The sequence below is a fragment of the Enterobacter sp. 3U4 genome (assembly GCF_057224565.1).
In genome coordinates this window covers 980,216-1,094,019 of the sequence record NZ_CP136665.1, presented here as the reverse complement: position 1 = coordinate 1,094,019, position 113,804 = coordinate 980,216, and the positions used below count along the sequence as shown (strand labels likewise).

Here is a 113,804-nt window from a genome sequence, read left to right as displayed (position 1 = left end):
GAACACTTTCCACAGTTCCACCAGCGGCAGGTATTCACCGCGCACTTCAAGCACGCGCTCGCCGCCCGCCAGCGGATGCAGATCTTCTTCACGCGGCTGCAGGGATTCCATCACGGCGTTCAGCGGCAGGATAAAGACTTCGTCCGCCACTTTGACCGACATGCCGTCGAGGATCGCCAGCGTCAGCGGCAGCAGGATGCGAATGGTGGTGCCGGAACCCTGTTTAGACTGGATCTCAACGTGGCCGCCCATCTCCTGGATGTTACGTTTCACCACGTCCATGCCTACGCCGCGCCCGGACACGTCGGTCACCTGCTCTGCGGTAGAGAAGCCCGGCGCGAAGATGAGCATGCCCACTTCTTCGTCGGTCATGTTTTCATTGACCGCCATCCCCTGCGAAATCGCTTTTGCCAGGATGCGCTCGCGGTTAAGACCCGCGCCGTCATCGGTCACTTCGATGCAGATGTTCCCGCCCTGGTGTTCCGCAGAGAGGATCAGGTTGCCGACCGGGGATTTTCCGGCGGCAATGCGGTTTTCCGGCAGTTCGATACCGTGGTCGAGGCTGTTACGCACCAGGTGCGTTAACGGGTCAATAATGCGCTCGATCAGGCTCTTATCCAGTTCGGTTGAGCTGCCCATCAGGGTCAGTTCAATCTGTTTATTCAGCTTGCTGGCAAGGTCGCGGACCAGGCGCGGGAAGCGGCTGAAGACGTATTCCATCGGCATCATACGGATGGACATGACCGATTCCTGCAGGTCGCGGGCGTTACGCTGCAGCTGGCCCATGCTGGTAATCAGATCGCCGTGGGTGACCGGGTCCAGCTCGTTAGAACGCTGTGCCAGCATCGACTGGGTGATCACCAGCTCGCCAACCAGGTTAATAAGCTGGTCAACCTTCTCAACGGCAACGCGGATACTGGTTGACTCGCTGGAGCGCGCGGCAGGTTTCTCACCACGGCCAGGCGCAGCGGCCTCTTTTGGCACTGCCTTCAGCGCCGGGGCCGCTGGGGCCACAGCCGGTGCTGCGGCCTGAGCGACAACGGCCACCTCTTCCGCAGCGGCAGGGACGTCAACCGCAGCCGTTTCGGTTTCGAAGGCGATCTGGTCAGCTTCAATCACAAAGCACAGAACCGCCACGATATCGTCCTGGCCAATACCGTCATCAAGCGTCGCGGCCAGGCTGTCTTTGCCTTTTACCACGTTGCTTAATTTCGCCAGGTTACCCAGCTCTTCTTCCAGCAAGTTAACTTCATTCTCTTTCAGGCGTGACAGCACAACGCGCAGTTTGCCCGCTTGTGCAGCTGCTGGCGCGGCCTCGTCGGCAGCAACCGCATCGACAACGCTCAGTTTCGCCGCAGGGACAACGGCTGCAGCGACCTCACCTTTTGCTTCCAGGGCGAGCTGGCGCAGCGCATTGCAGATGTATTCAAAGCTGGCGGCATCAGGCTCTGCCGAACTTTTATAGGCGTCGAGCTGTTCCTGCATAATATCTTTGGTTTCCAAAAACAGGTTGATAATGTCGGTATTGAGCTGCATCTCACCGCGTCGTGCGTCATCAAGCAGGTTTTCCATTAAATGGGTCGTTTCCTGCAGGATGGTAAATCCAAACGTTCCGGCTCCGCCTTTAATAGAATGCGCCGCACGGAAGATGGCATTGAGCTGCTCGGAATCCGGTGCTTCGGGCACCAGATCGAGCAAGTGTTGCTCCATATCGGCCAACAATTCGTCGGCTTCATCAAAGAATGTCTGGTAAAAATCGCTAATATCCATGCTCACGCTATCACCTCGGATTGGCTGGTGGCGATGTTGGAACGGCAGCCGAAGGAACGGCCCCAGGCTGTTTTAAATCGTCCAGTGACTCATTCTGACTTTCGGCGTTTTCATGCAGGATGGCCTGCTCCGCCTGCTGGTTCAGCACTAAAAGACTGATACGACGGTTGATGGCATCATCCGGCCCGCGGTCGGAAACGCGCATGGTTGCGGCCATGCCGACTACGCGCAGTACCTTGCCATCATCAAGCCCACCTACCACCAGCTCGCGACGCGAGGCGTTGGCACGATCGGCAGAAAGTTCCCAGTTGCTGTATCCCTTCTCCCCACTGGCGTACGGGAAATCGTCCGTGTGTCCTGACAGGCTGATTCGGTTAGGAATGCCGTTCAGCACAGGTGCAATAGCACGCAGAATATCGCGCATGTACGGTTCAACTTCCGCACTCCCGGTTTTAAACATCGGGCGGTTCTGGCTGTCGATAATCTGAATACGCAGGCCTTCCTGCACCAGGTCGATCTTCAGATGTGGTCGCAGCGCGCGCAGCTTCGGATCCGCTTCAATCAGCTGGTCGAGATCGCCACGCAGTTTCTTCAGGCGAGCCTGTTCCATCTTTCTCTTCAGCTCGTCGATGTTCGGCTCTTTTTTCACCTCACCCTTCTGCTGGGTGTAATCATCGCCGCCGCCCGGAATCGGGCTTTCGCTGTTAGAGATACGCGGCCCGCCGGCCACCGCCGTTGCCAGCGGCGTGCGGAAATACTCGGCAATCTGGATCAGTTCTTTTGGGCTGGAGATGGAGATCAGCCACATCACCAGAAAGAACGCCATCATTGCGGTCATAAAATCGGCGTACGCGATTTTCCACGAGCCGTGCGCGCCATGCCCACCGCCCTTGTGCTTGCGTTTTTTTACGATGACGATCGGATGGGACTGGTTTTTCATGCGTCCTCAGTTGTCGTCTGTTGGTTTGGGTTTTTCACCGCACGCACGTGTTCTTCAAGCTCGATAAACGACGGACGCTCGCTGGAGTAAAGCGTTTTACGGCCAAACTCAACCGCGATCGGTGGCGCATAACCGTTGAGGTTAGAGAGCAGCGTGATCTTCACGCACTGCATCATTTTGGTGGTTTCCGCGCTCTTCTGGCGCAGTACGCTTGCCAGCGGAGAGATGAAGCCATACGCCAGCAAGATACCGAGGAAAGTCCCCACCATCGCATGGGCAATCAGCGCGCCGAGCTCGGCTGCCGGACGGTCTGCCGAGGCCAGGGCGTGAACCACCCCCATTACCGCAGCAACGATACCGAATGCCGGAAGCGAGTCGCCGACCAGCGCCAGGCTGTTGGCCGGCACTTCAGATTCGCTTTCATGGGTTTCGATCTCTTCGTCCATCAGCGCTTCGATTTCGAAGGTGTTCATGTTGCCGCTGATGATCAGTCGCAGATAATCGACGATGAAGTCCAGCATCATGGCATCGGCAAGAATGCGCGGATAACTGGCAAAAATTTCGCTCTCTTTCGGGTTTTCAATATCCCGTTCAAGCGAGAACATCCCCTGCTGACGCGACTTCGCCATCAGGCGATAGAGCAGTGCCAGCAGATCCATATACATGCTTTTGGTGTATTTCGAGCGACGGAACAGCAACGGAATCGCTTTCAGCGTGCCCTTGATCGATTTACCGTTGTTGCCAACGATAAAAGCCCCTACCCCTGCGCCGCCGATGATAATAAGTTCAGCCGGTTGATAGAGTGCTCCAAGGTGCCCGCCGGTCATCATGTAACCGCCGAAAACTGTACCGAGAACTACCAGGTAACCTAATAAGATAAGCACGACATCATCCTTCCGCTAGTGACTATGGCAAGGACGTCCAGCTCGCAGCGTTTACCGTTTGCGGGGTAAAAAAAAGCAGCGGTAATTGCTTACCGCTGCTGGAATCTTTCCCACACGTTCGGGTTAAACAGCTTGTTCGATCTGTTCATCCAGCAGTTGTGGAATAATATCGGCAGCATCCCGGGAAAGTTTACGTCTTTTTACTGCTCGGGATGGAGGCTGACATAAACTACAGGCGAAGCTGCCTGCAGGCTGATGAGCATGGGTAATAAAATTGCCGTCGCAGCAGTTGCAGCGCGACAGTTCAAGCATTCCGCTCTCAACAAAACGCACCAGCGTCCATGCGCGGGTCAGCGCCAGCAGAGGGCCTTCTTCCTGCTGTGGGCATTGTTCAAGGTAAAGTTTGTACGCTTTGATCACGGCGTCAACGCCGCTACACAAACCGGTTTTGAGAAGATACTGCCAGGCATTACAGAACATGGAAGCGTGAATATTCTGCTCCCACGTCATAAACCAGTCGGTAGAAAACGGCAGCATGCCTTTCGGCGGGGGACTACCACGTAACTCTTTGTACAGTTTGATGAGACGACCACGGCTCAACTGAGTCTCGCTTTCCAGCATTTGTAAACGAGCACCCAGTGTTATCAGCTCCATGGCTAACTGTATGTCACGCGCTTCCTGAACAATGCTTTTCTCGCTCATTGCTAGGCCCTTTTCTTGCGGGCTACGTCATCAGGCTGGCTGATTTCGTTAAGCAAGCGAGTGGAAAGAAGAATACCGGTATGGATCTGTTGAAGATCGTCTACACGGGACTCCTGCGTCAGACGCGTTATTGTCTGCGAATCATCGAAACGGAACTGGCAAACCAGTTGATTCGTTTCAGCCAGTTTAACCATCTGCGGGAGGGTTAAACCGCCCAACATGGTTGCCATCTCTTCGTTAATACCCAGACGAAACATCGCGGACGCCTTGTCCTGACTAATCAAACGCTGCGCGAGCAGTAAATACGACAAATTGATGTCATAGATATGTTTTAGCAACTCGGATGTATGCATTGTTCCCATCCCGAATAACCAACTATTATTTTTATGCGGAAAGACCGCACCCCGTGATGTCGCCGGGAAATCACCCGGTATAAAAAAGAAAAGGCTAAATGCATAGTTGAATTTAGGTTTGTATTCATTGAAACCCGTAAGAGAGAAACCGCGAATGTGTCTCTTACATGTTTTATCATTTCTTACAAATAACTAAGATTTTTCCTAATTCGACGCAAACTCTACTCGTCAGTTTTGCCACATACAATCCAGCCACCCTCAAATTTAAAAAAAATGTGATCCACGTCACACAATTTAAGTGAATATGACCCATAAATCCATCAGTATGACTTGTAATTTGTTCAATTTTTAACCAATCAGTACTGTTTTGTATTCTTAATTGACGAATACTCATGCAGACGGGCGATCCGAACTGGCATGCAACGTGCTTTGACCGCCGTAAGCGCCGCGCGGAAACATTTACAACAACCCCCTCTCCTGGAAACATTTTTCTTACCGTGAAAAAACATATAGTTATGCAGGTAGCACAAAAAATATGTTTCATAACGTGATCATTCGAAATGATTTTGTAACGTGACAAAACGATTTAACAGTGAAAGCGTGAATTTGTGTGATTTACGTTAAGTTGTTAATTTTTTTCATTTAGGGGCATTTTTCAGTTATTCTTCTTATAAGAATAATTAATGAATAATTATGATAAGCTTCACACTAATGTCGTAATCAGCTCTTGCAGAACCCGGGAATTCGCGGTAAAGGTGATCAAACGCTGTCTTTCAGACACCCAAGGAGTGCGCCATGAGTTACTCCCATCTACTTGTTTCTGTTGCTGTTTCTCCAGAAAGCCATCAGCTCGTCACCCGGGCGGTTTCCATTGCCAGACCCCACAATGCCCGCATCAGCCTCATTACGCTTGCGGCTGAACCGGAGATGTATAATCAGCTGGCCGCCCCTATGCTGGAGGATATTCGTGAGGTACTTCAGGAGGAAACGCAGCAGTTTCTGCGCGAGCTGGTAGAAAAGGCACACTATCCTGTCTTTGAGACCGTTATAGCGACAGGAGAACTTAATGCCCATATTCTCGATATGTGTCGTAAACAGAATATTGATTTAGTGATATGCGGGAATCATAACCACAGCTTTTTATCGCGCGCGGCCTGCGCGGCGAAATCTATTGTCGCGTCAAGCCAGGTTGATGTTCTGTTAGTGCCGCTTGGGGGGCGTTAACCCCCCAGGGAAATATCAGGCAAGTTTAGGGAATGTTGCGATCTTTTTTTGTAAATCGCCTTCATGGCTTTGTGGGGCGATATCGCGGAGATCCTGAATAAAACGCGCCTGCCAGTGGTTAATATCGTTTTTACGGATCGTCTCCATCATTTCAGCATGGCGGGAAATACGCTCCGTGAGCGGCATGGTCAGCGCGCGGTTCAGCGCGTTAGCCACGTCATCGCGATCGTAAGGGTTTACAATAAGCGCCGACGTGAGCTCATTTGCAGCTCCGGCAAACTGGGAAAGCACCAGAACACCCGGGTCGGCAGGATCCTGGGCCGCCACATACTCTTTCGCCACCAGATTCATCCCGTCGCGCAGCGGCGTGACCAGCCCAACGTCCGCATAGCGGAAGACCTTCATCAGGATCTTACGGTCAAAATGCTGATTCAGGTAAAACAGCGGCGTCCAGCCCAGCTGGCCGTAGCGGCCATTAATGCGCCCTGCTTCTGTCTCCAGCTGGTGGCGAATGTCCTGATAGGCCTGAACTTCACCGCGCGACGTCGGCGCGATCTGGGTATAACGAATTTTCCCGTGATGCTGCGGGTATTTATCCAGCAGCGTTTCATATGCCAGGAAGCGCTCCGGCAGCCCTTTGGAATAATCAAGACGCTCAACCGAGAAGATATTTTTCACGTGCTTGAGTTCATTCTTAAGCTGAGCCAGCTTCGGCGGCAGCGGGCCAGAGGCCTGCTCCGCGATTTCGTCAGGTTCAATCCCTATTGGATACACTTCGGTGTGGAACGTTTTTCCCCACGCCGTATGGGTTTTCCCGCCTTTGGTCACCAGACGCGCCTTCCCTGACACGGAGTCAAGGAATGCCAGTCGGTCATTTTCCGTCTGGAAGCCCAGCAAATCGTAGTCACACAGCGCCTCCAGCAGCTCTTCATGCGGCGGCAGCGCGGTAAAAATTTCCGGGGTCGGGAACGGGATGTGCAGGAAGAAGCCAATCCGGTTATTCACCCCTCTTTTTCGCAGCTCGCGCGCGAAGGGCAGCAGGTGATAATCGTGGATCCATAAAATATCGTCTTCTTCTATTAATGGCAGCAGTTTATCCGCCAGCAATGCATTCACGCGCGAGTAGCCTTCGAAGGATTCACGCTGAAATTTAACCAGGTCAAGACGATAGTGAAACGCAGGCCACAGGACGGCATTCGAGAACTGCGAGTAATACTCGTCGTAGTCTTTCTCTTTCAATGCAAATGAAGCCCACGTAATGTTTCCGCGCGTCACCTTTTTGAGCGGCTTCTCCTCTTCACTGATTTCCCCACTCCAGCCAAACCACAGCCCGCCAGCGGCTTTTAAGGCACCTAACACCCCCACCGCCAGGCCACCTGCACTGGCTTTTTTATCATCAGGCGGTGCGATTCGGTTAGAGACGACGACTAAGCGACCCATAATGGTTTCCCCCTTTGTTTTGCGCTATTTGTTGTTGTTGCTGGTTAGCGATATCAGATACCCACTGCCAGACGCTGGCGACATCCGCCAGCCGCCATTCGGCGACAGTGTCACCAGGCCCTACCTTAACGGCGATCCCTCCGGCCTGATTAACCACACGGAACCCGGCCTCGTCGGTCAGGTCATCCCCAAAGAAAACAGGCGTCCGGCCCTTGAAAGGTGCCTCCGCCATAAATGCGGCGATGGCTGCGCCTTTATTAATCCCCTTAGGCTTTAACTCCACCACGCATTTGCCCGGCTGCAGCGCCAGCTGTGGATGCGCTTGCGCAACCTTCTGCGCAAGCGCAAGCACGGCGGCTTCATGCTGCGGTGCCTGGCGATAATGCAGGGCAAAGGCCATCCCTTTGGCTTCCAGCTCGGTGCCAGGCAAGCCTGCCAGCGCAGCAGAGAGCTGCTTCTGGAGCGTTTGCGTGAGTGCGTCGGGGAGTGAAACGATATGCGTTTGATCATGGATGTCGCGGCGCTCCGCTCCGTGTACACCGGCCAGCGGAAAGTGGTAAGGACTGGCGAGCAGATCGAGCTCGGCCATTGAGCGCCCTGATATCAATGCCAGTGCTCCCTCGTTCATGAGCGAGAGCTGATGCAAATCCTGTAACACCGCCTCCGGAATAGACACCTGATCGGGGTGCGGTTTTATCCCGGCGAGCGTGCCGTCGAGATCAAAAAAGAAAGCATAGTGTCCGGGCAGTACAGGCGGTGCGGTTAACATGTCAGCCACCCTTTTCCTCCTTACGGTTGACGAGAGGTAAACGCCTTTACCTCTTTCATAGCCATGTAAGTATAGACAGTGTGACGTGGCTCGCCATTTGACAACCGCCCCGCCAGCAAAACTGGCGAGGCGGTTCAGGGGTCAACTAAGGTTATAAGTTGAGCAATAAAATACGGGAGAAAGGGTTACACGGTACGCTTCGCTTTTTGCTTGTAACGGTCGAAAATCACGGCTGCGAGCAGGATCAGACCACGAACCACGTACTGAGAGAACGGCGAAATATTCAGCAGGTTCATGGCGTTCTCCACCGTCCCTAAAATCAGGATACCGGCCACCACATATGAGATTTTTCCGATGCCGCCCTTTAGGGAAACGCCCCCTAACACGCAGGCTGAAATGACGATCAGCTCATAACCGATAGAGGTCATTGGCTGGCCGCTGGTCATACGCGACGCCAGAATAATCCCCGCGGCGGCGGAAACCAGCCCTGAGAGCACAAAGATAATAATCTTGGTGCGTACGACCGGCACCCCTGCCAGACGGGCGGCCTCTTCGTTACCGCCAATCGCCAGCGTATTACGGCCAAAGGTGGTCCGGTTGAGCAGGAAGCCGAACAGGATCAGGCAAGCCACGGTCAGCCAGATTGGCGCAGGCAGCCCAAGCCAGTTGGCGTAACCCAGCGTAAAGAAGCGCTCGTCTTCAATCCCCACCGCTTTACCGTCGGAGATAATATAGGCCAGCCCGCGGACAATTTGCATCGTCGCAAGCGTGGTGATCAGGGCGTTAATCTTCAGACGGGCGATAACAAAACCGTTCACCAGACCGCTGATGACGCCAAGAAGCAGACCGGCAAAAACGCCAATCCACAGGCTCTCCGTCATGTTGATCACCACGGCCGTCGTGACGCCTGCGCAGGCAATCACCGACGCCACCGACAGGTCAAAATCGCCGGAGGCCAGGCAGAACAGCATCCCGCAGGCCACCATCCCGGACATAGAAATGGCCAGCCCCAGCCCCTTCATATTAATGAAGGTGGCAAAATTAGGGACAAAGATCGCGCAGGCGAGAAACAGCGCGGCAAACACCACCAGCATGCCGTACTGATCCCAGATACGCCCAACGCTCAACGCCGACTTCGACTTCGGCACTCCGGATGTAGTAACAGAGGACATCATTAACTCCTTACTCAGGCGACAGCCTGGCTGACTTTAGGCATGGCGAGGTTCAACGCCTGTTGTTCATTCGCCTGTTCATGAAGTAATTCACCGGCAATTTCGCCTTCACGCATCACCACAATGCGGTCGGCCACGCCCAGCACCTCCGGCAGATCGCTGGAAGCGAAAAGCACCGCCACGCCGCGTTTTGCCAGCTCATAGATCACGTTATAAATCTCGTGTTTTGCCCCCACGTCGATACCGCGCGTCGGCTCGTCCAGCAAAATGACCTTCATATCCTCCGACAGCCAGCGGCCCAGAATGGCCTTCTGCTGGTTTCCGCCGGAAAGATTCATGATCAGCTGTTCCGGCCCCGGCGTTTTGATATTCAGCGAGCGAATATGGTGGTCGGCGTTGCTCGACTCCCAGCTATCGTTTATCAGGCAGCCTGCGCGAATAAACTTGCGGCGGGCGGAAATATTGATGTTGTCACGCACCGAGTGCACCGGAATAATGCCCTCGGCTTTACGGTCTTCCGGGCAGAGCATCATCCCCGCCCTGATTGCGTGGGCCGGTTTCTGGATATCTACCCGTTCGCCGTCAATGGAGACCTGCCCATCGGTAATACGGGTACCGCCGAACAGACCTTTCATCAACTCGCTACGCCCCGCTCCCACAAGACCAAACAGGCCGACGATTTCACCGCTGCGTACGGATAACGAAATCGGCGTTCTGACGCCTGGCGCTTTTACGCTATCCAGGCGCAGGCGTTCCGGTCCGTACTGGCGCGGCTGCCAGTGATAGATATCACCCAGATCGCGTCCGACCATCGCCTGGACCAGCTGGTCATGGTTCACCTGCGCCATGTCGGTAAAGGTGCGCACATAGCGTCCATCTTTAAATACGGTGATGGCATCGCTCAGGGCAAATATCTCTTCCATGCGGTGCGAAACGTACAGAATCGTACGGCCTTCCTGACGCAATTCGCGGATCACGCGGAACAGATTTTCGATTTCACGCTTCGAGAGCGAACTGGTGGGTTCATCGAAGGCAATAATTCTGGCGTTACGCGCCAGCGCCTTGGCAATTTCGACCATCTGCCACTGGCCGATGGAGAGATATTTCAGCGGCGTCTGGGGATCGACGTCCAGACCCAGGTGTTTAAGCTGCAGCCCCGCTTCATAATTAAGTAGCGAACGATTCACCACGCCGCCTTTGTGCGGGAGCTGTCCTAAATAGATATTTTCCGCCACGGTCATCTCAGGGATGAGGTGCAGCTCCTGATAGATAATGGCTACCCCGGCATTGAGCGCCGCCGTGGTATCGGCAAAAGCGACCTCTTCGCCGCGGATCGCCAGCGCACCGGTCGTGGGCGAGTAGTTGCCGCTGAGGATTTTCAGCAGCGTGGATTTTCCCGCACCGTTTTCCCCCATCAGGGCATGGACCTGGCCGGCATAGCAGTCGAAGCTGATATCGGTCAGCGCGTTAACACCGGGGAAGGTTTTCCCGATGCCGCGAAAAGAGAGATACGGATCAGACTGTTGCATAACGTCTCCGTGATTCCTGTAATGTGTACGTCAGGCCCCTCACGAAGGATGAGGGGCACAATCACCGCGTCTTACTTCCCGCCCAGTCCTTTTTTCGCCAGCTCCTCTTTGAAGTTGTCGCGGGTGATCAGCACCACGTCGGTCACTTCGGTAAATTTCGGCGGTTCAGCCCCTTTGGTGACCCAGTTGTAGAGCATCTCGCTGGATTTGTACCCGTGAACGTCCGGGCTTGGCAGCAGTGAGCCGTAGAAGCCGGTTGCCTGCGCTTTGGACAGCTCGCTGACGGCGTCAACGCCGTTGATGCCAATCCCGATCACGTCAGGCGCTTTGAAGCCCTGACCTTCCGTCGCCCGCACCCCGCCCAGCACGGTGTTGTCGTTCATGCCGACCACCAGCCAGTGTTTGACTTCTGGATGCTGCACCAGCATTGAGTTCGCGGCGTCGAAAGCGCCCGGGATATCGTTGGATTTGGTTGGGACCTTGTAGATCTGTTTTTCCGGGAAGCCGGCTGCTTTCAGCGCGTCCATTGACCCGGTCGTACGACGACGAGCGGTGTCCAGCTCATCCGCGGTAATGGCCATCACCGCGGTCTCTTTGACATCCCAGCCGCGCTTTTGCATCTCTTTATAGAGTTCCTGGCCCTGACGTTCGCCGATTTTGGTCGCCGCCATCATCACCAGCGGGACGCTGTCCATCGGCTTGCCTTTGGCGTTAACGAACTGGTCGTCAACGGCGATGACCTTCATGTCATAGCCCCGGGCCTTGGCCGCGATGGCCGAGCCCAGCTTTGGATCCGGCGTGCAGATCACAAAACCTTTCGCGCCGCTGGCCGCCAGGCTGTCGATGGCGTTCAGGGTTTTCTCACCGTCAGGCACGGCGATTTTAATCACTTCAAAACCTAAATCTTTCCCGGCTTTATCGGCGAATTTCCACTCCGTCTGGAACCAGGGCTCTTCGGGCTGTTTTACCAAAAAACCGAGTTTTAAATTCTCAGCGATAGCGGATTGTGACATAACGGCAGCCAGACCGATGGCCGCCAGCGCTTTAGTAAATTTGTGCATGGTAAACTCCAGCTTTAGCATTCTTTTCTGTAGGGAATATATGCGTGCTTCTTATTTAATCGGACTTAAAACAAGGCATTAGCGCTTACCTCGTCATAAGCGTTATTGCTGGTGATAGTTTTAGCGGGAAATTAATCATCCATAAGAGAGCCCCATCACACCGCAGAATTACAGTAATTGCGTACATAAATTCAGCGAAAAATGACATAAAAAAGGCAGGATATGTCAGACAAATGAAACAAGGGTAAGCAGGATTATCCATAAGATTAGCTAAGATATCCCTGATGGCCTGTAACAGGCGTGAGGACGCCAGACGTCAGAAAGCTGCAGCATGTTTTTTATCAAAAACGCAGCACGTCCGGAGCATTATTTATTTTGTAGAATTTGATTTAGCGCAATTTTATTAATGCATCATATATTTGAAATAATCAATCCGTAATTCATTATTTTACGGAGGATTATTCCAGCTTAATATTCCCAAAAGAGTAACAGTATACCCATTCAACAAAAACCTTTAATTATCAGTAAATTAATGAATAAGCAATCGATGGGAAGCTAATTGTATTTATGTACTATATTAAAGTTTGTAATGTATGGTAAACACAGCCTATTTAAGAGTTTTCTTAGACCACAGACAAGGGTATGCTTATTTATATCGAACACAGGAAGTGAATTTCGGTCGACTTCGTTTACTGCAGAAAGCGTATTTCTGCTTTTCTTCGTATTTGCCTGGCGCTCAGGTTAAGCAACGGACATCACGTCCCACAGTCAATAAGGATATGAGTATGGCTACCCAAACGATGATGCAAAAACTTAACGCGCAGATGAACCTTGAGTTCTACGCCTCGAACCTGCACCTTCATTTAAGTGCGTGGTGTGCCGAGAATAGTCTCACGGGGTCTGCCACATTCTTTCGCTCTCAGGCGCAAAGTAACGTCACCCATATGATGCGTGTCTTTAACTTCCTGAAAGCCGCAGGGGCAAATCCTGTCGTTAAAGCCCTTGATGGGATCAATGAAAATTACTCTTGCCTGGAAGAACTGTTTCAGAAAACGCTTGAAGAGTACGAGCAACGCTGCAGCACGCTCAGCAAACTGGCCGATGAAGCCAAAGCGCAGCAGGATATTACGACGCTCAGATTCTTACGCGATATGGACAAAGAACAGCAGCAGGATGGCATGCTGCTGAAGACGCTGGCGGAGGAGATCCATAATGCACAGCAGGCGGGTTTATGTCCCGAGCAGACCGACCGTCACCTGCTCGACATTGTGGCGGTGCAGCACCACTGAGTTTTTGGCCTGCTCCCATCCGGGGAAGCAGGCTCTCTCCCCATCTCCAACCTTCTGCTTTTGCTGAAATTTAACAAATCAGATCTGGCTCCCAATGATTAACCACACAACGTGTGATGATTTATTTAGTTACATAATCATTGACGAGGGAGCATCATGATCACCATTGAGTTTGTTGTCATTCTCCTCTGCCTGCTGACGGGTACGCGTTTCGGCGGTATGGGGCTTGGGTTAATTAGCGGTATTGGCCTTTTTATTTTATGTTTTGTCTTTGGTCTGCAACCGGGTAAGCCGCCGGTAGACGTTATGCTGACCATCCTCGCGGTGATTGGCTGTGCCGCTACGCTGCAAACTGCGGGCGGCCTCAACGTCATGATGCAGTTTGCTGAACGTTTGCTGCGCAAGCACCCGCAGCACATCACCCTGCTCGCCCCTTTCACCACCTGGATGCTGACCTTTCTGTGCGGCACCGGGCATGTGGTCTACACCATGTTCCCCATCATTGCGGATATCGCCCTGAAAAAAGGGATCCGCCCCGAGCGCCCCATGGCCGTGGCATCGGTCGCGTCGCAGATGGCCATTACGGCATCCCCCGTTTCCGTTGCCGTGGTGTCGCTGGTGTCCATCCGGGCGGCACAGCATGGTATCGGTCACGCGTGGGGGATCCTGGAAATTCTCGCCGTGTCGGTTCCCGCTTCGCTTTTTGGCGTGGCCATTGCGGCCCTGTGGAGCTTACGCCGTGGGAAAGATTTGGCTGACGACGTGGAGTTTCAGGAAAAGCTGAAAGACCCTAAGCAGCACGAATTTATCTATGGCGGTACGGAGACGTTAATGAATCAGCGTTTCCCAAAGCAGGCCTACTGGTCCACGTGGATTTTCTTTGCGGGAATTGCCGTGGTCGTTCTGCTGGGCGCCTTCCCTGAACTGCGCCCCGCCTTTGAGCTGAAAGGCAAAATGACGGCGCTGTCGATGAACCTTGTCATTCAGATGATGATGTTAATTGCGGGCGCCGTGATGCTGATGGCCTGTAAGGTCAATGCGTCCGCGATTTCCAACGGCGCGGTGTTCAAAGCCGGTATGGTAGCGATCTTCTCGGTATTTGGCGTGGCGTGGATGAGCGATACCTTTTTCCAGGCACATCTCGACGAGTTAAAGCTGGCGCTGGAAGGCGTTGTGAAAAGCCACCCGTGGACGTATGCCATTGTGCTGTTTCTGGTGTCAAAACTGGTGAACAGCCAGGCGGCGGCGCTGACGGCCGTTGCGCCTATGGGCCTCATGCTAGGCATCGATCCGAAAATGCTGATCGCCTTTTTCCCGGCGTCATACGGCTATTTTGTTCTGCCGACCTACCCCAGCGATTTGGCCTGCATCGGCTTTGACCGTTCAGGCACCACCCGCATCGGCAAATTTATCATCAACCACAGCTTCATTCTGCCAGGGCTGATTGGGGTAAGCTGCGCGTGCGCGGCGAGCTACCTGCTGGTCCAGACGTTCTTCTGATAGCATCAAAGGGCGACTCATGCCGTCGCCCATTTCCCTGCTTCAGTGGGACTCACCCTGCGGCGTGAATCGCAGTTCAATCAGCGCGATGGCTTTCTGGATTGCACGAAGCGTAACCGGGTCAGCGGCAGCGGGGTGGCTGGCGAAATCGATGTTTTTCAGCTGCATAGACATCTTCTCGCGCACTTCAACCGGCGCAATTACGTCAAGAACATCAAGGATTTGTTTGATAACCAGCTGACAGGCAACAACGTCAGAGACCAGTTCCTGATCGGCGCTCAGGTTTTGTGACATGGGGTTTCTCCTTATTTAAAGGCCGCCATAGTAGCAAAACACGCCCCCTGACATCTTCCCTTCATCGCCTGCAGGTACAAAAAAACCCGCCGAAGCAGGTTTCTTTTATCAGAACATGGCGCCCGGCGGCACGTCTTTGAAGGTGCGGCAGTAATTGGCCCACATGCTTTTCAGGATTTTGCGCAGTTTCACGATGATGCTCCATTAACTTGTTATACAACTTTATCGTCAACGTGCTTATAATATGACCACCATCACAAAAATCAATACTTTTGTGACAAACATCACAATTTGCCGCCTGTCGCCTGAAAGCGCTCACCGCGGACCCGTTGCGAAGAGTGAGGGCAGATTGTCCGGCTATTCCAGCCATTGCAGCGGGCATCTGCGGGTACGATAACGTATTTCCATCCACTCAGAGCGAACCATGAAAAGAGTCATTGTAGCCGGCACGCTCCTGCTGCTCGCGGGATGTACTATTAACCGCCAGGCTGAAGTCAGCAGCCTCGACGCGCCGAACGGCATCGTCCGCCTCGACTACGGCCAGGCTGCGCTGCAAAATGCGTATTCCGATGAGTATGTGAATAACGGCACGGCGGCAAAAGCGTGTCAGAGCATGGGGTATGCCACCGCCTCAGCCTATGGTCAGCCCATTAAAACCTGCACCCTGACGAGCGGTTCTTTGTGTCTGAACGAGAGCGTGACAATCCAGTACAAATGTATGGGTTACGCCGTTAACCCTAAGTCAACTAATCCCTGGTATTAATCGAAGCTGCCAGCGTGTGCTGGCAGTTTATTTCATCAAGAACAAAAATAATTCTCATTAATAAATTATAAAAATTGCCAATGCGTTTTATTCCCATTCGTATTTTAAATAAATAAAATAAAAATTTACGTTTTGCATATAATTAAATAACAAATTATAGTGTCGCCCATCGTGAACCAGAAATAATAACCCGGAGCGTCACCATGCTGAAAACTGAAATGACCGACAAGCTCAACGCGCAAATGAACCTCGAGCTTTTTTCATCCCTCCTCTACCAGCAGATGAGCGCCTGGTGCAGCTACCACAGTTTCGAAGGCGCTGCCGCGTTTCTGCGTCGTCACGCTCAGGAAGAGATGACCCACATGCAGCGTCTGTTTGATTATCTGACGGATACGGGCAGCCTGCCGCGCATTGAAACCGTGGCATCACCGTTTGCTGAGTATAATTCTCTCGATGAACTGTTCCGCGCCACTTACGAGCACGAGCAGCTGATCACGCAGAAAATTAACGAACTGGTTCATGCGGCGATGACCAGCCAGGATTATCCAACCTTTAATTTCCTGCAGTGGTACGTCGCTGAACAACACGAAGAAGAGAAGCTGTTTAAATCCGTGCTGGATAAATTATCTCTGGTGGGTAAATCCGGCGAAGGTCTTTACTTTATTGATAAAGAACTCTCCACTCTCGATACGCAGAATTAATTTCAGCGCGGTGCCGGTTTCCGGCACCGCGTTAATTTACATACAGCCCGCACAGCTGGTGCAACGCCAGTCATGGGGATTCACGGCCTGGTAAAAATAGCGGTAGCTGGACGTCTCCAGTGGAATACCCACCTCAAAGAACATATCCGTTAACCAGTCGACATTCTCGATAATCCACTCATCCTCCTGTAAGCCTTGCGCAAAGGTTTCATCTTCAGGATCAATAACCGAATAGATCCCCCTGGTGCCCATATCCTTTTCGCGGCGGGACTCGGGAAGGTTAAGGGGTTGGTTCTCCCAGCTGATTATCCAGTGACCATGGCACAACAGGTTACCTCCCCGGCTCCATGCCGCGGTAAAGGGATTCTCCCCTGCCATAAACCCTCACTTAATTTGATAATTTATATTTATTGTTTACGTTACGCCGGAATGTCGTACAGCAACATTGCCCTTATGAGGTAGACATAAGCTTAAAAAGGATCGCAGGGATATTAATCTGTAAACCATTCATTACACCACTTGTAACGGTGATTTGACGAGTTGCGGCTTTTCCCTTACTCTGCGCCGCAGATTTTGTCGCGGTTAAGCATCGTTGTAGAGGAAAGCGTGAAAAACAGAACCCTGGGAAGTATTTTTATCGTCGCCGGAACGACAATTGGCGCAGGAATGCTGGCAATGCCCCTGGCAGCCGCGGGCGTGGGATTCGGCATGACCCTTCTGCTGCTGGGTACGCTCTGGGCGCTGATGTGCTACACCGCGCTGTTGCTGCTTGAGGTTTACCAGCACGTGCCTGCCGACACCGGTCTGGGTTCGCTTGCGGCGCGCTATCTTGGACGCTACGGCCAGTGGATAACCGGCTTTAGCATGATGTTCCTGATGTACGCCCTGACCGCCGCCTATATCAGCGGCGCCGGGGAGCTCATCGCCTCAAGCGTCAACGACTGGTTTGGCTCTGACATTACCCCAGCGACGGGGGCTATCTTCTTTGCGCTCATCGGCGGCGGCGTGGTCTGCGTGGGCACATCGCTGGTCGATCTGTTTAACCGTTTTCTGTTCAGCGCCAAAATTCTCTTCCTGATCGTCATGCTGGTGCTGCTGGCGCCGCACGTGCACAAGGTTAACCTGCTGACGCTGCCGCTGGAAAAAGGGCTGGCGCTCTCCGCGATCCCGGTCATTTTCACCTCGTTTGGCTTCCACGGCAGCGTGCCGAGCATCGTCAGCTATATGAACGGCGATATCCGAAAACTGCGCCGCGTCTTTGTGATCGGCAGCGCGATCCCGCTGATCGCCTATATTTTCTGGCAGCTGGTGACGCTGGGCAGCATTGACTCTTCAACCTTTATTGGGCTGATGGCGCAACACGCTGGTCTGAACGGTTTTCTGCTGGCACTGCGCGAGGTTGTCACCTCCCCGCACGTAGAGCTGGCGGTGCACCTGTTTGCCGACCTGGCGCTGGCAACCTCGTTCCTGGGCGTGGCGCTCGGCCTGTTTGATTATCTGGCCGACCTGTTCCAGCGCCGCAATACCGCGGCCGGACGGTTACAGACGGGCGCAATCACCTTCCTGCCGCCGCTGGCGTTCGCGCTGTTTTATCCACGCGGGTTTGTGATGGCGCTGGGCTATGCGGGGGTGGCGCTCTCGATCCTTGCTCTCCTCCTCCCTTCCCTGCTGGCGTGGAAAAGCCGCCAGCAGCATCCGCAGCAGGGTTACCGCGTGGCGGGAGGAAAACCGCTGCTGTGCGTTGTGTTTGGCTGCGGGGTGGTGATTATTCTGGTGCAGGTGTTGATTGCAGCCGGGATGCTGCCGGAAGTGGGTTAAATAAAAAAGGGGCTGTCATCAGCCCCTTTTTTATCAGTGCAAACAGCAGCTCTTAAACTTCTTCCCGCTGCCGCAAGGACACGGATCGTTACGCCCGACCTTCGTGCCGTTCACAATAGGCTTCTTCGCTTCCGGCTGCTGCGGGTTGTTCACCCAGTAGTTATACAGGCGCAGCGCCGCAGGCTGGATGCTCTCGATGCTGGCGATATACTCCTCTTCGGACAGTTCATCCAGCTTGTCGCTGTTCTCTTCTGTACCGTGCAGCGCAATCGTATCAAGATCGGCCTTCAGTGCTTCCGGCAAGGCTGACCAGTCCGTCAGCGCCACGCCGCGCATATAGCCGTAGCACCACTCTTCCACCACGGTATAGCTCTCGCCGTCCACGTCGTTATAGCCAAACATCGGTTCGAATTGATCCGGGTATTCGCTCAGGCGCTCGGCAATATCGTTCATGTGCTTAAAGCAGAGATCGATAAAACGGTTCATCTCACGATCGTTTTTCCAGCGCGGAATATACTTCTCGCCACCCCAAACCGCCACCAGCCAGGCATCTGGCTCAACGACAACAGGACCGGAAAGCACTGCGGTAAGCATGCCGTCCAGTTCGGACACGTCAATCACGGACGCGTCATCATGACCGTAAGACATTAACGTCTCTTCAAGCCACGCCATTTCGCTTTCATTCAATGGGCCTTCAGTCATCGCTGATACTCCTGCAAAAAAGGAAACGATCCTAACACATATCTCACGCCTCTCCGGGCTGAAGTTTAGGTCTTTATTGCTGCAAAAACGTGCAAACCGTGACCTTTGCACAACTTATGGGCTTTATTGTTAACGATATGTGATCTCCGCTGTAATTTCTTCTCCTCCCGCAAGGCGGCATAACGCGGCGCTCTATACTCAAACATGTCGCATGCCCGTCAATGGGTTAACCATTCTGGCAACGTTTTTGCTTAACGTTCTTTGTGCGCCCCCGCGCAGGGAAATCTCGCCGTATATGCAGGATGCCGTCTGTATCTTGTTCGTTTAGTGCATTTTGTTCTTGCTCGTGTTTCGGATTGGCTGCGCCGTCGGGCGTTCGGGTTTACGCCGTGGTGCAAAAACCTCTTTGCTAAGGAACATAATAATGTCGCTGAAATTTATCAGAACTCCTCTTTCTCTTGTGCTGGCCGGTTGCCTGGTGACGGCGTTTTCCGCCCGGGCAGATATTGTGATTGGCGTGGCCGGGCCGTTCACGGGTCCCAATGCGACCTATGGCGATCAGTACTGGCACGGCGCAACGCAGGCCGCCGAAGACATTAATGCCGCCGGCGGCATTAACGGTGAGAAGATCAAACTGGTTCAGGGGGATGACGCCTGCGAGCCCAAGCAGGCCGTCGCCGTCGCCAACCGATTAGTTGACCAGGATAAAGTCAACGCCGTGGTCGGCCATTTCTGCTCCTCTTCAACAATGCCCGCCTCCGAGGTGTATAGCGACGCAGGCATTATTGCGATTACGCCCGGCTCAACTAACCCGCTGATCACCGAACGCGGCATGAGCGATATGTTCCGCATGTGTGGCCGCGACGACCAGCAGGGTCAGGTTGCCAGCGACTTCATCATCGACAAGCTGAAAGCCAAACGCGTGGTGATTATTCACGACAAAGACACCTATGGTCAGGGTCTGGCTGACGCCACCAAAGCGGCGCTGGCGAAACGCGGGGTTCAGGATGTGATGTACGAGGGGTTATCCCGCGGTGAAAAAGACTTTAACGCGCTGGTCACCAAGATCGGCGCGCAAAAACCGGACGTCGTGTTCTTCGGTGGCTGTCACCCGGAAGCCGGACCGCTGGTTCGCCAGATGCGTGAGCAGGGCGTGCAGGCGAAATTCTTCTCCGGGGACTGCATCGTCAACGAGGAGATGGTGACCGCGGCGGGCGGCCCGCAATACACCAACGGCATTTACATGACCTTCGGTAAAGACCCGCGCCTGATCCCGGACGGCAAAGCGGTTATCGAGAAATTCCGCGCCGGTAAATTCGAGCCGGAAGGTTACACGCTTTACTCCTATGCCTCCGTACAGGCCATTGCCGCGGCCTTCAAGGCCACCGGCGGCAAGGATTCTGCCAAAGCCAGCGAGTGGCTGAAGGCCAATTCCGTCGACACGGTGATGGGCAAAAAAGCCTGGGACAGCAAAGGCGATCTGAAGGTCTCTGACTACGTGGTTTACCAGTGGGACGACAAAGGAAAATATGAGGAAGTACAGTAACGGGACGGAGTCACGCTCAACGTCGGCGGGCCTGCCCGCCGGCGCGTAATAAACATCAGGCTGCGCGTATCGCGCAGCCTATAAAACGAGCGCGCTAAGATGAGTACATTCTTCCTGCAACAGTTAATTAATGGCTTAACGCTGGGTTCCGTCTACGGCCTGATCGCCATCGGCTACACCATGGTGTACGGCATTATCGGGATGATCAATTTCGCCCACGGCGAAGTGTATATGATTTCCGCCTATCTCTGCGCCATTGGCCTGGCGCTGCTCTCGTTCTTCGGCCTGCAGTCGTTCCCGCTGCTGATCCTCGGCACGCTGGTGTTCACCATTGTGGTTACCGGGGTGTACGGCTGGACTATCGAGCGTATCGCCTACAAGCCGCTGCGCAACTCCACGCGCCTGGCGCCGCTGATCTCCGCCATCGGGATGTCGCTTATCCTCCAGAACTACGCGCAGCTGAGCCAGGGCCCGCGCCAGCAAGGGGTGCCGACCATGCTGGACGGCGTTATTCGCCTGCATCTGAGCGACGGGTTCGTGCAGATTACCTACACCAAAGTGTTTATTCTGGTTGCCTCGTTTGCCGGCATGCTGGTGCTCACCTGGATAATCAACCGTACACGCCTGGGGCGGATGTGCCGCGCGGTCCAGCAGGATCGTAAGATGGCCTCCATTCTGGGCATTAACACCGACCGGATTATTTCGCTGGTCTTTGTCATCGGCGCGGCGATGGCGGGCCTGGCGGGTGTGCTGATCACCATGAACTACGGCACCTTTGATTTCTACGTCGGGTTCGTGATCGGTATTAAAGCCTTTACTGCAGCGGTACTCGGCGGCATCGGCTCCCTCCCGGGCGCCATGCTCGGTGGCCTCATTCTCGGCGTGGCGGAAGCGCAGTTCTCAGGCATGGTGAACTCGGACTATAAAGACGTCTTCTCGTTCGGCCTGCTGGTCATGATCCTTATTTTCCGTCCCCAGGGCCTGCTTGGGCGCCCGATTGTGGCCAAAGTGTGAGGAAGAGAATGATGACATCACACGGTTTTTCACTAAAACGCTGCATTCTGGACGCGGTTTTTTCCGGGCTGATTGCGCTGATAATCTTCGGCCCCATCGCGGGGGTGGTGCTGGACGGGTACAGCTTTAACTTCGCCGGACAGCGACTGGCCTGGATGGTTGGCATCGTTATGCTCGGGCGTTTTCTGTTGAGCGCTTTTTTAGGTACCGCTGCCGGGGCCCGTTTCCTGGCGCGCTTCGAGGCCGATAGCGCGGGCGTATATGTCCGGCCAGCGGATTACAAAAGCCGCATGCGCTGGATTATTCCTCTGGTGATTGCTCTTGCGATTTGCTTCCCGTTTGTCGCCACCAAGTATGTGCTGACCGTCGCCATCCTCGGGCTGATCTACGTGCTTCTCGGTCTGGGGCTGAACATCGTCGTGGGTCTGGCCGGTCTGCTGGATCTGGGATATGTCGCGTTCTACGCGATTGGCGCATATGGGCTGGCGCTGGGATACCAGTATCTCGGCTTAGGTTTCTGGAGCATGCTGCCGCTGGCGGCAATCATGGCCGCCGCCGCAGGCGCCCTGCTCGGCTTCCCGGTACTGCGCATGCACGGTGACTATCTCGCCATCGTCACCCTCGGATTCGGGGAGATCATTCGTCTGATACTGAACAACTGGCTGACCTTCACCGGCGGACCCAACGGCGTCTCAGCCCCTCCCCCCACCTTTTTCGGCCTGGAATTTGGACGACGCGCGAAAGAAGGCGGCGTGCCCTTCCACGAGTTTTTCCACCTGACCTACAACCCGAACATGAAGTTTATTTTTATCTACGCGGTGCTGTTCCTGGTGGTGATGCTGGTGCTCTACATCAAGCACCGCCTGACGCGAATGCCGATTGGACGGGCGTGGGAAGCGCTGCGTGAAGACGAAATTGCCTGCCGCTCAATGGGCTTAAATCATGTTCTGGTGAAGCTTTCCGCCTTTACGCTGGGCGCGTCGACCGCGGGCATTGCCGGGGTGTTCTTCGCCACCTATCAGGGGTTCGTGAATCCAACCTCTTTTACCTTCTTTGAATCGGCACTGATCCTCGCCATTGTCGTACTGGGCGGTATGGGCTCTACGCTCGGCGTGGTGCTGGCAGCCTTTGTGCTCACGGTCACGCCGGAGCTACTGCGCAGTTTTGCCGAGTACCGCGTCCTGCTGTTTGGCATGCTGATGGTGGTAATGATGATCTGGCGTCCACGCGGTTTGATCCGCATTAACCGCAGCGGGTTTGCCGTGCGTAAGGGCGTCGCGCCATGAACGAAACGATATTACGCGTTGAGCATCTGATGATGCATTTTGGCGGGATTAAGGCCCTGAATGACGTCAACCTGGACGTGCAGCGCGGCTCCATTACCGCCCTGATTGGGCCAAACGGGGCAGGAAAAACAACCGTGTTTAACTGCCTGACGGGATTCTACAGGGCCTCCGGCGGCAACATTTTATTTAATACCCGCCATAAAACGACCAACGTTATTCAGATCCTTGGACAAAAATTCCAGCCCGGCGACTGGATTAACCCCGCGCGGTTCGGGCAACGTCTTTTCTACAAAATGTTTGGCGGAACCCATCTTGTCAATCGCGCAGGGCTGGCGCGCACGTTTCAAAATATCCGTCTTTTTCGCGAGATGTCGGTCGTGGAAAACCTGCTGGTCGCGCAGCATATGCGGGTGAACCGCAATCTGCTCGCCGGGATCCTGAATACGCCGTCCTACCGGAGGGCGGAAAGCGACGCCCTAGACAGAGCCTTCTACTGGCTGGAAGTGGTGGATCTGGTGGAGTGCGCCAATCGCCTGGCGGGAGAGATGTCGTACGGCCAGCAGCGGCGTCTGGAAATTGCGCGGGCAATGTGCACCGGGCCAGAAATGATCTGTCTGGATGAACCCGCCGCAGGGCTGAACCCGGTTGAAACGCACAAGCTGAGCGGCATTATTCGCTTTTTGCGGGATCACCACGACATCACGGTATTACTGATTGAGCATGATATGGGGATGGTGATGGAAATTTCGGACGACATTATCGTGCTCGACCACGGCGATGTCATCGCCAGGGGGAAACCCGAGCAGATCCAGCATGACGAAAAGGTCATTGCCGCCTATCTGGGCACGGACGAAAGCGAGGTCACCCTATGAGCGAACCGCTGCTGGCATTTCGCGAGGTGGATGTGTTTTACGGCGTGATTCAGGCGCTGAAGCAGGTCTCCCTCGAGGTGAATAAGGGGGAAACCGTGGCGCTGATTGGCGCAAACGGCGCGGGCAAATCGACATTGCTGATGTCCATCTTCGGCCAGCCCCGTATCCGCAGCGGACAGATCCTGTTTAGTGGTGAAGATATCAGCCATAAATCCACCCACTACGTCGCGTCCGGCGGCATTGCGCAGGCGCCTGAAGGCAGACGAATTTTCCCGGATATGACCGTTGAAGAGAACCTGCTGATGGGGACCATCCCCATCGGCAGCCAGTTTGCGGCTGAAGATATGCAAACCATGTTTGACCTCTTCCCTCGCCTTAAAGAGCGGCGCAAGCAGCGCGCGATGACCATGTCCGGCGGGGAGCAGCAGATGCTGGCGATCGCCCGGGCGCTGATGAGCCGTCCGAAGCTGCTGCTGCTGGATGAACCGAGCCTGGGCTTGGCCCCGATTGTGGTGAAGCAGATCTTCCAGACGCTGCGCGAGCTGGCCCGAAGCGGCATGACCATTTTTCTGGTGGAGCAGAATGCGCATCACGCGCTGAAGCTCTCGGACCGCGGATATGTGATGGTTAACGGACAGATCCGGCTGAGCGGTAGCGGCGAGGAGCTGCTGGGGAATCAGGAGGTGAGGAAGGCTTATTTAGGCGGGGTGTGATGTGATATCTGCCGAATGGGCCTATGCCGTGATGGATCATTTCGGCACATACGGGATAGAAGAACTGGAGGATACGTTAGTCGATATCGTCTTTTTGTTTGGATTGCTTCCGGCAATTCTGACAGGTTTGTTAGTAAGGAAAGTAGTAAAACGAATGTGATTTATGAGCCTTCATGCGTCGCCTCGAAGGCTTTTTTGACTCGGAAAGGCAAAACCCCTAATCGCTGGATGTCCAACTTTCGGGGTTCACTTCATTTCGGTAGTTTCAAGATAACGTCGTTAAATAAAACTATCGTCGTCATTGCTGTAGTCGTCATCAACATCGTCGTTCAGCCAGGCGTCGTTATTACTGCCGAACGGATCGTTCTGGTTGAGGAAACGGGTGTCAGAGACGTTATTAACATCGCCGTATTGATTACCGACAAACGGTTCCCCACCGACGGGCATTGTCGGTTCTTCGATGATGTTCACGATCTCTTCCGGCCGCGACTGATGGAACATGCTGGTAAGCATCTCGGCAAGCGCGATGCCACCGGCCACGCCAGCTGCTGTCTGGAGCGCGCCAGCCATAAAACCGCCTCCGCGAGTAGCCGGCGCTGGCGCCCGAGAGTAATCCTGCGCCGGCGGCTGTTGCGGCTGGGTATTCCAGCTGTTGTCAGGCTGCGGGTTACTTTTCCCGCCACCAAACAGGCCGCCGAGGAAACTGCCGCCCGTCGAGGGTTTGCTTTTTTGCGCGGCTAATTCGCCTTCAAGCTCCTGAACCCGGGCCTGAAGGCGTTTCAGCGCCGCTTCCTGAACCAAAATCGACTGAGCCATATAGTAAGGGGCCGCCGGCTGCTGTCTGACGAATTCAGCGATCTGACGCTCTGCATCTGCATCCCGTTGGCTGTTTTGTTGTCCGGCCTGTTTCAGACGCTCGAAAAGGCCGTTGATAAGCTGCTGTTCTTCATATTGCATGACAATAACCTTCCGCTCTCCAGGGTGGATACCAGCCAGTTTATCAGCGGCGGCAACCTGTGTCTGGCGAGTGAAATGTTTGTTTAAGATTGGTTGCAGGTTAGCTGAAAATCGCCCTGCGTTCTGGGCTTGCTATTAGAGATGTAGCGACCAGGCCGCGCAGCGTTCTGCGATGCCAGCCGTGCGCCAGGCTGCTGCGGTTTCTTCGCAGCTATAAAAGAATCCTGCGGCCTCGTCAATGTTCAGGAAATTGCGCTGCCTGCCGTGGCCGGTTTCAGTTTGCTGCCAGTGGACTGTATAACCCTTGCGGCCTTCAGCGGTTGTGGTCTCCTGAATGAATGCCATACCAATTCCTCGGAAAAAAATGATTACAGCCAGGGGAAAACAGAAACAATTACGAATAGTCCGATAATGGACAAAAGATACATTGTGAACAGTAACTTAGAGGCGTATTCAGAATTTGTCACACGTTGTGACGGATCTAACCAAGGAAAATCAATGAGCAAGAAACCAGGTGATAACACCGGAAAGGACGGCGGCATCTTTCAGGAAACTGGCCCACGCGGCGGTAAGAAAGATAATTTTGCGGCTATTCCGGATAACAAAACCGTTCCGCCAACATCAAAGCCGGGTAATACCTGGACACAGGTAGTAAGAACACCTGACAGCACTAAAAAGTAATACTGTCTTGCAGTATGCATAATTCAACCGGCTATCACCCAGCCGGTTTTTTTATCTGCGGCAGAAAATAGGCCATCAGCGAGCCCAGCAGATAACAGAACGTCTCGTTACCCTCACCTTCCCTACACGGCACACCAACCAGACTGCGTATCTCGAAGCAAATGTGCGCCAGTTCGTGCGCAAGCGTCGATGCCTTCCCACTATTCACGCAAACGACAAAGAAGCGCTTGTTTCGGTATCAGGTTGGTTTATTGTTTGATTTGTTTCCATAAATCATATGGATAGTGGTTAATCACATGTCACCTTTCATTACAAAAATGCGTAACTTATCGGCGTAATGTTATTTCTTGTTACTCATCCAAATAACAGGGAGAAAACTTATGTGGAATGCAAATAGCGCCGTTTCGTATGCTCGCCAGCATGCCGGGGCTCATAGTCAAAAAAGGTGTGCCGAATTTGTCTCAAAGGCCATTCGCGCAGGCGGTGCGAATATTCGCAACACGCATTACGCCAAGGATATGAAAAACAATTTAAAAAGCTGCCGGTTTCCATCTCGTTTACGGGACACCGGTTAAAGGTGACGTAGCAGTTATTCAGCCTATTCCGGGGCATCCCTTCGGCCATGCGTGCATCTATAGCGGAAGCGGTGTCTGGTATTCTGATTTTGTTCAGTCGACGATGTACCCTGGAAAGGGTTACAGAGAAATACAACCCGCATACGAAATCTACAGGCACAATTGATATGAGAAAAATTATACTTACAGCACTGTTACTTCCGTTGATTGCGTCAGGTGCGGGGAAGTTGCCACCTGAAGCGGAAGCAGCGCTGCAGTTTAATAAATGGTACATATCGCAGATTATGAGCGACAAGCACCCAGAGGCCGATTACGCTGCGCTGGGTAAGTACGTAACACGCGACACCATACGCCAACTCAAAGCCATGGACAGGCGTGATCCGAATGAATACGACGTGCCGGATGTCGATATGTTCATAAAAGCCCAGGGCTATGAAGATGACTGGGGAACGGTTACTGCCCGGGCGCTTGATTACGATGCAGTGTGCATGCATGTGTATATTTCGTTTGGCAAGAAAAGGGATCACACTGTTATTGACTGCATGGTAAAGGAAGATGGAACCTGGAAAATCCAGTCAGTTGCCGGTATGGATATTTCAGACAATCTGCCGCCTGAGTAAAAACGACGATATGACAGGGGCACTGTGGACCGCGTATGAAGCGCTGATAAATGACAGGAAAGAAGATAACACGCTGGCCGGGCTGGTTGAGGCGTTTTTCGGTTCTGCAGATTTTCGCGCCCTGGCGAAAGATACGCAGAGTGACTATCGAAAATACTCGCTCAAGGTTCTGGGTGTTTTCGGGAAGATGTTACCTGATGCACTCAGGCCAGAGCACGTCCGCAAATATATGGATAAACGCGGGCCACGCAGGCGAACCGCGAAAAGGCTTTTTTGTCCAGGGTGTACCGGTGGGCATATGAGCGGGAAATGGTGAAGGGAAACCCTACCAAGGGCGTGCGGCAGTTCAAAGAAGTGGCGCGCGATCGTTATATCACCGATGAAGAATACGCAGCTGTATACAGCGTTTCGCCGCCGGTTGTGCAGGTCGCAATGGAGCTGGCTTATCTTTGCTGCGCCAGGCAGAAAGACGTTCTTGAAATGACAAAATCTCAGTTTGTCGCAGACGGAATAATGATTAAGCAGAGCAAGACCAAAGTTAAGCAGATCAAGGGATGGTCCGATCGCCTGGAGGCTGCCGTAAAACTTGCAGATACCCTGCCCCTTAAATCTGGCATGAGTTCCATCTTTGTGCTGCATCAGACGAACGGAAGCAAATACACGCGGGATGGTTTCAACTCCCGCTGGAGAGAGGCAAAAGCCACCGCAAAAGCGACTTATCCAGGTATGGACCTGAACTTTACTTTTCACGATCTGAAGGCAAAAGGGATATCCGATCTGGAAGGGAACGCATACGAGAAGCAGGCGATCGCCGGTCATAAAAACGTTGAGCAGACGATCAACTATGACCGAAAAATTAAAGTGGTCCCGGTAGTTGGCGCACAAAAAACAGCTAAATAATATTATGAAGGTATATTCTGAAGTTAAGAAAATGCCATAAAAAAACCGCCTTTCAAGGCGGTTACACGACACTGCTTATCATTGATTTTATTCTACTTTTCCCATGGTAGCCGGAGTGGGACTTGAACCCACACAGCGCGAACGCCGAGGGATTTTAAATCCCTTGTGTCTACCGATTCCACCATCCGGCCAGGGAAGAAAGTGGAGGCGCGTTCCGGAGTCGAACCGGACTAGACGGATTTGCAATCCGCTACATAACCGCTTTGCTAACGCGCCGTAAAACTTTTCAAAATGACACCCGCTACTGCGCATGTCTTTAATCTGGAGCGGGAAACGAGACTCGAACTCGCGACCCCGACCTTGGCAAGGTCGTGCTCTACCAACTGAGCTATTCCCGCATGTCATCAAGTAAACATCTAACCACTTGATTTCATTATCGTCCGGCTGACTGTGCCGCCGTTCGATGCGTTGCATTCTACTGATATGACGTTATGAGTCAACGTTATTTTTTGCATCCCCGGATCGTTTGCTGAAATTTACGTCGAAACGATCACTGATCAAGCAAATCCCCGCGCGCGGCGTTCAAATATTGCAGCATGGACCACAGCGTCAGTACTGCCGCTACCCACAGCAGACCAATTCCCGCCCATTCAACCCAGGCGTTCGGACGCCAGAGCATCCAGACCAGCGCCGCCATCTGAGCCGTCGTTTTCACTTTACCGATCCAGGAAACCGCCACGCTGCTGCGTTTCCCCAGCTCCGCCATCCACTCGCGCAGCGCAGAGATAATGATCTCGCGACCGATCATGGTTGCCGCAGGCAGCGTCACCCACCAGGTGTGATAGTGCTCGGCCACCAGCACCATGGCGATAGCAACCATCACCTTATCCGCCACCGGATCGAGGAAGGCGCCAAAACGGGTGCTTTGATTCCAGCGGCGCGCCAGATAGCCATCAAACCAGTCTGTGACCGCCGCGATCAGAAAAAGCAATGCACAGGCAAAAGGTGCCCAGACAACCGGCAGATAAAACGCCAGCACAAAGAACGGGATGAGTACAACACGAAAAAGAGTGAGCAACGTAGGGATATTATATTGCATAGTGACGGTAACTATTTGTTGTCAGTAAAATTTAGCTCTATGTTGCTACAGAGCCCTCAATGTTTCAACGAGTAGTAGATCTTTTCTGCCAGGCCTTGCGAAATACCCGGCACTTTTGCAATTTCCTCCATGCTGGCGTTGAGTAATCCTTGCAATCCGCCCATATATTTCAGCAGCATCTGGCGACGTTTTGGCCCCACGCCTTCGATCGTTTCCAGGCTACTGGTATTTTTCACCTTCGCCCGTTTTTTACGGTGACCGCTGATGGCGTGATCGTGCGATTCATCGCGAATATGCTGGATGACGTGCAGCGCCGGGGAGTCCGGCGGCAGGCTGAAGCCCTCACCTTCCGGCTCGAAGAACAATGTCTCCAGACCGGCCTTACGATCGGCCCCTTTTGCGACGCCCAGCAGCAGTGGATGGTTTTTATCCCAGCTGACATCAAGCGATTCAAATACCGCTTTCGCCTGGCCGAGCTGCCCTTTCCCGCCGTCAATCAGGATCACATCAGGGATTTTGCTCTCTTCTATAGCTTTACCATAGCGACGACGCAGCACCTGATTCATGGCCGCATAGTCGTCACCCGGCGTGATCCCGGTGATGTTATAGCGGCGATACTCGGCGCGCAGTGGGCCATTTGCATCAAACACCACGCAGGACGCTACCGTCTGCTCCCCCATCGTATGGCTGATGTCGAAACACTCCATCCGTTTCACTTCCGGCAGCTTCAGCAGCGTTGCCAGGGCCGTTAAACGCTGGTTTACCGTCGACTGCTGCGACAGCTTAGTGGTGAGTGCCGTTGCCGCGTTGGTTCGTGCCAGCTTCAAATAACGCGCACGATCGCCGCGCGGTTTGGTTTGTACATTGACCCTACGGCCCGCCAGTTCAGAGAGCGAATCGGCCAGCAGGGTTTTATCGTCAAGATTAAAATCGAGCAGGATCTCAGAAGGCAGCGTGCGCATCTGGCTCCCCTGCAGATAGAACTGGCCGACAAAGGTTTCCACCACTTCGCCCAGCTCGGTACCGCCGGGCACTTTCGGGAAATAGCTGCGGCTGCCGAGCACTTTGCCCTGTCGAATGAAAAGAACGTGCACGCAGGCCATCCCGGCGTCAAAGGCCACGCCGATCACATCGAGATCGTCACCGGTATTTGAGACAAACTGTTTCTCCGTGACTCTGCGCACCGCCTGGATTTGGTCACGGATACGCGCGGCCTCTTCGAACTCGAGCGCGGCGCTGGCTTTTTCCATCCGCGCGATCAGCTGCGTTAACACCTGATCGTCTTTACCGGCCAGGAACAGGCGCACGTACTCCACCTGCTGGGCATACTCTTCTTCACTCACCAGCCCGGCCACGCACGGCCCCAGGCAGCGCCCAATCTGGTACTGCAGGCACGGGCGCGAGCGGTTACGGTAAACGCTGTTTTCACACTGGCGGATCGGGAAGATTTTTTGCAGCAGCGCCAGCGTTTCACGCACGGCATAGCCGTTGGGGAACGGCCCGAAATATTCACCCTTCGCATGTTTTGCACCGCGGTGCATGGCGAGGCGCGGATGGGTGTCGCCGCTCAGAAAGATAAACGGATAGGATTTATCATCGCGCAACAGGACGTTATAGCGCGGCTGGTAGAGCTTTATATAGTTGTGCTCAAGCAGAAGCGCTTCTGTCTCTGTATGCGTGACGGTGACATCAATATTCTGAATGAGTGAGACCAGCGCTTCGGTCTTACGGGAGGCCAGGTTGCTGCGAAAATAGCTGGAGAGACGTTTTTTAAGATCTTTTGCCTTCCCCACGTAGATAACCGTACCGCCAGCGTCATACATGCGATAGACGCCAGGCTGGCTGGTTACGGTTTTCAGAAATGCTTTTGAATCGAACACATCACTCACTGACTTAACAACGTCTCCGCATTACACAAACCATGTCGGATGGCCAGATGCGTCAGTTCGACGTCACCATGAATGTTCAATTTACTGAACATCCGGTAACGATAGCTGTTCACCGTTTTCGGGCTGAGATTCAGCTGTTCCGAGATCTCATTCACCTTCTGACCTTTGGTGATCATCAGCATAATCTGCAATTCACGCTCAGACAAACTGGCAAACGGTGATTCGGTTTTCTCGGGCTCGATCTGACTCAGCGCCATCTGCTGAGCGATGTCGGATGCAATGTAACGCTGTCCGGCAAACACGGAACGGATAGCATTGACGACTTCCTGCGGTGCAGCACCTTTACTCAGGTAACCCGCTGCCCCCGCTTGCATCACTTTCGCGGGCAGTGGATTTTCGGTATGCACGGTCAGCATGATTACTTTTGTATCAACAAAGGTACGCGCGATTTTGCGTGTTGCCTCAAGACCGCCGATACCGGGCATGTTCATATCCATCAGTACCACATCAGCGGAGTTGGTACGGCACCATTTTACCGCATCTTCGCCACAGCACGCCTCACCGGCAACTTTAATACCTTTAATATCTTCAAGAATGCGTCGTATCCCTGCGCGCACCAGTTCGTGGTCATCAACAAGAAGGACGTTGATCAAAGGAAATGTCTCCAGAATAGGGATAACGCTACTGAGTGATAATTTGGTTTATATTAACGGTTTTCCTCACAAGATTAAAACGTTAAAAATCCGGCTATTCGATTTTGCTCTCGTTTTTGGAAATTAGGCTGTACAGTCCGTGGAAAGAGAGACCATGCATTCAGGGCTTTTGCAGCTTTTTTTAAGCATCTGTATTCAAAAAGTTACAAAAAACTTGCAGGGTTTCCCTGCAAAAAAACAGCTCTCAAATTTTTGTAACAATAATTAACGACAAGCGAACCGGGCATCAGCAATTAATAGCCTTTAACGGCAGTTAAGTTTACCGGTACGTTCTGTTTACGCAATTAAACATCCGCGTAAAAGTACAAAAAACAACCGCTGCATTTTTTGCTTCAGCTTGTGGTATACTCCGCCGCCTTGACTTTCGTCGTCGCGCTTTAGCGCCGTTTAATAATGAGGAAAATAAATGAGCACACCTGAATTTGCCACTGCGGAGAATAACCAGGAACTGGCACAGGAAGTAAACTGCCTGAAAGCATTGCTAACGCTGATGCTGCAGGCGATGGGCCAGGCGGACGCCGGTCGTGTGATCATTAAAATGGAAAAACAAATCGCGGAGATGGAAGACCAGGCTGAATCTGCGGTATTTGCGAACACCGTTAAGCAAATCAAACAAGCCTACCGCCAGTAACAAAAAAACGGCTGGATGCAGTGCATTCAGCCGTTTGCTCGTCTGTCACGCAGAACGTATTATCCTGTCAGATCAGCCCCGTTGCCGCCGCGTAGCACGCAATCTGGGTTTTGTTGGGCGCGTTGAATTTCTTCTGCATATTTTTTTGATGGAAGTTAACGGTATTCTCAGAGATAGAGAGAATGATCGCTATTTCCGCTGACGTCTTCCCTTCCGCAGTCCATTTCAGAATTTCGCGCTCGCGCTTGCTGAATTTCATTTCGGGCGGCATGACCATTTCATGGTCAAAACGCATCAGAGAGGTTAAGGCCATTTGCACCAGCATTTGCAACCGCAGTTCTATTTCCTCATGAGCTAACGGCCCTTCCTGCACTCGCGTACGAGAAACTGACAGGAAGCCGAGCGCATGATTCGGCAGCATCAGGCACTGCGTTATTCCCGCGCGTAAACCGTGGTCCTGGGCGCTATGCCATAATTCCTGCGCCTCAGCGAATAATGCGTCTGTCCAGGGGAGATGCCCCTGAATGAAATTCTCCGGTTTTAAAACCGGATCGATCGCGAAATAGTTCGCGGATTGATATTGCGCCATCCACAGCTTGGGGTAAGTGGTTTGCAGGGAGATCTTGGGGCGGGTAAATGGCACGGGATGGCGCACGCAGAGCGCGTAATAATCGAATTCCAGCGCCTGAGTTTGTCGCTCCAGCTCCTCATATACCTCGGCGGCACAGGTCAATTCCTGAAACCGGAGGGAGCAATCCCGTCGCCAGGTGAAAAAGTCTAAATCCTTCATACTTACTAAATGAAGCCTCTGAACAGATAATCATTATTATGGTGAATATAACCTAACACATAAAACTTTTTTCTAACTACAAAATATCGGCATTAGCACAATTAACTTTACTATCGATAAGGCTTATCCAAGCCGGATGGAATAAAAAAACAAACCACTGCCCCCGAGGGGAGAATAATTTGCTCCAGCCTAAATTTCTGGAGCAAATTAGTGCAAAAATGCTACTGCATAAGGAATTTTTCAAGGAACTGACGGGTTCGCGGCTGTTGAGGGTTGGCGAACAGGCTTTTCGCCGGCCCCTGCTCCACAATCCGCCCCTGATCCATAAAGATGGCTCTGTCAGCAACATCGCGCGCAAAGCTCATTTCATGGGTCACGATCACCATCGTCCGCTTTTCCTGCGCCAGCTGGCGAATGGTGTTTAGCACTTCACCCACCAGTTCCGGATCGAGAGCAGAGGTCGGTTCATCAAAAAGGATAACGTCCGGGCGCATAGCCAGCGCGCGCGCTATCGCCACGCGCTGCTGTTGCCCACCCGACAGACGGCGCGGATAGCTGGTCTCTTTCCCCGCTAGCCCGACTTTAGCGAGCAGTTCGCGCGCGCGCGCCGTCGCGTCCTCTTTCGATTCACCTTTTACAATGACCGGCCCTTCAATAATGTTCTCCAGCACCGTACGGTGCGGGAAGAGATTAAAGTTCTGGAAAACGAAGCCGACATGCTGGCGCAGGCGGCGAATCAAACCTTTCTGCTGGCTGATAGATTTCCCGGTATCAATCGTTATCTCCCCGACACGGATGGTGCCGCCTTCCGGCTGTTCAAGCAGATTAATGCTGCGCAGAAGCGTCGTCTTTCCCGAACCGCTCGGACCGATAATCGCCACCACTTCACCCTGCTCTACTTCAAGATCGATCCCGTGGAGCACCGTTTGACCGTGGAATTTTTTCACCAGGTTTTTGACGTCGATAGCACTCATTTTGGATCACGCTCCTGGCGGTTAAGCTGGTTTTCGAAGTAGTTTTGCAGAGCAGACAGCACCGTCGCCATCACCCAGTAAATCAGCGAGGCGGCCAGATACATGGTAAAGACTTCAAGCGTGCGCGAAGTAATGAGCTGTGCCTGACGGAACAGTTCCGGCACCTGAATCGTTGCCGCCAGGGAGGTATCTTTCACCAGGCTAATAAAGCTGTTGCTCAACGGTGGAAGCGCCACGCGCGCCGCCTGCGGCAGAATGGCGCGACGCAGCGTCTGCCATGGCGTCATCCCGATACTGGCCGCCGCTTCCCACTGCCCTTTGTCAATGGAGGAGATGGCCGCACGCAGGGTTTCCGACGTGTACGCCGCGGTATTAAGCGACAGACCAATCATCGCTGCGGGGATCGGATCCAGCTCGATACCAAACTGCGGCAAGCCGTAGTAGATCATAAAGAGCTGGGCGATGAGCGGCGTACCGCGAAACACGGAAATATAAAAGCGCGCCAGCCAACGTACCGGCAGGATGGGTGACATGCGCATTAAGGCCAGCACAAATCCCAGCACCAGCCCGAAGAACATCCCGCCGATACTGAGCTGTAACGTAAATACCGCGCCTTTAAGCAGATACGGCAGAGAATCAATAACCAGTTGAATACTTTCTTGCATTATTATTTTTCGACCTGATTTTTAGACATGAGGATGGTAGGCAAACAGCGCAGGCGCTCCGCCGGTATGGACAAATAAAATCGGCCCTTCATCCTTAAAGCGTTTCTGCGCAATGCCGTCGATCAGTCCGGCCATCGCTTTGCCGGTATACACCGGATCGAGCAGGATCCCCTCGAGGCGCGCCAGCAGCTTCACCGCCTCCATGCCCTCTTCGTTTGGCGTGCCGTAACCCGGCGCAAAATAGTCGTCCCAGAGCAGAATATCGGCCTTTGCCTTCAGCTCCAGCTGCGCGGCTACCGCCTGCTGTAAAGTGACCACTTTCGGCTTCTGATCCGCGACGCTGCGGGACACCGTCACGCCAATCAGCTCGACGTCCGGCAGCAGTTGTTCCAGCCCTACCGCCAGCCCGGCATGCGTACCCGCACTGCCGGACGCGACAACCACGGAGGAGAGGCTCACCGCGCCCTCGCACTGCTGGGCGATTTCCAGCGCGCTTTCCACATATCCCAGCGCGCCCAGCGCGTTCGAACCGCCGACGGGAATAACGTAGGGGCGGAAGCCCTGCGCTTCCAGGCGCGTAGCCAGCTCGTCGAGCTGGGCGGTCGGGTCGGTTAATGCATCCACCATTTCGACCTGCACGTTAAACAGGTCCAGCAGCAGGCGGTTGCCGTTGGTCAGATAGTTTTCTGCCCGCGTGCCAATCGGGTTTTCCAGCAACGCCACGCAGTGGAGCCCGAGTTTCGCCGCCACGGCCGCCGTCTGACGAACGTGGTTAGACTGGATAGCCCCGGCAGTGATGAGCGTATCCGCGCCTTCGCGCAGGGCATCCGCCGCCAGAAACTCCAGCTTGCGCAGCTTGTTGCCCCCCATCGCCATCGGCGTCACGTCATCACGCTTAATAAAAATATCGCGCCCTAAATAATCGGAAAATCGCGGCAGGTACTCCAGCGGCGTCGGCGCGCCGATAAACTCCAGGCGGGGAAAGCGCGTTAAATTCTGTAGTGGCATGGATGCTCCGGTAACTCTGACAAAATGTGATATTTTTCATTATGCACGCAGACGCGTAAGAAATAAAAAAGGCGCTTTTAAAAGCGCCTTTTTTTTACGGCAGAAACTTATTTCGTAACGTCTGCACCGAACCACTTCTCAGAGAGAGCTTTCAGGCTGCCGTCTTTTTGCATGTCAGCAATCGCGGAATCAATCGCTTTGACCAGGTCTTCGTTACCTTTACGAACGGCCACGCCTGATTCCTGACGAGAGAACGCATCACCCGCTACGGCCAGGGTATTGTTGGTTTTCTTCACCAGATCCAGCGCTGCCAGGCGGTCAACCAGAATGGCGTCGATACGGCCTACGCGCAGATCCTGGTATTTCGTCGGGTCATCGTCATAGGTGCGGATATCAACGCCCTGCACGTTCTGGCGCAGCCACTCTTCGTAGTTGGTTCCCAGACCGACACCGACTTTCTTCCCTTTCAGGTCTGCGGCAGTTTTAATCCCGCCTTCGTTACCTTTCTTCACCAGCGCCTGAATACCGGACACGGTGTACGGCGTAGAGAAGTCATACTTCTTCTTACGCTCGTCAGAAATGGTCACCTGGTTAATCACCACATCAATACGTTTGGAATCCAGCGACGCCAGCATACCGTCCCATTTGGTCGGTTTCAGTGACGCTTTAACGCCGAGGTGCTTAGCCAGCTCTTCAGCAAACTCCACTTCAAAACCGGTCAGCTTACCGTCATCGCCCTGGAAGCTGAACGGAGGATAGGTTCCTTCCAGCCCGACCAGCAGCGTACCGCGCTCTTTTACTTTATTCAGCAGGTTTTCTGCGGCGAACGTTTTCACGCTCATGCCCGCAACCAGCGCAACGGCCATAACACCCATCAGCGCCTGACGACCCAGAAGTGCAAATTTCATAAATACCCCGATATAGTGGAATTTTTACGTAGTGTAGAGAAATCGCCTGCAACGTCAAAGGCGACTGCGCTACATCTTATTCTTTTTTAATATATATCAGAAGTTGTTCCGGCGTGGGCTTTCTGCTTTATGGCACCCGGCATTTGTACCTTGTATTGCGCATACTTGCGCAGCGCAATTCGGTAGTTGTTAGTGCTGGTCGCAGGCAGCCACGGCTCCAGATTTTCATCCAGATAACCGGTTTTCAGCAGATCGCGAGAAATATTGTTTACGGTCAGATGTTGCCCAAGGCGACGCAGGCGAACGACATATTCGCGAACGGTGCCGTGGCTCATCTCCGTTTGTTCAAACAGGAACTGCTTGAAGCCGATAATATCGAAGAAGTCGCTTTGCTCTTTGCAGTGGAGATCGCCACAGAAACGGCAAAGCGCCACCCACTCTTTTTGCTCTTCGAGCCATGCTGCTTCGTCCATCAACGTGTCGAGGCGCGAAATCGCGATCTTATTGACGATTTCGCCGCGGCGAACCAGCGTGATACGATCGAGTAACTTGTTACAGTGGGCGCAATGCGTCTGGCTGTGTTTAAAGTCTTTCAGGTAGCGGCTTAAAGGCCGTCTTTTAGATTGCTGCACCGTCATGATAACTCCTGGCTGTCAATACGTTGTGCGGCATTTTTAAGGTGAATCAATCACCTATAACTTACCCAGCTTGGTTCGTAAGCGTTTAATGGCCTGGCTGTGCAGCTGGCTCACCCGCGACTCTCCCACCTCCAGAACAGCGCCAATCTCTTTGAGGTTAAGCTCTTCCTGGTAATAAAGGGTCAATACCAGCTGTTCGCGTTCAGGCAGAGCTTCAATAGCTTCCATGACGCGCTGGCGTAAATTCCCTTCCATTAAATGGTGTAACGGGTTTTCTTGCTGGTGCTCATCCGTCACCAGCTCGATGCTATCGCCATGCTCTTCTCGCCACTCGTCATAAGAGAAGAGTTGGCTATTATTGGTATCGAGCAACATCTGACGATACTCTTCAACAGCAATGCCAAGACGATCCGCCACTTCGGTTTCCGTTGCGTTGCGTCCCAGTTCCTGTTCCAGCTGCCCCATCGCATGCGCCACTTCGCGCGCGTTGCGGCGAACACTGCGCGGCACCCAGTCGCGGCTGCGCAGCTCGTCCAGCATCGCACCACGAATACGCTGAACTGCGTAAGTCGTAAATGCCGTTCCTTGCAGAGCGTCGTATCGGTCAACTGCATTCAATAACCCGATACCGCCCGCCTGTAGCAGATCGTCGAGTTCCACGCTCGCCGGCAAGCGCACCTGGAGGCGCAATGCTTCGTGACGCACCAGCGGGACATAACGCTGCCACAGCGAGTGTTTATCCATTACACCTTCAGCGGTATAGAGTGAATTCACGATAAACAGCCCTGCGTTAGTTGAGTTATCGGCATGATTATCCGATTCTGCAGGGCGTTCAATTGGATGAAAAAGGGGGATAAAGTGAGGTTATTCTGAGGTTGCCCCCAACAGGGGCAACTTTTCAGCCTAAATTAACAGTTGTAACAATGAAAGATCGTCGCCGAGTTTGACGCTATCTATATGTTGATGAAAGAGCTTTCCCGCTTCCTGATTATGCTGGCTAAGGGAGTGGAAGCTGTAAATAACATCAATGATATTATCTTGTTCAATTTTTCCCGCCACGAGCGCCTGACCGGCAAGTAACGTTTTAAGGAAATAGAACTCCGCAACGATTAAATAAAGGTTATTCAACATGCTGCGACCGTTGTTCTGCGGGAAGCCCTGCTCCCACAGCTTGTATTTAAAAAAGTTCTTAAATAAATGGTCATTGGTCGCCAGGTAACTGCCCGCCACATCGCGCCAGACGGACTCGATGTTCTCCATGACCTTTTCTGCCGGCACGGTGTCACCCGCAGACTCAAATTGTTGATAAAGCTGAGCAAAATAACGGTTTAATACCGCACCGCCGCGGGCTGTCGCTTTCTTCGTAAAGTAGCTCTGAATGAGCGAAATTAACGCGAATTTCAGGCTGTAGTTCTGATTAAATCCGTCTAATTCCGTTTTGATTTTACCGCTCACGAGTTCGTTAACCAGCGAGAAATAGACCGTTTCGAGCGTGCCGATATTTTCTTCCAGGTTCTCGAGTTTTTCAGCCACCATGAGGAATTTCACCACGGCGTAAACCTGTTCTTCAACGCTGACCGACTCAACGCTGAATATATTCTGGCAGAAGAGATTGATGACCTTTGCCTTCAAATCAATCATCGGCGCAGTATTGACGTCCTGCTGGACAATGACCGATTCCATCATCGACATAGACTCCCTATCGTTCAACAGAAGTCGGGTGACTTCCGGACACGAGAGGTTCAGCGATTTTTCGATTTCATTTTTATAGACCCGGTTTGTCCGCGGAAACGACGAACAGGTTGGGCTTAACGCCTGCGCGCCCATGGCGCTGTGAATAGAGCAGAGTTTTTCCGTATCCATAAACGGGCAGTTTTTACTTTCCGTATGGAAAATCACTTCGCCCCAGTTGCCATACTGTTTTTTGGTGACTTTTATCGCCGTTTTCGCCGTGTGACGAATGGCGGCATTTTTGCTGTTCAGGTAACGGTTAACGGAGGATTTATCAAACGCAATGGTCCAGCCCTGACAACAATGTTCACGGCATTCCCCACCGACACATGAAAAATCTGCGACCAGCTTTGGTTGAGTGACACTGATTTGTTTCACAGGCGGATTCTCAAATAGCAGAGATAAAAAAACCCCGCCGAAGCGGGGTTTCGTGCGTAAAATTAACGCAGCAGAGACAGAACGGTCTGTGGAACCTGGTTTGCCTGAGACAGAACAGAAGTACCAGCCTGCTGCAGGATCTGCGCGCGGGACATGTTGGAAACTTCAGTTGCGTAGTCAGCGTCCTGGATACGGGACTGAGCAGCAGACAGGTTGTTAGAGGTGTTGTTCAGGTTGTTGATTGCAGAAGTGAAGCGGTTCTGCACAGCACCCAGACCAGAACGTGCTTTATCAACGGTAGCGATAGCTTTGTCGATGGTGTTCAGGTCGGTAGCGGTCATTGCTTTCAGGTCGATAGCGTTCACGCCCAGAGTAGTAGAGTCAGCTTTCGCGCCGCTCAGATCCAGGTTGATGGTGTCGCCGTCGTTAACGCCAACCTGAATTTTAACCACACCAGCAGTACCTGCAGTGCCGTCCAGCAGTTTGATGCCGTTGAAGTCAGTTTTGCCCGCAACGCGGTCGATTTCAGCCAGACGAGCGGTAACTTCATCCTGCAGAGAAGCCAGGTCAGATGCGCTGTTGGTGCCGTTGCTTGCCTGAACAGCCAGTTCACGAACGCGCTGCAGGTTGTTGTTGATTTCGTTCAGAGAACCTTCAGCAGTCTGCGCCATGGAGATACCGTCGTTGGCGTTACGTGCTGCCTGAGTCATCCCTTTGATCTGAGCGGTCATGCGGTTAGCAATCGCCTGGCCAGCAGCATCGTCTTTCGCGCTGTTAATACGCAGACCGGAAGACAGACGCTCGATAGCAGTGCCCAGAGAAGACTGAGATTTGTTCAGGTTGTTCTGAGTGGTCAGGGACAACAGGTTAGTATTGATAACTGCCATAATTTTGTTTCCTTCAAAAATTGGGTTTTAGGTCCGGTGCCTAACACTCACAGCGTCTCTCACCGTCAACAAGGTTATCGACGGGTCCCCAAAAGACTTTAGAATCAATTTTGAAAAAATTACAACCAACTGATTATTAATGATTTTATTTTTAAAAAAACAATTAAGGTCCGCCAGAGACTTATTATTTACGCTTTTTTAACGCGCAAAGAGATGTCATAAAAGGCACACACTTATCCGTGTTTTTAATGCACTGATAATGACACTAAAGTGCAATCCATTCATTTACCCCGCCAGGACGCGTCTATTCTTCGGATTATTTTTTTCTCACCATCGTAAACTTTTACGCTGAGAGGCCGATAAGAGTCCTGAACTACTTTCGTATTTTAAGGAAAATATGCATGGCTACTATCAGTAACCTCGGGATAGGTTCTGCAGGACTCGGGGATTTATATAATCAGTTGGAAGCGGCAGAAAAAACCAAGCTGACGACGATTACTTCCCAGCAATCAACGTATAACGCACAGTTAAGCGCTTACGGCAAGCTGCAGAGCGCCATGACATCGCTGCAGACTGCGACCGCTGCACTGGGTAAAGCAACCACCTGGAACTCAACGTCCGTTAGCAGCACTAATACGGCCTTTACCGCCACGACGACGGCTGATGCGTCCGTGGGTTCCTTTGTTGTCAACGTCAACCAGGTTGCAAAAGCACAGGCGCTCACTACCGGCTCCTATGCTAACAATACCGACCTGCTGGGCGATACGACAGGCACAACGCGTAAAATCACCATCACCCAGCCGGGCACGAAAACGCCTTTAGAGGTAACCCTGGCAGATGGCGATACGTCGCTAGCCGGGATTGCGAGCGCCATTAACAAAGCGAACGGCAACGTCACCGCCAGCGTCATTAAAGCGAAAGACGGTGATTACCGCCTGATGCTGTCATCAAAAACCACCGGGACGGATGGTGCGATGACGGTCAGCGTTACCGGCGACGCCAAGCTGCAAAGCGCCATTGGCTACGACTCAACCACCAAAGCGGGTGCGCTGACGGTGAACACCGACGCGCAGAACGCGATTGTGGTGGTGAACAACATCTCCATCGAGCGCCAGTCGAATACCATTACCGATGCGCTGCCTGGGGTGACCTTCTCGGTGAAGGCCGAGAGCAAAGCTGATGAAACCCTTGAGGTTTCACGCGCAACGGATGCGAACCAGAAGGCAATCACGGACTGGGTCACGGCGTACAACTCGCTGCAGTCCACCATTAACAGCCTGACGAAGTATGTTCCGGTTGATGCAGGCTCCGGCAGCCAGTCTACCAGCAACGGCGCGCTGGTCGGTGATGCGAACGTGCGTGGGGTTCAGTCCCAGCTGCGCGGCCTGCTGACCGAAGTGCAGACCGGCTCCATTCAGATTATGGCCCAGCTGGGGATTACCCAGGACCCGGTGAAAGGTTCTGACGGTACCGTCGGTAACCTGAAAGTCGACACCGATAAGCTGAAAAAAGCGCTGACCGATAACCCGAACGCCGTACAGCAGTATTTTGTCGGTGACGGAAAGAAAACCGGTATGGCGACCCAGATGAACAACACGCTGACCACCATGCTCAGCACCAGTACCGGCAGCGCCGGGGTGATCCAGAACGCAAAAGACGGGATCAACAAAACGCTGAAAACGCTGGGCGAACGTTACGATGCCATGGATGCCCAAATTGAAGCCACCATGGCACGTTACAAAACCCAGTTCACCAGTCTGGACGTATTAGTCACCAAAATGACCAGTACAGCCAACTACCTGACCCAACAGTTCTCACAAAAATAGTCGTAGCCTTCAGGAGTGGATATGTATAAGACCTCTGGTGTTCAATCCTATCAGCAGATAGGAGTAGAAAGCGCAGTCATGAATGCCAGTCCACACCAGCTGATTGTCATGTTGTTCGACGGGGCGCATAGCGCCCTGGTTCGCGCGCGTTTGTTCATGGAAGCCGGACAAATTCGTGAGAAAGGCGAAGCCTTATCCAAAGCCATCAACATCATCGACAACGGTTTAAAAGCAGGACTGAACATGGAGGTCGAGAGCGAATTGTCCGGTAATCTTGCCTCCTTGTACGAATATATGGTTCGACGTTTGTTGCTGGCGAATGTCAGTAACGACGTAGACGCAATTGTTGAAGTCGAGGGTTTATTAAACAACATTGCGGATGCGTGGAAGCAAATCGGCCCCAATGCGTCCTCTATTTCAGGATAATTTTTGATGAATAATCCCAGCGCAGCGCTTAGCCACTGGCAGGCGTTACATGCTCAGAGCATTGCTATGCTAAATCTCGCACATTCTGGTCAATGGGATGCGCTTATCGAGCAGGAAATGCATTACGTACAACTGGTGGAAAGGATTTCTCAAACGCCCATCATGTCATGCCCTCCGGCTCAGGTTGAGCAAGCGCGTGCGCTGCTGGAAATGATCCTTGAAAATGAGAATGCGCTAAAGGCGCTGCTGAAAGTCCGCATGGACGAACTGCGCAGTCTGATTGATCAAACCGGTAAACAGCAATCCATCACGTCTACCTATGGAAAGCTGTCAGGGAATATTCTTTATCCAGAAAGTTTTACCCGCGACACACAACTATGATTTCTTCATCCATACTCCAGAAGTCTGCCAATGGCTTCTGGAGCAAGGATGATGAAAAACCCCACCCTGTTACAATGTTTTCACTGGTACTACCCTGCTGGCGGTGAATTGTGGCGAGAGGTCACGGCGTTAGCTCCCAATCTTAACGAAATCGGCATCAACATGATCTGGCTGCCGCCTGCCTCTAAAGGGGCATCCGGCGGGTATTCTGTCGGCTATGACACCTATGACCTGTTCGATCTGGGCGAGTTTGACCAGAAGGGCAGTATCGCCACGAAATACGGCGACAAGGCGCAGCTGCTGGAGGCCATCGACGCCCTCAAGAGCAACGACATTGCCGTGCTGCTGGACGTGGTGGTCAACCATAAAATGGGCGCCGATGAAAAAGAGCCTGTGCGCGTTCAGCGCGTGAACGAACAGGATCGCACGCAAATCGATGACGAGGTCATTGAGTGCGAAGCCTGGACCCGCTATACCTTCCCTGCCCGCGCCGGGCAATATTCCCAGTTCATCTGGGATTACAAATGCTTCAGCGGCGTCGACCATATAGAAAATCCAGATGAAGACGGCATCTTTAAAATCGTCAACGACTACACCGGCGAAGGCTGGAACGATCAGGTTGATGATGAGATGGGTAACTTCGATTATCTGATGGGCGAAAATATCGACTTTCGCAATCACGCCGTGACCGAGGAGATCAAATACTGGGCCCGCTGGGTCATGGAACAGACGCGCTGCGACGGTTTTCGTCTGGACGCCGTCAAGCATATTCCCGCCTGGTTTTACAAAGAGTGGATTGAGCACGTCCAGGAAGTCGCCGACCAGCCGCTGTTTATCGTGGCGGAATACTGGTCCCACGAGGTGGATAAGCTTCAGGCCTATATCGACCAGGTCGAAGGCAAAACCATGCTGTTTGATGCCCCCCTGCAGATGAAATTCCACGAGGCGTCACGTCAGGGTCGGGATTACGACATGAGCCAAATCTTTACCGGCACGCTGGTGGAAGCCGATCCGTTTCATGCGGTCACCCTCGTCGCGAACCATGACACTCAGCCTTTGCAAGCGCTGGAAGCCCCGGTCGAAGCCTGGTTTAAACCGCTCGCTTACGCGCTGATCCTGCTGCGGGAAAATGGCGTGCCGAGCGTCTTTTATCCGGATCTCTTTGGCGCCAGCTATGATGATACAGGGGGAGACGGAGAAACGTACCATATTGACATGCCGGTCATTGAGCAGCTTCACGAGCTGATCCTCGCGCGCCAGCGTTTTGCCCACGGCGTACAAACGCTATTTTTTGACCATCCTAACTGCATTGCCTTCAGCCGCAGCGGCACCGATGACGATCCCGGCTGCGTGGTGGTGATGTCAAACGGGGACGACGGTGAAAAAGTGATTTGCCTGGGTGAAAACTACGGCAACAAAACGTGGCGAGATTTTCTCGGCAATCGCGAAGAAACCATCACTACGGCGGCGGATGGCGAAGGGACGTTTACCTGCAAAGGCGGAAGCGTGAGCGTGTGGGTAATAGAGGATGCGTTGTAGAACGGGAAACGTGCAGCCTGATGCCCTCACCCCGTCCCTCTCCCACAGGGAGAGGGCGCAAACACCAAAAACGGCAACGAGGTTGCCGTTTTGCGTTTACCCTTAGGGCAGCTTACTCTCCAGCGGATTCTTGCTCAGGTAATCGGCACACTCAACCGTTGGGCGATCGACCTTCTGCAGCTCCAGCCCGTCGTACTCAAGCGTCGAGCCATCGCGCTCCAGCGGATAGATATCCAGCTTGCGCGTCACGTTGTAATAGCTGTCTGAACGCAGCATGATTTTACCCGGCACGGCAATCACGCGCTGCCACTGACGGCAGTCCAGCGTATCACCCTCTTCCGTCACCACCAGCGTGGCAATCGCATTCGGGCTGACCATGTTGCTCTGCGGCCCTTTCGACTGCCAGTATCCCGCCAGATGGGCCGGGACAGGATGCTTGATCACGTCGTTATAATTATCGACCTGAACGCACCCGGTCAGTGCCAGCAGCGCGCCAGCAATTGCTATTTTTTTCATCATCTTTCCTGCATTCGAAGAAAAAAATATTGTGGCATTAAAGCGCTGCGGCTGCCAGCGAAGATCGACAGGTCTTAGACCTGCATCCCCATGACTTCCTGATACGCCGACACCAGCTTGTTACGCACCTGGATCCCCATCTGCAGGGAAACCGAGGCTTTTTGCAAATCGGTCATCACATCATTCAGCGCTACGCCGGGCTCACCGAGGGTAAACTTTTCGGCCTGAGTGCGTGCTGCAGTCTGGGTATCACTGATACGGTCAAGAGCGGCATGCAGTTGCCCTGCGAAGCTGATGCTCGGCTGCTGATCTGCCACATTCTGGTTACGGGCCGTCATCGCCGTTGCCTGCAACTGACTGATTACCCCTTCAATGCCCTGTATAGCCATGACTTTCCCCTGGATGGTTTTTTACGCGGTCAAGACTAACAGCTTGTCAATAAGATAATGGCGGTAAATAGCATGAAAAAACCAGGTTATTTGACCCATAGAAAATCACGAATCATCAAATAATGGCAGGGCCATCAATATGGAACTTTTGTCGTGTTTGCCGACCCGGGAGTCAGTTTTGTTTCTCTACACGAATAACGTAAACCACCAGGATTTAAGAGGTGCGCAATGAGTGCAACAGCATCGACAGCGCCGCAGAATAAATCACTCGAGTGGATGAACCGCCTTCGCGCGAATCCTAAAATCCCGTTGATCGTGGCAGGCGCTGCCGCAATTGCGATCCTTGTAGCGATGGTCCTGTGGGCGAAAAGCCCTGATTACCGGACGCTCTACAGTAACCTTTCCGATCAGGATGGCGGCGCCATCGTCACCCAGCTTACCCAGATGAACATCCCTTATCGCTTTGCCGATAATGGCGGTGCGCTTGAGGTACCGGCAGATAAGGTGCACGAACTGCGTCTGCGTCTGGCCCAGCAGGGGCTGCCGAAGGGCGGCGCGGTGGGCTTTGAGCTGCTGGATCAGGAAAAATTCGGTATCAGCCAGTTCAGCGAGCAGGTGAACTACCAGCGTGCGCTGGAAGGTGAACTGGCCCGCACCATTGAAACATTAGGCCCGGTGAAGAGTGCCCGCGTGCACCTGGCGATGCCTAAACCTTCCTTATTTGTCCGCGAACAGAAATCACCTTCGGCTTCCGTGACCGTAAACCTTGAGCCTGGCCGCGCGCTGGACGAAGGGCAAATCAGCGCGGTGACGCATCTCGTCTCCAGCGCCGTCGCCGGTCTGCCGCCGGGTAACGTGACGCTGGTTGACCAGAGCGGTCACCTGCTGACGCAATCTAATACCGCCGGTCGCGATCTGAATGACGCGCAGCTGAAATATGCCGCCGATGTCGAAAGCCGTCTCCAGCGCCGTATCGAAGCCATCCTTGGCCCGGTCGTGGGTAACAGCAACGTGCACGCGCAGGTTACCGCGCAGATCGACTTCGCAAATAAAGAACAAACTGAAGAGCAGTACAGCCCGAACGGCGATGCGGCTCAGGCGGTGATGCGTTCACGCCAGATCAATTCGAACGAACAGGTCGGCGGTGCATACCCGGGCGGCGTGCCGGGCGCGCTCTCTAACCAGCCTGCCCCGGCTAACGCGGCGCCGATTTCTACGCCTCCGGCCAATCAGCAGAACGGTCAGCAAAATAATCAGCAGACCACCTCAACAGCCAGTAACGCCGGTCCGCGTACCAGCAGCCGTAACGAAACCACGAACTACGAAGTGGATAGAACGATTCGCCACACTAAACTGAACGTGGGCGATATTCAGCGTCTTTCCGTTGCGGTGGTGGTGAACTACAAAACGCTGGCGGATGGCAAACCGTTGCCGCTGACCGCCGAGCAGATGAAGCAGATTGAAAACCTGACCCGCGAAGCGATGGGTTACTCCGAGAAGCGCGGCGATACCCTCAACGTGGTGAACTCACCGTTCAACTCGGTTGAAGAGACCGGCGGTGAACTTCCGTTCTGGCAACAGCAGGCGTTTATCGACCAGCTGATGTCCGCAGGACGCTGGCTGCTGGTGCTGATTGTCGCTTGGCTGCTGTGGCGTAAGGGCGTTCGTCCGCAGCTCCAGCGCCGTGCTGAAGCCGAAAAAGCGGCTCGCGAACAGATGTCTACGCGTCAGGAAACGGAAGAAGCGGTTGAAGTTCGCCTCAGTAAAGATGAACAGATGCAGCAGCGTCGTGCTAACCAGCGCATGGGCGCTGAGGTCATGAGCCAGCGCATTCGCGAAATGTCAGATAACGATCCGCGCGTCGTGGCGCTGGTCATCCGCCAGTGGATGGGTAACGAACATGAGTAATACGCTTACGGGCACCGATAAAAGCGTCATCCTGCTGATGACCATTGGCGAAGATCGCGCGGCAGAGGTGTTTAAACACCTCTCCCAGCGCGAAGTGCAAATTCTCAGTGCGGCCATGGCCAACGTGCGCCAAATCTCCAACAAACAGCTGACCGAAGTGCTGTCAGAGTTTGAACAGGAAGCCGAACAGTTTGCCGCGCTGAACGTCAACGCCAACGACTACCTGCGCTCCGTGCTGGTCAAGGCGCTGGGCGAAGAGCGTGCCGCCAGCCTGCTGGAAGATATTCTGGAAACGCGCGATACCGCCAGCGGTATCGAAACGCTCAACTTTATGGAACCGCAGAGTGCCGCCGACCTTATTCGCGACGAGCACCCGCAGATTATCGCCACCATCCTTGTCCACCTCAAACGTGGTCAGGCGGCCGATATTCTGGCCCTGTTCGAAGAGCGCCTGCGTCACGATGTGATGCTGCGTATCGCCACCTTCGGCGGCGTCCAGCCGGCCGCGCTGGCGGAGCTGACCGAAGTGCTGAACAACCTGCTCGACGGCCAGAACCTCAAGCGCAGCAAAATGGGCGGCGTGAGAACGGCGGCGGAAATCATCAACCTGATGAAAACGCAGCAGGAAGAGGCCGTCATTACGGCGGTTCGCGAATTCGACGGCGAGCTGGCACAGAAAATCATCGACGAGATGTTCCTGTTCGAAAACCTCGTCGAAGTGGACGACCGCAGCATCCAGCGCCTGCTCCAGGAAGTGGATTCCGAGTCGCTGCTTATCGCCCTCAAAGGCGCCGAGCAGCCGCTGCGCGAGAAGTTCCTGCGCAACATGTCTCAGCGTGCGGCCGATATCCTGCGCGACGACCTTGCCAACCGCGGCCCGGTTCGTCTGTCTCAGGTGGAAAACGAACAGAAAGCCATTCTGCTTATTGTTCGTCGTCTGGCGGAAACCGGCGAGATGGTGATTGGCAGCGGAGACGACACCTATGTCTAATGAGCTGCCGTGGAAGCGCTGGACGCCGGACGATCTGGCGCCTCCCCTCTCCGAGTTCACGCCAGCCGTGATCCCGACCGAGGAGCTTGACCCGGACGTCGAACAGCCTGAGCTGAGCGAAGAGGAGCAGCAGGCGCAAATGCTGGCTCAGCTGCAAATGCAGGCGCACGAGCAGGGCTACAATGCCGGTCTGAACGAAGGCCGGCAGAAAGGCCACGAGCTGGGGTATCAGGAAGGCCTGTCGAAAGGGTTAGAGCACGGTATCGATCAGGCGCGCCAGCAGCAGGCGCCGATCCATGCCCGCATGCAGCAGCTGGTCAGCGAGTTCCAGCACACGCTGGACGCGCTGGACAGCGTGATTGCCTCGCGTCTGATGCAGATGGCGCTGGAAGCCGCGCGTCAGGTGATCGGTCAGACGCCCGTGGTGGATAACACTGCGCTTATCAAACAAATTCAGGGCTTGCTGCAGCAGGAGCCGCTGTTCAGCGGGAAGCCGCAGCTGCGCGTTCATCCGGACGACCTGCAGCGGGTGGAAGAGAGCCTGGGCGCAACGCTAAATCTGCACGGCTGGCGTCTGCGGGGCGACCCGTCGTTGCATCACGGCGGCTGCAAAGTCTCTGCCGATGAAGGCGATCTGGATGCCAGCGTCGCCACCCGCTGGCAGGAACTGTGCCGCCTGGCGGCACCGGGAGTCGTCTGATGACCGCGCGCCTCACCCGCTGGCTCACCACGCTCGACAACTTTGAGACGAAGATGGCGCAACTGCCGTCCGTTCGTCGTTATGGCCGACTGACGCGCGCCACCGGTCTGGTTCTCGAAGCCACCGGCCTGCAGCTTCCGCTGGGCGCGACCTGCGTCATTGAGCGCCAGGACGGTCTGGAAACGCGTGAAGTGGAAAGCGAAGTGGTCGGGTTTAACGGCCAGCGCCTGTTCCTGATGCCGCTTGAAGAGGTGGAAGGCATTCTGCCCGGCGCGCGCGTGTATGCCAAAAACATTTCTGGCGATGGGCTGCAAAGCGGGAAACAGCTGCCGCTTGGCCCTGCACTGCTGGGCCGCGTGCTGGACGGCAGCGGGAAACCGCTCGACGGGCTGCCATCCCCGGACACCACCGAAACCGGCGCGCTGATCACCCAACCGTTCAACCCCCTGCAGCGCACCCCTATCGAGCATGTGCTGGACACCGGCGTGCGCCCGATTAACGCCCTGCTGACCGTGGGACGTGGACAACGTATGGGCCTGTTCGCTGGCTCAGGCGTAGGTAAATCCGTCCTGCTCGGCATGATGGCGCGCTATACCCAGGCCGATGTGATCGTCGTGGGGCTGATTGGCGAACGTGGTCGTGAAGTAAAAGACTTTATTGAAAACATTCTGGGTGCGGAAGGCCGCGCCCGTTCGGTGGTTATCGCCGCGCCGGCGGACGTGTCGCCGCTGCTGCGTATGCAGGGTGCAGCGTATGCCACCCGTATCGCCGAAGATTTCCGCGACCGCGGCAAGCACGTGCTGCTGATCATGGATTCCCTGACCCGTTACGCGATGGCGCAGCGCGAAATCGCGCTGGCCATCGGCGAGCCACCGGCGACCAAAGGCTACCCGCCTTCGGTCTTCGCCAAGCTCCCTGCCCTCGTTGAGCGCGCGGGGAACGGCATCAGCGGCGGCGGCTCCATCACAGCTTTCTATACGGTACTGACGGAAGGCGATGACCAGCAGGATCCGATTGCCGACTCCGCGCGCGCGATCCTTGACGGCCATATTGTACTGTCGCGTCGTCTCGCCGAAGCCGGACACTATCCGGCCATTGATATTGAAGCCTCTATCAGCCGCGCAATGACGGCGCTGATAACCGAGAAGCACTACGCCCGCGTGCGTAACTTTAAACAACTGCTCTCCAGCTTCCAGCGCAACCGCGATCTGGTCAGCGTGGGGGCGTATGCCAAAGGCAGCGACCCGATGCTCGACAAAGCGATTACCCTGTGGCCGCAGCTGGAGGCATTTTTGCAACAAGGCATTTTTGAACGCGCCGACTGGGAAGATTCAATTCAGGCACTGGAGCTGATTTTCCCGCAGGTGTAACACAGGTGGAGGGCGAAGGTCATGGCGCAAAACAGCGCGTTATCAACGCTGAAAGATCTGGCTGAAAAAGAAGTTGATGATGCCGCATTGCAGCTTGGCGCAATGCGACGCGGGTGCCAGCAGGCTGAAGAACAGTTGAAGATGTTGATCGACTATCAGCATGAATATCGCACCAACCTCAATACCGATATGACACAGGGCATTGGAAGCCAGCGCTGGATTAACTATCAGCAGTTTATCCAGACGCTGGAGAAGGCGATAGATCAGCATCGCCAGCAGCTTCACCAGTGGACCCAGAAAGTCGATACCGCGCTGAATTTCTGGCGCGAGAAGAAGCAGCGTCTGCAGGCCTGGCAGACTTTACAGGACCGCCAGATCGCGGCAACGACCCTGGCGGAAAACCGTCTGGATCAGAAGAAAATGGATGAGTTTGCCCAGCGCGCATCAATGAGGAAACCGGAATGATCACACTGCAACAACTGCTGATGAGCGACAGCGACCTGTCAGGCGGTACGCAGACGGGGAAAGGCACCGACGGTGCACAGGACTTTCTCGCACTGCTCGCGGGCGCCCTGTCGGACGCAACGGGCAAGGGCAAAGATGCGCCGCTGACCCTGGCTGACCTGAAGGCTGCCGGCAGTAAACTGTCAAAAGTGGCTCAGGACGCCAAAGGGGATACCACCCTGCAGGCCAAAATTGCCGACCTGCTCTCGCGCCAGACCGCGCTGAATGGCGATGAAACGTCGCCCGTCGCGCCGCTTGATACGCTGGTTTCCGGGCTGGTGCCGCTGTCTAAGGGCGATGCGCTGAAGACGCTCAATGTGGCGACCAGCAAGGATGACGGTAAGAGCGAGCTGAGCGAGGAAGAACTGGCCGGATTAAGCGCGCTGATGGCGATGCTGCCGCACCAGCAGACCAGCACTTCACGCGCGGCAGGCAGTGACGGCGTTTCCGCCACCGCAACGCTGAATTCAACGGCGCTTACGCAAAACGGCGCAGGCCAACCTTCCCTGAACGCGGCTCCAGGAAGCCATGATAAAGCGCTGAGCTCTGCGCCTTATCAGAGTCAGGCGAAAAACAGCGACCCGGCCCTGTCGGGCAACGCGCCGGCCACGCCGGTCGTGGCCGCAACCGCAGAGAAGCAGGAGCTCGCCAGCGCCTCCTCTTCATCATCGCCGACGGCTACCCTGGCACCGATTATGTCCAGCCATGCAACCAGTCAGACGGCCGCCACCGTCGCCACCGCCCCGGTGTTAAGCCAGCCTCTGGGAACCCACGAATGGCAGCAATCCCTGAGCCAGCACATCACCCTGTTCACTAAGCAGGGCCAGCAGACAGCCGAGCTGCGTCTGCACCCGGAAGATCTGGGTCAGGTGCAAATTTCGCTTAAGCTGGATGATAACCAGGCCCAGCTGCAGATGGTCTCTGCGCACAGCCATGTTCGTGCGGCGCTGGAAGCCGCGCTGCCGGTACTGCGGACCTCACTGGCGGAGAACGGCATTCAGCTTTCGCAGAGCAGCGTCAGCAGCGAGAGCTTTGCCGGGCAGCAGCAGTCCTCATCCCAGCAGCAGCACCAGTCTTCGCGTTCCGGCAACACCGGCGGTTTTAATGAAGAGAGCGATGAGCTACTGGCTGTTCCTGCCGCCCTGCAATCCGCCGCGCGCGGTAACAGTGCCGTAGACATCTTCGCCTAAACGCCCGAGGTAGCGTGATTATCCCCGTCTTTTCCACGCTTTGACGACAGCAGGACACGGGATAATCACCTTATTAAGCTGTACCGAAACAGGAAGCTCGTATCAGATGACTGACTCCGCTATCACCAAAAAAAGTAAGCGTTCCATCTGGATCCCGCTGCTGGTGTTGATCACGCTCGCCGCCTGCGCCACCGCGGGCTATAGTTACTGGCGTATGCAGCAGGAACCTACCACCGCTGCAGCCAAAGCTGAAGCGCCACCTCCGCCGGCTCCAGTGTTTTTCCCGCTGGATACCTTCACCGTCAATCTGGGTGATGCGGATCGCGTGCTTTATGTTGGCATTACGCTGCGCCTGAAAGATGAAGCCACCCGTTCACGTCTGAACGATTACCTTCCAGAAGTGCGCAGCCGCCTTCTGCTGCTGTTCTCTCGTCAGGACGCTTCGGCGCTGGCTACCGATGTGGGTAAGCAAAAGCTGGTCGACGCCATTAAACAAACGCTGGCGACCCCGCTGGTAAACGGCCAACCTAAGCAGGAAGTCACTGACGTTCTGTATACAGCATTCATTCTGCGGTAACGACATGGGCGACAGTATTCTTTCTCAGGCAGAAATCGATGCGCTGCTCAACGGCGACAGCGATAAAAATGATGATCCGCAACCGGGTATTGGCGGCGATAGCGATATTCGTCCCTATGACCCGAATACCCAGCGTCGCGTAGTACGTGAACGTCTGCAGGCGCTGGAGATCATTAACGAACGTTTTGCACGTCAGTTCCGTATGGGGCTGTTTAACCTGCTGCGTCGTAGCCCGGATATCACGGTCGGTGCGATCCGCATTCAGCCGTATCATGAGTTTGCCCGCAACCTGCCGGTGCCAACCAACCTTAACCTGATTCATCTGAAGCCGCTGCGCGGCACCGGTCTGGTGGTGTTTTCCCCAAGCCTGGTGTTCATTGCGGTGGATAACCTGTTCGGCGGCGACGGGCGTTTCCCGACCAAAGTAGAAGGTCGTGAATTCACCCACACCGAACAGCGCGTCATTAACCGCATGCTGAAGCTGGCGCTGGAGTCCTACAGCGACGCGTGGAAAGCGATTAACCCGCTGGAAGTGGAGTACGTCCGTTCTGAGATGCAGGTGAAATTTACCAATATCACCACCTCCCCGAACGATATCGTCGTTAACACCCCGTTCCACGTGGAGATCGGTAACCTGACCGGTGAGTTCAACATCTGCCTGCCGTTCAGCATGATCGAACCGCTGCGCGAGCTGCTGGTTAACCCGCCGCTGGAGAACTCCCGCAACGAAGACCAGAACTGGCGTGAAAACCTGGTCCGCCAGGTCCAGCATTCACAGCTTGAGCTGGTGGCGAGCTTCGCCGATATCCCGCTGCGGTTATCACAGATTCTGAAATTACAACCCGGCGATGTTTTGCCGATAGAAAAACCCGACCGCATTATTGCCCATGTGGATGGTGTCCCCGTGCTGACAAGCCAGTACGGCACGATTAACGGTCAGTATGCGTTACGCGTTGAGCACTTGATCAACCCGATTTTGAATTCGCTGAATGAGGAACAGCCCAAATGAGTGACATGAACAATCCGTCCGATGAAAACAGCGGAGCACTGGACGATCTGTGGGCTGACGCGTTAAACGAGCAAAAAGCACCCCCGGCCAAAAGCGCAGCGGATGCCGTATTCCAGCAGCTCGGCGGCGGCGACGTCAGCGGCACGCTGCAGGACATCGACCTGATTATGGATATCCCGGTTAAGCTGACCGTTGAGCTGGGACGCACCCGTATGACCATTAAAGAGCTGCTGCGCCTGACGCAGGGTTCCGTGGTGGCACTTGACGGTCTGGCCGGCGAGCCGCTGGATATCCTGATCAACGGCTATCTGATTGCCCAGGGTGAAGTGGTGGTGGTTGCCGATAAATACGGCGTACGTATCACCGACATCATTACCCCGTCTGAACGTATGCGTCGTCTGAGCCGTTAAGCATGAAAACCCAGGCAACAATATCACAACCGTCTGCCGTTCCCGGCTCGCCTCTGCTCCAGGTGAGCGGGGCGTTGTTCGGTATTATTGCCTTTATTCTTATCGCCGCCTGGCTGGCAAAACGCTTTGGCCTGGCGGGTAAAACCGCCGGAGCCCGCGGCCTGAAGGTCAGCGCAAGCACCACGCTGGGGCCACGTGAACGCGTGGTCATCGTCGAGGTGGAGGACGTGCGTCTGGTCCTGGGCGTAACGGCCTCAAACATCAGCGTATTACACAAGCTGCCGCCCGCCCCTGTTGTGGTGGACGAGCGCGCAGAGGCCCCTGCGGATTTTCAGTCCGTCATGAAGAGTTTGCTTAAGCGTTCCGGGAGATCCTGATGCGCCGTTTGTTATCCCTGACGCTCGCGGGCGTTGGCCTGTTTGCTCCCGCGGTCTATGCACAGCTGCCCGGTCTGGTTTCAACCCCTCTCGCGGGCGGCGGTCAAAGCTGGTCGCTTCCGGTTCAGACGCTGGTGTTCATCACCTCGCTGACGTTTATTCCGGCCATCCTGCTGATGATGACCAGCTTCACCCGCATCATCATCGTTTTTGGTCTGCTACGAAACGCGCTGGGAACTCCTTCCGCTCCGCCAAACCAGGTTCTGCTTGGCCTGGCTCTGTTTTTGACCTTTTTCATTATGTCGCCGGTGATCGATAAGATTTACACCGACGCCTACCAGCCGTTTAGCGAAGATAAAATCTCTATGCAGGAGGCGCTGGATAAAGGCGCGCAGCCGCTGCGGGAATTTATGCTGCGCCAGACGCGCGAAGCCGACCTGGCACTCTTCGCCCGCCTGTCCAACACCGGCGAGATGCAGGGACCGGAAGCGGTGCCAATGCGTATTCTTCTGCCTGCGTATGTCACCAGCGAGCTGAAAACCGCGTTCCAGATTGGCTTTACCATCTTTATTCCGTTCCTGATTATCGACCTGGTGATCGCCAGCGTTCTGATGGCGCTCGGGATGATGATGGTGCCGCCTGCGACCATTGCCCTGCCCTTTAAGATCATGCTCTTTGTTCTGGTCGACGGCTGGCAGCTGCTGGTCAGTTCTTTGGCGCAGAGTTTCTACAGTTAAGGAACGGCAATGACACCCGAATCGGTCATGATGATGGGCACGGAAGCGATGAAAATCGCGATTGCCGTCGCCGCTCCGCTGCTGCTTGTCGCGCTGGTTACCGGTCTGATTATCAGTATTCTGCAGGCCGCCACGCAGATTAACGAAATGACGCTGTCATTTATTCCGAAAATTATCGCCGTGTTCGTGGCGATTATCGTGGCCGGACCGTGGATGCTGAACCTGTTGCTGGACTATATGCGCAACCTGTTTACCAACCTGCCGTACATCATCGGCTGATCTGACGATGCTGCACTTCACCAGCGACCAGTGGGTTCAGTGGCTCGGCGTCTACTTCTGGCCGATGCTGCGCATCATGGCGCTGATCTCCACCGCCCCCATTCTCAGCGAGAAATCGATACCCAAACGCGTCAAGGTGGGGCTGGGGATTATCATCTCCATTATCGTCGCGCCCTCTCTTCCCCCCGTGGATATTCCGATCTTCTCGGCGAACGCGGTGTGGGTGGCCCTGCAGCAGGTGATGATTGGCGTCGCCGTCGGCTTTACCATGCAGCTGGCTTTTGCCGCGGTGCGAACCGCGGGGGAACTGATTGGCCTGCAGATGGGGCTATCGTTCGCCACGTTTGTTGATCCCGGCAGTCATCTCAACATGCCCGTGCTGGCACGCATTATCGATCTGCTCGCCATGCTGCTGTTCCTGTCGTTCAACGGTCATCTGTGGCTTATCTCCATGCTGGTGGATACGTTCCATACGCTGCCGATTGGCGAAAATCCGGTGAACAGCAACGCTTTCCTGGCGCTCACCCGCGCGGCGGGGCTGATTTTCCTCAACGGGCTGATGCTGGCGCTGCCGATCATCACCCTGCTGCTGACCGTCAACCTGGCATTAGGTTTACTCAACCGAATGGCGCCGCAGCTTTCGGTGTTTGTCATTGGTTTTCCGCTGACGCTGACGGTGGGAATTTTATTAATGTCATTACTGATGCCACTGATCGCTCCTTTCTGTGAACATTTATTCGGCGAGATATTCAACCTGTTAGCGGATATTGTCAGCGAACTGCCTCGTAAATAATAGCCCGCACTGTTGCTACTGTCTTTCTGAGGATATTCCTAAAATAAAACGCGAAAAACATCTTCCAGGATATATCTGACGCGGTTTAATTGTTTCTAACCACCTCACAATACTTAATATTTACTTTACTTTAAGAAGATTCCTGGCAAATTATACGTAACTTTACGGGATAGTGAGTCCGCCTGAAAGTCTTTGTCATGCTCACAGGTTTATTATTTTTTTCCATCCCGTATGGCTGTTTTGAGCTCTCAGGCAGATGGTGAATTATCGTTACGCATTGAGTGAGGGTATGCCATGTCAACGATCATTATGGATTTATGCAGCTACACCCGGCTAGGGTTAACCGGGTACCTGGCAAGCAGAGGGGTAAGAAAGAGAGACATCAACGATGCACACACCGTTGACGAACTCGCAGCCGCTTGTGACGAACTAAAACCAGGCGTGGTGTTTATTAATGAGGACTGTTTCATTCACGATCCAGCCAACAGTCAGCACATTAAGCAAATCATTAATCAGCATCCAAAAACCCTGTTTATTGTTTTTATGGCGATCGCGAATATCCATTTCGATGAGTATTTGTTGGTCCGTAAAAATTTATTGATCAGTTCTAAATCGATTAAACCCGAGTCGCTGGATGACATTCTGGGTGATTATTTGAATAAAGAAGTTAAAAATGTAGGAGCGGTTAACTTACCCACCCTATCATTAAGCAGGACTGAATCAAGTATGCTGCGAATGTGGATGGCGGGACAAGGAACTATTCAGATCTCCGACCAGATGAATATTAAAGCGAAAACCGTTTCGTCACACAAAGGAAATATTAAACGGAAAATTAAAACGCATAATAAGCAAGTGATCTACCATGTGGTACGCCTGACCGATAATGTGACGAACGGGATTTTCGTCAACATGCGTTAGTCGTTTAAGACCCTGTGCACCCTACCTTTGATCTCTGGCCTGGCCAGAGATTTTTGCTTTTATGAGGTTGTCGGGCACGCGATGCGCTACCCGACGCCGTGCTACTCTGCCTTCTCGACAAAAATGCCGTCCGGATGCCCCAGTTCGTTAAAAAACCAGATGCCGAGCGGGTAGTCTTCCAGTGATACCAGGTACATTGTGCCTTCGCTAAACTCTTCAATTGCCAGCACCACACCCGGGCGGCGCGGCCCACCGTCCGTTTTAACGGTTACCCGATCGTTGACCTTCATACATTCCTCCTCTGGTTTTGAGCCAGTGTAGAACAAAACGCAAAAACACACATCGCCGCCCGGCGTGAATGGCGTTTTTATGCACAGTCTATACTTACCGTTGGACACGGTTGAATGAGGAACCCCGTAATGAAGACCGATAAAGAGTACAGCGACACCATCAAGCGCGAAGTCGAGGTGGATGTCGATGCCCTGCTGGCCGCCATCAATGAGATCAGTGAGTCAGAAGTCCGCCGCTCGGACGATAATTCGGACCGCGTCATTGTTAACGGAAGGGATTATCACACCTATCGCGAGCTGGCGGAGGCCTTCGAGCTCGATATTCACGACTTTAGCGTGTCTGAAGCCAATAGGTAGGGCGAAAAAAATCCCGGTCATGGGGATGACCGGGATCAAAACTTGCTTATGCAAGAAGCACTTGAAAATTCGTTACACCAGGAAATCTGATGTACATGCCACACTATCCCCAACGAATTTGGCTGACAAGCATATATTCTTACGATGAATATAATATTTTTAACATTATGCTTTTCGTTATGAGCAATAACATACGCCGAATGCGGGTTTGCCAGGGGCTGTTCCCATTTCTCCTGTTAACAATTCGGCTATTTTTTAGGAATTTTCTTAGAGCGAAACGCAGCCATTATCGGGAGTCACTATGCCTTCACTGCGGGATACCTTGCTGATTTTTTCTGATCTGGATGGCTCGTTGCTGGATATTCATACCTACGACTGGCAACCCGCAATGCCCTGGCTGGACAGGCTGCAGGATAATCAGGTTCCGGTCATTCTCTGCAGCAGCAAGACTGCGGCAGAAATGCTGGATATCCAGCAGGATCTGGGGCTGGAAGGTTTGCCTTTTATTGCCGAGAACGGCGCGGTGATTCAGCCAGACGTGCGCTGGGACAAGGTTCAACGCCAGATAAGAGGGATGACGCACCGGGATATTCGCCCGCGAATCGAGCAAATTCGCCTGCAGACAGGCTATAAATTTACCACCTTTGACGACGTGGATGAGCACGTTATCAGCGAGTGGACCGGACTGACGCGCTACCGTTCGACCCTTGCCCGCAAGCATGAAGCCTCCGTCACGCTCATCTGGCGCGATACCGACGAGAAATTGGTCGAGTTTGAAGAGCAACTGGCGCACAGCGGCCTGAAGTGCCTGCAGGGGGCTCGCTTCTGGCATATTCTGGACGCCCGCTGCGGTAAAGACGTGGCGGTTAACTGGCTGATTGAACAGTATCGCCAGCAGGACGAGATCGCGCCCACCACGCTGGGGCTCGGCGATGGCCCTAACGATGCGCCGCTGCTCGACAGCATGGACTTCGCGGTGGTCATCAAGGGGATTAACCGCCAGGGCATCACGCTACGGGACGATAACCCCGAGCGGGTCTATTACACCCGACAGCCCGGCCCGGCGGGCTGGCAGGAGGGGCTGGATCACTTCCTGTCCTGATCCCGCCACACGACGCGGTTACGCCCGTTCTGCTTGGCCTGATAGAGCCGGGCGTCCGCCACGGACTGCAGCTGTTCAAAATCGTAGTTGCCCGTTTCATCCGCGCTGCTGACGCCCAGCGAAGCGCTGATGCGCAGGGTTGTGCTCTTCTTCACCAGGATCTCCTTACTGGTGATTCGGCAACGAATGCGGTCCGCGACGCCTCTCGCCTCCTCCAGACCGATCCCCGGCAAGACCACACAAAACTCTTCTCCGCCGACGCGCCCGGCCACATCATTCTTGCGTAACGCGCTGGCAATCACGCCTGCCGTATGGGAAAGCACCTTATCACCGGCCTGATGGCCGAAACGGTCATTAATGTTTTTAAAATGGTCGAGATCGATTTGAATCACCGAGAACGGCAGCGCCTGCTGCCGACAGGTTTCCGCCAGCAATTTTGCGCGGTCGAACAGCGCGCCGCGATTATTCAATCGGGTCAACGGATCGTGCCAGGCCTGCCACTGGAGGGAGTGCTGAAGCGTATACATGTTACTCACCATCCGACGGATCACCAGCCACGAAATCAACAGCATGGCGGTAAAGAGCGCCCACAGCAGCGCCAGTACGATACTGATACTGCCGAAATCGTCCTGCACCCCTTCATGCAGGGTGTGGATCCGCAGGACGACGCCATCGAAGTGATCGAGCCGCTCCCAGCTAATAAACCGGCTCCCGAGTCGGATCCCGCCGCCGGTATCATGCTCAATCGCCTGGGCAATCTGCGCCGTTTCGCGTTCGTCAAAATGGTTAACCAGGTTTCCCGCGTTGGCAGAGGTGGCAATCATATTGAGCCGGGTATCGTACAGCTGATACTCCCCTTCCGTTCGGTCTTCCGTCGCGTCGGTCAGCAGACGCTGCATCGTGCTCAAGGTAAAGTCCATCGCCACGACGCCGTACCAGTAGCGATCGAAATAGATGGGGACGCTGGCGGTAATCGTTCGTTCATCCCCGGTCCAGGATGAAGGGGTAGAGATAAACCAGCGCACGGCACGCGCGCGATTGTTACGCTCTGACTGCTGGGTAAACCAGGACTGCGTGACCAGATGGTAATAGCGGGCGGTAATATTCCCCGCCTGGTCCGGCGTATCCGTGGAAAGGAAAAAACCGGCGCGAGAGACGTAGATCACCCGCGCTTCCGTCTGTGCTCTTGATGACGCCAGCCTGAGCAGATACCCCACTTCGAGCGCGGCAGAAATTTCATGACTGATGCGCTCGGCGTCCCGATTCAGAAGCGTGGTTTTATCCACGAACGCATCCGATACGCCGTTAATGGGAAGCGTGCGCTTTTTATCAACGGCAAGCTGCCAGGTAGGGAGCATGCGGACGGTATTAAAGCGTGATACCGCATCCTGTAAGACATCGAAGGCCAGCGGCGTCTCGATCGCATCATGCATGCCCTGACGGAACAACAGCATCCTGTCCACGCTGTTCTGTAACTGCCTATCCAGCGAACTGGCCACCGTATCCAGATGGTTGCGCTGGCTGGAGATGTACGCCTCTTCCAGTACCACCACTTCACGCCAGGTCAATAGAGTAGAAAATACCAGAACGACCAAAAAACAGAGATTAACAATCAGCCCCGGATTGCTACGCTTATGCAGCCATTGCAAAAAAGATTGTCTTACAACAAAGGTATCGCGCTGCACACACACTCCCTGATCGCTGCCTTACACCCGGTACTTGAGATAAAAACGCCCGGCAAAGCCGGGCGTTATGTGATTAAGCCTTGTCCCGCTGGTGCTGCCCGTCCCCCGGCTGAAGCTCATCTTCACGGAATGCTTCCCGCTTGATGCTATAGCCATCGTGCCACCGACATTCCACCATTCCGCTGGAATACCCGGTGACAATCATACGTGGGCCGCCCTTCTTAGGCTTAACTTCATCACTGACCAAAAAGACCATACCTGCCTCCTGTATCAGGGTGAAACTGTTTCAATTTAGACGAGGAATGGTCTTTTTGCATCCTGCCGCGGGTAACAATTAGTGCGACGTGCCGCGAATTTTCTCAACCAGCTTCACCGCCGCGACGACGATAGCGCCAATGATAAAGCCCAGCACAAGATTCAGCAGCGTGGGCAGAATCGCCGCGATAACGGTCCCCTGCGTGGAGGAGAAATGTTCGATGGCATGGTGCAGCGGCGCAATGCCGTGAACCACAATTCCGCCGCCCACGAGGAACATCGCCAGCGTGCCTACCACCGACAAACTCTTCATCAGCCACGGGGCCAGTACCAGCAGGCTTTTGCCTATGCCTCTTGCCACCGCGCTCGACTTCTCTTCCAGCCAGTAGCCAATATCGTCCAGCTTGACGATCAGCCCCACCAGACCGTACACGCCCACGGTGACCAGAATCGCGATGCCGGAGAGGATCAGAACCTGATTCAGGAGCGGCGCGTCAGAGACAATGCCCAGCGTAATGGCGACAATCTCGGCGGACAGGATAAAGTCGGTACGAATGGCGCCTTTGACCTTGTCGCGCTCGAAGGTTTTCGGATCCTGCGCGGCCAGCGCTTCAAGACGCTGCTGGCGCACCTCCGGCGTATCGCTCTGCTTGCGCGCGCTAAAGGAGTGCAGCACCTTCTCCACGCCCTCGAAGCAGAGAAATGCCCCGCCAATCATCAGTAACGGCGTGATGGCCCAGGGAATAAACGCGCTGATCAGCAGCGCCAGCGGCACCAGAATCACCTTGTTCAGGAAGGAGCCTTTCGCCACGCCCCACACCACCGGCAGTTCACGGTTTGCCCTCACCCCACTCACCTGCTGGGCGTTAAGCGATAAATCATCTCCCAGCACGCCCGCGGTTTTTTTCGCCGCCAGTTTCCCCATCACTGAAATGTCGTCCAGTAAGGTGGCAATATCATCCAGCAATGTTAATAAGCTACTTCCTGCCAAAATCTTAATCCTTCATTTTTTGGTAATTAAGTGAATAGTATGGAGCAAAAGCGCAAACCCGGAAACAGGCACCTTACGTCAACAAAAAATTCACATACGCTACACCATTAAAGGGCTCGCCAGCGCGATAGTTTTCGCGTTTACTATCAGCGAACTTTTTATTTCGTCGTGAGGGATTATGCGTTTCCGGCAATTGCTACCGCTCATCGGGGCACTCTTTTCGCTGTACATCATCTGGGGTTCAACCTACTTTGTTATTCGCATCGGCGTGGAGAGCTGGCCGCCGCTGATGATGGCGGGCATTCGCTTCCTCTCGGCGGGCATCCTGCTGCTGGCTTTCCTGCTCCTGCGCGGGCATAAGCTTCCCCCGCTGCGCCCGATGCTGAATGCCGCCCTAATCGGCCTGCTGCTGCTGGCGGTGGGTAACGGGTTTGTGACGATTGCCGAGCACCAGAACGTCCCGTCCGGGATCGCCGCCGTGGTCGTTGCCACCGTACCGCTGTTTACCCTCTGCTTTAGCCGCCTTTTCGGCATCCGCACCCGCAAGCTGGAATGGCTGGGGATTGGCATTGGCCTGGCCGGCATCATTCTGCTGAATAGCGGCGGTAACCTGAGCGGGAATCCGTGGGGTGCGGTGATTATCCTGATTGGCTCGATGAGCTGGGCGTTTGGTTCCGTCTACGGGTCGCGTATCGAACTGCCGACCGGCATGATGGCCGGTGCGATTGAGATGCTTGCCGCGGGGATTGTCCTGCTGCTGGCCTCCGCGCTAACGGGAGAAACGCTGACGACCCTGCCGCCGCTGTCGGGCTTTCTGGCGGTTGGCTACCTGGCGCTGTTTGGCTCCATCATCGCTATTAACGCCTATATGTTCCTGATCCGCAACGTCTCTCCGGCTGTCGCCACCAGCTACGCCTACGTCAACCCGGTCGTGGCCGTACTGCTCGGAACAGGACTGGGGGGAGAAACGCTCTCACCTGTGGAATGGATTGCGCTTGGGATCATCGTGTTTGCCGTCGTGCTGGTCACGCTGGGCAAATATCTGCTGCCGGCAAAACCGGTGGTCACGCCTTGCGAGGTGGAGAAACCGTAAGCAGGTGAATGCCCTGCGTGTCGATCTGCGCGGTCTGGCCGCCGCCGCAGATCCACTCTTCCAGCCGTTCGCTCAGATCGGCATCGTTCAGCTTTAATCTGCCTCTCAGCGCACATTCCCAGACGATCAGCACCCGCCAGCCCTGCGCAATCAGCGCGCTAAGGTCCCGGCGGTCGCGCTCGACGTTCTTGCCAATTTTATCCAGCCATAAATCGGTGCGCGTCGCCGGGACTTTAAACAGGTAGCAGTCGTGATGGTGCCAGAAACAGCCGTGGGTAAAGATGATGCACTGCCAGGCGTCGATGACGAAATCCGGGCGCCCCGCCAGGGCGGGATCCTGTACGCGGAAATCAAAGCCCGCCTGCGTCAGCAGTCCGGCCAGGCGCTTTTCAATGGCGGTGTCACGCGTGCCGATGGCACGCATGTTTTTACTGCGCGTCGCCTTATCGTGAACATCCGTCATTGACGGCCTCACCCTGACGAAGTGCCACCGCCTGTCGGATGCGCGAGGCCAGCAGTTTGGCCACCGCCGCAAACGCGGGAACCACCACCGAATTACCAAACTGGCGGTACGCCTGGGTGTCCGAAACCGGGATGCGGAAGCGGTAACCCTGCGGGGACTCAAAGCCCATCAGCCGGGCGCATTCTCGCGGCGTTAAGCGCCGCGGACGGTGACGCTGGTTGTGCGGATCGTCGAAATCCTTTTCACCCAGCGCCTTGTCCCAGCCTCTGTCGATCAGGATTTCCGCACCGTCTTTATAGTAGCGAGCAGACAGCGTGCGGGTGACGCTGTGCGGATCGTTCGGGTTTACCATCCCAAAACCGAAGCCGTTGCCTTTCGCCTGGTGCTTCTTGGCATAGCGGTAAAGGTATTTCCACAGCACCGGGGTCAGGATAAATTTCGCGTCGACGACCGGTTCAAGCAGATCGGCCACGGTGGGACGGCGCTCGGGATACAGAGAAGGAATATCCCGAAGGGTGAAATCCCCTTTCAGATTGAGATCGCGGCGGAAGCCCACCAGCACGATACGTTCGCGATGCTGGGGCAGGAAATGTTTCCCATCAATGATTTTAGGATCGTCCGCGCCCATATCCTCTGAATCGGCCACGTCATAACCCAGCTCATCCAGCGTTTGCATAATAATGCGGAAGGTTTTTCCGCCGTCGTGGCTTTTTAAGTTTTTGACGTTTTCCAGCACAAAGATGGCCGGGCGGCAGGCGTCGATAATGCGCGCCACGTCAAAAAACAGCGTTCCCTGCGTATCGCAGGCGAAACCGTGGGCGCGTCCAAGAGCATTCTTTTTGGAGACGCCGGCCAGCGAGAAAGGCTGACACGGGAAGCCCGCCAGCAGCACGTCATGCGCCGGGATCGTCTGGCGAATGTGCTCGGCGGCGTGTTCATCGCTCACGCCGCTTTTATGGCTCAGGGTGACATCGCGGATATCCGCGTTGAAATGGTGCTCGTTCGGATCGCAGTACCAGTTGGCCCTGTAGGTCCGGACGGCATGTTTGTTCCACTCGCTGGTAAACACGCACTGCCCGCCGATAGCTTCAAAGCCGTGCCGAATGCCGCCGATACCGGCAAACAGATCGATAAACCGGAAGGCATAGTTCGGGTGCGCGGCTGAAGGACGCGGAAGCAGGTTTTGCAGATAACGAAACTCGCCTTCGCTCAGGCGACGCCCAGCGCGTTCGCTGGTCAGCAGACGTTTAAGGATCGCCGGGCTCCAGTGGCTCTCGCCGTGCGCCACCAGCAGACCGGCCAGCGTTTTAGCATCATAGATATCCAACAGCTGGCGCAGTAAGGCCTGCACCGTTGCCGTTGATTTCTCAGCCTGCGCGGGCGCGGGCTCTGTCACTGATCGATTTTCCTGCATTCTTTTAACCGGAGAATAAAGACTGGGAACAGATTACCACAGTTCAGTTGCGCAAACTGCGACGGAAGCGGCTCAGCACCTGGCTATCCAGCCCGAGGCAGTCGCCGTGTAATTCGGCGCTAAGTTTCGCCATAAACTGGATCAGGAAATCGGCATTGTGACGTGCCAGTTCGCGGCCCATTTCCGTTTGCATTGTATCAGGCAAACGCAGCAGCTTGGTCTGAAAATGGTCGAGGGCAAACGCACGGTCGTCGAGGGGACGTTCATCGGCAAAGGGATCGTCTGCATCGAATAGCGGCACGCCCAGTGCGCCCGAGACGGCAAAGACGCGCGCCAGACCGATAGCCCCTAACGCTTCCAGCCGGTCTGCGTCCTGCACAATTTTGGCTTCCATGCTCTGCGGCGTAATCCCGGCGCTAAAGCTGTGCGCCTCAATCGCGTGCGCGACGGCGGCAGCGTGCTCTGGCGGAAAGTCAGGAAAGTCGCGGCGCAGAATCTCGCACGCTCTGCGCGCTGCCATCTGCGATGACCGACCGCGTTCGGGATGGTTTTTCGGCAGGCTGACAATATCATGGAAATAGCATGCGGTCAGGATCACCAGCGGTTCCACCATCTGGCGATCCATGATTTTTTGCGCCGTCATCCAGACCCGACGAAAATGCGAAATATCATGTGCGGTATCGTCGGTGCTGTGGTTTTCCTCGAGCCAGCGCTCAAATCTGTGCTGCCAGCGGGCAAGTTCCATCGTCATGTCCTGTTGATTAAAAGAGAGTGAATTATAACACAGACAAATTAAACCAATTTAAAAATAGAATTACGAAATACTTAATAATAATTACACCATATAAATTCAACCAATTAATTCATCAGAAAAATAAAGAGATTAATAGAAATATTTAGCAATATTTAACAGCATTTAATTACATTTATTTTTGAAACTAAATAACACCTCCTGGAATAGTATCATGCCTGTAATTACGGAGGGTGATTACATATATTCATATAAATTATGTTTAAATTATTCATATAAATTATTTCTAAAGGGAATATATAATGAAAAGAAAAGTTCTGGCAATTGTGGTACCCGCTTTATTAATGGCTGGCGCTGCCAATGCGGCTGAAATGTACAACAAAAACGGCAACAAAGTTGACCTGTACGGCAAAGTCGATGCGCGTCACACCTTCTCTGACAACGCTGGCGATGACGGCGACGAAACCTATGTACAGATTGGTTTCAAAGGCGAAACCCAGATCGCTAACAACCTGATCGGTTACGGTCAATGGGAATACAAAACCTTCGCTAACGATACCGAAGGCGCGGGTGACAGATCGTTTAACCGTCTGGCATATGCTGGCCTGAAATATGGCGAATACGGTTCATTTGATTATGGCCGTAATTACGGTGTCGTGTACGACGTAGAGGCCTGGACCGATATGCTGCCGGTATTTGGCGGTGACTCTTACACCTGGACCGATAACTTTATGAACGGTCGTGCTAACGGTCTGGCAACCTATCGTAACCAGGATTTCTTCGGTCTGGTTGAGGGTCTGAATTTCGCGCTGCAGTATCAGGGGGCGAACGAAAACCAGGATGCAACAGAAGATCAGGAAGGTACTAAAAACGGTCATGATAATGTTCGTTTCCAGAATGGCGACGGCTTCGGTATCTCTACCAGCTATGACTTCTCTGGCGATCTTACCGGCCTGAGCCTGGGTGCAGCGTACTCGTCTTCCGATCGTACCAACAGGCAGGTTGGATACGGCAAAAGCTATGAAAGCATTGGCTATGCGGGTGGCGAAAAAGCTGAAGCCTGGACCGTGGGCGCGAAATACGATGCTAACAGCGTCTACATGGCAATAATGTATGCTGAAACCAGTAACATGACGCCAATCGGCAACTTTGGTATCGCCAACCAGACTCAGAACTTTGAAGCGGTTGCTCAGTACCTGTTCGACTTCGGTCTGCGCCCTTCCCTGGCATGGGTCTACTCAAAAGGTAAAGACCTGGACGGTAAAGGATTCGATCAGGATCTGGTTAACTACATCGACCTGGGCATGACCTACAGCTTCAACAAAAACTTCTCTACCTATGTTGATTACAAAATCAACATGCTGGATCAGGACGAAGCGCTGTATGACACATACGGTATTTCCACCGATGACATCGTTGGCGTAGGCATGACCTACCAGTTCTAATCTCCAAAAATATCAAAGGCCGCAACTGCGGCCTTTTTTATATCTTCACTTTATATTACGGGGCTTCCTGCAGCGCTACGCGGATAAACCCGTTATTCTGCGCCAGCAGCTCATGGGCTTTCCATGCATCCAGCCCTGTCAGCACCATTAATACCGCCGTTTTGCAGTTATGGTTACAGCTCTCCAGCGCGGCTTTTGCCTCCGTCCGGCTGCATCTTCCCGCTTCCATCACAATGGCGATTTGCCGTTCAGCCCATTTGGTTGTGCCTGCCTCAAGATCCACGCGCAGATTGCTGTAAACCCGTCCGGTTCGGACGGCCAGCCCGGTGGCGATCATCGAGAGGATCATTTTTTGCGCAATCCCCGCTTTGGTGTTGATGTAGCCTGCGACGACATCGGCCCCCAGCTCCGGAGCGATAACCATGCTCGCCAGCTGTGCGGCTTCACTTTGCGCATCACCGGTAATAATGGCGACCGGTGAACCCAGCGACCACGCATGCCGCATTGCTCCCCAGACCCACGGCGTTTTTCCGCTGACGCTTACTGCCAGCATCATATCGTGTTCACCAAACTTGATGGCCTGAAGATCGGCAACGCCGCGCTCGTAGCTTCCTTCCCCTTCTTGTGCCGAAACGGCCATCACAGGGGTTTTGCCCGGCGCATATTCATCGGCAACCTGTTGCGCAATGCACCCCGACGGGCCCGCGCCAACGATGACCAGGCGACCGCCGTGGCTGAGCGTCGCGGCGGCGTTGTCCACCACGCGGGCGAGGGTATGTAAACAGGGGGCGATCGCAGCAGAAATGAGTGCATCATCCTGGTGAATGACTTTCAGCATGTCCAGCGTGGACAATCTATCAATATTCATCGTGCTGGCGTGCCGTCTTTCCTTGACCGAACCGGTAAGCATAATGCTCATAAACAGCCTCCTTATTATGAGTACCCACACACTATAGAGTGTTTTATATAGATGACCTGCGAGGAGGGTCACGAAAAGAGGACCAAATCCACGCCTTTACATGGCTTTAAGAAAAGCGCGTCATCGGCGATAATTACCCTTTCTTAATCATCGCGGAGTGTTGATGAGCGATTTGCAGCCTTTCCTTCCGACGCGCAAGCGCCCCATGAAGCTGAATACCCTGGTCACGTTGATGGTGTGCGCGATTATTGCCTCTGTGCTGCTGGTGGTCTTTGCGCTCTACTCCGTACAAATCACCCGGGCGACCCGCGATGATGTTAAAGACACCGCGCTCGGTATTGCCCGCACCCTCGCCGACAGCCCCGAGATACAGCGCGGCCTGATGCAGGCACCGCAGGAGAATATTATTCAGCCCATCGCCCAGGCGGTAACGAAGCGAAACGATCTGCTGTTCACCGTGGTCACCGATATGCGCGGGATCCGCTATTCACACCCGAACGAAGCGCTGCTTGGGCTGCATTTTATCGGCGACGATTTAACCCCCGCGCTGGAAGGCAAAGAGAACGTATCGGTTAACCGGGGGGCACTCGCCGAAGCGCTGCGCGTGTTTACGCCCGTCTACGACGGCCAGCACGAGCAGATCGGCGTGGTGGTGGTCGGTATCTCCCTGAATAAGGTTGAAGAGCAAATTGCCCGCGGGCGGCTAAACGCCGTCTGGACCATTTTATTCAGTATTTTTATGAGCTCGATGGCGATTTGGGGCCTGGTGCGGGTCCTGAAACGCATCCTGTTCGGGCTCGAACCTTACGAAATTTCCGCCCTGTTCGAACAGCGTCAGGCGATGCTGCAGTCGCTTCGCGAGGGGGTGCTGGCCGTCGATATTCACGGGCGCGTGACGATGATCAACCAGACCGCCAGAGAAATATTGCTTCTTCCCTCCGGCAAGCAGACCGAAAACGCCAGCGCGCCCCTGCTGGCCAGCCTGCGTGAAGTCTCAAAGACGGGCGTCGCGCGTCAGGATCAGGAGATCAGCTGTAACGGGCGTCTGTTGCTGTGCAATATGGTGCCCGTTAAAAGTCAGGATCGGGTGATCGGCGCCATCACCACCTTCCGTGATAAAACGGAAATCAGCCAGCTAATGCAGCGTATTGATGGCATGGTCAACTACGTCGACGCCCTGCGCAGCCATACGCACGAGTTTATGAATAAGCTGCATGTGATCCTGGGCCTGCTGCACATGAAGCGCTACGACAAGCTGGAAGAGTACATCATTCAGACGGCACAAAATTACCAGACGGATATCGGTACGATACAGAGCAAGGTAAAATCCCCGGTTATCGCTGGGTTCTTGCTGGGTAAAATCAACCGGGCGAAAGAAGCGGGCGTCACCCTGACGCTGGCGGATGAATGCCAGATACCGGATACCGCGAGTGAAGAGCAGGTCGCGGTGCTGATCACCGCGCTGGGTAACCTCATTGAAAACGCGCTCGACGCGATGGAAGGACAGCAGGAAGGTGAGATCGGCCTGCTGCTGCATTATCAGAATGGCTGGCTCAGCTGCGAAGTCAGCGACGATGGCCCCGGCATTGATCCCACTCAGCTGGAGGCTATTTTTACAAAGGGCTTCTCGACAAAAGGTGAAAACCGTGGCGTTGGGCTGTTCCTTGCTCGCCAGCAAATCCAGAACCTCGGCGGCGATATCACCGTCGAGTCTGAGCCGGGCGTATTTACCCAATTTTTTGTTCACATCCCCTGGAATAGCGAGAGGAATATCGCGTGATAAATGTATTAATTGTCGATGATGACGCCATGGTAGCCGACCTCAACCGTCTGTATGTCAACCGTGTTGAAGGTTTTAGCTGCTGCGGCGTCGCCTCCACGCTAAACCAGGCCGAGGCCATCATTAATAACCCCGGGCAGCCGGTCGATCTGGTGCTGCTGGATGTCTATATGCAGCAGGATAACGGGCTGGATCTGCTGCCCGTTATTCGCGCATCCGGCCGCCCAATTGATGTAATTATGATCTCGTCGGCTGCCGACGCAGCCACGATCCAGACCTCCATTCACTACGGCGTGGTGGATTATCTGATCAAGCCGTTCCAGTTCCCGCGCTTTGAAGAGGCGCTGAACGGCTGGAAGGCAAAGCACAACCTGATGGGTTCGCACCAGTACTATGAGCAGGCCGACGTCGACCGGCTGATCCACGGCGGGGCGCCGGAACTGGCGGACAGTAAAAAGCTGCCGAAGGGGTTAACGCCGCAAACGCTGCGCACGATTTGCCAGTGGATTGACGCTCACCCGGAAACGGAGTTTTCTACCGATGACCTGGCAAACGCCGTCAACATCTCCCGCGTGTCCTGCCGTAAATACCTGATTTGGCTCGCGCAAATCAACATTTTGTTCACCAGCATTCACTACGGCGCAACCGGTCGTCCGGTGTATCGCTACCGTCTTCAGCCGGAGCAGACCGGCTTGCTCAAGCAATACTGCCAGTAACGCGGTAGTCGTTATCCAGCAGGGTAAAGCGGAAGTGGTGTGCTGAAGAGAACACCACTTCTTTTGTTTTGGTCACAAAGATTGCTTCAATATCGGGGCGCGCGCGCAGGGCGGCACAGCCCTTCTCTACCCCCATGCCGTACATCAGCGTCGTCCAGATATCGCCGTCGATGGAGTCTTTCGAAACAATCGTCACGCTGTCCAGCTCGTTGTCCAGCGGATATCCGGTGCGCGGATCGAGAATATGGTGATAGCGCTTGCCGTTTTGCTCAAAGTAGCGCTCGTACGTTCCCGACGTCACGACGGACAGGTTCTCTACGGTCATCGTGCCGATCAGCGCGTCACCGGCGAACGGTTTTTTCAGCCCGACGCTCCAGCCCCCTTCCGGCGAGCCTAACGTCTGAATGTTTCCGCCGAGATTGATAAGCCCCAGCTCAGCGCCCTCTTTACGAAGGTAATCACGCACCCTGTCGGCGATATAGCCTTTGGCGATGGCCCCAAGATCGATCTCCATCCCCGCTCTGGTCAGAAACACGCTGCTGCTGGCCTCATCAAGGAGGACATCTTCTGGACGGGTTATCGCCAGCAGCGACGCGATTTCATCGGCAGGCGGAACGCTATCCCCCTGAAAACCAATCTTCCAGCGCTTAACCAGCGGACCTATAGCCAGGTTAAAAGCGCTGTCCTTGAACAGGCTTGCCGCTTTTGCGCAGCGGATCAGATCAAACACTGGCCGACTGACGGTGACCGGATGTTGGCCAGCCGCATGGTTGATGTCCATCACCTGCGAGTGCGCGCGGTTAACGGTGAGCAGGTCTTCATACTGTTTGATCAGGCGAAACACGCGTGACGCGAGGGCTTCATCGTGGGAAAAGAGTTTCAGGAGAATGGGTGAGCCCATCAGGACGGCGGAGTAGCTGTAAACGCGATGGTTATCAGGCATGGCAGGAGTCCTCAGATGTAGCCCCGGCTAGCACCGCGCCGCCGGGGAAAATGCCGGATAGCGCTGCGCGTATCCGGCCTGGGAAACAGGTGCCTTACCTCTTTTTCGAACGCAGAGCCGCCTGATGTCCTGCAAGGGTACCAAAAATAATGATATCTGCCACCGCGTTACCGCCGATACGGTTACCGCCGTGGATCCCGCCGACCACCTCACCGGCCGCAAACGCGCCTGGCAGCACGTTGTGGCTGCTGTCCAGCACGCAGGTTTCGGTGTTGATGGTCACGCCGCCCATGGTGTGGTGCACGCCCGGCGCAATCTGAATGGCGTAGAATGGCCCTTCATTGATTGGCGCACGCAGCGCGGTGGTACGACCAAAGTCGTCATCGTGCTGTTTTTCAACGAAACCGTTGTAACGTTCCAGGGTCGCCAGGAAAGCGTGATGATCCATACCGAGCGCTTCCGCCAGAGCTTTCGGCGAGCTGGCGCTGGTCACGAAGCCTTTGGCAATGTACTCATCAGCGGCTTTGTTTTTGGCGCGTACGTGCTCGTCAAAGACGATGTAAGCGTATTTCTCCGGCAGGTCGATGATAGACGCCGAGACTTTGTCGCGGGTCGACATCTCGTTAAAGAAGCGGTTCCCCTGCTGGTTCACCAGAATCGCCCCGCCGCCGCGGATGGATTCGGAAATCAGATACGAGGTTTTCTGCTCCACGGTTGGGTGAATTTGAATTTCGCCCATATCGACAGTGCCTGCCCCGATGCGCTCCAGCAGCGCGATACCGCCACCGGTCGCCCCTTTGTGGTTGGTGGTGACGAAACCTTCCAGATCCGGACGGTATTTCACTACCATCTGGCTGTTGGCGCTGAAACCGCCCGTTGCCACAATCACGCTTTTTGCTGCCACGGTGACGGTTTCATTCTCTTCGGTGGTCAGGCGCACGCCGGTGACTTCGCCGTTTTCGAAGATAATGTCGCTGACGGAGGTATCCAGCATTACCTCGATGTTGCGTTTGTTGACGTTACGCACCAGGCCGCTAATCAGGTAACCGCCCACCGCAGAACCGTCTTTTGGACGGTGAGTACGGTCGATGCTCATCCCGCCGGTGGTGGTGATGTCGTTCAGCATGACGCCGCGCGTTGCCAGCCACTCAATCGCCTGCGGCGCGTTCTCGACGAAGCGACGCAGCAGTTCCGGGTTATTCTTGTTGCCGCCGCCTTTCAGGCTTTCCTGGTAGAACAGCTCTTTACTGTCCTGAATGCCCTTCACGCGCTGGAAGCGGGTTTCGGCGGCGTTCATACCGGCAGAGGCTTTAATGGTGTTCCCGCCGATGGTTGGCATTTTCTCAACAATCAGCACGCTCGCGCCTTCGTCGTGAGCCTGAATCGCCGCCGCCAGACCGGCGCCGCCGCTGCCGACAACCACCACGTCCACGCTGCGGGTTTCGTTCGGGTCAACGCCCTCTTCCGCTGCCAGCGCTTTGCTGGATTTCAGCATTGCTTTAGAGACCGCTTTCTTCACCGCTTCACTCTGGCTGGTTGCGCCGGTGATGGCATCCACGTGCGGGGTATTGGCGTCCAGAATGCGGGTACGGATCTCTTCAAAGCTGGTGACGAACTCAACGTCTTCGCTCGGACCAGAGGCCAGCTCGATGTCCGCAATACGGTCGGTTTCCAGGCTGACGTTAATTACCAGCTCGTTCGCGTCGTCCTGCACCTTCTCGGTGAACATGCCCGGTTTGAATTTGGATTCGCCCATGCTCATGTCGCGGATCATCGCTTCTACCAGCGAGAAGCGCCACAGCGGTTCAGGAATATTCAGCGCCTCGCGCTGGGTGCTGTCCATAAACAGCTCCAGCGTTTCCCCGGCCGCGATGCGGTCGGTCCAGTCCGGATAGGCGATGGTGGCACGGCCCACGGCAATCAGGTCGTAACCGTGTTCAAGCGCTTCATTGGCATCGGCGGCATTCACCACGCCACCCACGCCCATGACCGGAACCTGCGCCAGCGTTTCAGAACGCATCGCGCAGTATTTTTCGATAAGCGGCGTCGGGTCCTGGGTGTCGACAATGGAAGGACGCAGGGTCGCGCCGACGGAGAAGTGCAGGTAATCCACACCGCGTGCCGCCAGTTTTTCCAGCAGGTACATGGTGTCTTCAAAGCGGATGCCCGGCACTTCCAGCTCTTCAGGGGAGAAGCGGTAGCCAATAATAAACGCGTCGTCCGCGTACTGGCGCACCATTTTGTGGGTGATATCCAGAACCGCCAGCGGGAACTTCGCGCGGTTATCGCGGCTGCCGCCCCACTCGTCGTCACGCTGGTTTGAATTCGGTGAGTAGAACTGCTGAATCAGATAGGTGTTTGCCCCGTGGATTTCCACGCCGTCGAAGCCGGCCTGGATGGCGCGGCGCACCGCTTCACCAAACTTGCCGATCATGCCTTCGACTTCTTCGCCAGTCAGCGCCACTGGGGTTGCTGCACCCTCACGCGGCGCGGCAACGGCGCTTGGGCCAACCGGCGTACGGCCACCGATCAGTTTCGGGTCAACCATGCGGCCGCCGTGGTAGATCTGCAGCAGGGCCTTAGAGCCTTTAGATTTAATCGCCTCCGCGATTTTCGCCAGACCGGCAATTTTCTCGTCATTATCAATACCGATCGCGCCCGGGAAGGCGAGGCCGAGATCGTCGACGAAGCAGCACTCCACAATGATGGTGCCGATACTGCCGGAGCGGGCACGATAGTACTCCACCAGTTCGCTGGTAACGGTGCCGTCGTAATAGCCGGTGCAGGTGGTCATAGGGGCCATTAACAAACGGTTTTTCAGTTCAGTGCCATTCGGTAATGTGAAGGGGCTAAGAATGCGTTCGTTAGTGCTCATAATAGAAACTCCAAACTTTTAAAAAATTAAGAATTCGTTATCGGATTGGTTTTTTAGTTCGTCGTTATTTGCCGATGTCATGATATTAATATAATGATTTTTTTAGTTTCTAAAGTTATTACGTTAGTTAAAAAACTATTTAATCCCTGCAATAACACAAATAACACATTGGTGTTAGCGAATGTAATTCAGCCATTCACAATAATTTAAAGTTCGTTAAATAAAAATTGGTAAAACCAATTCACAGACAAAACAAAAAATCACAAAAAACAACAACATAAAAAACACAGAAAACATAAATGTTACAAAAATGATAAAACAAACCAATAAAACAGGTAATACCCACATACGCCTGAGTGGTTATTAATAAAAGCATAAAAACAACGCTGCAATTCTGTTTTTTTGATCGCGATCAATAGTTATGGCATCCAAAAGCGCAATATAAAAACATCATCATTTTTTAATTTAGCGCCACCGTAAAAGCGTTAAATTGCTATTACTGAAAATACAAAACCGCACCTTTAATAACTAAAAAAAGCAAAGAAACTTAAGAAAGTGATTTTGTTTTTTCAGTACGACCGAATCTTTGACAACTTAAGACGTGAAACTATGAATACAAAAACTGCTGTAACGCCCCCTGTGGCGAACCAGGCATCAAATGGAAACGCAAAACGTCTGCTGATGATGGCTCTGCCCGTCATCGTCGCCGTACTGCTGCTGTTTGTTCCGGTACCGGAAGGACTGCCTCCTTACGCATGGCACTACTTCGCCATCTTCGTCGGCGTGATCGTTGGTCTGATCTTCGAACCGCTGCCGGGCGCGGTGATCGGTCTGACCGGCGTGGTCGCCATTGCCCTGTGCAGCCAGTGGGTACTGTTCAGCCCTGAGCAGCTGGCTGACCCGAAATTCAAGCTGGCAGGCGCCTCCTTTAAGTGGGCGGTGAGCGGGTTTGGTAACTCTACCGTCTGGCTGATTTTCGGTGCCTTTATGTTCGCCGCAGGCTATGACAAAACCCGCTTCGGCCGCCGTCTGGCGCTGATTCTGGTGAAGTACCTTGGCCGTCGCAGCCTGACGCTCGGTTACGCGATTACGTTTGCTGACCTTCTGCTGGCACCGTTCACCCCGTCCAACACCGCGCGCAGCGGCGGGACCATCTACCCGATTATCGCTAACCTGCCGCCGCTGTACGGTTCAAAACCGAACGACCCAAGCGCGCGTAAGATTGGTTCGTACCTGATGTGGGTGGCGATCACCGCGGCCTGTATCACCAGTTCAATGTTCCTTTCCGCCCTCGCGCCAAACCTGCTGGCCCTGGCGCTGGTGAAAAGTACGGTTGGGATTGATATCTCCTGGGGCACCTGGTTCCTCGCCTTCCTGCCGCTGGGCATCCTGCTGATTCTGACCATGCCGCTGCTGGCCTACTGGTTCTACCCGCCAGAAGTGAAGGTGAACAACGAAGTGCCGCTGTGGGCGACCCGTGAGCTGGAAAAACTCGGCAAACTGTCCCGCAACGAAATCCTGCTGCTGGTATTCGTGTGCTGCGCGCTGCTGATGTGGATCTTCGCTGCCGCGTGGATTGAGCCCGCTATGGCTGCCCTGCTCATCGTCGGCCTGATGCTGTGGACCGGCGTGCTGGAGTGGAACGATATCACCGGTAACAAAGCGGCGTGGAACACCTTCGTCTGGTTCGCCACCCTGGTTGCGCTGGCGGACGGCCTCTCCTCTACCGGCTTTATCAGCTGGCTGGGTAAAGAAGGCGGTCTGTTAATGAGCGGTATCTCTCCGGGCGTGGCGACCATCGTCCTGCTGCTGGCGTTCTACCTGCTGCACTACCTGTTTGCCAGCACCACCGCGCACACCACGGCGCTGCTGCCAGCGATGCTGACCATCGCCTCCACCATTCCGGGCATGAATATGGAAGTGTTTGTTCTGCTGATGGTGACCTCGCTGGGCGTGATGGGGATCATCACCCCGTACGGTACTGGTCCAAGCCCGATCTACTACGGTAGCGGCTACCTGCCAACCAAAGACTACTGGCGCCTCGGCACCATCTTCGGTGCCATCTTCCTGGCGGCCCTGCTGCTGATTGGCTATCCGTGGATGTCCATGATGTTCTGATTCCTGACCGCCGGACTTATCCTCCGGCGGTTTAATTTTTGTGGAGCAATACGCTATGTCAAACAAACCGTTTATCTACCAGAACCCCTTCCCTCTTGCGCATGACGACACCGAATACTATCTGCTGACCAAAGAGCACGTCTCCGTTGCCGAGTTCGAAGGCCAGGAAATCCTGAAGGTGGAGCCGGAAGCGCTGACCCTGCTGGCGCAGCAGGCCTTCCACGATGCCGCATTTATGCTGCGTCCTTCCCACCAGAAGCAGGTTGCCGCCATCCTCAACGACCCGGAAGCCAGCCAGAACGATAAGTACGTTGCCCTGCAGTTTCTGCGCAACTCCGAAATCGCGGCCAAGGGCGTGCTGCCGACCTGCCAGGATACCGGCACCGCGATCGTCATGGGTAAAAAAGGCCAGCGCGTCTGGACCGGCGGCGGTGATGAAGCGGCCCTGAGCCAGGGCGTGTATAACACCTACATTGAAGACAACCTGCGCTACTCCCAGAATGCGGCGCTGGATATGTATAAAGAGGTGAATACCGGTACCAACCTGCCGGCGCAGATCGATCTCTACAGCGTTGACGGCGATGAGTATAAATTCCTGTGCATGGCTAAAGGCGGCGGCTCTGCCAACAAAACCTATCTGTATCAGGAAACCAAAGCGCTGATCACCCCGGCTAAGCTGAAAAACTATCTGGTTGAGAAGATGCGTACCCTGGGGACCGCTGCCTGCCCGCCTTACCATATCGCGTTCGTGATTGGCGGCACCTCGGCGGAAAGCACGCTGAAAACCGTGAAGCTGGCCTCCACGCGCTACTACGACGCGCTGCCGACGGAAGGCAACGAACACGGCCAGGCGTTCCGCGATGTTCAGCTGGAACAGGAGCTGCTTCAGGAAGCACAGAACCTCGGCCTCGGCGCGCAGTTTGGCGGTAAATACTTCGCCCACGACATCCGCGTGATCCGCCTGCCGCGCCACGGCGCCTCCTGCCCTATCGGCATGGGGGTTTCCTGCTCCGCGGACCGCAACATCAAAGCGAAAATCAACCGCGACGGGATCTGGATCGAGAAGCTGGAGCACAACCCGGGTCAGTATATTCCTGAATCACTGCGCCAGCAGGGCGAAGGCGACGTGGTCAGCATCAACCTGAACAAGCCGATGAATGAGATCCTGGCGCAGCTTTCCGCGCACCCGGTCTCTACCCGCCTGTCGCTGAACGGGACCATCATCGTGGCGCGCGACATCGCCCACGCGAAGCTGAAAGAGCTGCTCGACAACGGCGAAGAACTCCCGCAGTACGTCAAAGATCATCCGATTTACTACGCGGGCCCGGCCAAAACGCCGGAAGGCTACGCGTCTGGCTCACTTGGCCCAACCACCGCAGGGCGCATGGATTCGTATGTGGACTTACTGCAGTCCCACGGCGCGAGCATGATCATGCTGGCAAAAGGCAACCGCAGCCAGCAGGTAACCGACGCCTGCCATAAGCACGGCGGCTTCTACCTGGGCAGCATTGGCGGCCCGGCGGCGGTGCTGGCGCAAAACAGCATTAAGAGCCTGGAGTGCGTCGCGTATCCTGAGCTGGGAATGGAAGCCATCTGGAAAATTGAAGTCGAGAACTTCCCGGCGTTTATCCTGGTGGATGACAAAGGCAACGATTTCTTCCAGCAGATCCAGAACCAGCAGTGTAAAGGCTGTTCACAGCGCTGAGTGCTTCCATACGTCCGGCAAGAGCGACAGCGTTTCAGCGATCGTGCTGCGCTTGTCGCTCCCCGGCTTCCAGATGGTGACCATCGTCTGACCAATCCCCTGGCTGCCCACTTCGGTGTGCAGCCTTTTTACGTTTTGCCACTGCCCGGCGTGAAAATGCGTCGGTAAGAATCCCCAGCCGCAGCCGCGCTCCAGCAAACCGCGCAGCATCTCCGGTTCATTGGTAAAGAGGGTATGCCCGGAAATCTGCAAGCGGCGCGCCACCGGCTCGTCCGAGGCGGGGTGCATGACGACCTGGGGCACCAGGGAGAGATCGAGCAGCGACAGAGGCGAAGAACGGTCAGCAAACAGCCCGCTGGCGGCATAAAAATCCATATCGATGGCACCCAGGGCACGCCAATCCATATCATTGCCCACGCTGCGGTTGCGTGCCTGGCAGATGGCGAGATCCGCCTCGTTGTTCGCAAGCAGCCGTTCCGATTCATCCCGCGAGGCGCAAATAAGGCTCAGGCGGATTTTTCGCACCGCCATTTCAGCAATTACCCCGTGCAGAAAGGCTCTGGGCGTAAAAGGATCGTAGACCAGCGTCAGGTCCTGCCTGGCACCGTGCGGCACCTCTCTGGCAAACGCCTCAAAGGCTTTTACCTGCCGCATCAGCAGGTGCGCCTGGCGCTGAAGCTGTTCCCCTTCGGGCGTGAGCCGCAGGGTGCGACCGTCGCGAATAAACAGCGCGTAGCCTAACCCATCCTCAAGAAAATCAACCAGATCGCGAAGCGTCGTTCGGTCCTTCTTCAGCGCCACCGCGGCTTTACTCAGGCTTCCGTTCTCGGCCACGGCGGTAAATGCCTCGAGCTGTGCAAAAGAGTAAATCAGTCCCGCCACGCTACGCTCCTTCTGTTTTTTGGGGGATTTTCCCCCGCTACGCGTTTTTTATTATAGCCCCGGGATTTTTAAACTGAAGCCGTTCCTAACCTGTAAGAGACGGATATGAAAAACAGAAAAGTAAACCATGCCCTGCTGGCGGGCCTTGTCTTCAGCACCCTGATCTCCCCTGCGGCAGTGGCGGCCTGTAGAGGCACCGACCTCAGCGCCTGCCCAGCCCCCTTCGACACCACGCTGCCTGACCCCCATAAGATGCTCACCTGGAGCCAGGCCGATCGCGTGGTGGGCTTTCGCAATGACTACCGCAACTACGCCGGGGATCGTTTCCGCCACGGTAACGCCGTGCCGCTGCAAATGTCTGACAAGCCGCTCACGGACGCACACTATCAGGTCAACGGCAGGCGCTACGGCCTTCAGGAGTACCTCAAGCGCCAGAACGTCAGCGGCATGCTGGTGCTGAAGGACGGCAAAATCGCCTGGAAGTACCTTGGAGAGGGCAACACCGACTCCACGCTCTGGACCTCTCGCTCGGTTGGGAAATCGGTGGTATCGGCGCTGGCAGGCGTGGCCCTCAAAGAGGGAAAAATTCACTCGCTCGACGACCTGGTCACGCGGTATGAACCCGACCTGAAAGGCACCGCGTGGGACGGCGTGACGCTTAAGCAGCTTATCACCCATACCTCCGGCGTGGCGTGGAACGAGGATTACACCAACCCTAAATCCGACTTCGCGCAGCTCACCGAGTGCGAGGCGAAGCCGGGTACCTATGACTGCGTGCGCAAGCTGGTGAAGGGGCTGCGCAGGGCGCACCCGGCCGGAGAGAACTGGTCTTACTCTTCGGGCGGCGCCTGGCTGCTGGGTGACGTGCTGGAGCGGGCCACCGGCATGACGCTTGCGGCCTATCTGGAGAAAAGCATCTGGCAGCCTTACGGCATGGCGAGCGACGGCGTGTGGCATGCCTACAGCAAAGGCCAGCACGACGTCGGCGCGCACGGCTTTAACGCCACGCTGGAGGACTGGGGACGCTTCGGGCAATTTATCCTGAACAACGGTACGCTGCCGAACGGTAAGTCCATCCTGCCGGAAAACTGGATCCGGCAGTCGTCAGACTGGACGAAGGCCAAAGGCTCGGTCTCTGACGCCCATCCCGAGGGGCTGTACGGCTATCAGTGGTGGAACAACGAAGTGCCCGCCAACGTCGCGGGCGTAGAGCCGACGGCACAGAATTCGCTAAAAGGTTCACTCTGGGCGCTGGGCATTTTCGGGCAGATGATTATGGTGAACCCGAAGGAAAATCTGGTCATCGTCCAGTGGTCTACCTGGCCGCAGGCGGAACCGTCCTTCAGCGCCCAGCCGCTGGAAGCCTCTCTGATGTTTAGCGCGATTGCCAGGGCGCTGCGCTAAATGGCCTCCGCCGGGTAACGACGCGGTTACCCGGCTCATTCTGAAACGCGCCTCTGCGCCACATCACAAAATCGCAATATCAGAGACTTACAGAATATTGGTGAATAAAAAGCCAACATTTTGTTAAGTTATTGTTGCCATTAATTGTATTTATTCGACGGATTATATTCATGCAAGAAATGCATCAGTCGATGCGGCATTTGCGCTTATCTAATTCCTCTTCCTGATCCAGTTTTCAGAAACAGACGCGTAAAACGTCAACAATAAAACTGGAGATAACCATGTTTTCCTCAACCTCACCTGCAACCGTACGTTCGAAGGCGGGCGCGATACTTCGCGTCACGTCCGGCAACTTTCTTGAGCAGTTCGATTTCTTTCTGTTCGGCTTCTATGCCACCTACATCGCCCACACGTTCTTCCCGGCGAGCAGTGAATTTGCGTCGCTGATGATGACCTTCGCCGTCTTCGGCGCGGGCTTTTTGATGCGTCCGATCGGTGCCATCGTGCTTGGCGCCTATATCGACAAGGTGGGCCGCAGAAAGGGGCTGATCGTCACGCTGTCCATCATGGCGGCGGGGACGTTTCTGATTGTGCTTATCCCCTCTTATCAAAGCATCGGTCTGTGGGCGCCGCTGCTGGTGCTGACGGGCCGTCTGCTGCAGGGTTTTTCCGCCGGCGCGGAGCTTGGAGGCGTCTCGGTCTATCTGGCTGAAATCGCCACGCCCGGCCGCAAAGGGTTTTACACCAGCTGGCAGTCCGGCAGCCAGCAGGTCGCCATTATGGTCGCCGCCGCAATGGGCTTTGCCTTGAATGCCCTGATGGAAGAGAGCGCCATTCGCGAATGGGGCTGGCGCATCCCGTTCCTGTTCGGCTGTTTAATCGTGCCGTTTATCTTTTTCCTGCGCCGCAAGCTGGAGGAGACGGAAGAGTTCAGCGCGCGCCGCCATCATCTGGAAATGCGTCAGGTCTTTAAAACGCTGCTTGGCAACTGGCAGGTGGTGGTCGCGGGCATGCTGATGGTGGCGATGACCACCACCGCGTTCTATCTGATCACCGTCTACGCCCCCACCTTTGGCAAAAAAGTGCTGATGCTCAGCGCGTCGGACAGCCTGCTGGTCACGCTGCTGGTGGCGGTTTCTAACTTCATCTGGCTGCCGGTGGGCGGCGCGCTGTCGGATCGCTTCGGGCGCAAGCCGGTGCTGATTGCCATGGCCCTGCTGGCGCTTGCGACCAGCTACCCGGCCCTGACGCTGCTGGCGAGTGCCCCCAGCTTCTCCATGATGCTGAGCGTGCTGCTGTGGCTCTCCTTCCTCTACGGCCTCTATAACGGCGCGATGATCCCGGCCCTGACGGAAATTATGCCTGCAGAAGTTCGCGTGGCGGGCTTTTCTCTGGCTTACAGCCTGGCAACGGCGGTCTTTGGCGGCTTTACCCCGGTAATGTCCACCGCGCTGATTGAATACACCGGTGATAAAGCCTCGCCTGGCTACTGGATGAGCTTCGCCGCGGTGTGTGCCCTGCTGGCCACGCTCTACCTCTACCGCCGCCGTGCGGTATCGCTGCAAAACACCGTCAAATCACAGGGGGCAGTATGAAACGCACTTATCGCTATAGCGCCAGCTCGCTGGTGCTGATGTTCCTGAGCGTCAATGCCTGCGCTCAGGACGTGAAGGTCATGATCTCAGGCGGCTTCAAAGCCGCCCTGGAAAAGCTGGCGCCCGAGTATGAACGCCAGACCGGGGATAAAATCGTGATCATCCCCGGCCCCTCAATGGGCGCTACGCCGCAGGCGATCCCAAACCGCCTGGCGCGCGGCGAGAAAGCCGACGTGGTGATTATGGTGGGCGATGCGCTGGAGAAGCTCGAAAAAGCCAGCCAGACCCAGCCGGGTTCGCGAACGGAACTCGCGGACTCTCCCGTTGGCATGGTGGTGAAAAAAGGTGCGGATGTTCCTGATATCAGCAGCGAGGCGACCCTGCGTAACGCGCTGCTGCAGGCCAGCTCCATCGCCTACTCTGACAGCGCCAGCGGCAGGTATGTCAGCCAGGCGTTGTTCAAAAAGCTGGGGATTGAAAAGGAAGTAGCGGGCAAAGCGACAATGGTCGAGCGTATTCCGGTCGCCTCAGAAGTGGCGAAAGGAAAATACGCCGTGGGCTTCCAGCAGGTCAGCGAGCTGCTGCCGGTTCAGGGCGTCACCTTTATCGGGAAAATCCCTGATAATCTGCAGTACATCACGCGCTTCGCGGGTGCGGTCACCCGCCATGCCGAACATCCCGCAGAGGGGAAAGCGCTGCTGACCTATCTCGCCTCACCGCCCTCAAGGGCCGTCATCAAGGAGACGGGGATGATCCCCGTTACGTCCGGCGATACTGCTCGGTGATCTGCTTTTCCAGTTCAGCCGCAATATAAGACTGGATGCGCCCCCGGCGCCGGATAAGCCCCACGGTGCGTTTCACTTCCGGCGCCACCAGCGGCAGATGCGTAAGCAGCGTATGCTCTGACGTCGGCATCGACATGGCGGGAACGGCAGCAATGCCGATCCCCGCCTCTACCATGCCGATCATCGTGGTAACGTGACGCGTTTCGCAGACGCTGGGGCGTTCGGGAACGATATCCCCCAGCATCCGATCGAGCAGGTTGCGGTTGCCAGACGTTTTATCGAGGGAGATATAATCCTGCTGATAAAACGCCTTCCAGCTCAGGTGACTCTTCTGCGCCAGCGGATGATCCTTTCTGCACGCCGCAACGTAGACATCCTCCACCAGCGGGAAAAATTCGATGTCAGACGGCAGGTTTCCCGCGAAGGAGATGCCAAAATCCGCCTGGCTTCGGGCCACGGCGTCAATCACATTCCCCGCGCTGCTGTCGATGAGCTTAATGCGAACGCGCGGATAGCGAGACTGAAAACGACGGATCACATCAGGCATAAAGTAACAGGCGGCGGACGGTACCGTGGCAACCGTGATCAGCCCCGTCCGCTCTTCACTGACTTTATCAACATCCGCCAGCATTGACTCAACGTTGTCGAGCAGCTGCGCGGAGCGTTCAGCAAAGTTTTGCCCGTATAGCGTTAAGGCCACGCGGCGGGTGGTACGATCGAACAGCCGGTTTCCCAGCGCGGCTTCCAGCTTTTCAATCCTGCGGCTTAGCGCTGACTGGGATAAACAGATGGATTCAGCAGCGACACGGAAGTTACCGTATTCCACTAACGCTCTGAAAGCATAAAGATCGTTAAGGTCAAAATTCACGGGCATAGCGTCTGGATGTCCTGTCAGGGAATACGCAACAAAGTCAAAAATAATAGCGTCTTATTGACCCACCGCAACCGGTGCGGTGATGAAATAGGTCAGAGGTCGTTGAGATGCAGGCGAACATATCCTGCGCGGTCAGCAATGGCCTGCCGCTCCTCTTCCTTCATGTCCGAAAGCTGTTTAAAGACAATGCCCAGGCGGGGATTGTTACCCAGACGCGCCCGATTGCGCGCAAAGAAATCCCAGTAAAGGGCATTGAAGGGGCACGCCAGCTCTCCGGTACGCTGGTTGTGCTGATACCGGCACCCCTGACAGTAATTACTCATCTTATGAATATAGGACGCGCTCGAGACGTAGGGCTTGCTGGCCAGTACCCCCCCATCGCCAAACTGGCTCATGCCGAGGGTATTGGGCAGCTCCACCCATTCAAAGGCATCAATGTAGACCCCCAGATACCATTCATGAACCGCCTGCGGCGACAGGCCGCTGAGCAGGCTAAAGTTCCCGATGACCATCAGGCGCTGGATATGGTGGGCGTAAGCCTCGGTGAGCGACTGTCCAACGGCATGCGCCAGGCAGCGCATCTGCGTCTTGCCCGTCCAGAACCAGTCCGGCAGCGGGGCGTGCTGGTCTAAGGCATTTAGCTCCCGATAGCCCGGCATCTGCGACCAGTAAATCCCACGCACGTACTCCCGCCAGCCGAGAATTTGTCGGATAAACCCTTCAACGGCAGGCAGCGGCGCATGGCCCGAACGCCATGCCTGCTGGGCGGCAGCCACCACTTCCCGCGGATTAAGCATTTTGGTGTTCAGCGCGAATGAAATTAACGAGTGGAAAAGAAAGGGTTCCTCCGCGTGCATCGCGTCCTGCCAGGCGCCAAACTGCGGGAGCACGTGAGTGATAAATTCATCCAGGCTGGCTTTGGCTTCCGAACGGCTGAGCGGCCAGCGAAAATTCCCGGCCTGCGGTTCGCCGAAGGTGTTTACGCCGCAGCATTGGATCTCCGCCCATAAGGCTGAATTATCGTGGAGCGGACGCGAATCCCCCGGCGCGGGCGGCTCGCCGGACCAGCGCCTGCGGTTTTTAGCATCAAAATTCCATTTTCCCCCTTCCGGCTCGCCTTCTGAGGTCAACAGTATGCCGTGCTGACGACGCATTTCCCGGTAAAAGTACTCCATTCGCCAGCTTTTTCGCGTCGCAAAGAACGCGCTCACCTGTCCACGAGTGGTGAAGAAATGCTCGCTGCTGACGCAGGCCGTTTCAACGGAGACCGTCTTCGCCCACGCCTGCAGCTGCGTATCAAGACGCCATTCGTCTGGCTCCTGCCACAACACCCTGTCAGCGCCGTAATGCGCGACAAGCGCGTTGAGATTGTCTTCCAGCGCGCCGCGGTTTGAGCTGTCAGAGAGCCGGACATGCCTCACCCGATGCCCCTTTTCTTTTAACGCAGAGGCAAACGCGCGCATGGCCGCGAAGATGGCGATCACTTTCTGAGCGTGATGAAGCACGTACGCGGTTTCCGCCCGCAGCTCCAACATCACGTAAATGACGTTCGAACTGCAGGTATCAAACCAGCTGTGATGCGGATTAAGCTGATCGCCCAGGATCAGACGCAGCTCGGTCAACGGTGGCTCCTGCGGCAACGTTCAGAACAGTATTTAACCTCATTCCAGCATTTCGCCCATTTTTTGCGCCACGTCATGGGCCGCTGGCAGTGCACGCACAACCGACTGGGCAGGTCCTGCTTGTTACCTTTGAAATCGCTCATTTATCAATACCGTACTGATTTCTTCACTGAACCTGTGGGTTAAGGCTACGACAGACTTCACAAAATGGAGGTGATGCCCGCAAACCGCTACCCACCGCTACGTACGAATGATAGTTTATTCAGGCTGGATTTGTCGCAGTGAGCGATTTTCTGGCATCTTAACCGAACCTGACTTTCCCATTTTTGTTCAAGTGACGAGTTTGCGAGCAAAGCGATGATAAAGTGGCCCTGGAAAACGAATGAGGCTGGCCGGGATATGGCGCTGCCATGGGATGACGCGCTGACGATCCCTGTTCTGGCTAATCTTAAGCCGGAGGAACAAGCGAAACTGGTTCAGCTGGCGGATCGTTTTTTACAGCAAAAACGCCTGGTTCCACTGCAGGGTTTCGAACTCGATCCCCTGAAAAACGCGCGCATCGCCCTGCTGTTCTGTCTGCCGGTGCTTGAGCTCGGCATTGAGTGGCTGGACGGTTTCCACGAAGTGCTTATCTATCCCGCGCCGTTCGTGGTGGATGACGAATGGCAGGACGATATCGGGCTGGTACACAACCAGCGCGTGGTGCAGTCCGGACAAAGCTGGCAGCAGGGGCCGATAATCCTCAACTGGCTCGACATTCAGGACTCGTTCGACGCGTCCGGTTTTAATCTCATTATTCATGAAGTGGCGCACAAGCTGGATACCCGCAACGGCGATCGCGCCAGCGGAGTACCGCTGATCCCGCTTCGCGAGGTGGCGGGCTGGGAGCACGATCTGCACGCGGCGATGGATAACATCCAGGATGAAATAGACCTGGTGGGCGAAAGCGCGGCCAGCATTGACGCCTATGCGGCAACCGATCCGGCCGAGTGCTTTGCGGTGCTCTCGGAGTATTTCTTCAGCGCGCCGGAGCTCTTCGCGCCCCGCTTCCCGGCGCTCTGGCAGCGTTTCTGCCAGTTTTATCAGCAGGATCCCCTGCTGCGTCTGCGGCAAAATGAGGAGTCTGGCGGTCATTCCTCCCGCCAGATCCATTAAGGCTTTTCAGTAGGGGTCCGCTCGGTTGACCGTACCCCTATGCTCAACGCTAAAAACAGCACAGCCATTCCCCATGCGGCCACCGTTAAAGACTGCTCGCCGTAAAAGCGCGTCACCACAGGCACCAGCAGCGCGCTGACGCCGTAGCCTAGCGTGTGGCTGGTGGCGATGACGCCCGCCCCTTTTCCGGTGGTCAGCCTGTCGTTCAGCAGCAGCTGGTAGCCCGGCGTGGCCATTGCCGCCCCGAGTGAAGTGATAACTATCCCCACGTAGAACAGCGTTAAACCCGCGACGGACATCAGCCCAAGCCCTGCAACCATTAACACCGCCGCGATGCAGAGCAACGTCATCGGGGTGAAATGCTGCGGGCGGACCACCAGAAACTGCGCCGCGAGCGTGGCCAGCGCGGCCAGGCTCAGCAGAAGCGCGACATGATGGCTGATGTCCCGGGCATTGCCCTCCAGCAGGGGGCTAAGATGCGGTGACAGGCCAAGCTGCATCAGGCTCACCAGCGCCGCCAGCAGCAGCGCCAGCAGCAGGAACGGCAGCATGGAGGCCTGCAGCCGGGTCGCCTGGTGCGCCACCGGCGGCAGCGGCGGGTCCGCGACTTCGCGAAGCACCAGCAGCAGAGCGATTAACGGCGCGATCGCCATCAGCCAGAGCGGCGCTACCGGGCTGACGCCGAGCATCACCGCCGCCAGCGGCGGGCCGAGCAAACGTCCGCAGCTGAGGCCGGAGCTTATCGTCGCCAGCGCTGCCATCCTCTTCTCCAGCCCCGCACGCTGAATAGCCCACGTCTGGGCCGCAGGCACCAGCCCCGAAACCGTCAGCCCGTAGACCAGGCGCGAGAGGATCAGTCCCGCCAGTCCCCAGACCGCATCCAGCCTTCCGGCCGCCATCGCCCAGACCACCAGCGCCATCACGACGAAACTGGCCAGATAGCCGCTGAGCGAGGCCACCATCACGGCCTTACACCCCCGCCGCTCGCTCTGGCGTCCCCACCAGGGCGATGCCGGTAAAAAGAGCATGGATCCGAACATCAACAGCCCGGCCCAGACCGAGAGCGACAGCCCGGTCAGGGTGACCAGCTGCGGGAGCATCACCAGCAGGCCGTTTTGTCCGATACCTAATAAACCCGCACATAGCGCCAGGGGCCAGTTGGCTTTTGAGGCGGCGTTTTCGGTCAATGTTTCTGAGTCAGTGCGCATGAGAATGTGAACATAGTGTCAATAAATGTGTGGAAATTATGAAGTTTATGAAAACAAATATTGCAAAAATGGTTGCCACTGTAAACAGAATGAATATCATAACGAGAATTATTATCAATCATGGAATGAGGTACATCTATGCGTGCTCTGCCCCGCTCTGCCGGTACAGACGTTGCAGCCCAGTGTTTTTTAAACGCCCTGTTGCGCGAAACGAAGGACTGGCGCTATCTCCCCGCTACCGCTGCGGATGCGTTACCGGACATTCATATCCCGCTTTCCCAAACCCAGGCTCTTCGGGTGCCGGTACGCTATTTCTCTCCCACCCAGCATCATCAGTACCGTCTCCCGGCAACGCTTATTCAGAGCAACAGTGATGACGGTGACGCCGTCACATTCGATCAACTCGTTGATTTAATTCTTGAAAAACCGTCAGTAAAAGGCTCTCTGGATGCCGATACGCTGGCGCGTTTTAAGCAGCGCGTTCTCGAAAGCCATGCCCACACCTGGCAGGCGATCGATCTGCGCCACAGCTGGGCAACCCTGCGCGATAAGCCGCTGACGTTTGCCGACGCGGAGCAGGCGCTGCTGGTCGGCCACGCGTTTCACCCGGCGCCGAAGTCGCACGAGCCGTTCAACGAAACAGAGGCGCGTCGCTATCTGCCCGATTTCGCCTCCCGCTTCCCGCTGCGCTGGTTTGCCGTTGAGAGCACGCTCGTTGCCGGCGACAGCCTGAACGTCTCCCTGCGTGAGCGTCTGCTGCGCTTTGCGGCCCAGAGCGCGCCAGAGCTGCTCGGCCACTTCACCGACACCCGCTGGCTGCTGCCGATGCATCCGTGGCAGGCCGACTATCTGCTGGAGCAGGACTGGTGCCGGCGTCTGGCGGAAAACGGTTCACTGCAGGACCTGGGTGAAGCGGGCGCACAGTGGCTGCCCACCAGCTCCTCACGCTCGCTGTACAGCGAAACCAACAGCGACATGATTAAGTTCTCCCTCAGCGTGCGCCTGACCAACTCCGTGCGCACGCTTTCGGTGAAAGAGGTGAAGCGCGGCATGCGCCTTGCGCGCCTGGCGAAAACGGAACGCTGGCAAGATTTACAGGCACGCTACCCGACCATGCGCGTGATGCAGGAAGACGGCTGGGCGGGGCTGCGCGATGAAAGCGGCGTCGTTCAGGAAGAGAGTCTGATGGCCCTGCGCGTCAACCTGCTGTTCGATACGCCAAACACCCAGACCAACGTGCTGGTCAGCCTGACGCAGGCCGCGCCGGACGGCGGTGACAGCCTGCTCGCTGCGGCGGTGCGCCGTCTGAGCCAGCGTCTGGAATTACCGCTCGCCCAGGCCGCACGCTGCTGGCTGGACGCCTACTGCGACCGCGTATTGCTTCCGCTGTTCAGCGCCGAGGCGGACTACGGTCTGGTCCTGCTGGCGCACCAGCAAAATATCCTCGTTGAGATGCAGCAGGATTTCCCCGTCGGGCTGATCTACCGCGACTGCCAGGGCAGCGCGTGGACCGAAGGCGCCGACGCGTGGCTGAAAGAGGCGGGCGAAACGGAGGTGGAAAACCGCTTCGGTGAGAGCCAGCTGCTGCGCTACTTCCCTTATTACCTGCTGCTGAACTCTACCCTTGCCGTCACCGCCGCCCTCGCCGCCGCAGGTTTCGACAGCGAGGAGAGCCTGATGTCCCGGGTGCGCGACGCGCTGGCGGAACTGCGCCGCACGGCAAGGCAGACCCGCTGCCTCGACTACGTGCTCGATAGCCCGACCTGGAACTGCAAAGGCAACTTCTTCTGCTACCTGCACGATCGCAATGAAAACACCATCGCCGATCCGGCGGTGATCTATTTCGACTTTAGCAACCCGTTTTACAAGGAGAAGGCGTAATGGCAATCGCGAATATCGTCCATTCCGGCTATGGCTTTCGCTGCACCGCAACGGATCGCGCGCTGCCGCTGGCGTTGGGTCTCGACGGCAGCGCGGTGCTGGAGCGTCTGAAGGGGATCCCGGACGGCTGGCTGGTCGAAGCCCTGGATCAGCTGTTTGTTGCCGCACCCGCGCTGACCGGCGTTACCCTGCCGTGGGAAAGCTGGCAGGATGAACCCCAGGCGCAGGCGCTGTTTGGCCAGGCCCACGGGGATTATCTGGCGCGTGATGCCTTCTGGCAGCTGCCGCTGTGGCTGAAAGGCGAGCGTCCGCAGGCGAGCGCCGGAATGCAGTTTGATGATAGCCGTCAGCTGTATTTCCCGCTGCGCCCTCACCGCCCGCAGGGCGAAGTGTACCGCCGTTACGATCCGCAAATTAAGCGCACCCTCAGCTTCCGCGTGGCGGACGTGGCGCTGGACGGCGAGCGCTTTACCCAATGGATGAACAACCCGCGCGTGAACGCCTTCTGGGAGATGGCGGGCCCGCAGGCCGAGCAGGAAAACTACCTGCGCCGTCAGCTTGACTCGACCTACTGCTACCCGGTTATCGGCTGCTTTGACGACCAGCCGTTCGGCTATTTTGAGCTCTACTGGGCGGCGGAAGACCGCATTGGCCGCCACTACCGCTGGCAGCCGTTTGACCGCGGGCTGCACATGCTGGTGGGCGAAGAGAACTGGCGCGGCGCGCAGTACATCCGCAGCTGGCTGCGCGGCCTGAGCCACTATCTGTATCTCGATGAACCGCGCACCACGCGGATTGTCGCCGAGCCGCGCTTCGACAACCAGCGCCTGTTCCGCCATCTGGACTCTGCCGGTTTCGACACGGTGAAAGAGTTCGACTTCCCGCACAAGCGCTCGCGCCTCATCATGAGCCAGCGTCACCGCTTCTTCAGCGAGGTGGGCCTGTGAACGCGCTGTGGGAAAAAGTGAACCGCGAGATGGTGGCGAAGATCCTCGCCGAGCTGGAATACGAACGCACTCTGCGCGCCGAGCCGCTTTCGTCGGACATTTGGCGCATCACCATGGGCAACGAGTCCTGGCAGTTTCGCGCCACGCGCGGGATCTGGGGCTGGCTGCATATCGACCCGGACAGCCTGACCACCGCCAGCGGCAATGCCGTCGAAGCGGAAAGCGCGCTGCTGCAGCTGTCTGTGGTGCTGGAGATGAGCGACGCGCAGACGGCGGAGCATATGGAAGATCTCTACGCCACGCTGCGCGGCGACATTCAGCTGCTGCAGGCGCGTGAAGCGCTGGACGCGGACGCGCTGATCCACCTCGATCCGGACGAATTACAGTGTCTGATGAGTGGTCACCCGAAGTTTATTTTCAACAAAGGCCGCCGCGGCTGGGGTCTGGACGCGCTGCGCCGGTACGCGCCTGAGTATCGCGGACGTTTTCGTCTGCACTGGGTTGCCGTTCAGCGGGAGCATCTGGTCTGGAGCAGCGACGCCGATTGCGACATTCACCATCTGCTCGCCAGCGCTATGGACAACGCCGAGCGCGCCCGCTTTGACGCCCGCTGGCAGGCGCTGGGTCTCGATGAGAGCTGGCTGCCGGTGCCGCTGCACCCGTGGCAGTGGCAGCAGAAGATTGCTATTCATTTCCTGGCGCAGCTGGCGCGCGGAGAGATGGTTGAGCTGGGCGAGTTTGGCGACGAGTATCTTGCCCAGCAGTCCCTGCGCACGCTTACCAACGCCAGCCGTCGCGCGCCGTATGACATCAAGCTTCCGCTGACGATCTACAACACCTCCTGCTATCGCGGTATTCCGGGCAAATACATTGCCGCCGGGCCGCTGGCCTCGCGCTGGCTGCAGCAGCAGTTCGCCACCGACGCCACGCTTGCCCGCTCTGGCGCACAGGTGCTTGGCGAACCCGCCGCCGGATATCTGTCGCATTCGGGCTATGCGGCGCTGCCGAAAGCGCCCTACCGCTATCAGGAGATGCTGGGGGTGATCTGGCGCGAGAACCCTTCCTGTTATTTAGAAGACGGTGAACAGGCGGTGCTGATGGCGGCGCTGATGGAAACCGACAACGCCGGGCGCCCGCTGATCGACGCGTGGATTAAACGCTCGGGCTTAAGCGCCGAAGCGTGGCTGGAAAAACTGTTTGAGGCAACGGTGATCCCGTTTTATCACCTGCTCTGCCGCTACGGCGTGGCGCTGATCGCCCACGGCCAGAACGTGACGCTGGTGATGAAGGATTACATCCCGCAGCGCATCCTGCTGAAGGATTTCCAGGGTGATATGCGCCTGGTGGATGAGGATTTCCCGCAGGCCCAGAGCCTGCCGGAGCAGGTGAAGGCCGTCACGGCGCGCCTGAACGCGGATTACATTATTCACGACCTGCAAACCGGCAACTTTGTGACGGTGCTGCGCTTTATCTCGCGCCTCACGCTGCAAAGCGGCGTCAGCGAAACGCGTTTCTATCAGATCCTCGCCGGGGTGCTGCACCGCTATATGGCCGCGCACCCCGAGCTTGCTGAGCGCTTCGCGAAGTTCGACCTGTTTAAGCCGCAGATTATTCGCGTGATCCTCAACCCGGTCAAACTGACCTTCTCCGAACACGACGGCGGCAGCCGCATGCTGCCGAACTACGTTACCGACCTTGATAACCCTCTTTTTCTCGCCTCCCGGGAGTCCGCGCAATGAAAACCTATGATTTCATCGGCATTGGTATCGGCCCGTTTAACCTCAGCATCGCCGCGCTGGCGGAAGGGCTGGACGGCTTTAGCTCGCTGTTTCTTGAGCGTAAACCACACTTCTCCTGGCACCCCGGCATGATGGTGCCGGACTGCCACATGCAGACCAGCTTCCTGAAGGATCTGGTCAGCGCCGTGGAGCCGACCAACCGCCACAGCTTCCTGAACTACCTGGTGCAGCGCAAAAAATTCTATCGCTTCCTGACCACCGAGCAGCGCACCGTTTCCCGCGAGGAGTTTGCGGACTATCTGTGCTGGGCGGCGGAAAACCTCACCAACCTGTCCTTTAGCCAGCAGGTGCAGCAGGTGAGCTTTGATGAGAAAAACGGCCTGTTTGAGGTGGTGACCCAGCGTGACCGCTTCCTGGCGCGGCACGTCTGCGTGGGGATTGGCAAACAGATCAACCTGCCCGACTGCGTCACGACGCAGGACGATACCTGCTTCCACGCCAGCGAGATGATGCTGCGCACGCCGGATCTCGCAGGCAAGCGCGTCACCGTCGTCGGCGGCGGCCAGAGCGGAGCCGACCTGTTCCTGAATATCTTCCGTGGCGAATGGGGCCAGCCGCTGAGCCTGAACTGGGTCTCGCGCCGCAACAACTACAACGCGCTGGATGAAGCCGCCTTCGCCAACGAGTACTTCACGCCGGAGTACGTGGACAGCTTCTCCACCCTCGGCGATGAGGCCCGTCGTCAGATGCTGCACGAGCAGAAGATGACGTCCGACGGCATAACCACCGAGTCACTGCTGGCAATTTACCGCGCCATGTACCACCGCTTCGAAGTGCTGCGTGAAAAACCCTGGGCACACCTGATGCCGTCCCGCTCGGTGACGGCCCTGACGCGCCTGGAAAACGGCCAGCGTCTGAGCATACAGCATCACCTTGACGGCGGCCGCGAGCAGCTGGAAAGCGACGTGACCATCTTCGCCACTGGCTATCGCGCCGTACAGCCTGCGTTCCTGGCGCCGCTGTCTCACCGCCTTCATCTGGATACGGACGAAGCCTTCTGCATCAACAATGATTTCACCCTCGAATGGGACGGTCCGCAGAGCAACCGCCTGTTCGCCGTGAATGCCGGGATGCACCGTCTCGGCATTGCCGAACCCCAGCTCAGCCTGATGGCCTGGCGCGCGGCGCGCATTCTGAATCGCGCGCACGCTGACGAGCCGTTTGAGCTGGCTACTACCCCTGGCGTTATCCACTGGCGAAGCACCACCAGCCCGGAGAACAGTCAGGTTTTTAAATCATTAGCAAAAACCACCGAGTACTGACACACACAATCAGGGTCAACATAACAATGAAACGTTCTCATCTTTGGGTTTTAAATCCTTGTTTGCTTGCAATGCTTTCTACCTCTGCGTGGGCGGAAGAACAAAAGGAAGAAAATATCGTTGTCTCCGCCAGCCGCGCACACCGCAGCGTGGCGGAGATGGCGCAGACCACCTGGGTCATTGAGCGGGCTGAAATTGAGCAGCAGGTTCAGGGCGGGAAAGAGATTAAAGAAGTGCTGGCGCAGCTGATCCCGGGTATGGACGTCAGCAGCCAGGGACGCACCAACTACGGCATGAACCTGCGCGGTCGCTCCATGATGGTGATGGTGGACGGCGTACGCCTGAACTCGTCCCGCAGCGACAGCCGCCAGCTCGACTCTATCGATCCGTTCAACATTGACCGTATCGAAGTCATCTCCGGCGCCACGTCACTCTACGGCGGCGGCAGCACCGGCGGCCTGGTGAACATCGTCACCAAAAAGGGCCAGCCTGAGACCGAAGTCGAGTTCCAGACCGGGGCTAAAAGCGGGTTTAACAGCCACAACGACCACGATGAGAACGTGTCGGCAGCGGTGAGCGGCGGCAACGATAACGCTTCCGGTCGTCTGTCGGTGTCGTATCAGCGCTACGGCGGCTGGTATGACGGCAACGGCGACGAGGTGATTATTGATAACACCCAGACCGGCTTACAGTATTCCGACCGTATCGATGTGATGGGTACAGGCACCATCAATATTGACGATCACCAGCAGCTGCAGCTGACGACGCAGTACTACAAGAGCGAGTCCGACGGTAAGCATGGTCTGTATCTCGGGAAGAACTTCTCGGCGGTAACGGGGGATGCGACCGCCTACAACAAAGGTAATCTTGATTCTGACCGCGTACCGGGTACCGAGCGCCATCTGATCAACTTGCAGTACTCCAATACTGACTTCTGGGGCCAGGATCTGGTCGCGCAGATTTACTATCGCGACGAGAGCCTGACCTATTATCCGTTCCCGACCCTGACCAAAGGCGTGGTGAGCAGCATCGGCGCGTCCCAGCAGAAAACCGATTTCTACGGCGGCAAGCTGACGCTGAACAGCAAGCCGGTGGACGATTTAACCCTGACCTGGGGTGTGGATGCCGACCACGAAACCTTTGATGCTAACCAGCAGTTCTTTAACCTGAGCAAAGCCGCGGCGAGCGGCGGCATGGAGCTGGATAACGCCTACAACGTGGGTCGTTACCCGGGCTACAGCATCACCAACCTCGCCCCGTTCCTGCAGGCCAGCTACGACATTGACGCCATCACCCTGAGCGGCGGCGTGCGCTACCAGTACACCGAGAACAAGGTAGACGACTTTGTCGGTTACACCCAGCAGCAGGCCATCGCTACCGGGAAAGCTACCTCCGCCGACGCGGTGCCGGGCGGGAAAACCGATTACAACAACTTCCTGTTTAACGCCGGGATCCTCGGTCGCCTGACCGAACAGCAGCAGGTGTGGTTTAACTTCTCCCAGGGCTTCGAAATTCCGGACCTGGCGAAGTACTACGGCTCCGGCACCTATCAGCTCAGCAACGGTCACTATCGCCTGCTGAACAGCGTCAACGTCAACGACTCGAAGCTGGACGGTATCAAGGTCAACGCTTATGAGCTGGGCTGGCGCTACACCGGCGATAACCTGCGCACGCAGGTCGCGGCGTATTACTCGCTCTCGGATAAAACCATCACCATCAACAAGACGGATATGACCATCAACCTGGAAGACGACAAGCGTCGTATCTACGGGGTGGAAGGCCAGGTGGACTATTTCTTCACCGACAGCGACTGGAGCACCGGGGCGAACTTTAACGCCATTAAGTCTGAAACCCGCGAAAACGGGAAATGGGAGAAGCTGACGGTCGACAGCGCCAGCCCGTCGAAAGCCAGCGCGTGGGTCAACTGGGCGCCGGGCGACTGGACCCTGCGCGTGCAGAGCACGCAGACCTTTGACGTATCAGACTCCGACGGTAAGAAGATCGATGGCTATAACACGGTCGACTTCCTGGGCAGCTACGCCCTGCCGGTGGGTAAGGTCAGCTTCAGCGTGGAAAACCTGCTGGACAAAGACTACACCACCGCATGGGGCCAGCGCGCGCCGGGGCTGTATAGCCCAACCTACGGTGCACCGGGTCTGTATACCTACAAAGGCCGTGGACGTACCTTTGGTCTGAACTACTCCGTTCTGTTCTAATCCTGCGCGCCGCCTTCGGGCGGCGCATTCTGTTGTGTAAATTCGAAGCAAATTTACTATAAAATCAGCGATTTGCTGAAATTGTCGGCAAACGAACGAAAAGTGCGTTTTCACCCTTTGACAAGGCGTATTGAGGTCGCTACTATGCGCCTCGTTCACACGATTCCTCTGTAGTTCAGTCGGTAGAACGGCGGACTGTTAATCCGTATGTCACTGGTTCGAGTCCAGTCAGAGGAGCCAAATTTGAAAAGCCTGCTTTTGAAGCAGGCTTTTTGCTTTTCTGCGTCTCTGATGTTAAATCAGAATCGCATCCAGCCTGGCAAGCACCTCATTTACAACGGCATCAGGTATGCGTTCCAGCCGCATGCCGTTTCGGGCAGCCATATCAATAGTTCTGGGCTGGTCGCAGCGAATAACGCCCATCGTTTTTGTCCCCGCCCCTTCCAGTGAAACGGTGAAGCCTGCCGTGCGAGCAAAGTTTCCGCCGCTGGTGACAGGAACCACTACCGGTAGCCGGGTCAGCTTGTTGAACGATGCCTTCGATACGATGAGTACCGGACGTTTTCCACTTTGCTCGTGGCCAGCAATCGGATCCAGTGAAACAAGCCAGATTTCCCCTCTTTCCATTTACAGGAGCTCCTTACCCACCGCAGGCGCATCAATCCATTCCCGATCCTCTTCGCTCATTTCAGCGTGCGGATCGCACTGCGCCAGCAGCTCCTCAAGCGAATAATGAGGCCGTTTCTGAGGTTCGATAATCAGGCAGCCATTATTGATGGTCATGCCGACTTCGCTGTCCGTCGACAGCTCCAGCGTTTTCAGCACGGCGGGAGGAACCGCCAGCATGATGGACCCACCGACCTTTTTAAGACGAGTTGTATACATAGCGCACCTCCAAATATTATATTTTAATATAACATCCATAGAGTGAGGTGTACAATTAGTCATCAGATTCATGGTGATTTCCTTTTCGTATTAAGTGTCCATAAAGCCGTAATCCATCACAGTGCAGGTGGGAACGAAATGCATCACTAAGAAGGCTGATAATAGAAAACTGCGTTCGCGGTTCAAAGGATTATGGCGGATCGGATAAACGAACTGCGAGGCTGCTTCCGGCTCGGAGCCGTCCCGGGGCCAGGTTGAGGCCCCCTCTCACGGCTTCATAACGATGCGGCCAAGCGGTTTCGCTGTCTCAGCGTATTCATGGGCCGCGGCGGCGTTAGCCAGGGGGAAGATGCGGTCAATGACAACCCTGATGTGCCCTGCAGCCACAGCCTGCAACATGTCGTCCACACTTGTCCGAACGCCGGGCTTTTCAAAAAGAGGCCCCATGAATACCCCCATGAGCGTCTGGTTAGACTGCATGGCCGGCCACAGGTCGACAGTCAGATCGCCGCCGCCCGCATTACCGACGAAGACGAGACGCCCTTCCGGAGCGAGTGCAGAAAGCGAAGCTGGCAACGTCGTCCCTACCGGATCGATGACGAGGTCAACGCCGGTGCCATGGGTATACTCTCGGACACTGTCCACGACGTTATTCTCTACACGATCCACGACACGGTCGGCACCAAGTTCCAGCAACCGCTTTCTTCGCTGCGTTCCGCTTGCCACGGCGATGACCGTCGCGCCTGCCTGTGAGGCAAGCTGAACGGCGGCGAGCCCCACGCCCCCCGCCGCAGCCTGAATCAGGACGGTTTCTCCGTGCCGGAGCATGCCTCGTGTGAAAAGGCAATGGTATGCGGTTCCAAAAGAGATCGGTACCACCGCCGCTTCTGCTGAATCCACCCCGTCTGGTATAAGCCAGGTACGTTCCGCAGGCACGGCCCAACGTTCCGCATGCGACCCCTGCATGCTAAAAGCAGTCACTCTGTCCCCAATCCTTCGGCTACGGACTTTTGATCCAACGGCCACCACCGTGCCTGCGGCCGCGTAGCCGACGATCCATGAAGGAAGAGGCGGCGGAGTTAAGCGCCGGTTGATCAGATCTCCCCCTTCAATTGAGATAGCCTCGACAGAAATCAGGACGTCGTCAGGTCCTGCGACCGGATCCGGGACGTCGACATACTGCAGGACGTCGGGAGCGCCTTCCACGTCATAAACCGCTGCTTTCATCAATTTTCCTCTGTCTTATCTTTCGACCGGCGGAAAGACCCGTAACGCTAGGGCAGCCTGGCAATCACCTTAATCTCAAACTGGAATCCGTACAGCCACGTCACGCCGATCCCGGTCAGCGTCGGATAAGGTGCTTCCCCCCAATATTCTGGCAGGATACTCCAGATAGCGTCGAGGTTTGACTCGGGATCGACGACAAAGAGAGTAACGTCAACCACGTCACCGAACGTGCAGCCCGCAGCCGTAAGAACAGCATTAAGGTTATCGAATGCCAGCCGGACCTGCGCGTTGAGATCCTCTTCAGGTGAACCATCCTCCCGGCTACCAACCTGCCCCGAAACAAACAGGAAGCCGTTAGATTTGATGGCGGGTGAATACCGATTGCGCTCGTAGAGCGCCTGGCGTCCGAAGGGAAAAACTGCTTCGCGTGTTGTCATGTCTGTACCTTTGTTATGGGGCTAAATCTGCCCGGTTAAGATAAAGACACTTTACAGGCGCCAGATCGGGCGGATAAACAAGCGACTTTGTCCATCATTGTTTGTAATATCCAAACAATCGGTGAAAAGAGAGGACAAGGGATGGATCGTTTCGATGCGATGCGCGCCTTTGCTCGCGTGGTGGAAGCAGGCAGTTTCACAAAGGCTGCCCAAACGCTTCATATGAGCAAAACCACGGTGACGCAGCTTATTCAGCAGCTGGAAGCGCGCCTGCGCGTCAAGCTGCTGCATCGTACCACCCGCAGGCTCGGCGTCACTCCTGATGGTGCGGTTTACTACGAGCGCGTCATCCGTCTGCTGGCGGACATGGAAGATGCTGACAACAGCCTGTCCAGTGCGACGATGACGCCCAGGGGACGCCTGCGGGTAGATGTGCCTTCTCCTCTCGCCCGCCTGGTGCTGGTGCCCGCGCTACCGGCTTTTCACGCGCGCTACCCTGATATCCAGTTCGACATGGGCGTCAGTGACCGGATTGTGGATCTGATCGGCGACAACGTGGATTGCGTCCTGCGCGGTGGTGAAATCAACGACCAGTCCCTGATCGCACGCCATGTCGGCGATTTGCAAATCGGTGTTTACGTCGCACCTAGCTATGTGGAACGCCTTGGCGCCCCTGCGCATCCGCGAGAGCTGGAAAACACGGACCATCGCATCGTGGGATTCTTATCTTCACGCACCGGTAAGATTGATCCTCTGGTACTGCGCTGTGATAGCGAACATATTGAAATTACGGGCAGCTATGTACTTGCCGTGGATGATGGCAATGCTTATCTCGAAGCGGGATTAGCCGGATTAGGCGTGATTGCGCTACCCGTCTATATGGCGGCAGCGCATCAGGCGTGTGGCTCCTTGAAACCGCTATTTGAAGATTGGCGTATTAAGCCAATGCCCCTGTACCTCGCATTTCCGCCTAACCGCCATGTCAACGCTAAACTGCGCGTTTTTATTGATTGGATCGTTGAATTGATGCGGCAGCATGTCCCTACTTCTACCAATAAGTGACTACATTTGAAGCCGGCTTTTTGCTTCTGTGACTCACTAATAGTTACCAAGCGGATTCTTTTCACAGGCAATACCGCAAATGCCCTCAAGTTCGGCTTCGAGTGTTTTAACCAACGATTGAAGATAGTCTGGGCCTTCCTGATACTGGCGACGTTGTAACTGGTACTCTTCGGAAGAGAGCAAAGTTAATCGCTCTTTGACTCGCTCACCGCATGATGCTATTTGTTCAATAAAATCAATATCATAAAATGGAAGGATTTCTTTAGTTTTGTTATTAAAAACGATGACTTTTACGCTATGAGCATCCAGAACCTCAATGAATTTTTTATCACAGGTTAAGATTGAGGGAAAAAAGAATGCCGCGTTTTTATCAATATTTAATGTAATAACAAATTCGAGAAAGCGCTGATGGCGAAGATCCCAGGCCATACCTCTAACATACTCCCAAAATCTTGCCGTATTACGGTTCACTTTGTGAAAAAAGGCTTCCTTACAACCGTTTTCAAAAAAACGCTTAGCGAGCAAAATTTCTCTAATGCCAAAGAAATGGGCTTCATTGTGTGTAAATTCTAGCAGTTCGAGTAATTTTTCCTGCACCTGCTTAGCGCTTGTTTTTGGGTTCCGTAGGTGAATCGCGCACATTTTTAACACATATACATATAAGCGATTATAGTCACGAGCCAGCTCTTCCATTAGCGACTTATTTATAAACTCATAATTTTTACGTGCCATATACTGCTGCGTTTTAGCTATAATTTCCTGTTCAGACACATTAAATTTTAACTGCCTATGCTGCTGCCAAGCCGCAACATCCAGGTTGCGTAACATTTCATAAGCTCGAATGCGTTCGAAGATTTTTTCCTGTTTATTGAGATCGCTAAAATTACAAAGATTTTCGAGTTCATACAGCAAAGGATCAACATTGACCTCCTCTCTGGCGATGAAGTCAAAAATTTCTTCAAAATCATCGGGAAGTCGCGATCTTTGCCCTTCAAAGAAAGGTTTAAGATAACTTAATACCTGCGTATCGAGCGAGATAGAATAGTCGATGGGAAATGTAACGCGGTTACCAGAGATAAACATTTCTCTGAATATGTCTGGTGTAAGAATAAACACATGCGGCGTTTTGAATAAACTACGCACGGCAGAACCACTGCTGAAGTTCCTGTTAACCGATAAGCCCGGAGTCGCACCTTTCTCCGCTGCAAAAATGAAGGTATAATCGTCAAGATAGTGGTAATAGAGTGCATATTGTTGAACAGCTGCCTCAAGATTTTCTGAGTGGCAGATATCATAAATAAAATCATGAATAACATTTGCCATTGTGCCCTCCCGGCATCGACGTAGCCTCCATTTTTAACACGCCTAAGCTTTTGCTATCAATATATTCATTATTTATTCCTGTATGAATACTATATAAAATTTATGCCGCGATACTAACGTACCGGGCATAAACGATAACAGACTGCTTGTCTAAGTTGGATTATTAAATCTGATAATCAATCGCCACTTCTTCGGGCTCCATTACCTGACGTTTAATCTCATCCACCGACAGCCCGGCATTGCACAGCTCGATAAAGCGCCACACATAGTTGCGCTGCAGCTGTCCGCGCTTCAGGCCAAGCCATACGGTGTTGGCGTCAAACAGATGACGCGTGTCAAGACGCACCAGGTTCCCGTCTTCGCGTTCTCCGCTGGACTGTTCTGCCACCAGCCCAATGCCCAGACCCAGTTCGACGTAGGTTTTGATCACGTCAGAATCCTGCGCGCTCAGCACGATGTCCGGCGTTAATCCTTTGCGGTTGAAGGCCTCGTCTATGCGCGAGCGTCCCGTAATCCCCTGCCGGTATGTGATCAACGGCCATTTGGCAATGTCTTCCAGCGTCAGGGGAGAGACCTGATTCAGTGGATGATCGACCGGGAGTAATAAGCTGTGATACCAGCGGAACCAGGGGAAAGCCACCAGCAGCGGGTCGTTGCTCAGGCGTTCGCTGGCTATGCCGATATCCGCCCCACCGTTTTGCAGCAGCACTTCAATTTCCTGCGGCGTGCCCTGGATAAGCTCCAGACGGACGTCAGGGAAAAGTTCGCGGAACGCTTTAATCACCGGCGGCAGGCTGTAGCGCGCCTGGGTGTGGGTGGTGGCAATGGTGAGCACGCCCGAGGCGTCATTGGTGAAGAGATCCGCCAGGCGACGCACGTTGCTGGCCTCGTTGAGGATCCGCTCTGCGATGGTGAGCAAAGCCTTACCCGGCTCCGTCATGCCGAGCAGCCGCTTGCCGCGACGGATAAAGATCTCTATGCCCAGCTCCTCTTCCAGCTCGCGGATATGGCGGCTGACGCCGGACTGAGAGGTGTAAAGCATATTGGCGACCTCGGTCAGGTTGTAGTCCCGCCTGGCCGCCTCACGGATAATTTTAAGTTGCTGGAAATTCACGATTCACTCCGGCGCATCTGACATAGCTCTATTGTTAGAGTCAGCCGAGCTGCAGAACAAATAATAAAAACCAGCATCTTATGCTTTTATGGAATATCAGCTCACGAGCTGGAGTTCACGGTTCTCAAGCGATGGCTTGCTGACCAGCGACATCAAAATCTCTTTTACCGCCTGCGCCTGTGGCGACAGCGAACCGCGTGCGGACATGTTCAGCGACAGCGGCAGGCTCATCGAAGGCGTGGTGATCCGCGCCATCCAGCCGTTTGCTGCACTGCACAGCGAGCGTGCTGCGGATTCTGGCAGAACGGTCACCCCCATGCCGCTGGCAATGGCTGCGGTCAGCGTGGAGATTGAATCGATTTCACCGATGATTTTGGCCGTCAGGCGGCGCAGGGAGAAGGCTTCGTCCACGCGCACTCTCACGGCGCTGTAGTCGCGCGGCAGATAGAGATTCATCTCTGCCACGGCGGTAAGGTCTACGCTCTGGCCCGGACAGTCGCGGGTGCCCACGAGGTAGAGATCTTCTTTCAACAGCGGCTGGCTGGTGATGCCGGCGACCGGGGAGCGATCGTAAAGGACCGCCATATCGAGCTGGCCGCTCAGCAGTTTGTCATTCAGTACGGAACCGCTGTTTTCGTGCAGATAGACCAGCACTTCAGGCAGCTCGGCGCGAACGGCCTGCAGCAGCGGCATGGTAATAGAGGACGCGGCCGTTCCCGGTGCCAGCCCGATGGACACGTGCCCGCTCAGGGTCTGCCCCACGTTATTCACCGCCAGCTGCGCCTGTTCACACTGGCGAAGAATGGTGCGCGCATGGGTATACAGGATCTTACCGGCTTCCGTTGGCGTGACGCCGCGTTTGGTACGGATCAACAGCTGCTGATCCATCTCGCCTTCCAGAGTAGCCACCTGCTGGCTCAGCGCAGGCTGCGCGATATGCAGCACTTCTGCCGCTTGAGTCAGGCTGCCGATATCGACGATTTTTACGAAGTATTTCAGTCGTCTTAAGTTCATTTTGCCCCCTGTTCGAAATGCTGTGCCGGAACCGGCTGTCGTTGTTGAACAGGTTTTGCAATATGAATGCCACTTTTACCAGGCGGTACAAATTGCGCGCTAAGCGCCTGAAAATAAGGAAACCTAATCATGGAGGGGGGTTTTATTACCGAAACAGCAGTTTATGATCTGCCCCATTAGGGGTATACCCGCACCATGACGGTGCATTCCGCTGCCAAAAACATCACTTTGCCGATTTTGTCAGCAAACGATCAAAAGGCGTTGATCCACCCTTTGACAAGGCGAACGCAGGTCGATAATATTCGCCCCGTTCACACGATTCCTCTGTAGTTCAGTCGGTAGAACGGCGGACTGTTAATCCGTATGTCACTGGTTCGAGTCCAGTCAGAGGAGCCAAATTTGAAAAGCCTGCTTTTAAAGCAGGCTTTTTGCTTTTCGGCATCTGGAAAGATTGCCCGGTGGCGCTGCGCTTACCGGGCCTACTTGTCACGTAGGTCGGGTAAGGCGCAGCCGCCACCCGACTAACATGCCCTCAGTTGCCCATCTTAACCGGCATCCCCGACCGTCGCTCCAGTTCGGCTCCCGCGCCCTCGTTTATCAGCTGCGTTCGCTGCGCGGCTGAAATAGGCAGAGGCACTTTCTGGGTCGATTCAAATTCCGCGCGGTTACGCGACAACGGCTCGTGAACTTCCACCCAGCGGCTGCCGTCCGGCTCGGTGGTGACTTTAACGGGCCTGTCGATAAGCTGCACGCGGGTTCCGACGGGAACATTATCGAAAAGATATTTGATGTCGTTATTACGCAGACGGATACAGCCCTGACTCACCCGCAGCCCGATGCCAAAATTCGAGTTCGTGCCGTGAATGGCATACAGCCTGCCGATATAAATCGCATACAGCCCCATCGGGTTATCCGGCCCGGCGGGCACGAATGCCGGCAGCGTTTTCCCTTCTGCCGCATAGGCACGGCGCGTATTCGGCGTCGGAGACCAGGTTGGCCCCTCCTGCTTACGCTCAACGGCCGTCACCCAGTTACGCGGAGTTTCACGCCCGGCCTGACCGATGCCGATGGGCAACACTTCAACGGTATTGCCGCCAGGAGGGTAGTAGTAGAGGCGCATTTCTGCCGCGTTAACGATAATGCCCTCGCGTACGGTGTCGGGCAAAATTAGCTGCTGGGGGATCACCAGCCGGGTGCCGGATTTGGGCAAAAAAGGATCCACTCCCGGGTTCGCTTCCAGCATATTGCTTAGCCCCTGCCCATACTGCGCGGCAAAGGCCTCAAGCGGTAACGTATTGCGCCCGGGAACGGTGATGGTAATCGGGTTTCCCACCAGACGACTGCCTTGCGGCGGTAGGGTATAAGTTACGGCAAACGCGCCGGGAACAGCGGCACACAGCGTAAGGACGAACCAGGTAAATCGCATCATAATTTCCTGTGCTCAAAAAAAGAGAAAGCCCGGGCTCAGGCAGGCTTTCTCAGTTTACGCTATTACGCCTCGGTTTTGCGCCATCTGCGCGTCAGCACTTTTTCCGCCTCGACAATCAGGAACATCACAAAACCAATCAGGAAGGTGATGACCCAGTAGCGGAACGGCAGCGCTTCGGTGCCAAACAGCATCTGCATGAACGGTGCGTAAATGATAAGAAGCTGTAGCGCCAGCAGTACGCCGCTCACGATCCAAATCCCTTTGTTCGCCAACAGGCCTTTGCTCAGCGAGAAGCCATCATTAACGCGGCAGTTAAGCATGTAGAACCACTGCGCGGTCACCAGGGTTTGCAGCAGCACGGTGCGGATAAATTCCGCCGAATAGCCGCGCGGCTGTAGCCAGGCTTCCAGCACGAAGGCGCTGATGGCAATCATCAGACCGACAAACACTACGCGCCAGATGGCATAGCCGTCCATCACATGCAGATTCGCCTTACGCGGTGGCCGGTTCATGATGTCCTTCTCACCCGCTTCAAACGCCAGGCCAAACGACAGGGTTGCCGACGTCGCCATGTTCATCCACAGGATCAGGACCGGCGTCAGCGGAATGAGGTTCCCCGCCAGCAGCGCAATGATGATCAGCAGGGCCTGCGCGATGTTGCTCGGGATTACGAACAGAATGGTTTTTTTCAGGTTATCGTAAACCCGACGTCCTTCGTGCACCGCACTGGCAATAGTGGCAAAGTTGTCATCCGTTAACACCATGTCGGCGGCTTCCTTGGTAACTTCAGTCCCCTTAATCCCCATGGCGATACCCACATCCGCCCGCTTGAGCGCCGGGGCATCATTTACGCCATCCCCGGTCATGCCCACCACTTCCTGTTTACTTTGCAGGGCCTGCACGAGGCGGAATTTATCCTCCGGGCTGGTACGGGCGAAAATATCATACTGCTGCGCGGCGTCGCTTAGCTGACGATCGTCCATCGCCTCCAGCTCACGTCCGGTGATAGCGCTTGCGGCGTTACCAATCCCCAGCATCTGCCCAATGCTCATGGCCGTTTGCGGGTGGTCGCCGGTGATCATTTTCACGCGGATCCCGGCCTGCAGACAGTCGGCAATCGCGGTAATGGCCTCCGGACGCGGCGGATCCATCATTCCAGCAATACCCAGCAGGATCACCCCATCGTGCAGGTCCGGGTGATCCAGCTCGCGCTGTCCCTCGCGGGCTGGCTTCCAGGCCGCAGCCACCATACGCAACCCTTCCCGGGCATACTCTTCGATCTTCCCTTCCCAGTAAGGCTGATCGAACGGCTGCAGTCCGTCATTCGTCTGCTGGTACTGGCAGAGGCGGAACAGGACGTCCGGCGCGCCGGTGATTAAGATCGCCTCTTCTTCACCCAGCCGGTACAGCGTGGACATGTATTTATACTGCGAATCAAACGGGATTTTGCTGCGCATTTCGGTATCGAGCGGTGGAAGCGGGATTTTCGCCGCCAGCACCTTCAGCGCGCCCTCGGTTGGTCCCCCGGTGATTTTCCACAGCCCCTGCTCGTCTTTGATCAGCTGGCTGTCATTACAGAGGTCAATGGTGCGCAGGTAGCGTTCCAGCAGGGAACCCTGCGTCACGCTGACGGGCGTCGGATCATCTACGGGGTGAATATTCCCCACCGGCTCGTAGCTGTCGCCCTCCACGCGATAGGTCGTGTCCGCGGTAATCACCGCTTTGACCGTCATTTCATTCATCGTCAGGGTGCCGGTTTTATCCGAGCAGATGACCGTCATTGCGCCCAGCGTTTCCACCGTCGGCAACTTACGAATGATGGCCTTGCGACGCGCCATGGCCTGTACGCCAAGCGAAAGGATGATGGAAATGATGGCCGGCAGGCCTTCCGGCACGGCGGCAACGGCGAGGCTGATAAGCGACAGCACCAGTTCAGAAACCGCCATATCCCGGAACAGGAGGCTGAAAACAAACAGCGCCACCATCATCACCAGGATAGTCATGAAGATGGTTTTACCGAGCTTATCCATCTGCACCATCAGCGGCGTGCGGTGCTTTTCAATGTCGGACATCATCTGATTGATGTGGCCCAGCTCGGTCTCGCCGCCGGTTGCCACCACCACGCCTTTACCGCCGCCGGAGCTGACGGTGGTGCCTGAGTAGAGCAAATTATACCGGTCACCTAAAGGCAGTTCCCCGCTTAACGCATCGCTGTTTTTCTCAACAACGGTGGATTCGCCGGTCAGGATGGCCTCCTCCACGCGAAGGTTATGCGCTTCAATCACGCGCAGGTCCGCAGGGATACGATCCCCGGCACGGATCACCACGATATCTCCCGGGACCAGCGACGTGGTGGGGATCGTTTCATGATTCCCCTGTCGTACAACCACGGCTTCGCTGGAGAGCATATTGCGAATACTCTGCAACGATTTTTCAGCATTGCTCTCCTGGATATGGCCAATCAGCGCGTTAATGATGGCAACCCCAAGGATCACAAACATGTCTACCCAGTGGCCCATGAATAGCTTAAGCAACGCGGCCACCAGCAGAACGTAAATCAATACATCGTTAAAATGTGCCAGGAAGCGCAGCCAGGCGGGTTTGCCCTTTTTTTGCGGCAACGCATTCTCACCGTGCTGCTGAAGTCGGGCTGATGCCTCAGTGCCGCTAAGTCCTTCCAGAGTGGAGTGGATATTCGACAGGGTTTCGTCGACGGTTTGTTGATAATACGGACGTTCAGGTTTTCCTGTTTTCATCGTTCCTTCCTCAGATTCTATTCAGAAACCACCTTGCTTTTATGTCATTAACGAATAACGAAAACAGGAACATGGGCATAACGAACAATACTTGCCGCCTCCGATCCTAACAAATGGGTTTGAATATTTGGATTCCGGGAGCCGACAATAATCGCGCCAGCAGCAAGTTCATCCGCCAGCTTAATAACCTCATCACGAACATTTCCGCTGCGCACATGGAGATGAACACGATCTTCTGGCAGATTCAATTTTTTGACCAGTTCAGACAATTTTTCTTTCGAATTATTAATCATATATTCATCCATCTTGCGCGCATCTGAAATAAAACCACGCGTCAGTTCGGCTGAAAACTTGGGCATGACGTGCAGCAAATGAATGTCACCCGATGCGCTTTGCGCCAGAAACCGTGCATGCTGCAACGCTTTATCCGCCAGGCTTGTCTCGTAGACGTCCACCGGAACGAGAATGTTTTTATACATATCGAGCATCCTTTTTATAACCAACACGAGAGTGAATGAAGTAAAAAAACGCATTAAATGCAGGGGGTTGCCCTTAATGCCAGTTACAGTAAAAAAAGATGGATGATATTAAACGTAGCACAGGAATATCAGGTTTAGCGCTTCCCCACTGCTAATGGTTATTTAACATTTATCTTTTCGCCGACTATGCTCATAGTTAGCCACCGCTTCCGGCTCATGGAGGAATGTATGTATGGTTTAAGCCTGATCCGTCTGGGTATGTTTATTGCGCTTGCCATTATCGCCAGCACGGCGATTGGTTTATTCACCTATATGGTCGTCACTTTTCTGGCAGAATAGTGTCACCCCTGTCCAGGTTATGGAATAAATAAAACAGTTATTTATTAGGGGAATACAGTGAACCGCTACCTCTCTCTTTTACCGTTCGTTTTGTTAACGCTCACAGCGTGCGACCCGAAACCGAAGCAAGCCTCACCCCTTCCCAGAATGGTAAAAGTGGCGGAGGTGACGGTTCCCGGTCACGCCCAGCAGCGCGTTTTTCCCGCCCGCATTGAATCGGGCGATGCCACAGACCTTTCCTTCAAGCGCGCAGGTCAAATTGAAGCGCTCGATGTGCGTCAGGGCGCAGCCATCAAACAGGGGCAACAGCTTGCAAGACTGAACGCCCGTGAAGCCCAGCAGCGGGTAAATGACAGACAAACGGCGGCGACGCTGGCCCAGAGGCAATTCGATCGCTTCCAGACGCTGGCGGGCCGCCAGGCGATTTCGAAAGCCGAAATGGACGTGCAGCGTGCGAACCGCGATTCGGCGAATGCGGCGCTACAGATCGCCCGAGAAGAGCTGAATCAAATGACGCTTGTCGCCCCCTTCAGCGGAACGGCGGCCAGCGTGCATGTCCGAAACCATCAGGTGGTGTCTGCCGGTCAGCCCATCGCGACGTTAACCCGCACCGATCTGCTTGACGTGGTGTTCAGCATTCCTGAAAACCTGTTTAAGACCTTTGATATCCGCAACGCGCAGTATCGCCCGGTAGTGAGAATTAACGCCATTCCGGATCGGGAATTTACCGCCGTTTATAAAGAACACTCGGGCAGCAGCGACAGTAATACCCTGACCTGGCAGGTAATACTGACCATGCCGCGGCCAGATGATTTTCCCTCCGTCGGTGGCGTAAGCGGCACGGTGACCATTAATTTAACCAACCTCCCGGCTGGCGCGGGCGCTGAGGCGCTGGTCGTACCGGTTGAGGCAGTCTTTAACCCGGACAACAGCCCGCGCAATGAGCCGCACGTCTGGGTTGTGGCGGGAGAAGGCGACACGCTCCATCTTGAAGACCGCAAGGTCAGCGTGGGGCAAGTGATTACCGAAGGCGTGGTAATCACCAGCGGGCTTAAGGCGGGCGAGCGCGTAGTAGCCGCAGGCGTTGGAGAGCTCCATGCTAACCAGCCGGTGCGTATCTGGACGCGTGAACGGGGACTGTAATGGATATCTCTCGTCAGTTTATTAATAACCCTGTTCGCGTCTGGCTAACGATTCTGCTGCTGGGCATCGGGGGTATTTTCGCGCTGTTGAATATCGGCAGGCTGGAAGATCCCGCCTTTACCATCAAAACCGCAGTGGTGGTCACCCACTACCCCGGCGCATCCGCTCAGCAGGTAGAAGAAGAGGTGACGCTGCCGCTGGAGAATGCCCTTCAGCAGCTGCCTTATCTGGACAACGTGAGCTCCATCTCTTCAAACGGTCTGTCGCAAATCACCGTTAACATTGCTTCACGCTATCACTCAAACGAACTGCCGCAGATTTGGGATGAACTGCGCCGCCGCGTGGGCGATGCCTCTCGTCAGTTCCCGCCCGGCGTCGTCACGCCCTTTGTAAATGACGATTTCGGCGACGTGTTCGGCTTCTTCTTCGCAATATCCGGGGATGAATTCAGTAATCCTGAACTCGTGAGATACGCGGAACAGCTGCGCCGCGAGTTGATTCTGGTCCCCGGCGTCGCGAAGGTTGCCATCGGCGGAGCGATTAGCCAACAGGTCAACATCGATATTTCCCTGACCAAAATGGCCGCGCGCGGCATTACGCTGAACCAGCTTTCCGCCCTGCTCAGCAGGCTCAACGTCGTATCCAGCGCCGGAGAAATCACCTCCGGCAGCGAATCCATTCGTCTGCACCCGACCGGTGAGTTCGAGAATCTTGATGAACTGGCGGATCTCATCATCACGCCTTCCGGCACGGGGGCGGCGACGCGTTTGCGTGATATCGCCACGCTGTCGCGCGGGCTGAACGAATCGCCAGCCAGTATCTACCATGCCAACGGCAAAAAAGCCGTCACCATGGGCGTCTCGTTTATTCCCGGCGTGAACGTGATCGACGTGGGCCACGCGCTGGAGGCGAAGCTAAAGCAGATGTCGACGGAAAAACCGGCAGGCATACAGATAGATCTGTTTTACGATCAGGCAGCCGAAGTGGGCCACTCTGTTAACGGTTTTATTATTAACTTCCTGATGGCGCTGGCGATTGTCATCGGCGTGCTGCTGATCTTTATGGGCGTACGCAGCGGGATCATCATTGCGGTTTCTCTCGCCCTTAACGTGCTGGGCACGCTGCTGATTATGTATCTGTGGGGCATCGAGCTGCAGCGCATCTCGCTTGGGGCGCTGATTATCGCCCTCAGCATGCTGGTGGATAACGCCATCGTAATTGTCGAAGGGGTGTTGATTGCCCGACAGCAGGGCTCCCCGCTGCTGACCGCCGTTAACGCTATCATCCGCCGCTCCGCCCTGCCGCTGCTGGGGGCGACGGTGATTGCTATCCTTGCGTTTGCGCCTATCGGACTGTCGCAGGATTCCACCGGGGAATACTGTAAATCCCTCTTCCAGGTGCTGCTGATTTCCCTGATGCTGAGCTGGTTCTCGGCGCTCACCCTCACCCCGGTGATGATTAAGTGGTGGTTGTTTAAAAACGACAGTGCGCCGGACACCACTGACGAGTCAGATCCTTACGACAAACGTCTCTACCGCCTCTACCAGCGCCTGCTTAACACGCTGCTGCACCATAAGGCACCGACGCTGGTAGTGATGGCCGCCCTGCTGGCCGCGTCTGTCTGGGGGTTTGGCGCGGTGCGGCAAAACTTTTTCCCGTCATCTAATACGCCGATTTTCTTTGTCGATCTCTGGTTACCCTACGGGACCGATATCAAATGGACCGAGAAAATGACCGGTGATATTGAGAAAACCATCAAGGGCCAGCCCGGCGTAGAAACGACCGTCTCTACCATCGGTCAGGGAAGTATGCGGTTTATTCTGACCTACAGCGGACAGCGCCAGTACAGCAACTATGCCCAAATCATGGTAAGAATGGATGACCAGCGTAACATTTCTCCCTTGACCCGCCACGTTGATGAGTACATCGCGCGAAACTACCCGCAGGTCAACGCCAGCACGAAACGGGTGATGTTTGGCCCCTCCGGCGACAGCGCCATTGAAGTGCGCATTAAAGGCCCGGATCCAGACAGGCTGCGCCTGATTGCCAGCCAGGTGGACGATATTCTGGCGCGCGACCCGGCCACGGGGAGCGTCCGAAACGACTGGCAAAACCGCAGTAAAGTGATCCGTCCGCAGTACGTCGCCGCGCTGGGACGCGAGCTTGGCGTGGATAAACAGGACGTCGACAACGCGCTGGAGATGAATTTCTCCGGCAGCCGGGCGGGGTTGTATCGGGAAGGCAGCGACCTGCTGCCCGTGGTGGTGAGGCCCCCGGAAAGCGAAAGGCTGGATGCCAGCCACCTGAACAACGTGCTGGTGTGGAGCCAGGCGCGGCAGCAGTATATCCCGCTGAGTAACGTCGTCAGCAGCTTTTCGCTGGAGTGGGAAGATCCGCTCATTCTTAGACGCGATCGCTCGCGGGTACTGACGGTTCAGACGGATCCGGACCCGCTGAGCCAGCAAACCTCCGGCGATATTCTCGCCCGCGTGAAGCCGCAGGTAGATGCACTTCCCCTGCCCCACGGCTACAGCATCGAATGGGGGGGCGACGCGGAAAACTCCAGCGAGGCGCAGCAAGGGCTATTCACTACGCTGCCTCTCGGGTATCTGGTGATGTTTGTCATTACGGTGCTGATGTTCAGCTCGGTAAAAAATGCCGTCGCAATCTGGCTGACCGTACCGCTGGCGCTGATTGGCGTCACGCCAGGATTTTTAATAACCGGTATCCCGTTCGGCTTTATGGCGCTGATTGGTCTGCTGAGCCTGAGCGGAATGCTCATCCGCAACGGCATCGTGCTGGTGGAAGAGATCGAACAGCAGAAAACGCAAAAGGATCAGCACAGCGCGATCGTTTATGCCGCCACCTCGCGCCTGCGCCCTATCCTGCTCACCGCGTTCACTACCGTACTTGGCCTGGCTCCGCTGCTGCTGGATGTTTTCTTCCAGAGCATGGCCGTTGTGATTATGTTTGGACTGGGGTTTGCTACAATCCTGACGCTACTGGTACTCCCCGTGATCTACGCGTGTTTCCATCGTAAGGACGAAGCCAAACAACAATGAATGCGACAGGGCTGAACATTATCAAGACGCTGGGCTGCATGACGGCGGTTACCTTCTTCACCATCTACAATACCTGGGATCATTATGATTATGACTATCACTGGATCCTGGGGTTTTTAACCTTTATCTCGACCATCGCCACACCGCTGTTTTTTGTGGTGTCGGGCTATCTCGACGGACAATCCCGGCACGGCACGCGCTGGCAGCTGGGTAAAATTAAAAGCCTGGTGATTGTTTTTCTGTTCTGGATAACGATCTACTACCTTTGGGAGCCTTATCAGCGCGGGTATTTAATCCAGCCCTGGTTCGTGTTCGCCTTTGTCGTGATTTACACCTTCCACCCGGCGGTGGAGTGGCTTAGCCAGCGGAGATCGCTGTTCTGCGGCGCGATTGCTGCCCTGCTGTTCTTTTCCTACGGATACGATCTGTTATCGGCGCTTTATCCTGAAACGCACGTCCTTTCTCTTTCACCGCAGTATCGGCTGTGGACATGGCTGCTGTTTTATCTGACGGGGCAACTCTTTTGCGACCCTAAAATCGCCGAGTGGATAAGCCGCAAAAATGTAGTCAGGGCGGCGGTTATCGCCATCCCGTTTATCTATCTCTTCACCTGGTTTTACGAGCGCCACTTCTTCTTCGCGCTGTTCAAGGCCGACAGAAACGCCTTTATCCTCACCGGCTCTCAAATTTACATTCTGATCATCGCGCTGGTGATTGCAGCGAACGGCGTGCGCTTCCGCCGCAATGCTGAATTTAAGGAGTCCATTCTGGCCGCCATCAGCAAAACGATGACTGGAGTATATATTGTGCACTACTCGGTGTTTCATCTGCTGACGGCTCTGATACCGGTGACCTCTCTCGGAATGAAGCTGACGCTTATTGTGCTCACATTCGTCACCTCTGTTCTCTTCTCCATGCTGGTACTGTCTAACGCCGTGGCTAAAAAGGTGATCACCCTTTAAAAGCCTAAGCGCAGCCAGGCAAAAAGCACGTTGCCGTTATTATAAGTACCGGGAATATAGGTGAACTGGACGGTAACGCGCTGATAACTGGCCGAAAAAAGCGGGAAGATGAACGGTAGCGGGACATAGTTCGCAAAATCATCTCGCGCCGTGATGCCCGCTGCGGCACCGAGCCCAAGGCGGAAATCTCTGGCATTATCCAGATACCAGCCCTTCTCCCAGCCATAGCCCATCGCGGGCTGCCATTCGTTATGCGAGTCCTTGAACATCATCGCGAAAAGCGCGCTCCAGTTGCCCTCTTCGTTATAGCGGGACACGCCCAGGCCACCGCCCCACGGCATTTCATTGTACTTGTCGGTTTTTTCTTTGTCGTACATAAAGCGAGCGTGCCAGCTCAGAAACGGCAGGTACAGATCGTAACGTTGCGGCTGCTCCCAGGTTTGCGAAATATCGTCCGTCAGCGCGTTCCACCAGCCGCTGATACGCTGTTCTCCGTAGACGTTGGGCTCCGCGTTAAGCGGTGCGACGAATAAAAACAGGACCATCCAGAATGCCGAAAAGGTGCGTTGCATCGTTATTCCCTCAGATTAACTCACGCGGCGGTCACTATTACTGTAAACCATTCAGCCTTTAACGGAGCCAGAAGATACAATTATCTCGCTGCAGGTGAAGATGAAATTTATTTATTCAGCGCCTTCCGGAAAGATAAAAACGTTTTCTCAGGCGTTTTGTCGCGGTAGTCTCATAGGTTCCGTTTATATGACGGGCACAATGTGAGTGACCTTTTCTTATACCAATAATTAAAAATTAGTAC

General features: G+C 55.2%; 109 protein-coding genes, 5 tRNA genes and 3 pseudogenes (1 of these 117 cut by a window edge). 58 read left to right on the top strand and 59 right to left on the bottom strand.

The window, feature by feature from the left end; genetic code table 11:
• From cheA to flhD, 5 genes are all read right to left on the bottom strand, one after another.
• Positions 1 to 1,776, bottom strand: the 5' portion of a protein-coding gene (gene cheA, locus RVY89_RS05165) for a chemotaxis protein CheA (protein ID WP_484827099.1). Its footprint begins 261 nt before the window's first position; only the first 1,776 of its 2,037 coding nucleotides appear in the window; its start codon is at positions 1,774 to 1,776; its stop codon lies off the left edge, out of view.
• 4 nt (positions 1,777 to 1,780) lie between these two features.
• Positions 1,781 to 2,710 carry a flagellar motor protein MotB gene (motB, locus tag RVY89_RS05160; RefSeq protein ID WP_032658606.1) on the bottom strand — a complete coding sequence of 310 codons (930 nt, stop codon included), beginning with the start codon at positions 2,708 to 2,710 and terminating at the stop codon, positions 1,781 to 1,783.
• The gene (motA, locus tag RVY89_RS05155; RefSeq protein WP_008500417.1) at positions 2,707 to 3,594 is read right to left on the bottom strand and encodes a flagellar motor stator protein MotA; all 888 of its coding nucleotides are present in this window, start codon (positions 3,592 to 3,594) and stop codon (positions 2,707 to 2,709) included. Before motA ends, motB begins: the two co-directional genes overlap by 4 nt.
• A 123-nt stretch (positions 3,595 to 3,717) precedes the next feature.
• Positions 3,718 to 4,296 (bottom strand): flagellar transcriptional regulator FlhC, encoded by a 579-nt coding sequence (gene flhC / locus RVY89_RS05150; protein ID WP_013096051.1) that lies wholly within the window; start codon positions 4,294 to 4,296, stop codon positions 3,718 to 3,720.
• A 2-nt stretch (positions 4,297 to 4,298) separates the two neighbouring features.
• Entirely contained in the window at positions 4,299 to 4,649 is a 351-nt protein-coding gene (gene flhD, locus RVY89_RS05145; protein ID WP_008500415.1) for a flagellar transcriptional regulator FlhD, read from the bottom strand.
• A 795-nt stretch (positions 4,650 to 5,444) separates the two neighbouring features.
• On the opposite strand from flhD, the gene uspC reads away from it, so the two are divergent.
• Positions 5,445 to 5,873, top strand: coding sequence for a universal stress protein UspC (gene uspC / locus RVY89_RS05140; protein ID WP_484827098.1), 429 nt, complete (start codon positions 5,445 to 5,447; stop codon positions 5,871 to 5,873).
• A 15-nt stretch (positions 5,874 to 5,888) separates the two neighbouring features.
• Here uspC and otsA read toward each other — a convergent pair whose 3' ends face one another.
• The 5 genes from otsA to araF form a co-directional block, all read right to left on the bottom strand.
• Positions 5,889 to 7,313, bottom strand: coding sequence for an alpha,alpha-trehalose-phosphate synthase (gene otsA, locus RVY89_RS05135; protein WP_484827097.1), 1,425 nt, complete (start codon positions 7,311 to 7,313; stop codon positions 5,889 to 5,891).
• Positions 7,288 to 8,091, bottom strand: a complete 804-nt coding sequence (gene otsB, locus RVY89_RS05130) for a trehalose-phosphatase (protein WP_371898705.1) — start codon at positions 8,089 to 8,091, stop codon at positions 7,288 to 7,290. Before otsB ends, otsA begins: the two co-directional genes overlap by 26 nt.
• A 176-nt stretch (positions 8,092 to 8,267) precedes the next feature.
• Positions 8,268 to 9,257 carry an L-arabinose ABC transporter permease AraH gene (gene araH, locus RVY89_RS05125; RefSeq protein WP_371898706.1) on the bottom strand — a complete coding sequence of 330 codons (990 nt, stop codon included), beginning with the start codon at positions 9,255 to 9,257 and terminating at the stop codon, positions 8,268 to 8,270.
• Positions 9,258 to 9,268: 11 nt separating this feature from the next.
• Complete coding sequence (gene araG / locus RVY89_RS05120; RefSeq protein WP_371898707.1) at positions 9,269 to 10,783, bottom strand: L-arabinose ABC transporter ATP-binding protein AraG; 1,515 nt, start codon at positions 10,781 to 10,783, stop codon at positions 9,269 to 9,271.
• 71 nt (positions 10,784 to 10,854) lie between these two features.
• On the bottom strand, positions 10,855 to 11,844 hold the full coding sequence (araF, locus tag RVY89_RS05115; protein ID WP_008500409.1) for an arabinose ABC transporter substrate-binding protein AraF: 990 nt from the start codon (positions 11,842 to 11,844) through the stop codon (positions 10,855 to 10,857).
• Positions 11,845 to 12,629: 785 nt separating this feature from the next.
• Here araF and RVY89_RS05110 point away from each other — a divergent pair.
• Together RVY89_RS05110 and RVY89_RS05105 are read left to right on the top strand one after the other, a co-directional pair.
• Positions 12,630 to 13,133, top strand: coding sequence for a non-heme ferritin-like protein (locus RVY89_RS05110; protein ID WP_484827096.1), 504 nt, complete (start codon positions 12,630 to 12,632; stop codon positions 13,131 to 13,133).
• 156 nt (positions 13,134 to 13,289) lie between these two features.
• Complete coding sequence (locus RVY89_RS05105) at positions 13,290 to 14,633, top strand: anaerobic C4-dicarboxylate transporter (RefSeq protein ID WP_484827095.1); 1,344 nt, start codon at positions 13,290 to 13,292, stop codon at positions 14,631 to 14,633.
• Positions 14,634 to 14,675: 42 nt separating this feature from the next.
• Here RVY89_RS05105 and RVY89_RS05100 read toward each other — a convergent pair whose 3' ends face one another.
• Together RVY89_RS05100 and azuC are read right to left on the bottom strand one after the other, a co-directional pair.
• A complete protein-coding gene (locus RVY89_RS05100; protein WP_473713381.1) occupies positions 14,676 to 14,927 on the bottom strand; it encodes a DUF2766 family protein in 252 nt (83 codons plus the stop codon).
• A gap of 108 nt (positions 14,928 to 15,035) precedes the next feature.
• Positions 15,036 to 15,119, bottom strand: a complete 84-nt coding sequence (gene azuC / locus RVY89_RS05095) for a stress response protein AzuC (RefSeq protein ID WP_014884364.1) — start codon at positions 15,117 to 15,119, stop codon at positions 15,036 to 15,038.
• Between the two features lie 232 nt (positions 15,120 to 15,351).
• Here azuC and yecR point away from each other — a divergent pair, with 232 nt between their 5' ends.
• Positions 15,352 to 15,690, top strand: coding sequence for a YecR family lipoprotein (gene yecR, locus RVY89_RS05090; RefSeq protein WP_371898710.1), 339 nt, complete (start codon positions 15,352 to 15,354; stop codon positions 15,688 to 15,690).
• Positions 15,691 to 15,893: 203 nt separating this feature from the next.
• Positions 15,894 to 16,391, top strand: coding sequence for a non-heme ferritin (gene ftnA, locus RVY89_RS05085; protein ID WP_484827094.1), 498 nt, complete (start codon positions 15,894 to 15,896; stop codon positions 16,389 to 16,391).
• Positions 16,392 to 16,427: 36 nt separating this feature from the next.
• Here the strand turns inward: ftnA and RVY89_RS05080 are convergent, their stop codons facing one another.
• The gene (locus RVY89_RS05080) at positions 16,428 to 16,769 is read right to left on the bottom strand and encodes a hypothetical protein (protein WP_484827093.1); all 342 of its coding nucleotides are present in this window, start codon (positions 16,767 to 16,769) and stop codon (positions 16,428 to 16,430) included.
• Positions 16,770 to 16,997: 228 nt separating this feature from the next.
• Between RVY89_RS05080 and tyrP the strand changes: the two genes are divergently transcribed.
• Entirely contained in the window at positions 16,998 to 18,209 is a 1,212-nt protein-coding gene (gene tyrP / locus RVY89_RS05075; protein WP_024909783.1) for a tyrosine transporter TyrP, read from the top strand.
• A gap of 33 nt (positions 18,210 to 18,242) precedes the next feature.
• Here tyrP and RVY89_RS05070 read toward each other — a convergent pair whose 3' ends face one another.
• Positions 18,243 to 18,911 (bottom strand): YecA/YgfB family protein, encoded by a 669-nt coding sequence (locus tag RVY89_RS05070; RefSeq protein WP_484827092.1) that lies wholly within the window; start codon positions 18,909 to 18,911, stop codon positions 18,243 to 18,245.
• A gap of 424 nt (positions 18,912 to 19,335) precedes the next feature.
• On the opposite strand from RVY89_RS05070, the gene RVY89_RS05065 reads away from it, so the two are divergent.
• The 5 genes from RVY89_RS05065 to RVY89_RS05045 all read left to right on the top strand — a co-directional run bounded on the left by RVY89_RS05065 (position 19,336) and on the right by RVY89_RS05045 (position 24,342).
• On the top strand, positions 19,336 to 20,457 hold the full coding sequence (locus RVY89_RS05065) for a branched-chain amino acid ABC transporter substrate-binding protein (RefSeq protein ID WP_484827091.1): 1,122 nt from the start codon (positions 19,336 to 19,338) through the stop codon (positions 20,455 to 20,457).
• A gap of 99 nt (positions 20,458 to 20,556) precedes the next feature.
• Positions 20,557 to 21,471, top strand: a complete 915-nt coding sequence (locus RVY89_RS05060; protein ID WP_484827090.1) for an ABC transporter permease subunit — start codon at positions 20,557 to 20,559, stop codon at positions 21,469 to 21,471.
• Between the two features lie 11 nt (positions 21,472 to 21,482).
• The gene (gene livM / locus RVY89_RS05055; RefSeq protein WP_484827900.1) at positions 21,483 to 22,757 is read left to right on the top strand and encodes a high-affinity branched-chain amino acid ABC transporter permease LivM; all 1,275 of its coding nucleotides are present in this window, start codon (positions 21,483 to 21,485) and stop codon (positions 22,755 to 22,757) included.
• Positions 22,754 to 23,629, top strand: a complete 876-nt coding sequence (locus RVY89_RS05050) for an ATP-binding cassette domain-containing protein (protein ID WP_484827089.1) — start codon at positions 22,754 to 22,756, stop codon at positions 23,627 to 23,629. Before livM ends, RVY89_RS05050 begins: the two co-directional genes overlap by 4 nt.
• On the top strand, positions 23,626 to 24,342 hold the full coding sequence (locus tag RVY89_RS05045; RefSeq protein ID WP_318155129.1) for an ABC transporter ATP-binding protein: 717 nt from the start codon (positions 23,626 to 23,628) through the stop codon (positions 24,340 to 24,342). Before RVY89_RS05050 ends, RVY89_RS05045 begins: the two co-directional genes overlap by 4 nt.
• Before the next feature lie 279 nt (positions 24,343 to 24,621).
• Here RVY89_RS05045 and RVY89_RS05040 read toward each other — a convergent pair whose 3' ends face one another.
• The gene (locus RVY89_RS05040; RefSeq protein ID WP_484827088.1) at positions 24,622 to 25,299 is read right to left on the bottom strand and encodes a DUF2076 domain-containing protein; all 678 of its coding nucleotides are present in this window, start codon (positions 25,297 to 25,299) and stop codon (positions 24,622 to 24,624) included.
• 135 nt (positions 25,300 to 25,434) lie between these two features.
• Positions 25,435 to 25,644, bottom strand: a complete 210-nt coding sequence (locus tag RVY89_RS05035) for a hypothetical protein (protein WP_484827087.1) — start codon at positions 25,642 to 25,644, stop codon at positions 25,435 to 25,437.
• A 153-nt stretch (positions 25,645 to 25,797) separates the two neighbouring features.
• Between RVY89_RS05035 and RVY89_RS05030 the strand changes: the two genes are divergently transcribed.
• The 4 genes and pseudogenes from RVY89_RS05030 to RVY89_RS05015 form a co-directional block, all read left to right on the top strand.
• Positions 25,798 to 25,980 carry a hypothetical protein gene (locus RVY89_RS05030; protein WP_484827086.1) on the top strand — a complete coding sequence of 61 codons (183 nt, stop codon included), beginning with the start codon at positions 25,798 to 25,800 and terminating at the stop codon, positions 25,978 to 25,980.
• Between the two features lie 380 nt (positions 25,981 to 26,360).
• Positions 26,361 to 26,721 (top strand): annotated as a pseudogene (locus tag RVY89_RS05025) (CHAP domain-containing protein).
• 1 nt (position 26,722) lies between these two features.
• A complete protein-coding gene (locus RVY89_RS05020; RefSeq protein ID WP_484827085.1) occupies positions 26,723 to 27,175 on the top strand; it encodes a DUF3828 domain-containing protein in 453 nt (150 codons plus the stop codon).
• Positions 27,165 to 28,115, top strand: a pseudogene (locus RVY89_RS05015) (tyrosine-type recombinase/integrase); the annotation flags it as partial. The gene RVY89_RS05020 and the pseudogene RVY89_RS05015, both read left to right, overlap by 11 nt.
• Before the next feature lie 64 nt (positions 28,116 to 28,179).
• Here RVY89_RS05015 and RVY89_RS05010 read toward each other — a convergent pair.
• From RVY89_RS05010 to uvrY, 6 genes are all read right to left on the bottom strand, one after another.
• Positions 28,180 to 28,266 (bottom strand) — tRNA-Leu (locus RVY89_RS05010).
• Between the two features lie 11 nt (positions 28,267 to 28,277).
• A tRNA-Cys gene (locus RVY89_RS05005) sits at positions 28,278 to 28,351 on the bottom strand.
• 46 nt (positions 28,352 to 28,397) lie between these two features.
• Positions 28,398 to 28,473, bottom strand: a tRNA-Gly gene (locus RVY89_RS05000).
• Positions 28,474 to 28,625: 152 nt separating this feature from the next.
• The gene (pgsA, locus tag RVY89_RS04995) at positions 28,626 to 29,174 is read right to left on the bottom strand and encodes a CDP-diacylglycerol--glycerol-3-phosphate 3-phosphatidyltransferase (RefSeq protein WP_023336158.1); all 549 of its coding nucleotides are present in this window, start codon (positions 29,172 to 29,174) and stop codon (positions 28,626 to 28,628) included.
• 56 nt (positions 29,175 to 29,230) lie between these two features.
• Positions 29,231 to 31,063, bottom strand: coding sequence for an excinuclease ABC subunit UvrC (gene uvrC / locus RVY89_RS04990; protein WP_148242003.1), 1,833 nt, complete (start codon positions 31,061 to 31,063; stop codon positions 29,231 to 29,233).
• Positions 31,060 to 31,716 (bottom strand): UvrY/SirA/GacA family response regulator transcription factor, encoded by a 657-nt coding sequence (uvrY, locus tag RVY89_RS04985; RefSeq protein WP_013096026.1) that lies wholly within the window; start codon positions 31,714 to 31,716, stop codon positions 31,060 to 31,062. The genes uvrC and uvrY overlap by 4 nt, the downstream gene beginning before the upstream one ends.
• A 387-nt stretch (positions 31,717 to 32,103) precedes the next feature.
• Between uvrY and RVY89_RS04980 the strand changes: the two genes are divergently transcribed.
• Positions 32,104 to 32,157: a hypothetical protein gene (locus tag RVY89_RS04980; protein WP_418885776.1), complete on the top strand. Its 54-nt coding sequence runs from the start codon at positions 32,104 to 32,106 to the stop codon at positions 32,155 to 32,157.
• Positions 32,158 to 32,182: 25 nt separating this feature from the next.
• Positions 32,183 to 32,407 carry a DUF2594 family protein gene (locus RVY89_RS04975; RefSeq protein WP_008500345.1) on the top strand — a complete coding sequence of 75 codons (225 nt, stop codon included), beginning with the start codon at positions 32,183 to 32,185 and terminating at the stop codon, positions 32,405 to 32,407.
• A 67-nt stretch (positions 32,408 to 32,474) separates the two neighbouring features.
• Here the strand turns inward: RVY89_RS04975 and sdiA are convergent, their stop codons facing one another.
• The 9 genes from sdiA to RVY89_RS04930 form a co-directional block, all read right to left on the bottom strand.
• The gene (gene sdiA, locus RVY89_RS04970; RefSeq protein WP_371899334.1) at positions 32,475 to 33,197 is read right to left on the bottom strand and encodes a quorum-sensing transcriptional regulator SdiA; all 723 of its coding nucleotides are present in this window, start codon (positions 33,195 to 33,197) and stop codon (positions 32,475 to 32,477) included.
• A gap of 221 nt (positions 33,198 to 33,418) precedes the next feature.
• On the bottom strand, positions 33,419 to 34,171 hold the full coding sequence (gene tcyN / locus RVY89_RS04965; protein ID WP_023336161.1) for an L-cystine ABC transporter ATP-binding protein TcyN: 753 nt from the start codon (positions 34,169 to 34,171) through the stop codon (positions 33,419 to 33,421).
• Positions 34,168 to 34,836, bottom strand: coding sequence for a cystine ABC transporter permease (gene tcyL, locus RVY89_RS04960; protein WP_014884380.1), 669 nt, complete (start codon positions 34,834 to 34,836; stop codon positions 34,168 to 34,170). The genes tcyN and tcyL overlap by 4 nt, the downstream gene beginning before the upstream one ends.
• Before the next feature lie 21 nt (positions 34,837 to 34,857).
• Positions 34,858 to 35,844, bottom strand: coding sequence for a D-cysteine desulfhydrase (gene dcyD / locus RVY89_RS04955; RefSeq protein WP_371899337.1), 987 nt, complete (start codon positions 35,842 to 35,844; stop codon positions 34,858 to 34,860).
• Between the two features lie 107 nt (positions 35,845 to 35,951).
• Positions 35,952 to 36,752, bottom strand: a complete 801-nt coding sequence (gene tcyJ / locus RVY89_RS04950) for a cystine ABC transporter substrate-binding protein (RefSeq protein ID WP_023336163.1) — start codon at positions 36,750 to 36,752, stop codon at positions 35,952 to 35,954.
• 86 nt (positions 36,753 to 36,838) lie between these two features.
• Complete coding sequence (fliZ, locus tag RVY89_RS04945; protein ID WP_008500339.1) at positions 36,839 to 37,390, bottom strand: flagella biosynthesis regulatory protein FliZ; 552 nt, start codon at positions 37,388 to 37,390, stop codon at positions 36,839 to 36,841.
• 54 nt (positions 37,391 to 37,444) lie between these two features.
• Complete coding sequence (locus RVY89_RS04940) at positions 37,445 to 38,164, bottom strand: RNA polymerase sigma factor FliA (protein ID WP_008500338.1); 720 nt, start codon at positions 38,162 to 38,164, stop codon at positions 37,445 to 37,447.
• Positions 38,165 to 38,293: 129 nt separating this feature from the next.
• A complete protein-coding gene (gene fliB, locus RVY89_RS04935) occupies positions 38,294 to 39,499 on the bottom strand; it encodes a flagellin lysine-N-methylase (protein WP_484827084.1) in 1,206 nt (401 codons plus the stop codon).
• A 62-nt stretch (positions 39,500 to 39,561) separates the two neighbouring features.
• On the bottom strand, positions 39,562 to 40,386 hold the full coding sequence (locus tag RVY89_RS04930; protein WP_023312294.1) for a flagellin N-terminal helical domain-containing protein: 825 nt from the start codon (positions 40,384 to 40,386) through the stop codon (positions 39,562 to 39,564).
• 401 nt (positions 40,387 to 40,787) lie between these two features.
• Here RVY89_RS04930 and fliD point away from each other — a divergent pair, with 401 nt between their 5' ends.
• Genes fliD through amyA form a run of 4 tightly spaced genes read left to right on the top strand, consistent with a single transcriptional unit; the run spans position 40,788 to position 44,558 of the window.
• A complete protein-coding gene (fliD, locus tag RVY89_RS04925; protein ID WP_484827083.1) occupies positions 40,788 to 42,212 on the top strand; it encodes a flagellar filament capping protein FliD in 1,425 nt (474 codons plus the stop codon).
• 21 nt (positions 42,213 to 42,233) lie between these two features.
• On the top strand, positions 42,234 to 42,638 hold the full coding sequence (fliS, locus tag RVY89_RS04920; RefSeq protein ID WP_023312296.1) for a flagellar export chaperone FliS: 405 nt from the start codon (positions 42,234 to 42,236) through the stop codon (positions 42,636 to 42,638).
• A gap of 6 nt (positions 42,639 to 42,644) precedes the next feature.
• Positions 42,645 to 43,019 carry a flagella biosynthesis regulatory protein FliT gene (gene fliT / locus RVY89_RS04915; RefSeq protein WP_045908165.1) on the top strand — a complete coding sequence of 125 codons (375 nt, stop codon included), beginning with the start codon at positions 42,645 to 42,647 and terminating at the stop codon, positions 43,017 to 43,019.
• 51 nt (positions 43,020 to 43,070) lie between these two features.
• Positions 43,071 to 44,558, top strand: a complete 1,488-nt coding sequence (gene amyA / locus RVY89_RS04910; protein ID WP_484827899.1) for an alpha-amylase — start codon at positions 43,071 to 43,073, stop codon at positions 44,556 to 44,558.
• A gap of 102 nt (positions 44,559 to 44,660) precedes the next feature.
• On the opposite strand, the gene yedD is transcribed toward amyA, so the two are convergent.
• On the bottom strand, positions 44,661 to 45,074 hold the full coding sequence (yedD, locus tag RVY89_RS04905; protein WP_109845215.1) for a lipoprotein YedD: 414 nt from the start codon (positions 45,072 to 45,074) through the stop codon (positions 44,661 to 44,663).
• Between the two features lie 74 nt (positions 45,075 to 45,148).
• Positions 45,149 to 45,463 carry a flagellar hook-basal body complex protein FliE gene (gene fliE, locus RVY89_RS04900; protein ID WP_008500329.1) on the bottom strand — a complete coding sequence of 105 codons (315 nt, stop codon included), beginning with the start codon at positions 45,461 to 45,463 and terminating at the stop codon, positions 45,149 to 45,151.
• Between the two features lie 228 nt (positions 45,464 to 45,691).
• Between fliE and fliF the strand changes: the two genes are divergently transcribed.
• The 14 genes and pseudogenes from fliF (at position 45,692) to rcsA (ending at position 57,226) form a co-directional block, all read left to right on the top strand.
• Entirely contained in the window at positions 45,692 to 47,371 is a 1,680-nt protein-coding gene (gene fliF / locus RVY89_RS04895; RefSeq protein WP_484827082.1) for a flagellar basal-body MS-ring/collar protein FliF, read from the top strand.
• Positions 47,364 to 48,362: a flagellar motor switch protein FliG gene (gene fliG, locus RVY89_RS04890; protein WP_008500327.1), complete on the top strand. Its 999-nt coding sequence runs from the start codon at positions 47,364 to 47,366 to the stop codon at positions 48,360 to 48,362. The genes fliF and fliG overlap by 8 nt, the downstream gene beginning before the upstream one ends.
• On the top strand, positions 48,355 to 49,062 hold the full coding sequence (gene fliH / locus RVY89_RS04885; protein WP_045908162.1) for a flagellar assembly protein FliH: 708 nt from the start codon (positions 48,355 to 48,357) through the stop codon (positions 49,060 to 49,062). The genes fliG and fliH overlap by 8 nt, the downstream gene beginning before the upstream one ends.
• Positions 49,062 to 50,432: a flagellar protein export ATPase FliI gene (gene fliI / locus RVY89_RS04880; protein WP_371899352.1), complete on the top strand. Its 1,371-nt coding sequence runs from the start codon at positions 49,062 to 49,064 to the stop codon at positions 50,430 to 50,432. The genes fliH and fliI overlap by 1 nt, the downstream gene beginning before the upstream one ends.
• Positions 50,433 to 50,453: 21 nt before the next feature.
• Positions 50,454 to 50,897 (top strand): flagellar export protein FliJ, encoded by a 444-nt coding sequence (gene fliJ / locus RVY89_RS04875; RefSeq protein ID WP_021241386.1) that lies wholly within the window; start codon positions 50,454 to 50,456, stop codon positions 50,895 to 50,897.
• Positions 50,894 to 52,126 carry a flagellar hook length control protein FliK gene (gene fliK, locus RVY89_RS04870; RefSeq protein WP_484827081.1) on the top strand — a complete coding sequence of 411 codons (1,233 nt, stop codon included), beginning with the start codon at positions 50,894 to 50,896 and terminating at the stop codon, positions 52,124 to 52,126. The genes fliJ and fliK overlap by 4 nt, the downstream gene beginning before the upstream one ends.
• 106 nt (positions 52,127 to 52,232) lie before the next feature.
• Positions 52,233 to 52,703: a flagellar basal body-associated protein FliL gene (gene fliL, locus RVY89_RS04865; protein WP_023312306.1), complete on the top strand. Its 471-nt coding sequence runs from the start codon at positions 52,233 to 52,235 to the stop codon at positions 52,701 to 52,703.
• A 4-nt stretch (positions 52,704 to 52,707) separates the two neighbouring features.
• A complete protein-coding gene (gene fliM / locus RVY89_RS04860) occupies positions 52,708 to 53,712 on the top strand; it encodes a flagellar motor switch protein FliM (protein ID WP_014170737.1) in 1,005 nt (334 codons plus the stop codon).
• Entirely contained in the window at positions 53,709 to 54,122 is a 414-nt protein-coding gene (gene fliN, locus RVY89_RS04855) for a flagellar motor switch protein FliN (RefSeq protein WP_023312308.1), read from the top strand. The genes fliM and fliN overlap by 4 nt, the downstream gene beginning before the upstream one ends.
• 2 nt (positions 54,123 to 54,124) lie before the next feature.
• A complete protein-coding gene (fliO, locus tag RVY89_RS04850; protein WP_484827080.1) occupies positions 54,125 to 54,499 on the top strand; it encodes a flagellar biosynthetic protein FliO in 375 nt (124 codons plus the stop codon).
• The gene (gene fliP / locus RVY89_RS04845) at positions 54,499 to 55,236 is read left to right on the top strand and encodes a flagellar type III secretion system pore protein FliP (protein WP_033145903.1); all 738 of its coding nucleotides are present in this window, start codon (positions 54,499 to 54,501) and stop codon (positions 55,234 to 55,236) included. Before fliO ends, fliP begins: the two co-directional genes overlap by 1 nt.
• Positions 55,237 to 55,245: 9 nt before the next feature.
• Positions 55,246 to 55,515 (top strand): flagellar biosynthesis protein FliQ, encoded by a 270-nt coding sequence (gene fliQ, locus RVY89_RS04840; protein ID WP_008500315.1) that lies wholly within the window; start codon positions 55,246 to 55,248, stop codon positions 55,513 to 55,515.
• A gap of 7 nt (positions 55,516 to 55,522) precedes the next feature.
• Positions 55,523 to 56,315 (top strand): annotated as a pseudogene (gene fliR / locus RVY89_RS04835) (flagellar biosynthetic protein FliR); the annotation flags it as partial.
• Between the two features lie 287 nt (positions 56,316 to 56,602).
• Positions 56,603 to 57,226, top strand: a complete 624-nt coding sequence (gene rcsA, locus RVY89_RS04830; RefSeq protein ID WP_008500313.1) for a transcriptional regulator RcsA — start codon at positions 56,603 to 56,605, stop codon at positions 57,224 to 57,226.
• Between the two features lie 101 nt (positions 57,227 to 57,327).
• On the opposite strand, the gene dsrB is transcribed toward rcsA, so the two are convergent.
• The gene (dsrB, locus tag RVY89_RS04825) at positions 57,328 to 57,516 is read right to left on the bottom strand and encodes a protein DsrB (protein ID WP_013097741.1); all 189 of its coding nucleotides are present in this window, start codon (positions 57,514 to 57,516) and stop codon (positions 57,328 to 57,330) included.
• 129 nt (positions 57,517 to 57,645) lie between these two features.
• Between dsrB and yodD the strand changes: the two genes are divergently transcribed.
• Positions 57,646 to 57,873, top strand: a complete 228-nt coding sequence (yodD, locus tag RVY89_RS04820; protein ID WP_008500310.1) for a YodD family peroxide/acid resistance protein — start codon at positions 57,646 to 57,648, stop codon at positions 57,871 to 57,873.
• Positions 57,874 to 58,174: 301 nt separating this feature from the next.
• A complete protein-coding gene (locus RVY89_RS04815; RefSeq protein ID WP_484827079.1) occupies positions 58,175 to 58,975 on the top strand; it encodes a mannosyl-3-phosphoglycerate phosphatase-related protein in 801 nt (266 codons plus the stop codon).
• Here RVY89_RS04815 and dgcQ read toward each other — a convergent pair.
• The 3 genes from dgcQ to RVY89_RS04800 all read right to left on the bottom strand — a co-directional run bounded on the left by dgcQ (position 58,960) and on the right by RVY89_RS04800 (position 61,906).
• A complete protein-coding gene (gene dgcQ, locus RVY89_RS04810) occupies positions 58,960 to 60,660 on the bottom strand; it encodes a cellulose biosynthesis regulator diguanylate cyclase DgcQ (protein WP_484827078.1) in 1,701 nt (566 codons plus the stop codon). The genes RVY89_RS04815 and dgcQ overlap by 16 nt on opposite strands.
• Before the next feature lie 73 nt (positions 60,661 to 60,733).
• A complete protein-coding gene (locus RVY89_RS04805) occupies positions 60,734 to 60,916 on the bottom strand; it encodes a YodC family protein (RefSeq protein ID WP_023618677.1) in 183 nt (60 codons plus the stop codon).
• Positions 60,917 to 60,994: 78 nt separating this feature from the next.
• Positions 60,995 to 61,906 (bottom strand): DUF808 domain-containing protein, encoded by a 912-nt coding sequence (locus RVY89_RS04800; protein WP_484827077.1) that lies wholly within the window; start codon positions 61,904 to 61,906, stop codon positions 60,995 to 60,997.
• Positions 61,907 to 62,084: 178 nt separating this feature from the next.
• Between RVY89_RS04800 and yedA the strand changes: the two genes are divergently transcribed.
• The gene (gene yedA / locus RVY89_RS04795; protein WP_484827076.1) at positions 62,085 to 62,999 is read left to right on the top strand and encodes a drug/metabolite exporter YedA; all 915 of its coding nucleotides are present in this window, start codon (positions 62,085 to 62,087) and stop codon (positions 62,997 to 62,999) included.
• Here yedA and RVY89_RS04790 read toward each other — a convergent pair.
• The 3 genes from RVY89_RS04790 to RVY89_RS04780 form a co-directional block, all read right to left on the bottom strand.
• Positions 62,971 to 63,462 (bottom strand): very short patch repair endonuclease, encoded by a 492-nt coding sequence (locus RVY89_RS04790; RefSeq protein WP_484827075.1) that lies wholly within the window; start codon positions 63,460 to 63,462, stop codon positions 62,971 to 62,973. The genes yedA and RVY89_RS04790 overlap by 29 nt on opposite strands.
• The gene (locus tag RVY89_RS04785) at positions 63,443 to 64,858 is read right to left on the bottom strand and encodes a DNA cytosine methyltransferase (protein WP_484827074.1); all 1,416 of its coding nucleotides are present in this window, start codon (positions 64,856 to 64,858) and stop codon (positions 63,443 to 63,445) included. Before RVY89_RS04785 ends, RVY89_RS04790 begins: the two co-directional genes overlap by 20 nt.
• Positions 64,859 to 64,919: 61 nt before the next feature.
• On the bottom strand, positions 64,920 to 65,621 hold the full coding sequence (locus tag RVY89_RS04780) for a phosphohydrolase (protein ID WP_484827073.1): 702 nt from the start codon (positions 65,619 to 65,621) through the stop codon (positions 64,920 to 64,922).
• Between the two features lie 308 nt (positions 65,622 to 65,929).
• Between RVY89_RS04780 and ompC the strand changes: the two genes are divergently transcribed.
• Positions 65,930 to 67,072 carry a porin OmpC gene (gene ompC, locus RVY89_RS04775; protein WP_484827072.1) on the top strand — a complete coding sequence of 381 codons (1,143 nt, stop codon included), beginning with the start codon at positions 65,930 to 65,932 and terminating at the stop codon, positions 67,070 to 67,072.
• A 55-nt stretch (positions 67,073 to 67,127) separates the two neighbouring features.
• On the opposite strand, the gene RVY89_RS04770 is transcribed toward ompC, so the two are convergent.
• Entirely contained in the window at positions 67,128 to 67,991 is an 864-nt protein-coding gene (locus RVY89_RS04770) for an N-acetylmuramic acid 6-phosphate etherase (protein WP_484827071.1), read from the bottom strand.
• 163 nt (positions 67,992 to 68,154) lie between these two features.
• Between RVY89_RS04770 and RVY89_RS04765 the strand changes: the two genes are divergently transcribed.
• Entirely contained in the window at positions 68,155 to 69,771 is a 1,617-nt protein-coding gene (locus RVY89_RS04765; protein ID WP_484827070.1) for a sensor histidine kinase, read from the top strand.
• Positions 69,768 to 70,487, top strand: coding sequence for a two-component system response regulator DcuR (dcuR, locus tag RVY89_RS04760; RefSeq protein WP_023336197.1), 720 nt, complete (start codon positions 69,768 to 69,770; stop codon positions 70,485 to 70,487). The genes RVY89_RS04765 and dcuR overlap by 4 nt, the downstream gene beginning before the upstream one ends.
• Here dcuR and RVY89_RS04755 read toward each other — a convergent pair.
• The gene (locus tag RVY89_RS04755; RefSeq protein ID WP_484827069.1) at positions 70,468 to 71,430 is read right to left on the bottom strand and encodes an FAD:protein FMN transferase; all 963 of its coding nucleotides are present in this window, start codon (positions 71,428 to 71,430) and stop codon (positions 70,468 to 70,470) included. The two genes, dcuR and RVY89_RS04755, sit on opposite strands and share 20 nt — an antisense overlap.
• A gap of 94 nt (positions 71,431 to 71,524) precedes the next feature.
• A complete protein-coding gene (locus RVY89_RS04750) occupies positions 71,525 to 74,305 on the bottom strand; it encodes a flavocytochrome c (protein ID WP_484827068.1) in 2,781 nt (926 codons plus the stop codon).
• A 609-nt stretch (positions 74,306 to 74,914) separates the two neighbouring features.
• Here RVY89_RS04750 and RVY89_RS04745 point away from each other — a divergent pair.
• Both RVY89_RS04745 and fumA read left to right on the top strand, forming a co-directional pair.
• Entirely contained in the window at positions 74,915 to 76,423 is a 1,509-nt protein-coding gene (locus tag RVY89_RS04745) for an anion permease (protein WP_023325580.1), read from the top strand.
• A gap of 55 nt (positions 76,424 to 76,478) precedes the next feature.
• Positions 76,479 to 78,128: a class I fumarate hydratase FumA gene (fumA, locus tag RVY89_RS04740; RefSeq protein ID WP_028019612.1), complete on the top strand. Its 1,650-nt coding sequence runs from the start codon at positions 76,479 to 76,481 to the stop codon at positions 78,126 to 78,128.
• Here the strand turns inward: fumA and RVY89_RS04735 are convergent.
• Positions 78,117 to 79,010: a LysR family transcriptional regulator gene (locus RVY89_RS04735; protein ID WP_484827067.1), complete on the bottom strand. Its 894-nt coding sequence runs from the start codon at positions 79,008 to 79,010 to the stop codon at positions 78,117 to 78,119. The genes fumA and RVY89_RS04735 overlap by 12 nt on opposite strands.
• Before the next feature lie 105 nt (positions 79,011 to 79,115).
• On the opposite strand from RVY89_RS04735, the gene RVY89_RS04730 reads away from it, so the two are divergent.
• From RVY89_RS04730 to RVY89_RS04720, 3 genes are all read left to right on the top strand, one after another.
• Entirely contained in the window at positions 79,116 to 80,414 is a 1,299-nt protein-coding gene (locus RVY89_RS04730) for a serine hydrolase domain-containing protein (protein ID WP_484827066.1), read from the top strand.
• Between the two features lie 281 nt (positions 80,415 to 80,695).
• Complete coding sequence (gene tcuC / locus RVY89_RS04725; protein ID WP_484827065.1) at positions 80,696 to 82,009, top strand: tricarballylate/proton symporter TcuC; 1,314 nt, start codon at positions 80,696 to 80,698, stop codon at positions 82,007 to 82,009.
• Positions 82,006 to 82,794 carry a substrate-binding domain-containing protein gene (locus RVY89_RS04720; protein WP_484827064.1) on the top strand — a complete coding sequence of 263 codons (789 nt, stop codon included), beginning with the start codon at positions 82,006 to 82,008 and terminating at the stop codon, positions 82,792 to 82,794. The genes tcuC and RVY89_RS04720 overlap by 4 nt, the downstream gene beginning before the upstream one ends.
• Here the strand turns inward: RVY89_RS04720 and psrA are convergent.
• The 3 genes from psrA to RVY89_RS04705 all read right to left on the bottom strand — a co-directional run bounded on the left by psrA (position 82,769) and on the right by RVY89_RS04705 (position 85,433).
• Positions 82,769 to 83,668, bottom strand: coding sequence for an L-proline-binding transcription factor PsrA (gene psrA / locus RVY89_RS04715; protein ID WP_371899369.1), 900 nt, complete (start codon positions 83,666 to 83,668; stop codon positions 82,769 to 82,771). The genes RVY89_RS04720 and psrA overlap by 26 nt on opposite strands.
• A gap of 92 nt (positions 83,669 to 83,760) precedes the next feature.
• Positions 83,761 to 85,290 (bottom strand): cryptochrome/photolyase family protein, encoded by a 1,530-nt coding sequence (locus RVY89_RS04710; RefSeq protein WP_484827063.1) that lies wholly within the window; start codon positions 85,288 to 85,290, stop codon positions 83,761 to 83,763.
• The gene (locus RVY89_RS04705; protein WP_071530926.1) at positions 85,287 to 85,433 is read right to left on the bottom strand and encodes a DUF2256 domain-containing protein; all 147 of its coding nucleotides are present in this window, start codon (positions 85,431 to 85,433) and stop codon (positions 85,287 to 85,289) included. Before RVY89_RS04705 ends, RVY89_RS04710 begins: the two co-directional genes overlap by 4 nt.
• A gap of 214 nt (positions 85,434 to 85,647) precedes the next feature.
• Between RVY89_RS04705 and mtfA the strand changes: the two genes are divergently transcribed.
• Positions 85,648 to 86,445 (top strand): DgsA anti-repressor MtfA, encoded by a 798-nt coding sequence (mtfA, locus tag RVY89_RS04700; RefSeq protein ID WP_484827062.1) that lies wholly within the window; start codon positions 85,648 to 85,650, stop codon positions 86,443 to 86,445.
• On the opposite strand, the gene RVY89_RS04695 is transcribed toward mtfA, so the two are convergent.
• Positions 86,442 to 87,653 carry an MFS transporter gene (locus RVY89_RS04695; RefSeq protein WP_484827061.1) on the bottom strand — a complete coding sequence of 404 codons (1,212 nt, stop codon included), beginning with the start codon at positions 87,651 to 87,653 and terminating at the stop codon, positions 86,442 to 86,444. The two genes, mtfA and RVY89_RS04695, sit on opposite strands and share 4 nt — an antisense overlap.
• A gap of 138 nt (positions 87,654 to 87,791) precedes the next feature.
• Between RVY89_RS04695 and RVY89_RS04690 the strand changes: the two genes are divergently transcribed.
• The 6 genes from RVY89_RS04690 to RVY89_RS04665 all read left to right on the top strand — a co-directional run bounded on the left by RVY89_RS04690 (position 87,792) and on the right by RVY89_RS04665 (position 95,998).
• A complete protein-coding gene (locus RVY89_RS04690; RefSeq protein WP_484827060.1) occupies positions 87,792 to 89,534 on the top strand; it encodes an IucA/IucC family protein in 1,743 nt (580 codons plus the stop codon).
• Complete coding sequence (locus tag RVY89_RS04685) at positions 89,534 to 90,481, top strand: GNAT family N-acetyltransferase (protein WP_484827059.1); 948 nt, start codon at positions 89,534 to 89,536, stop codon at positions 90,479 to 90,481. The genes RVY89_RS04690 and RVY89_RS04685 overlap by 1 nt, the downstream gene beginning before the upstream one ends.
• Positions 90,478 to 92,220: an aerobactin synthase IucC gene (gene iucC, locus RVY89_RS04680; RefSeq protein ID WP_484827058.1), complete on the top strand. Its 1,743-nt coding sequence runs from the start codon at positions 90,478 to 90,480 to the stop codon at positions 92,218 to 92,220. The genes RVY89_RS04685 and iucC overlap by 4 nt, the downstream gene beginning before the upstream one ends.
• A complete protein-coding gene (locus tag RVY89_RS04675) occupies positions 92,217 to 93,542 on the top strand; it encodes a lysine N(6)-hydroxylase/L-ornithine N(5)-oxygenase family protein (protein ID WP_484827057.1) in 1,326 nt (441 codons plus the stop codon). The genes iucC and RVY89_RS04675 overlap by 4 nt, the downstream gene beginning before the upstream one ends.
• Before the next feature lie 26 nt (positions 93,543 to 93,568).
• Positions 93,569 to 95,758, top strand: a complete 2,190-nt coding sequence (locus tag RVY89_RS04670) for a TonB-dependent siderophore receptor (RefSeq protein WP_484827056.1) — start codon at positions 93,569 to 93,571, stop codon at positions 95,756 to 95,758.
• A 164-nt stretch (positions 95,759 to 95,922) separates the two neighbouring features.
• Positions 95,923 to 95,998 (top strand) — tRNA-Asn (locus RVY89_RS04665).
• A 54-nt stretch (positions 95,999 to 96,052) separates the two neighbouring features.
• Here RVY89_RS04665 and RVY89_RS04660 read toward each other — a convergent pair.
• The 4 genes from RVY89_RS04660 to RVY89_RS04645 form a co-directional block, all read right to left on the bottom strand.
• Positions 96,053 to 96,385, bottom strand: coding sequence for a type II toxin-antitoxin system PemK/MazF family toxin (locus RVY89_RS04660; RefSeq protein ID WP_484827055.1), 333 nt, complete (start codon positions 96,383 to 96,385; stop codon positions 96,053 to 96,055).
• Positions 96,386 to 96,643, bottom strand: a complete 258-nt coding sequence (locus RVY89_RS04655; protein WP_094919038.1) for an AbrB/MazE/SpoVT family DNA-binding domain-containing protein — start codon at positions 96,641 to 96,643, stop codon at positions 96,386 to 96,388.
• 267 nt (positions 96,644 to 96,910) lie between these two features.
• Positions 96,911 to 97,870 carry a quinone oxidoreductase family protein gene (locus RVY89_RS04650; protein ID WP_484827054.1) on the bottom strand — a complete coding sequence of 320 codons (960 nt, stop codon included), beginning with the start codon at positions 97,868 to 97,870 and terminating at the stop codon, positions 96,911 to 96,913.
• Positions 97,871 to 97,917: 47 nt separating this feature from the next.
• Complete coding sequence (locus RVY89_RS04645) at positions 97,918 to 98,307, bottom strand: RidA family protein (protein WP_484827053.1); 390 nt, start codon at positions 98,305 to 98,307, stop codon at positions 97,918 to 97,920.
• A gap of 141 nt (positions 98,308 to 98,448) precedes the next feature.
• On the opposite strand from RVY89_RS04645, the gene RVY89_RS04640 reads away from it, so the two are divergent.
• Positions 98,449 to 99,369, top strand: coding sequence for a LysR family transcriptional regulator (locus RVY89_RS04640; protein ID WP_484827052.1), 921 nt, complete (start codon positions 98,449 to 98,451; stop codon positions 99,367 to 99,369).
• Between the two features lie 36 nt (positions 99,370 to 99,405).
• Here RVY89_RS04640 and RVY89_RS04635 read toward each other — a convergent pair whose 3' ends face one another.
• The 3 genes from RVY89_RS04635 to nac form a co-directional block, all read right to left on the bottom strand.
• On the bottom strand, positions 99,406 to 100,692 hold the full coding sequence (locus RVY89_RS04635; RefSeq protein WP_484827051.1) for a hypothetical protein: 1,287 nt from the start codon (positions 100,690 to 100,692) through the stop codon (positions 99,406 to 99,408).
• 163 nt (positions 100,693 to 100,855) lie between these two features.
• Entirely contained in the window at positions 100,856 to 101,806 is a 951-nt protein-coding gene (gene cbl, locus RVY89_RS04630; RefSeq protein WP_028013741.1) for an HTH-type transcriptional regulator Cbl, read from the bottom strand.
• 96 nt (positions 101,807 to 101,902) lie between these two features.
• Positions 101,903 to 102,820 (bottom strand): nitrogen assimilation transcriptional regulator NAC, encoded by a 918-nt coding sequence (gene nac, locus RVY89_RS04625; RefSeq protein ID WP_045908128.1) that lies wholly within the window; start codon positions 102,818 to 102,820, stop codon positions 101,903 to 101,905.
• A gap of 320 nt (positions 102,821 to 103,140) precedes the next feature.
• On the opposite strand from nac, the gene RVY89_RS04620 reads away from it, so the two are divergent.
• Positions 103,141 to 103,216 (top strand) — tRNA-Asn (locus RVY89_RS04620).
• 136 nt (positions 103,217 to 103,352) lie between these two features.
• Here RVY89_RS04620 and ldtA read toward each other — a convergent pair.
• From ldtA to RVY89_RS04605, 3 genes are all read right to left on the bottom strand, one after another.
• Positions 103,353 to 104,249, bottom strand: a complete 897-nt coding sequence (gene ldtA, locus RVY89_RS04615; protein ID WP_484827050.1) for a L,D-transpeptidase — start codon at positions 104,247 to 104,249, stop codon at positions 103,353 to 103,355.
• A gap of 62 nt (positions 104,250 to 104,311) precedes the next feature.
• Positions 104,312 to 107,005, bottom strand: coding sequence for a cation-transporting P-type ATPase (locus RVY89_RS04610; RefSeq protein ID WP_484827049.1), 2,694 nt, complete (start codon positions 107,003 to 107,005; stop codon positions 104,312 to 104,314).
• 47 nt (positions 107,006 to 107,052) lie between these two features.
• Positions 107,053 to 107,484: a universal stress protein gene (locus RVY89_RS04605; RefSeq protein WP_484827048.1), complete on the bottom strand. Its 432-nt coding sequence runs from the start codon at positions 107,482 to 107,484 to the stop codon at positions 107,053 to 107,055.
• 396 nt (positions 107,485 to 107,880) lie between these two features.
• Between RVY89_RS04605 and RVY89_RS04600 the strand changes: the two genes are divergently transcribed.
• From RVY89_RS04600 to RVY89_RS04590, 3 genes are read left to right on the top strand one after another with little or no spacing between them, the layout of a single operon-like run.
• Positions 107,881 to 108,966, top strand: a complete 1,086-nt coding sequence (locus tag RVY89_RS04600) for an efflux RND transporter periplasmic adaptor subunit (RefSeq protein WP_484827047.1) — start codon at positions 107,881 to 107,883, stop codon at positions 108,964 to 108,966.
• Entirely contained in the window at positions 108,966 to 112,028 is a 3,063-nt protein-coding gene (locus RVY89_RS04595; protein ID WP_484827046.1) for an efflux RND transporter permease subunit, read from the top strand. The genes RVY89_RS04600 and RVY89_RS04595 overlap by 1 nt, the downstream gene beginning before the upstream one ends.
• Positions 112,025 to 112,990, top strand: a complete 966-nt coding sequence (locus tag RVY89_RS04590) for an acyltransferase (RefSeq protein ID WP_484827045.1) — start codon at positions 112,025 to 112,027, stop codon at positions 112,988 to 112,990. Before RVY89_RS04595 ends, RVY89_RS04590 begins: the two co-directional genes overlap by 4 nt.
• On the opposite strand, the gene pagP is transcribed toward RVY89_RS04590, so the two are convergent.
• Complete coding sequence (pagP, locus tag RVY89_RS04585) at positions 112,987 to 113,562, bottom strand: lipid IV(A) palmitoyltransferase PagP (protein WP_484827044.1); 576 nt, start codon at positions 113,560 to 113,562, stop codon at positions 112,987 to 112,989. The two genes, RVY89_RS04590 and pagP, sit on opposite strands and share 4 nt — an antisense overlap.
• Between the last annotated feature and the right edge of the window lie 242 nt (positions 113,563 to 113,804).

Excerpts from the sequence above, each read along its gene's own strand:
- fliZ (WP_008500339.1), bottom strand. The coding sequence starts at position 37,390 with ATGACGGTGCAGCAATCTAAAAGACGGCCTTTAAGCCGCTACCTGAAA.
- amyA (WP_484827899.1), top strand. The coding sequence starts at position 43,071 with ATGAAAAACCCCACCCTGTTACAATGTTTTCACTGGTACTACCCTGCT.
- RVY89_RS05045 (WP_318155129.1), top strand. The coding sequence starts at position 23,626 with ATGAGCGAACCGCTGCTGGCATTTCGCGAGGTGGATGTGTTTTACGGC.
- fliF (WP_484827082.1), top strand. The coding sequence starts at position 45,692 with ATGAGTGCAACAGCATCGACAGCGCCGCAGAATAAATCACTCGAGTGG.
- fliI (WP_371899352.1), top strand. The coding sequence starts at position 49,062 with ATGACCGCGCGCCTCACCCGCTGGCTCACCACGCTCGACAACTTTGAG.
- araH (WP_371898706.1), bottom strand. The coding sequence starts at position 9,257 with ATGATGTCCTCTGTTACTACATCCGGAGTGCCGAAGTCGAAGTCGGCG.
- fliS (WP_023312296.1), top strand. The coding sequence starts at position 42,234 with ATGTATAAGACCTCTGGTGTTCAATCCTATCAGCAGATAGGAGTAGAA.
- RVY89_RS04790 (WP_484827075.1), bottom strand. The coding sequence starts at position 63,462 with ATGACGGATGTTCACGATAAGGCGACGCGCAGTAAAAACATGCGTGCC.
- otsA (WP_484827097.1), bottom strand. The coding sequence starts at position 7,313 with ATGGGTCGCTTAGTCGTCGTCTCTAACCGAATCGCACCGCCTGATGAT.
- araG (WP_371898707.1), bottom strand. The coding sequence starts at position 10,783 with ATGCAACAGTCTGATCCGTATCTCTCTTTTCGCGGCATCGGGAAAACC.
- RVY89_RS04690 (WP_484827060.1), top strand. The coding sequence starts at position 87,792 with ATGCGTGCTCTGCCCCGCTCTGCCGGTACAGACGTTGCAGCCCAGTGT.
- RVY89_RS05065 (WP_484827091.1), top strand. The coding sequence starts at position 19,336 with ATGTCGCTGAAATTTATCAGAACTCCTCTTTCTCTTGTGCTGGCCGGT.
- fumA (WP_028019612.1), top strand. The coding sequence starts at position 76,479 with ATGTCAAACAAACCGTTTATCTACCAGAACCCCTTCCCTCTTGCGCAT.
- pgsA (WP_023336158.1), bottom strand. The coding sequence starts at position 29,174 with ATGCAATATAATATCCCTACGTTGCTCACTCTTTTTCGTGTTGTACTC.
- motB (WP_032658606.1), bottom strand. The coding sequence starts at position 2,710 with ATGAAAAACCAGTCCCATCCGATCGTCATCGTAAAAAAACGCAAGCAC.
- araF (WP_008500409.1), bottom strand. The coding sequence starts at position 11,844 with ATGCACAAATTTACTAAAGCGCTGGCGGCCATCGGTCTGGCTGCCGTT.
- sdiA (WP_371899334.1), bottom strand. The coding sequence starts at position 33,197 with ATGAAGGATTTAGACTTTTTCACCTGGCGACGGGATTGCTCCCTCCGG.
- RVY89_RS04705 (WP_071530926.1), bottom strand. The coding sequence starts at position 85,433 with ATGAGCGATTTCAAAGGTAACAAGCAGGACCTGCCCAGTCGGTTGTGC.
- fliM (WP_014170737.1), top strand. The coding sequence starts at position 52,708 with ATGGGCGACAGTATTCTTTCTCAGGCAGAAATCGATGCGCTGCTCAAC.
- RVY89_RS05030 (WP_484827086.1), top strand. The coding sequence starts at position 25,798 with ATGAGCAAGAAACCAGGTGATAACACCGGAAAGGACGGCGGCATCTTT.
- uspC (WP_484827098.1), top strand. The coding sequence starts at position 5,445 with ATGAGTTACTCCCATCTACTTGTTTCTGTTGCTGTTTCTCCAGAAAGC.
- dcyD (WP_371899337.1), bottom strand. The coding sequence starts at position 35,844 with ATGCCACTACAGAATTTAACGCGCTTTCCCCGCCTGGAGTTTATCGGC.
- RVY89_RS05050 (WP_484827089.1), top strand. The coding sequence starts at position 22,754 with ATGAACGAAACGATATTACGCGTTGAGCATCTGATGATGCATTTTGGC.
- RVY89_RS04765 (WP_484827070.1), top strand. The coding sequence starts at position 68,155 with ATGAGCGATTTGCAGCCTTTCCTTCCGACGCGCAAGCGCCCCATGAAG.
- yecR (WP_371898710.1), top strand. The coding sequence starts at position 15,352 with ATGAAAAGAGTCATTGTAGCCGGCACGCTCCTGCTGCTCGCGGGATGT.
- tcyJ (WP_023336163.1), bottom strand. The coding sequence starts at position 36,752 with ATGAAATTTGCACTTCTGGGTCGTCAGGCGCTGATGGGTGTTATGGCC.
- fliT (WP_045908165.1), top strand. The coding sequence starts at position 42,645 with ATGAATAATCCCAGCGCAGCGCTTAGCCACTGGCAGGCGTTACATGCT.
- RVY89_RS04590 (WP_484827045.1), top strand. The coding sequence starts at position 112,025 with ATGAATGCGACAGGGCTGAACATTATCAAGACGCTGGGCTGCATGACG.
- RVY89_RS04685 (WP_484827059.1), top strand. The coding sequence starts at position 89,534 with ATGGCAATCGCGAATATCGTCCATTCCGGCTATGGCTTTCGCTGCACC.
- ldtA (WP_484827050.1), bottom strand. The coding sequence starts at position 104,249 with ATGATGCGATTTACCTGGTTCGTCCTTACGCTGTGTGCCGCTGTTCCC.
- pagP (WP_484827044.1), bottom strand. The coding sequence starts at position 113,562 with ATGCAACGCACCTTTTCGGCATTCTGGATGGTCCTGTTTTTATTCGTC.
- RVY89_RS04635 (WP_484827051.1), bottom strand. The coding sequence starts at position 100,692 with ATGGCAAATGTTATTCATGATTTTATTTATGATATCTGCCACTCAGAA.
- fliH (WP_045908162.1), top strand. The coding sequence starts at position 48,355 with ATGTCTAATGAGCTGCCGTGGAAGCGCTGGACGCCGGACGATCTGGCG.
- RVY89_RS04755 (WP_484827069.1), bottom strand. The coding sequence starts at position 71,430 with ATGCCTGATAACCATCGCGTTTACAGCTACTCCGCCGTCCTGATGGGC.
- fliD (WP_484827083.1), top strand. The coding sequence starts at position 40,788 with ATGGCTACTATCAGTAACCTCGGGATAGGTTCTGCAGGACTCGGGGAT.
- fliG (WP_008500327.1), top strand. The coding sequence starts at position 47,364 with ATGAGTAATACGCTTACGGGCACCGATAAAAGCGTCATCCTGCTGATG.
- RVY89_RS04675 (WP_484827057.1), top strand. The coding sequence starts at position 92,217 with ATGAAAACCTATGATTTCATCGGCATTGGTATCGGCCCGTTTAACCTC.
- RVY89_RS04975 (WP_008500345.1), top strand. The coding sequence starts at position 32,183 with ATGAGCACACCTGAATTTGCCACTGCGGAGAATAACCAGGAACTGGCA.
- RVY89_RS04650 (WP_484827054.1), bottom strand. The coding sequence starts at position 97,870 with ATGAAAGCAGCGGTTTATGACGTGGAAGGCGCTCCCGACGTCCTGCAG.
- RVY89_RS04655 (WP_094919038.1), bottom strand. The coding sequence starts at position 96,643 with ATGTATACAACTCGTCTTAAAAAGGTCGGTGGGTCCATCATGCTGGCG.
- RVY89_RS04605 (WP_484827048.1), bottom strand. The coding sequence starts at position 107,484 with ATGTATAAAAACATTCTCGTTCCGGTGGACGTCTACGAGACAAGCCTG.
- RVY89_RS04595 (WP_484827046.1), top strand. The coding sequence starts at position 108,966 with ATGGATATCTCTCGTCAGTTTATTAATAACCCTGTTCGCGTCTGGCTA.
- ftnA (WP_484827094.1), top strand. The coding sequence starts at position 15,894 with ATGCTGAAAACTGAAATGACCGACAAGCTCAACGCGCAAATGAACCTC.
- RVY89_RS04750 (WP_484827068.1), bottom strand. The coding sequence starts at position 74,305 with ATGAGCACTAACGAACGCATTCTTAGCCCCTTCACATTACCGAATGGC.
- RVY89_RS04815 (WP_484827079.1), top strand. The coding sequence starts at position 58,175 with ATGCCTTCACTGCGGGATACCTTGCTGATTTTTTCTGATCTGGATGGC.
- tcyN (WP_023336161.1), bottom strand. The coding sequence starts at position 34,171 with ATGAGTGCTATCGACGTCAAAAACCTGGTGAAAAAATTCCACGGTCAA.
- dsrB (WP_013097741.1), bottom strand. The coding sequence starts at position 57,516 with ATGAAGGTCAACGATCGGGTAACCGTTAAAACGGACGGTGGGCCGCGC.
- fliN (WP_023312308.1), top strand. The coding sequence starts at position 53,709 with ATGAGTGACATGAACAATCCGTCCGATGAAAACAGCGGAGCACTGGAC.
- RVY89_RS05105 (WP_484827095.1), top strand. The coding sequence starts at position 13,290 with ATGATCACCATTGAGTTTGTTGTCATTCTCCTCTGCCTGCTGACGGGT.
- RVY89_RS05060 (WP_484827090.1), top strand. The coding sequence starts at position 20,557 with ATGAGTACATTCTTCCTGCAACAGTTAATTAATGGCTTAACGCTGGGT.
- tcyL (WP_014884380.1), bottom strand. The coding sequence starts at position 34,836 with ATGCAAGAAAGTATTCAACTGGTTATTGATTCTCTGCCGTATCTGCTT.
- RVY89_RS04930 (WP_023312294.1), bottom strand. The coding sequence starts at position 40,386 with ATGGCAGTTATCAATACTAACCTGTTGTCCCTGACCACTCAGAACAAC.
- RVY89_RS04670 (WP_484827056.1), top strand. The coding sequence starts at position 93,569 with ATGAAACGTTCTCATCTTTGGGTTTTAAATCCTTGTTTGCTTGCAATG.
- RVY89_RS04720 (WP_484827064.1), top strand. The coding sequence starts at position 82,006 with ATGAAACGCACTTATCGCTATAGCGCCAGCTCGCTGGTGCTGATGTTC.
- RVY89_RS04645 (WP_484827053.1), bottom strand. The coding sequence starts at position 98,307 with ATGACAACACGCGAAGCAGTTTTTCCCTTCGGACGCCAGGCGCTCTAC.
- yedA (WP_484827076.1), top strand. The coding sequence starts at position 62,085 with ATGCGTTTCCGGCAATTGCTACCGCTCATCGGGGCACTCTTTTCGCTG.
- flhC (WP_013096051.1), bottom strand. The coding sequence starts at position 4,296 with ATGAGCGAGAAAAGCATTGTTCAGGAAGCGCGTGACATACAGTTAGCC.
- RVY89_RS05100 (WP_473713381.1), bottom strand. The coding sequence starts at position 14,927 with ATGTCACAAAACCTGAGCGCCGATCAGGAACTGGTCTCTGACGTTGTT.
- RVY89_RS05110 (WP_484827096.1), top strand. The coding sequence starts at position 12,630 with ATGGCTACCCAAACGATGATGCAAAAACTTAACGCGCAGATGAACCTT.
- RVY89_RS04610 (WP_484827049.1), bottom strand. The coding sequence starts at position 107,005 with ATGAAAACAGGAAAACCTGAACGTCCGTATTATCAACAAACCGTCGAC.
- fliP (WP_033145903.1), top strand. The coding sequence starts at position 54,499 with ATGCGCCGTTTGTTATCCCTGACGCTCGCGGGCGTTGGCCTGTTTGCT.
- nac (WP_045908128.1), bottom strand. The coding sequence starts at position 102,820 with ATGAACTTAAGACGACTGAAATACTTCGTAAAAATCGTCGATATCGGC.
- RVY89_RS05080 (WP_484827093.1), bottom strand. The coding sequence starts at position 16,769 with ATGGCAGGGGAGAATCCCTTTACCGCGGCATGGAGCCGGGGAGGTAAC.
- RVY89_RS04730 (WP_484827066.1), top strand. The coding sequence starts at position 79,116 with ATGAAAAACAGAAAAGTAAACCATGCCCTGCTGGCGGGCCTTGTCTTC.
- RVY89_RS04805 (WP_023618677.1), bottom strand. The coding sequence starts at position 60,916 with ATGGTCTTTTTGGTCAGTGATGAAGTTAAGCCTAAGAAGGGCGGCCCA.
- RVY89_RS05035 (WP_484827087.1), bottom strand. The coding sequence starts at position 25,644 with ATGGCATTCATTCAGGAGACCACAACCGCTGAAGGCCGCAAGGGTTAT.
- RVY89_RS05020 (WP_484827085.1), top strand. The coding sequence starts at position 26,723 with ATGAGAAAAATTATACTTACAGCACTGTTACTTCCGTTGATTGCGTCA.
- RVY89_RS04745 (WP_023325580.1), top strand. The coding sequence starts at position 74,915 with ATGAATACAAAAACTGCTGTAACGCCCCCTGTGGCGAACCAGGCATCA.
- RVY89_RS04695 (WP_484827061.1), bottom strand. The coding sequence starts at position 87,653 with ATGCGCACTGACTCAGAAACATTGACCGAAAACGCCGCCTCAAAAGCC.
- livM (WP_484827900.1), top strand. The coding sequence starts at position 21,483 with ATGACATCACACGGTTTTTCACTAAAACGCTGCATTCTGGACGCGGTT.
- ompC (WP_484827072.1), top strand. The coding sequence starts at position 65,930 with ATGAAAAGAAAAGTTCTGGCAATTGTGGTACCCGCTTTATTAATGGCT.
- RVY89_RS04780 (WP_484827073.1), bottom strand. The coding sequence starts at position 65,621 with ATGGAACTTGCCCGCTGGCAGCACAGATTTGAGCGCTGGCTCGAGGAA.
- fliJ (WP_021241386.1), top strand. The coding sequence starts at position 50,454 with ATGGCGCAAAACAGCGCGTTATCAACGCTGAAAGATCTGGCTGAAAAA.
- mtfA (WP_484827062.1), top strand. The coding sequence starts at position 85,648 with ATGATAAAGTGGCCCTGGAAAACGAATGAGGCTGGCCGGGATATGGCG.
- rcsA (WP_008500313.1), top strand. The coding sequence starts at position 56,603 with ATGTCAACGATCATTATGGATTTATGCAGCTACACCCGGCTAGGGTTA.
- flhD (WP_008500415.1), bottom strand. The coding sequence starts at position 4,649 with ATGCATACATCCGAGTTGCTAAAACATATCTATGACATCAATTTGTCG.
- yedD (WP_109845215.1), bottom strand. The coding sequence starts at position 45,074 with ATGAAAAAAATAGCAATTGCTGGCGCGCTGCTGGCACTGACCGGGTGC.
- tcuC (WP_484827065.1), top strand. The coding sequence starts at position 80,696 with ATGTTTTCCTCAACCTCACCTGCAACCGTACGTTCGAAGGCGGGCGCG.
- RVY89_RS05070 (WP_484827092.1), bottom strand. The coding sequence starts at position 18,911 with ATGACTGAAGGCCCATTGAATGAAAGCGAAATGGCGTGGCTTGAAGAG.
- fliK (WP_484827081.1), top strand. The coding sequence starts at position 50,894 with ATGATCACACTGCAACAACTGCTGATGAGCGACAGCGACCTGTCAGGC.
- RVY89_RS04770 (WP_484827071.1), bottom strand. The coding sequence starts at position 67,991 with ATGAGCATTATGCTTACCGGTTCGGTCAAGGAAAGACGGCACGCCAGC.
- psrA (WP_371899369.1), bottom strand. The coding sequence starts at position 83,668 with ATGCCCGTGAATTTTGACCTTAACGATCTTTATGCTTTCAGAGCGTTA.
- RVY89_RS04640 (WP_484827052.1), top strand. The coding sequence starts at position 98,449 with ATGGATCGTTTCGATGCGATGCGCGCCTTTGCTCGCGTGGTGGAAGCA.
- fliL (WP_023312306.1), top strand. The coding sequence starts at position 52,233 with ATGACTGACTCCGCTATCACCAAAAAAAGTAAGCGTTCCATCTGGATC.
- RVY89_RS05040 (WP_484827088.1), bottom strand. The coding sequence starts at position 25,299 with ATGCAATATGAAGAACAGCAGCTTATCAACGGCCTTTTCGAGCGTCTG.
- yodD (WP_008500310.1), top strand. The coding sequence starts at position 57,646 with ATGAAGACCGATAAAGAGTACAGCGACACCATCAAGCGCGAAGTCGAG.
- RVY89_RS04660 (WP_484827055.1), bottom strand. The coding sequence starts at position 96,385 with ATGGAAAGAGGGGAAATCTGGCTTGTTTCACTGGATCCGATTGCTGGC.
- fliO (WP_484827080.1), top strand. The coding sequence starts at position 54,125 with ATGAAAACCCAGGCAACAATATCACAACCGTCTGCCGTTCCCGGCTCG.
- fliE (WP_008500329.1), bottom strand. The coding sequence starts at position 45,463 with ATGGCTATACAGGGCATTGAAGGGGTAATCAGTCAGTTGCAGGCAACG.
- fliQ (WP_008500315.1), top strand. The coding sequence starts at position 55,246 with ATGACACCCGAATCGGTCATGATGATGGGCACGGAAGCGATGAAAATC.